Genomic DNA, 102,458 nt, shown 5'->3' with positions numbered 1-102,458 from the left:
CCCGCCGCTGAGCGGGGTCTCCGGCTTCGAAGGCAAGCTTCTCCGCGTTCAAGCGAGTCTGAATACTGCGTATTCAAAGCACCTCACTTTCACCCCCATGTGTTCGCTGCGCGAACCGAGTAGGACATTTCCAGGCGCTAAATAACGAAAGATGACCGAACGAACATGGGGAAATAAAAAGCCCGAACGCAGTGAGGTTCAGTTCCCATGTGGAGTAGGGTGAAGCCCTTGTGCTTATCAAACGAAGTTTGATGCAAGGGGTGAACGCGGAGAGCTTGCTCGAAGCTGGCCATTTCCAGGCTTTAAATTAAGTGAAGAAGCCACCTTATTAAGGTGGCTTTTTTGCGTTTGGGCGTTTGTAAAATACTGAACGCTAACTTATCTAGAATACAGCTACCCGTAAAGGTGGCTGCTTCACTTAAGGTAGGTAGTCGGCATAAATGCCATTCTTAGTGGTAAAGAGTCGACGTCGCCCCGCCGCTGAGCGGGACCTGAAACTGCATCCATGCGTTTCTGGCATTCGGCACATCCGTGTGCCTTGCCTCCTGCTTCGAAGGCAAGCTTCTCCGCGTTCAAGCGAGTCTGAATACTGCGTATTCAAAGCGCCTCACTTTCACCCCCATGTGTTCGCTGTGCGAACTACGAGAGTAGGTCATTTCCAGACTTTAAATTAAGTGAGAAAGTGTTTAACTTCTAATGCTATGGATGGGATAGAGGGCAGTTGCGTTTGGGCGTTTGTAAAATACTGAACGCTAACTTATCTAGAATAGGGCTATCAGTATATATGGTGCTTTTACGTGTGAGGCTAGTCTTGCGATATAAAAAAGCCAGAGAGGTTCTCTGGCTTTCTCGTTTCTATATCGTGTAAGAAGAGTTTACTTGTCTTCTTTTAACCACTGGGCTGCGCGTTTAGCGAAGTAGGTTAAGATACCATCTGCACCTGCGCGCTTAAAGCAAAGTAGTGATTCCATAACGATCGCTTTCTCTGCTAACCAACCATTTTGGATAGCAGCCATGTGCATGGCATATTCACCACTAACTTGGTAGGCAAAAGTAGGTACTGCAAGCTCTGTTTTTACACGGTGAACGATATCTAAGTATGGCATACCTGGCTTAACCATAACCATGTCTGCGCCTTCTTGAATATCCAGGGCAACCTCGTGTAAAGCTTCATCACTATTAGCTGGATCCATTTGGTAGCTGTGCTTATTGCCGCCCTTTAGGTTACCTGCTGAGCCTACTGCATCACGGAATGGTCCGTAGTAGTTTGAAGAGTATTTAGCTGAGTAAGCCATGATTTGGGTGTTTACATGACCTGCTTCTTCTAGTGCTTTGCGAATAGCGCCAATGCGGCCATCCATCATATCTGATGGTGCAACAATATCTGCACCGGCTTCTGCGTGAGATAGTGCTTGCTTCACTAGAATTTCAGTTGTGATGTCATTCATGATGTAGCCAGTTTCATCAATGATACCGTCTTGCCCATGAGTAGTGAACGGGTCAAGCGCGACGTCAGTCATAACGCCTAGCTGCGGAAATGCTTCTTTAAGGGCTCGAACTGCGCGTTGAGCTAGAGCGTCGGCATTATATGCTTCTTCAGCCATTAATGTCTTTTTCTCTGCTGGAGTAACAGGGAAAAGCGCAATTAATGGGATCCCTAGTTCTACTAGCTCTTCAGCTTCTTTTAAAAGTAGGTCGATTGACAGACGTTCAACTCCAGGCATAGAAGCGACTTGTTCTGTTCGATTATTACCTTCTAGAACAAACATTGGGTAAATTAAGTCGTTAACTGTTAACTGGTTTTCTGCCATTAGGCGACGGCTAAACTCATGTTTACGCATGCGGCGCATTCTGCGTTGTGGGTAGGCACTTGTAATAATATTCACATTTTGCTCCAGATAATGGGACATTAATTTTATTGAGGACGATATAGCCTTGAGCAATTTCGTCCTTCACTCTTAGCTTGATAGAGCGCTTGATCTGCCTGCTCTAATAGCAAGGTTGTATGTTCTTCAGAGTTAATAACTTCACTGTTCACGCCGATACTTACTGTTAGTGGAAAGCTTTGATCTCCCCAGCTAATTGGTGCAGCATTAATGGCTTTTCTAATGCTTTCGGCAACTTGTAAAGCACCTGTTTGATCAGTGTTGGGTAATATAATAGCAAACTCCTCACCGCCAAAACGTGACACTAGATCGGTTGGACGCTTTAAATTTTGCTTTAAAATATCAGCAACAACACGTAGTGCTTGATCACCAGCTAGATGGCCGTATGAATCATTTATTGTTTTGAAGTGATCTAAATCTAGCATCAAAACTGATAAAGGTGTTTGTTGTCTGCGGCTAATGCGGCCTTCCGCAAGTATTCTTTTATCGAATGAATTACGATTTTTGACCCCAGTTAGGCTGTCAACTTTCGCTTGCTCAGTCAGTTTTTGGTTGGCTTCATTCAGTTCCCTTAGTGCAATTTCCAATTCTAATGTACGTTCTTGTACTTTTTGACTGAGTTGCTCACTACTGCGCGCTTCAATACGCAGTGCTTTTTCTTTGTGTTCTTTTGCTTGTTTAGCTTGCTCTAATGCATCTTGCTGAATTTTCAACTTAGCTATGCGTTCATCGTTATAACGAATGGCCAATAAGGCTGCCATAAATATAACTTCAGTTGTTAAACCTATAATAAAAGGAGTGCTTGCGGTTAGATCTGAATTGAAAATGTTTAAGTAGAGCGCGCCAGATATTAAAGCGCCAAGCATCATACAAAACCAGCCTATAGCAAACAGTTTTGCGAGTTTATATCCTTTTATCGCTTGTGCTGTAGACATATACATTAGCATAACGCTTGCAAGCATTACTGCGTAAATGTTGAGTGTTAGTGCTGTGGTGTAGTCTAAAAACAAGCATACGATAAGTAGTAAAACAGAGGTTGCAGCACTTATCCGGCATAGACGGAGCATTGTCTGGTTATGATATTTAAAAAGCATTACTTTTTCAGAGAAAAGAAAGGCAAACATCATTGATAAACTAAGCAGTGCTGGCAATGCATAGTTTTGTATTTGTGGCCACTCTGGCCAGATAAACCTGAACGCAAGGCCATTTAGACTGGCAACAAAAAGCGTAATCGACAGTACGTAGCCCGCATAGTAGGTGTAACTGAATGAGCGAGATGTTAAAGCGATAAATAGACTGAATATGCCTATAGCGGTAAGCACCCCGAGTTGAAACCCATAAAGTGCTGTTTGCTGCTCTGCATTTTGATAGTAGGCTTCACTTGACCATAAATTTAAAGGTAGATTAGTTGCGCCTGTGCTATCTATTTTTAAGTAAAACTGATGCTTATCGAATTGCTGGCTAGCAAAAGAGTATAAGAAATTAGTACTTAAAATAGGTCTGTTTGCAAAAGGATAATGATCACCTAACTGTAACCGTTGTTCTTGCTGTCCATTTTTGAAGTGGTAAAGGCCAATAGAATCTATATGTGGATTCGTTAGCGATAAAATTAGCTGCTTTGCTTGGGAGGTTGTTTGAATGAAGTCAAATTTTAGCCAATAACTTGTATTGGCTATACCTTTGATTTGTGCTGTTCTGAATGGCTCCCATTTGATAGTCGGAGAGTTTCTAATCTCGGTAATGTTAACGTCCTGCGCCTGGTTCGCAATAACTAGCTCTGGTACTAACTTAATAGTCTCAGTTGTTTTATCACTAATAGAATGTAGTTCTTTTGCCGTTAAGATACTTGGAAATATAAGAACTATGGTAAGTAACAGGCGTTGAAAGCTGGTTGGCATTAATTTTTTAAACCAAAAAAAGTACGACTATTTAAATAAGTTTGTGCAGCAAAGTCTTCAAGGCTCTGCGCCTTGAGTGTTGCAATATATTGTGCGATATAGGGTAAGTACTTAGGTTCATTTTTACTCGACTTAGGCTTCGGTCGCATACTTCTCGGTAAAAGATAAGGGCTATCAGTTTCAATCAATATTCTATCGTTTGGTATATCAGCAACGATAGAAGCTAGTTCTTGCCCGCGGCGCTCATCGCACACCCAGCCAGTGACTCCAAGATACAGATCTTGTCCTATATAGGCGTCTAATGATTGTTTATTGCCAGTAAAGCAATGTAATAATGCTGCTGGTAGTTCGCTACGGAACTCTTTTAAGATCGCCAAGAAATCCTCATGTGCGTCACGTTCATGCATCAGTACCGGCATTTGTAATTCAACTGCGAGGGCTAACTGCTCTGCAAAGGCTTTGCGCTGCATCTCGCGAGGAGAGAAGTCTCTATTATAATCAAGGCCGCACTCACCTATTGCCAATACACATGATGCTTGGCTTAGCTCTTTCAAGGTATCGAGGCTATCAGGCTGCCATTGACTTGCATGGTGAGGATGAACACCTGCAGTGCTATAAAGCTGATTAGGAAACTGTTTACAGAGTTCTATCGCTTGCTTGCTTTCATCAATATGGCTGCCAATAACAACCATAGAGGTGACAGAATGTATCGCAGCATCATCAACTACACGTTGAATATCTTTTTCTAAAGAGCTGCCAACCAAGTTGACAGCTATATCCATGTATTGCGGCATTATTTTAAGCGCTTCACTCGAATTGTTGTATTGCGACCATCGGTGCCTAGCATAAATGAGCCTAACGCTGCTTTTTCGATATATACGGTTTGGCCATCTTTAAGCTTTAGTCTTGTTGTATCTGTTTGCTTCCAGACCTGGCCATTCGTAAAAGATATTTTAAGAACGCCTCTAGGATCTTTCGCTATTGATTTTATTTGCAGTTGTATCTTTTCAATCGTATCTTCAGTTTTATAAATCTGGCCAAAATCTTCACTTGGATTGCTTGCTATAGCTGTAGTTGTAGCAGCGGCCGTTGGCGCTGCAGCAGCTATGGTTTCTGTTGTGCTGCTTATTTTGGTTTTCGAACTTAAAGAAGATGAGATTTTGTCGTAACAAATTAGGCGTTCTAGCTTATCTTGAACCGCAGCGCACTGGGTAAGTTGAGTTTCTAACGATGCATTGGCTGTAGACGAAATTAATAATGATGTGAGGCTTAGTAGCATTAAACGAGGCTTGTTCATCTGTAACTTCCTTTTATTTTTATTAAGCAGGCTTGTAGGGGATTTTACATTTTATTGGCTTAATTAACACCGTAAAGTCAGTTTACAAATTAGCCTTAAAAACAAAAAAGGTATTATCTGAGCTTAATAAGCACGGGATAATACCTTTTGAAAAGATGACTAAAAAGCTAATTACGATTCAGATTCTTTCTGTTCATCGTGGTTTTCGTCCTCATCATCCTCATTGCCTTTACTATAAAAACGTGCGGCGATTAACCCACCTTCAAACAGAATTAGCATTGGCACAGCTAACATTGTTTGCGAGATGATATCTGGTGGCGTAAGCAGCATACCAATGACGAATGCGCCAACCACGATATATGGACGTTTTTCTTTAAGATCTTCAGGCGTTGTTACGCCAGCCCAGCAAAGCAGTACGACCGCAACAGGGATCTCAAAGGCTAAACCAAAAGCAAAAAACAGTTTTAGAATAAAGCTTAGGTAACTACTGATATCGGTAGCGACTTCTACACCAACCGGTGCAACGCTAGTAAAGAACCCGAATACAACAGGGAATACGATATAGTAGGCAAAAGCGATACCTAAATAGAACAATAATGTACTGCTTGCAAGCAGTGGCATAACCAAACGTTTTTCATGCTTATAAAGGCCTGGTGCAACGAATGACCACACTTGATAAAGGACATAGGGAATCGCTACAAAAAACGATAGCACCAATGTCAATTTAAAAGGGGCAAAAAATGGCGCTGCAACGTCAGTTGCAATCATACTGCTTGATTCAGGCAGTGCCTGCATCAAAGGAGTGGCCATATAATGGTAGATATCGTTGGCCCAGTACACCAAACAAATAAACACAAAAAGCACACTACCAATTGCTCGCAGTAGCTTAGTTCGCAACTCAAGCAAGTGACTGATTAATGGCTGCTGTTGTGACATGGACTACCCGTTAGGTTTGTCTGAATTAGCACTTGTTGTCGAGCTTGTCTCTGCAGTCGAGGTTTCTTTGGCTGGAGTAGTATCTTTCGCCGCAGGAACGTCTTCTACTTGATAAGGACGATTAACAGATTGAGCCGCTTCTTTTAATTGATCGATTGAATCCTGTAACTCTGGAGACAGGTTTTTTAACCCCTGACTCTCTGCATTTTTCAAATCAGAGTGAAGTTGCTCAATTTTAAGCTCTTGCTCTAATTCGTCTTTTACTGAGTTAGCCATTTTTTTCATGGCGCGGATCCAGCTAGAAATTGAGCGCACAGCGGTTGGGAGTCTTTCAGGGCCAAGTACTACTAGGCCCAAGATCCCAATCAGCAGCAACTCCATAAAGCCGATACCGTCGAACATAGTCGATTACGCCTGTTCTTTGCCTTTAGACTCAGCTTTTTTCTCAGCTGTCTCTGCAACTTTCGCAGTTTCTGTCACTTTTGCAGCGTCAGCAGCTGGTTTGTCAGTTGCGTTATCTTCTAAAGCCTTCTTCTCATCTTCAGAAGACATGGCGTTCTTGAAGCCCTTAACTGCACCACCTAAATCGCCGCCTAGTGAACGTAACTTCTTAGTTCCAAACAATAACACGACAATTAAAGCAATAATAAGAAGTTGCCAAATACTAATGCCACCCATGGATGAATCCTCTTAATTTAGATACTGGTTCTATTATGAACCTTTGGTTATTTAGGTCTAGCTAAATTTTGCGATTCTTTGGTCTAGATCGCCATCCGAGCACCCACAGAGTGAGGCCTATGCCAATACTGCCATAAGAGGCCCATAGTGTAGCGTCTTGGTTTAACAAAATAGTGCCGCAGATCACTAAAACAGCCGATGTAATCAAAAGATAGTTACTTTTATGAGCTTTTTGTTGATGTTTGAGATACCGATCTAACAAATTGTTTTGATTTTTAGATAGGTTGCGGCCCATTTTAAGGTTGTCATAAATTAGTTCTGGTAACTCAGGCAGATGTTCCGCCCAGTAAGGTAACTGTTTTTTAACTTTTTCAGCCATCGCTTTTGGGCCAACTTGCTCAGCCATCCACTGCTCTAAAAAGGGTTTAGCGGTTTGCCACAAGTCTAGTTGCGGATATAGCTGACGACCTAAACCTTCAATATAAAGTAAGGTTTTTTCCAGTAAGACTAATTGTGGCTGTACTACCATGTCGAATTTACGTGCGGTTCTGAATAGCTCAAGAAGCACATGGCCAAAAGATATTTCATCAAGTGGCTTGTTGAACATTGGCTCGCACACCACCTTTACTGCTTGTTCAAATGCTGCAACGTCGGTGTCGGCTGACACCCAACCTGATTCGATATACAGCTGCGCGATACGGCGGTAGTCGCGATTAAAGAAAGCTAAGAAGTTCTCTGCTAGATAACGTTTATCTTCATCGCTTAATGTGCCCATGATGCCGCAGTCTAAGCCAATATAAAAAGGATCGTTGGGATGCTCACGACTTACAAAAATATTGCCGGGATGCATATCAGCATGGAAGAAGTTATCACGGAATACTTGAGTGAAAAACAGCTCAACACCACGTTCAGCCAGCAATTTTAAATTGGTTCCTTGAGCTTCAAGTGCTGCCTTATCGGACACGGGTACACCGTCAACACGCTCCATGACAATTAAGCGTGTAAAGCATAGCTCCTCGTACATCTTCGGTATATAGAGGGCATTAGAGTCGATAAAGTTGTTACGTAGCTTAATGGCGTTTAATGCTTCAAGTTTGAGGTTGAGTTCGCCTTCAATGGTCGTACGATAATCTTCAACCACTTCAGCTGGACGTAGGCGATTGTTAGCGCCAAGCAGGCTTTCTAAAAACTCGGCTGATTGGGTCATTAATAACAGATCAGCGTGTACTTTTTGCTCAACATCTGGACGTAGTACTTTTAAGACTACTTTTTCGCCGTTTGATTTTAATGTCGCGGTATGTACTTGAGAAATTGATGCAGACGCTAGAGGGGTGTCATCAAAGTCATCGAAAAAGGTTTCAATAGGCGCACCAAGCTCTGCTTCAATTGAGGCGCGAGCAATCGCAGAGTCAAATGGTGGTACTCTGTCTTGCAGCATAGCAAGTTCTTCGGCCCACTCATCTGATAACAAGTCACGACGAGTGGATAGCATTTGGCCAAACTTGATATAAACTGGCCCTAGCTCTTGCATTGCTAGCTTTAAGCGCTCACCGCCAACCTTGTCTTTGTGTTGGTTGCGTAGCCAGAAAAAACAACCCCTTAACAGTTTAAAGTACCAAGGCGTTAACTTAGAGGGGATTAATTCATCTAATCCATATTGCAAAGCAGTACGAATGACGTGATAAGCGCGCTTGATGCTTTTTACTGTCATGGTTTCATCTTTATCCTATTAAAAAGCTGCTCAATTCGAGCGGCAACAGAGTCAACATCTTTACTTAGGTCGTCGATATTATCGCTTAAATGTATATATTCCAGCTTATGGGGAGCGAGTCGATACTCTTCTGTTGTCAGTTGCCCTAGGTGCGAGCGAGTCTTGCGTAGCACATCGGTTAAGTCTGTTTTAGCTCGCTTTAAACCTTGGCTAATAAAGTGTGTCGGTACATCACCGATATAGCGAGATAAGGGTTCAGCGAGGTCGATGTCTATTTGTTGCATGTAGTGACTAAAGGTCTGCAGCAAATTTAAATCGCCTTCAAGGCTAAGTTTATCTTGTTTAATCAACTCGGTTAGGTTGGCACCTTCAGTCAGTTGATACAGTGTGGTTACATCGGCATTAACTTTGGTTGTTACTTCACCTTCATAATGCGAGAAAACCTGGATCTCTTTGGCAAATAGAAAATATATTGGCCAGCTGAGTTGAGAAAGTTGGATACAGAGAACTTTGCCATGCAGACCACGCTGTTGAGCGTAGTCTTCAGGAGATTGTGAGATCAGCTTATTGAAACTGATCTCTATCGCGGCGCAGGCAATTAATGGCAGGTCACGAGACATAGCGAGTCCAATCAGAATTTATAACCTTTATGCAAAGCTACGATACCATCAGTCATGTTGGTGTAATTGACTTGCTCGAAGCCTGCTGCTTCCATCATTTGCTTAAGTGTCTCTTGATCAGGGTGCATACGAATAGATTCTGCTAGGTACTCGTAACTTTCCGCATCTTGAGTGATCAAAGAACCCATTTTTGGCAATACTTTAAAGCTGTACAAGTCATAAACCTTGCGCATGATTTCATGCTGAGGTCTTGAAAACTCTAGTACCAGTAGCTTGCCACCTGGCTTTAACACACGCAGCATAGATGCAATCGCAGCATCTTTATCGGTCACATTTCGTAAACCAAATGCAATGGTAATAATGTCGAAATGGTTATCAGGAAAAGGCAGTGCTTCAGCGTTAGCTTGCACGTAGTTAACATTACCCACAATGCCTTTGTCTCTTAGCTTTTCACGGCCAACTTTGAGCATTGAATCGTTAATATCTGCTAGTGTTACTTGGCCTGTTTCACCGACGATGCGAGAGAACTTAGCTGTTAAGTCGCCAGTACCGCCAGCAAGATCGAGTACTTTCATGCCTGGGCGTGCACCTGCGCTCTCGATGGTGAAGCGCTTCCACATGCGGTGGATACCAAAAGACATTACGTCATTCATAATGTCGTATTTTGCTGCGACAGAATGGAATACGCCAGCAACCATGTCTGCTTTCTTCTCTGCTTCAATGGTTTTATAACCGAAGTGAGTGCTCTTTGGAGTGTCGTCTGACATCTATCTGTTCCTATAACGTTAGCGATTAAATTGTTGCGATTGTATGTCATCACAGCGAATTGCTGAATCTTTCATCTACTACTCTGTGACGAAGGTTGACTATCCGTTTGAGGATAATAAAAAATGCGCTGTTGCGCAGAGCATCGCAAAATTGACAGCGCATTACACCACACTATTTGGCAATGTTGAATAATTATTACTGTCTATAACGCATTTATACGTGCGTTGATATACGAGTAGATCAACTCACTTAAACTTTGGCCCGTTTCTCGGTGCCCTGCAGCTTCCCCAGCTACGTGACAACTCGGTGCTGCTTCAGCTAAATGTAAGTATACACTTGGGCAATGTTTGCCTATGTAATTGACATATTTTAGCGCATCTAACAATGGGATCCCTGCGGCGGTTGAAGCGCTACTTGGCATATTGGTTATAGCATCGACATCAAGCTCTATGGCAACGGGAGATTGAGTGTTATTCAACTGCTTTGCGATTTGTTTTAATGCCGTTTCTAGGCTGAGCTCTTGGCGAATCCAAATTTGCTGAAGAGAATGCCACTGAGCGCCAAATGTTTCTAACTGCGCTAATGTTGCTTCACTATTTTTAAGTTCATGCAAGCCTAGTACATGGTAGTAACCTAATGCACCTGAAGCTGCTGCGTAGCTAAAACCATTGCCACTGTGACGACCCTCTTTAGGTCTAAAGTCTGAGTGAGGATCTAAGTTTACCGCTGCAATTGGACGTTTAAAGCTGGCTTTAGCAGCCATGAGCAAGCCATAAGCATTATTGTGACCACCACCGATAACGATCGGCTCTAACCCTGAATCGAAGATTGATGTTAGTACAGTTATGACACGTTCATCTAATTTAGCGACTTGATCACGCAGCTGTTCTGTAGTGCTTTGCGTATCAAGTTGCAGATCTTGAGTGCTGATTTGCCCGAGTATTAAGCACTCTTTACCATTGAAAAAACGATTAGACTGTAAGTTTAGAAATTGTGCCATAGCACTTTCAAAGGCATTGGTGGCACCACCACGGCCAAGGTTGGCTCGTGGGCCAATATCTTCGCCAATGCCTAAAATAACAAAACGAGCACCGTTAGCTTTAGCCTGAGCTAAGTTATCGGCAAGATTGCAACTTGTTATTGGCAACTGAGCTTGTTGGCCAACCTTAATTTCACCCTCACGAGTTGTGATAAGGTCTTGTCGCTTGTCTTCGGTAAACAATGATAGGTGCAGCATAATATTGTTCTTATTGTTAGCTTTGATGTGACCTAGTTTAAGCTGATAATTTTTGCCTGCAAGTGATAGTGATTTTTGTGGGATTGTTCAGGTGTAAAAAAGCCAGTCACGAAGACTGGCTTTAAATGAGTATAGCGCAGGTGGAAATCACTGCGATTTAGTCGATATCTAATGGCTCTGGCGAGAGGATAATGCCGGTATTGTCAGCGTAAACATGATCACCAGGTAAGAAAGTTACACCACCGAAGTTAACCGGGATCTCTAGCTCACCAATGGCATTGCTGTCAGCACCAACTGGAATTGACGCTAAAGCTTGAATACCAATATCTAAGTCTTCTAATGCATCAACATCACGCACAGTTCCATAAACGATGATACCTTCCCAGTTATTTTCAACCGCTTTAGCAGCAATATTTGCATCTAGTAATGCACGACGAAGTGAACCACCGCCATCAATTAGGAGTACTTTACCTTCACCATCTTCCTGAACAGCATCTATGATTAGACCGTTATCTTCAAAACACTTAATGGTGCTAATAGAACCACCAAAAGAGTTACACCCGCCATAATTACTGAACATGGGTTCGACAACATCAACAACATCGATATAAGTGTCACAAAGTTCTGAGGTGTTGTATTCCATAAGAACACTCCTGATAGATAAGACGCCCAGCTGCCCGAGCAAACAAGTAATTGCACTCAGTATATAAGGGATTCTTAAAAAGAAAAGCGTTATCAATCACGCAATTGCTTAATATCAACCCACTCAACATGGTTGTAGTAATTTTTCATCGGTTAGGTTAAATAAAGTACAAAAACATGATTGATGTCATTATTTGACGGTTTTTTATTACAGTTTGTATGGGTTTTTGTTAGCATGGTGTCAGTTAAAATCGCTATAAACTTTAAATTTTATCCGCTTTAGGGGCACGGACCCCCCAATTAGCTTAAGGAAGGCATAGGGCCAGCAAAAGGTGCCTTATGGAAGCAGTGAACACGATTGAAATCATTGGATATGCCGCATCAGTTATGGTGGCTATATCACTTATGATGAAAGACATTATCTGGCTTAGATGCCTGAACTTTACCGGTTGTAGTTTATTCGTTATTTATGGCGCTTCGATAGAGGCTTGGCCGGTGGCCGGAATGAATGCTTTTGTTGCCTGTATTAACGTATATCACTTAGTTAAGTTATATCGAAATCGTAATAGCGCTCAGCTCGCATCGTAAGCCACTTATGCACCAGCTTAAAGCTGGTGCGCTTCGTTTTCCCCTCCTGCAAGTTTTACAAGCTGGCATTCGCTGGTCTTGTTGTCATAAAAATTTAGATCTGTTGTCACCTTGACGTCATGGACTTTTCATAGCTTGCCTAGCTAAGAAGCGCAGGGGGCTAAAATGACTTCAATAAAGCAACTCGATAGCAAGCTCTATCGATATATAGTGCAACTAGGCCAGCAACATCGACTACAGCCAATGGCGCTTAAGGTGTCTGCCTCTGGAAATGGTCCAGCTTACTTATATCTAGCTGTCGCATGTTTAGTATTTGATCGCCATCATGAGTCATTGTTATATGCCATGTTGGTTGCTTATCTTGTTGAGCTACCTTTGTATTTCGTACTAAAAAACATGATCCGCCGCCCGAGGCCATGCCATGCATTAGCTGATGACTCGGCAATGATTGAACCTGCTGATAAATTTAGTTTACCTTCGGGTCATACCGCTGCCGCATTTGTCATGGCCGCAAGCATCTACTTTGTTTATCCCCAACTTTTTTATATTGCTGCGACTTGGGCTGTGGCCATTGGTTTATCGCGTGTGGTGCTTGGTGTGCACTATCCACTCGATATTGTTGCTGGGGCCACTCTTGGCATCGTGTCGGTCTTAATCGCTCAGCAAATGATTTAGGAGAGTAACTTGCGAATTCTATATGGTGTGCAGGGCACAGGTAATGGTCATTTAAGTCGAGCAAGAGTTATGGCTCAAGCGCTGCATAAACAAGGCGTTGATGTGGATTTCTTTTTTTCGGGTCGCAGTGCTGAGCAGTTTTTTGACATGCAGTGTTTTGGGCAATATCAGGTGCAGTCAGGGCTAACCTTTGCCACAGAACGCGGTAGAGTCAGCATAGCAAAAACAGCTAAACAAAATGCATGGCTAGGCTTTTTAAAAGATGTCAAAGGTTTAGATTTAACCGACTATGATTTAGTCCTGAATGACTTTGAACCTGTGTCTGCGTGGGCGGCAAAAAATCAAGGCGTGCCTTCTATCGGTATCAGTCATCAAGCTGCACTTAACTTTCCCGTACCTAAAGTTGGCGATAACTGGTTTAACGAGATGATGCTCAATTATTTTGCCCCAGTCGATATTGCTTTGGGCTGTCATTGGCATCATTTTGGTTTTCCTATTTTGCCACCTTTTGTCGAGGTTGATGTTGTTGAACAGCAACTTGCTCACCAAATTTTGGTGTATTTACCTTTTGAGGCTGCAGATGAAATAGTGAGTTTTCTCGCGCCCTTTAATGACTACACTTTTTTGATTTATCACGCAAATACACCCTCTAAGGTAACACCAGAGCACATTAAGTGGCACGGTTTTGACCGCGTGGGTTTTAAATCGGCAATGGCCAGTTGTGGTGGTGTGATAGGTAATGCAGGCTTTGAGTTGGCGAGTGAGGCATTAACTTTAGGTAAAAAACTGCTGATAAAGCCTTTGCTTGGCCAATTTGAGCAGTTATCGAATGTTGCTGCATTAGAGTTGCTCGGTGCCGCGGAATGCATGAAAACCCATTTAGATCCGCAAGTACTTAGACGCTGGCTAAAGGCACCAATGCCTGAAGCTATTCATTATCCGGAAGTGGGTGATGCTTTAGTTACGTGGCTATTAAAAGGTGATTGGAGCCAACCGGAAAAGTTGTGCCAATCGCTGTGGCAAGAGGTTGAACTTCCGCTGAGTTGGCAGAAAAAAAGCCCGTAATTTTACTCACACAGATTGGTATTAGTTCGAGTGTAGCGAGGTATAATTAGGCCTATCGATGAGCCACGAGTTTATTTAATACACTATGCAACTTAAACCGTTAGCTAAAGGGCGTTTTCAGTCTTTATGGCAGCAAGAGCATGACGCTATTGAGCAGATAATGCATCAATGCATTACCGAAACTAAAACCGTTGCCGCAAATTATAAGTTAATGCAGCAAGGGCAGCCTGTTACCTCACTTGTTTTTGTTGCGAGTGGCAAAATCTCAATGGGGTATGCAGCCAGAAATGGTCGTTGCTTTCAGCTTGGCACCATGGCTTGTGACTCTCAGCTTTTTGGTGAGATGGAGTTTTTTAGCGGCTATCACTGTCAGCTTGATATCATTGCGGAAGAAGCGTTAGAAATTGCGATTATTAATGGTGAGAAACTGCAGCAAGCTTTGCTAAAAGAGCCTAAATTCGCGCTGTTTTTTGCCAGCGCAATTGCTATTGATTATCAAGACACAATAGATATGTTGACTCGTCGCATGCTGTATCCCATTGCCTACAATATTGCTTATGATTTGTATCAGCAGCACTTGAATGAGCAACCTGTTGCTGGATTTAATAAGTGTTACTTAGAAGCCGAACGCTTCGCAACTACTGATAGAGTATATCGCCGCGCAGTCAAAAAACTCGAGGAGCTGCAGTTAATTAAGCGTGATAAAGAAGGGCTTATTATTCAAGACTTAGCCGGACTTAAAGCCTTTATTGAATAGCTCCAGTTGCATAACAAAACTGGAGCTATATTTCAGCTAGCTTGGCAAATTAACGAGTTTAGTTACTCGTGCTTTACTGGCAGGCAGTTTCTAAAGCTAACTCAATCATGTTATTGAAGGTTAGTTGGCGTGCTTCTGCTGTGGTTTCTTCACCAGTCAAACAGTGATCAGATACAGTTAAAATCGCTAATGACTCAAAACCTTTGTGATGCGCAAGTCCGTATAAACCGGCCACTTCCATATCAACCCCTAGCACGCCAAAACGCTCAAGTGCAGGGATCATATCTTCATCAGGATCGTAGTACATGTCACCACTGAACACGTTACCTACTTTTACGTTGATCTGTTTTTGCTGAGCAATCATGTAGGCTTTGTGCAGCAACTCAAAAGTTGCTGATGTTGCCATTTGATAGCCACTGCTGCGCTTAGCATTGGTTGGTGAATCAGTACCTGCTGCCTGGGCTAAAATCACATCATTAATTTTTACATGTTGCTGAGTGGCGCCAAGGCTACCGACACGAATAATACGCTTCACGCCAAAATCAGCGACTAACTCGTGAGCATAAAGCACCATAGATGGAATGCCCATACCGTGGCCCATAACCGAAATGCGTTGGCCCTTGTAAAAGCCCGTAAAGCCAAGCATGTTGCGAATATTAGTCACTTCCACCGCATCTTCTAGGAAGTTTTCTGCGATGTATTTAGCGCGTAGTGGGTCACCAGGCATGATGATGGTTTCTGCGAAATCACCAAGTTTACCGTTGATATGTGCTGTCATGAGTTATCCTCTTTTTTCAATGCAGGTGATATTAAATGGCATCAGCAAAGGCTTAGAGGACTTAAGTCCGCATTGGCAAATTTTGCCAGTTTTTAGCTCAGGGGATAACGAATACTCGTACTAAAAATGCGTATTCAATTTTTGGGGAGAACAACAAAAAGGATCACCTAATTAGGTTTAAGTGACCCTAGACAAGCTTATATAAGCTTACTTGTGATACTTAACAGCCATATCGATCAATGGCTCACGGCTAGCTTTAGCTGCACGCAAACGAGCAAGATACTTTTCCCATAAGTCGAGTTGGTGTGTTGCAAGGTCGTGTAATACTTTCCACGAGAACAGCCCTGTATTATGGCCATCATCAAAAGTGATTTTTACCGCGTAATTTCCAACAGGTTCGATCGCAGTGATATTGACGTTTTTCTTATGGGTAACAAGCACCGGATTACCGTGACCATGCACTTCTGCTGAAGGCGAGTAAACGCGCAGCATCTCACAGCTTAGCTGGTGGGTTTCACCGTTATCGAAACTCATTTCAAGTTGGCGAGATTTACGTTTTAGCTTAAGGGCTACCACATTAGGTGTGCTGTTATCTTGAGTCATCTTTGTAACCGACATGATTTTACGAGTATTTAGAAACAGAATAGCGGTTAAGGAGCATATTGTCCTTAACCGCTATCACTAATTTAGCCATTATTTGGTTAAGCTGAGCTTAAAGAATAAAGCGGCTTAGATCTTCGTCTTGAACTAGGTTATCTAGGTGTGCTTTAACATATTCGGCATCGATAACTGAAACAGAACCAGACTTGTCAGAGGCTTCATAAGAAAGCTCTTCCATTAAACGCTCCATCACAGTATGTAAGCGACGTGCACCAATGTTTTCAGTGCGTTCGTTTACTTGCCAAGCAGCTTCAGCAATAGCGTCGATCCCGTCTTCAGTAAATTCTACTGTTACGCCTTCAGTCGCCATAAGCGCAATATATTGCTCAGTTAATGACGCATGTGGCTCAGTCAAAATACGTTTAAAGTCACCAGCTGATAGGGCATCTAGCTCTACACGGATCGGTAAACGACCTTGCAGCTCAGGGATCAAATCCGACGGCTTAGACATCTGGAATGCACCCGAGGCAATAAACAAAATATGGTCGGTTTTAACCATGCCGTGTTTAGTGTTAACCGTACAACCTTCAACTAAAGGCAGAAGATCGCGTTGCACACCTTCACGAGAAACATCTGGGCCTGATGACTCACCGCGCTTACAGATCTTATCAATCTCATCAAGGAACACGATACCGTGTTGCTCAACTAGCTCAATTGCTTGCTCTTTTAAATCTTCTTGGTTTACTAACTTAGCCGCTTCTTCTTCAATCAATAGCTTGAATGCTTCTTTGATTGGCATTTTACGGCGCTTACTGGCACCTGGCCCCATGTTTTGGAACAGGCTCTGTAATTGGTTAGTCATCTCTTCCATGCCCGGAGGAGACATGATCTCGATCCCTGCTTGTGGGGCAGCTATATCGATTTCGATCTCTTTATCATCTAGCTGACCTTCGCGTAATTTTTTACGGAAGATCTGGCGTGTTGCGCTGTCGTCAGACTTTTCGCTGTCCCAATCTTCTTTCGGCTTAGGCAGAAGTGCATCTAAAATACGCTCTTCAGCCGCTTCTTCTGCGCGGAACTTGCACTTTGTTATTTGCTCTTCACGAGTCAGCTTGATAGCTGAATCGGTAAGATCGCGAATGATCTGTTCAACTTCTTTACCTACATAGCCCACTTCAGTGAACTTAGTCGCTTCCACTTTAATAAATGGCGCTTTTGCAAGGCGAGCTAAACGACGAGCAATCTCAGTTTTACCTACACCAGTAGGACCAATCATAAGAATGTTTTTTGGTGTTACTTCTTGACGTAGATCTGCAGCTAGCTGCATACGGCGCCAGCGGTTACGCAGTGCAATAGCAACAGAACGTTTAGCTTTTTGTTGGCCGATAATGTGGCTGTCTAGTTCGTGAACAATTTCACGTGGTGTCATTTCAGACATATTCTTTCCTCATGCTTTACAGCATTGTTACTCAGCACTTTGGCTTAGTATTTTAATTCTTCAATAGTCTTAAATTGGTTGGTAAATACACAGATGTTACCAGCAATTGTTAGCGATTTTTCAGCAATCTCAAGTGCACTTAAGTCTGTATTTTCAAGTAGTGCAGTTGCAGCTGATTGGGCAAAGTTGCCGCCAGAACCAATCGCAATAAGATCATTTTCAGGCTGAACCACATCACCGTTACCGGTAATGATTAATGAAGATTCAGCATCGGCCACAGCAAGCAAAGCTTCAAGTTTGCGCAGTACTTTATCCGAGCGCCAGTCTTTAGCCATTTCAACAGCTGCACGCATTAGGTGACCTTGGTGCATTTCAAGTTTAGCTTCGAAACGCTCGAATAGGGTGAATGCATCGGCTGTACCGCCAGCAAAGCCAGCCAGTACCTTGTTGTGGTACAAACGACGAACTTTTCTAGCATTGCCTTTCATAACGGTGTTACCGAGAGAAACTTGGCCATCACCGGCGATAACTACTTGGTTATTTCGGCGTACTGATACGATAGTGGTCACAATAAATCCTCTTCTCTAGCCAGCGACATTATGCCTGCTGGTTGACGATAATAGAGATATGGGGATGCTGATTTGAATATCAAGGGGAGCCCAGACTTAGGGCATAAAAAAACGCTGCACAGGGCAGCGTTTTTATTTGGATAAGTGACTTATCCTTCCCAGAACCAGATTTGGCAACCATTGGTTCCGTTATTTTGTAGCACATGACGTTGTCTTTCAGCATCGCGCTTTTTGTCATAAGGACCTAGCACGACTTTGTACCAAACGCCGCTACTGCCTGTAGCCTTACGTACTTGTGCCTCTAAACCTTGGAAAGCAATAATCGCTTTCAGTTCATTAGCCTGCGACTCTTTTCTAAATGAGCCACATTGCATTTGGTAAGGACGTTTAGGTTTGTTTGATACTTCTGGAAGATCAACTTCAACCTTTTTATTTTCTAACTCTTCAAGATAGGTCCATTCTTCTTTTGGTACCGGAGGAAGCGCATCTGGATCTTTCTTAACAGGTTTTTTCTTTGGTTGCTCAACAACGACTGGAGCAGCCGTTTCTGGCTCATCTGAACTGCTTAAAATCCACAGTAAATAACCAAAGCTAGCAATACCTGCAAGCGTGATCAGCCCTAGCAAAATTGGAAAGCGCTTAGGGGCGCTTCCGTTTGAGCTCTTTTTGCGAGCGCTGTTCTTACCTTTTCGAGCAGGCTTACGATTTGCATAATCACGATTTGTCATGAGCTAAAGCTTACATCCGTTCTAAAGTTTCTAGACCAAGAAGATTTAAGCCTTGTTTTATTGTCTTAGCGGTAAGCTGTGATAACAATAAACGGCTCTTTTTAAGCTCTTCTGACTCAGCTGCTAGCACAGGACATGCTTCGTAGAAGCTTGAGAATGCACCTGCAAGTTCGAATAGGTAACCACATAGAGCATGCGGCTGACCTTTATCAATCATACGCGCCATGACTTCGCCAAACTGAGCAAGCTTAGTACCTAGATCCTTCTCTTTCTCATGCTCTAAGATGATTTTCGCGTCGCTTAAATCAACGTCTTGAGCACGCTTGAAGATCCCCGCTACACGAGTGTAAGCGTATAGTAGGTACGGCGCTGTGTTACCTTCAAAGCTAAGCATTTGCTCAAAGCTGAAGATGTAATCACTTGCGCGGTTCTTAGAAAGGTCGGCATATTTAACTGACGCAATACCCACAACACGGGCAATCTCAGCAAGTTCAGCTTCATCCATTTCTGGATTTTTGCTACGAACAAGTTCTAGTGCACGAGTATCTGCTTCTTTTAGCAGATCAATAAGCTTAACTACACCACCAGAGCGGGTTTTGAATGGACGACCATCTTCGCCGTTCATGGTACCAAAGCCCATGTGCTCGAAACTCATTTCTTCGCGAACAAACTTCGCAGTTTTAGCGAGTTTGAATACTTGCTGGAAGTGCAGTGCTTGACGTAAATCAACGAAGTACAGCGCGCGATCGGCCTTTAGGACGTTCGAGCGGTAACGCATTGCAGCTAAATCGCTGGTGGCATATAGGTAACCGCCATCGGCTTTTTGGATAATAACCGGTAGAGGCTCGCCTTCTTTGTTTTTGAATTCGTCTTGGAAAACAACTTTCGCCCCATTGCTTTCTGACAATAGGCCTTGTGCATCAAGATCGGCAACCACTTGAGGTAGATCGCTGTTATAAGCGCTTTCACCGCGAACATCTGCGCGAGTTAAACTTACACCTAAGCGCTCATACAGTTCATGGCAGTGGCTTAGCGAAATATCATTAAATTCGCGCCATAGTTTGTTGCAGTACTCATCGCCTGATTGCAGTTCAACAACCAGCTTACGGGCACGAGTGGCAAATTCTTCAGATTCGTCAAAACGGACTTTTGCAGCGCGGTAGAATGTCTCTAGATCAGCCAGTTCCATTTTTGCTTGCTCGCCATTGGCAGCTTGAAGCTCTTCCATGTACGCAAGCAGCATACCAAACTGAGTACCCCAGTCGCCTACGTGGTTTTGACGAATAACCTTGTGGCCCATAAATTCAAGGGCGCGTACCACACTGTCACCAATAATGGTTGAACGTAGGTGGCCTACGTGCATCTCTTTCGCTAGGTTAGGTGATGAGTAGTCAACCACTACAGTTTGTGGTGCTGGTAGCTCGATGCCCAAAGTATCGCTGTTTAATGCAGCCATCAATTGGTTAGCAAGGGCATTATCATCAATAAAAAAGTTGATAAAACCTGGACCTGCGATCTCTACTTTTTCAACATGGGCTGAAGTTGGTAGGTTATCAATTAGCAGTTGTGCAATTTCACGAGGATTTTTACCAGCAGCTTTAGTTAGCATCATTGCCAAGTTAGTTGCAAAATCACCGTGGCTTTTATCTTTCGTTCGGTCAACTTGAATACGAGCTTCAAAGTCTGCAGGAACAATCCCTTGTTGTTTAAGGGCATTTAAAGATTCAGCGAGTAAAGATTGAGTATGTGATTTCATTGGCGTTTAATCGACACTTACATAAAGAAAAATAATAAGGAGTAACCGACTATTTTAGCCGCTAGTGGCGGTGAATTACTATCCTCTAGCGAACTTTTTCTGCATTGAAGCGAATAAAGTCGATTTAGAGCAGATCTTGTGGATCTCTATCGATACTCCAACGACATTTTTTAGCCAGTGGTAGTTGCTCTATTTGTGGCAATGCGCGCTCAAATTCTGCCTGAAGTCGATTACGGTTTTTGGTTTGAAATAGCAGCTGACGCCGATACTTTCCAGCCTTTCTATCTAGCGGTGCAGGCATAGGCCCGATCACTTCGCACTCATCATCTTGCGGTAGTAATGCACCTATTTGACTCAATAAGTTGTCAGCATCGATTGCTTGATGGGCCTCCGCGCGAATGAGCACCATGTGCCACGCAGGTGGTAAAAGAGCTTGAGTGCGCTCAAATAACTGATTGCGAGCGAACTCACCATAGCCTTTATGCATCAGTTCGCGCAGCATGGCATTGTCACTTTGGTGGGTTTGCAGTAATACCGTACCGGGTTTTGTTGCGCGACCGGCTCGACCTGAAACCTGTGTATAGAGCTGGCCAAAGCGTTCAGGCGCTCTAAAGTCGGCACTAAACAGAGCGCCATCTACATCGAGCAGTCCTACTAAAGTGACATCTGGAAAATGATGGCCTTTGGCTAACATCTGCGTGCCGACCAGAATTTTATATTCACCTTTATGAATTGCATTAAGGTGGCTTTCTAGTGAGCCTTTATTACGAGTGGTGTCACGGTCGATACGCACCACAGGGTGGTTTGGAAACTCTTTTTCTAAAAATGAGGCCAGTTGCTCTGTGCCCACGCCTTGGCCTGCAAGCATGGTACTGCCACAGCTGTGACACTGCCTTGGGATTGCATATTGATTACTGCAGTGGTGGCAGCGAATTTCACCCAGTGCTTGGTGCACTGTAAAAAAGGCATCGCAGCGATCACACTCATGCAGGTGGCCACACTCATGGCAAATTAGCGCTGGGGCAAAACCACGGCGGTTTAAAAATAAGATCACCTGATTACCAGCATCGAGGTGAATACGCATCTCATTTAATAACGCGTGGGATACTCCTGAGCGCAGTGGCTGATTGCGAATATCGATAATACCTTGGCGGACCTTTTCAGCGGCACCAGCACGTTTACCTAAATGCAGATGTTGGTAGCGTCCATTTAAGGCATTTTGTAATGTTTCTAGTGACGGTGTCGCAGTGCCTAATAGCACCGGAATTTGTTCCAAATGGCCGCGCATCACGGCTAAATCACGGGCGTGATAACCTACGCCCTCTTGCTGTTTAAAGCTGGCGTCGTGTTCTTCATCTAAAATGATCACGCCAGGATAAAGCATTGGCGTGAACAGTGCAGACCGCGTGCCGATAATAATTGCCGCTTCGCCTGATTTGGCTTGGCGCCACGCATCCAATCTTTGATTGTCGGTAAGGCCTGAATGGATCACTGCGACTTTAACGTTGAATCTGCGTCTAAAGCGGTTAATCGTTTGCGGTGTTAGGCCGATTTCCGGCACCAGAATCAAGGCTTGTTTACCTTTTCTGAGTATGGTTTCAAGCATCGCCAGATAGACTTCTGTCTTACCTGAGCCGGTGATCCCTTCTAGTAAGGTGCAATGGTAACCAGACTGCTGCGTTAATGTTGCCACAGCAATAGCTTGCTCGGGGTTTAGCCTATGTGGCTCCTCAGTCATTTCAAGCGCATTGCGCCAGCTTAAATCACTCTCAAGTATGCGTGTTTTTTTCTCAATCCAGCCTTTGTCATCTAGGGCTTTAACCGCAGCTTTGCTTAAGTCTAAACTGGTGATTTCGCTAAGCTCTAAATCGCGCTCACGTAGACTATGTAATAGCTTTCTTTGTGCAGGTGCGCGATTTAATTGATTGATATCGGCTTCTTTGCCTGCCTGAGTTAGGGTCCAGAAACTGATATTAGACGCTTTGACTTCAGCGCCTTTGCGCAGCGCAACAGGAATGGCTTGTGACAGCATCTGTCCTAAGCTACAAAAATAATACCTAGCCGCCCAAGCGGTGAGTTTATAAAGCGTTTCAGGCAATAGTGGTTCAGTGTCTAAAATGGCCACTATAGGTTTGATCTGTTTAGGTGTTAGCGAACAGGTATCTGTTACCGCTGTAATTAAACCTATTAACTGTTGGCGACCAAAGGGCACCTGAACACGCATACCTTTTTGCGGTGTAATGCTGATATGTTCAGGGACTTGGTAGCTAAAGTTTTGTCGCATGGGTACAGGAAGGGCGACTTCAACAAACAAAGACATAGGTTTACTATTTTGCAAGGAAATTAACTTAAGTGTACCGAGGCAATGAAACTAGAGCCAGTGACATTTGCTTTTATTCGCTTTAGCCCTGTTTTAATTTGGCCTGTAATATTTCTGTTAGTTGCTAAAAACCAGCCTACATAATATAAAAGTTACATGTGAATAATAGATGTGACATCTAGAGTAAAATAACATACACGGTAGCTTGGCTATAATATCAGTTGCATGTGAGTTGCTAATTATTGCAGAGGTTTAGATTGTCGCTGGTGTGATTGGCGGGCCATTGCAGATGTCTTTACAGGCTCACTAACTTCTAAAGTTTGCTCAAAACAGGATAGAGTTGATGAAGAGAATTATATTAGCTTTAGTGGTTTTTTTTATCTGCACTAGCGCACATGCGCAGGTGTCACACATTAGTATTAATAAAAGACTGTTTGAGCTTGGTCAGCATCCAAGCTTAAAGCTAAATATCGTGTCTTCGCATAACAGCTTTAATAAGGTGCAGTTTTCTATTCGTCAGGCTGACGGTGAAGAGCGTTTAGTGTCTGAGCCTATCACTGGATTTATGCTTAGAGTTTCGGGGATTAATCAAGTAACGGATAAAAAGGCGGTATTAGTCGTCAAAGAGTACCGAGTCAATCGCTGGTATCAAGTGAAAGTGATTAGCCTGTTTGATGAGGATATGCCTGAATCTGCTATGGACAGGCATTATACTGCAGATCGTTTAATTCCCACTAAGCAAGGTACCCAGGTTTCAGATGCCGTTCTTGCAGATAATGAGCTTGCGGTAGCGCTCGGTTGGCGTGAAGAGAGTTCAGCGGCTAAACAAGTCAACACAACGGCAGCGATAGCCGAAACTTGTTTGCTTGCTTTTAATGGTAAAGAGAGTCTGTGGCGGGTTGCTAATCGTGAGGCCAGTGCTTGGGGGATCAGCCCTTATGGTGCCATGTTAGCAATTTTTGAAACCAACCCTCAGGCGTTTAATCAGCAGAGTATTCACGGCCTTAAAGCTGATGCAAGGTTAGTTTGTCCAAGTGCCGATACACTTGCTAAATATAGCAATCCAACCACCTCTGAACAGCAATTTAGTGCCATGGAGTAGCGACTGTTGACTAAGCTTGTTATTGATTTCGTTAGAGGTTAAAGATTATTGATTAATCGTCCACTTTGTTGCTTGAAACTGCTATAGAGTTGCTGTACTATTCCGCGCCTAAATAATTTTATTTTAACCGCATGTGGTGTCCGACTTCGGGTTGGAAGAGCGACATGGCCTTTTACTGAGGTAATTCCAATGAAACCAGGCATTCACCCTGAATATGCAGAAATCACTGCAACTTGTACTTGTGGTAACGTTATCAAGATTAACTCTACTGTAGGTAAAGATTTACACCTAGACGTATGTGGTGCATGTCACCCGTTCTACACTGGTACCCAAAAAGTTATGGATACTGGCGGACGTATCGACAAGTTCAACAAGCGCTTTGGTGCACTTGGCAAGAAGTAATTATTACTTTTGCAATGAATTTAAAAAAGGCGCCTTTTGGCGCCTTTTTGCTATCTGCTATTTACAAAATCTTGCCGTAGCATGATGATGTTTTGAGCGCCGGAGGGGATATGAAGCAGATTATGTTAGCTTGTTTGCTAATGATAGCAGCGCAAACTTCAGCTGCAGAAGTGAGTAAATGCATACCAACGCAGTTTGATGAAACTGTCACCTTAGCGTATATCAACGATGGTGATACCATCACTTTGACTGATGGGCGAACAGTTAGACTGATTGGCATCGATTCTCCTGAAATAGATTTTCAATTTACCAACCTTTCGCAGCCATATGCAAATGAGGCAAAGCAGTTTTTAAGTTCGGTTATTCAACCAGGGCAAACACTGCAATTAGCCTTTGATAAAAAGCGCTTAGATCCATTTGGGCGTACATTAGCCTATGTTTACACCACCGAACTGCAGCATTTACAAGAGCTAATGTTGGCTAATGGTTTTGCTAAGGCCAGAGTGTATCAAAACGATTATTTTTGGCAGTGTTTAGCGAGTGTCGAACAGCTTGCACGTGATAATCGACTGGGCTTATGGGGCCACAAAAGTTATCAACCTTTAGTTGCTGATTCCCTCAAGCGTGAAGATACCCATTTATGGCAAGAGATCCGAGGAGTTGTAACTGGGTATGAAAGAAAATCTCAGGTTTTAGAGCTCAATATTGGCGAAAACTTAGTCATGATGATATCTCAGCAAGATATTGGTAAGTTTAGTAACATTTTAACGCTAGAACTACTGCAAAAAACCGTTTTGGTACGTGGTAAATTGTATTTTTCTTACGGTAAATATCGCCTAAATACGCAGCATTTGTCCCAGATAACCATCGAAAATACACCTTAGAAATAATATATAGCGATAAAGTTAAAAAATGAGAAGATCTTGTTTGAAATGACTTGAGATTCAAGTATCTTAGCGGCTATCAACTAACTGTTTTTTGCTCAATTGAGAATACCTCAGAAAGGATCGGTATTGAGTGATGAAATGAGCTTTTAGTTGTCGACCTTATACGCTTTGGATATTAATTAGTTGCACTCAGGATCAGAAAAATGGCAGATTTTCGTCAACAAGCCCTCGATTATCACGAATTCCCAGTTCCAGGCAAAACAGCAGTTTGCCTAACTAAACCCGCACAAACTAGCATGGATCTAGCGTTGGCATACAGCCCAGGTGTGGCAGAGCCCGTCCGTGAAATCGCAGCGAATCCTGATAATGCTTACCGTTTTACAGGTAAAGGCAATACAGTTGCAGTTATTTCTAATGGTACAGCAATTCTAGGTTTAGGTAATTTAGGCCCGTTGGCATCAAAGCCTGTAATGGAAGGTAAAGCATTACTTTTCAAACACTTTGCAAACATTGATGCAACTGATATTGAAGTTAAGCATAGAACTTCTGAAGAGTTTATTAATACCGTTGAAGCTATTGCTGATACTTTTGGTGGCATTAACTTAGAAGACATCAAAGCACCTGAATGTTTTGAAATCGAAAAGGCGTTGATTGAGCGCTGTAATGTACCAGTTTTCCATGATGACCAACATGGTACGGCAATCGTGACTGCTGCGGGCATGCTTAACGCACTGGAAATCCAAGGTAAATCAATCGATAAAGCTGTATTTGTTTGTATGGGCGCCGGCGCTGCAGCTATCGCTTGTATGACGATGATTGTTAACTGTGGTGCACAACGTGAAAACGTTTATATGTTAGACAGAAAGGGTGTTATCCATACTCGTCGTGACGATATAAACGAGTATAAAGCTTTGTTTGCTAACAACACTGATAAGCGTACTTTACAAGATGTAATCAAAGGCGCTGATGTATTTTTAGGTCTTTCTGGTCCTGATGTATTGTCTGCAGAAGATGTGGCGTTGATGGCTGAAAAGCCGGTTATTTTCGCTTGTTCAAATCCAGACCCAGAAATTAAGCCTGAACTTGCTCACGATGTGCGTCAGGATCTTATCATGGGTACAGGTCGTAGCGATTACCCGAACCAAGTAAACAACGTACTTTGCTTCCCATTCATCTTCCGTGGTGCGTTAGATGTGCGTGCAACTCAGATCAATGACGAAATGAAGATCGCTGCAGTTCATGCTATTGCTGCATTAGCTAAAGAAACAGTACCTGAATCAGTTCTAGCTGCTTATCCAAATGTTGATTCATTAGAGTTTGGTGCTAACTATGTATTGCCTAAGCCAATGGATAGTCGTTTATTACCTCGAGTAGCAAAGGCTGTGGCACTAGCTGCGATAGAGTCTGGCGTAGCAACTATTAATGAGCTACCTGAAGGCTACATGGAATCATAAGATTTTATGGGTTATTAAAAGGGCCATATGGCCCTTTTTTTGTTGCTGAGCGTTTTATGATTACGTATAACAGTGTTTATTGAACATGGTTACCTACGTAATTTCAGTGCTAGATTTTAATACCAATTAGTATAAGAAACTGCGGGAAGCGGACGAATGAAACTGACTCGAATTCTAACCAAAAAACTGACCAGCTTTTGGCTAATGTCGCTAGTAGGTGTCGCATTTATCTGCTTTTTAACCGCTATGGTCAGTTTTATTCAGCTCACTTACGCTTTTCAACAGCAAAAAGTGACTGAGCTTGAAGAACTTATCGAACAACAGTCATCTCGGCCTGAACGTTGGGGCTTTCAAGAGTGGCTTCCACCACTATTAAATTCCTATCAAGCCCATGCTTTTAGTTTGCATGAAGGCGACAAGCTTATTTTTGAGTATCAACCGGAAGTTGCACATAAAGGTGGAGTGAGTTATCAAAGTCAGTTAGCTGATAATAGTCTAACGATGCAACTTACCATGCCACAACCATTCGCCAAGACAGACATAGGCTGGTACGGTATTTTGCTGATCATTATTGGTTGTATCGCGGTGTTTTTATTTGTGCGGTTTGGCTTTCGTTGGTTCTCTACTGAACTCAATGGCATCGAGCATTTGGCTCAACGATCCAGCTTAATTTTATCAGGTCAGCACGATAAAGCTTTGGCTGAAAAAGGTCAGGGTAAACCACGTTTAATCAATCGAGCACTGACTCATTTGCTACTCGAACTGGATGATGCACATAAAGAGCGGGCGCGCTTTGATCAATTTATTCGCTCGAATACTTTCCTTGATTCTGAGACAGGTATTGGTAACAGTCTATTTTTAAAGAATCGCTTAGATGCGCTTAGTGGGACGTCAGGGATGATGACACCCGGAGTGTTGTATCTATTTGAAATGGAAGATTTAGATCTACTAGGTAAAGAGTTGGCTGAGGATGAGGTTGATGAATTACTGTTGCAATTTATCGGCGTGGTCAACCAAGTGTTAGCTGATAAGGCTAACAGTATCTTTTCTCGCCGCTCATATAACCAGTTCGCTGTCGTTGTACCGCAAATATCGCAAGTCGAGGCAGATCAATTAGCAGCCAAGCTGTTGCGATTAAGTCTAAATCAGCTTAATTCTTTTGTGAGTTTACCCGATGATTTTATTCATTTAGGTGGCGCTTACTTTAAGGTTGGTGACGATAAAGATGCACTGGTTGAAGAAGCCGAACTTGCGTTGCGTTCAGCGCAATTCCAAGGTGGTAGTAGCTGGTTTATGTACGACAAAGGTGCTGTTGATGGCGAACTGTCTAAAGGTTCAGTGAGATGGCGCAGCTTTATTGAGAATGTACTGGTGAGTAAGCGGGTGTTTTTATTCTCGCAACCAGTCGTTGACAGTGATTCTAACGCGCATCATCAAGAGGTGACTTGTCGTTTACGTGATACTCAAGGCAACCTTGTGCGGGCAACGCTGTTTTTGCCTATGGCAATTAAGTGTGGTTTAACTCCGCAAATAGAGCGCCAAGTTATCGAAATGGTGTTGTTTGATGTGTTACCTAAGCATAAAGATACCTCGTTGAAATTTAGTATAAACTTAAGCTTAGATACCTTATCGAGCCGCGCTTTTGTGCGTTGGCTTAAAACAACACTACTTGAGTATCGTCATTTAGCACCAAGGCTCATATTTGAGGTGAATGAAGATATTTTAGTTAATCATCAGCAGGCGTTAAAAGAGCCGCTTGATATGCTTAATAAGATGGGGGCGAGTATCTGTGTTGACCGTGTAGGTCAGCAAGTGGTGAGTACTGAGTATATCCACCATTATCCGATTTCATTGATTAAGCTGCATAGATCTATTGTTAATCAAATTCATCTGCGTGCGGAAAATCAACTGTTTGTTAGAAGCCTGATTGCGGGGTTATTTAGAACAGAAGTGCAAGTGTGCGCCGAAGGCGTTGAGGTTTTCCAAGAATGGCAAACATTACAAATTCTCGGGGTGAGTGCTGGTCAAGGAAGCTTTTTTAGTGAACCGATTGAGGAAGTTTAATTTGTTTCTAATTTCACGGGCTTGTTAATAAAGATTTGTAAATTGGGGTTTAATCTATAATTTTTAAGAATAACCCGCTACAATCAGGGGATAATAACTGTCTTGCGCTAGTTAAATAAAAACTGACAATATTTTATTCACTAATTTCGGCGTTTGTGTAGTGTAAATTTCGCAATTAGCATGAATTTGGTAACAATTTTAAGGCATGGATTAATGGAAGAAAGCCTATTGGGTAAAATCCAATTTTGGCGTAAGTCTGCACCAAAACTAAACCTTGGTGTCTACATTTGCGCAGAAAAAATAACGGTCTTTCAAGGTGCTACTGATCAAGTAGACGCTAAAACTATGACATTCGCTTTCGATCATCATGATTGGAAAGGCGCCTTTTCTCAAGTTGTAAAAGAGTTTGGTCCTGCCAAAATACAAATTGTACTGGCAGCAGACTTTTATCAACTTCTGTTAGTCGACAAGCCCAATGTGCAGCAAGAAGAGCTTAATGCAGCCTTGCTGTGGTCGGTTAAAGATATTGTCACTCACCCTGTTACAGACATCCATTTAGATTATTTTGAATCTTCAAAGCAATCTAGCAATAAAGTGAATGTTGTCGTGACTGAAAAGTCGTTAATGTCGTCACTTTTAATCGCTGCAAAGAATGCGGGGTTAATGACGGTTGGCGTTTCCATTGAAGAGATGGCAACAAGCAATCTGTTTAACGATAACCAAGCTCGGTTAATACTCAGTCATCGTGAAGGCCAAGAGTTGTTACTGACAGTTGTCAGAGCGGGTGAAGTATTTATGCAGCGTCGAGTGCGCGGCTTCCTGCAAATAGACAAGGTTTCTGCTGAAGATCTATCTTACGGTGTTGCGGACAATTTAAGTTTAGAGTTGCAACGTTCGATGGATTATTTCGAAAGCCAATTACGCGAAGCGCCGGTTTCGTCAATTGAATTAGTGATGGACGGTGAACGGGTAGCACTGGCGAATTTAATCGCGGCTAACTTTGATCAAAGCGTTACAGCATATGATGCTATGTCGGTTGAAGCTGTTTTTTCTCAACTAGCGTTAGCTGAGATAGCACGGGGCCAGCAGCAATGAAATTAAGAGTTAACTTATATTCAGAGAGTCTATTTCCGCCGGAGCTACGTTTATCATTTGCTAGGCTCACTAAAGCACTTGTTGTGCTGATTGGTTTATTGCTGATAATGACAGCTGTGTTTTGGGGACTCAACTCTAGCTTAGAGGCCGATAAAAAGCAGCTGATGCTGGTTAAGCAGGAGCTAGACGCTGAAAAACAAGATTTAGAAGCTGCACTTGCTAAACGTGGGCCAAATGCAGCGCTGGTGGCGGAAGTGGAGCTTAAAGCTCAACAGTTGGAGTTGAAGCAGAAATTGTTTGGCAAACTTAATCAACAAGAAATGCTTACCAGCTTTGGCTACTCACCGTTAATGACAGATCTCGCCAGTGTTGCAGACACCAAACTTTGGCTAAATCGAATTCAAGTAAACGAAAACCGTTATATTTTTGAAGGGTTTACTTCTTCGCCTGAGGGGGTGCCATTGTGGGTAGATAAACTCAAAAACACCACCACGTTAAAAGGTCACGCATTTGCATCAATGACCATGAGCTTAGGCGAGAATCAACCTTTGGCGTTTAAGTTAACTAGTGATGCTGTCACGTCTGACAAGGAGCTAGTCAAATGAAGCAAAAGTGGCAGCTAATAGCGGAAAAGTTTGACGAGCTAAGTCAGCGTGAGCGTGTGTTGGTCGCTGTGGCTGCATTAGTCGTCGCGGGGCTGATTGTATACTTACCGCTTGAGTCGGCTATCGACAAGCACAGTAAGCTTACACAACAAAACCAGAGCATTGAGAGTGAGAATCGTATCTCGACTCAACAAATTGCTTTGTATGAGCAGAGCTTACAGCAAGATCCGGACACTGAATATCGCCAACGTCTCCATAATATCAATCAACAGAATAAGAAAATTGATGAGCAACTGTCTGTGCAGATGGTTGATATGGTGCCGGCTGACCATATGCCGACTTTACTAGCAGGCTTATTGTCTAAGGTTAACGGTATAACCCTTCAATCTTTCACTTCCATTGCACCAAAGCCATTACTCGAAGTGGGTGAAGAAAAGAAAATTAATTTATATAGCCACGGTATTCGTCTTGAGCTAGTTGGTGACTATTTTTCTGTTTTGAGATTTATTGAAGCTGTTGAGGCTATGCCGAATAAATTGTATTGGCGCAGTATGGATTATCGCGTTGATGCATACCCTAAAGCGACTATTTCGTTAGAGCTTTATACCTTGAGTATTAATAAGGACTTTATCAGTGTTGCCAAAAAAGATTAGTGCGCTATTGATTGCATTCCTATGCAGTACCATAGGTTTTAACTCCAATGCTACAGCTTTACGAGATCCAACATTACCGGGTAACTTTTCTGGTAAAACCGATGTTGAAACTGACTCGTCAAATAATACGCTAGTGCTAAACAGCGTTGTTAAGAATAATTCGTCAGCTTATGCGGTGATTAATAATCAAATTTTCACATTAGGCGAACGGGTCAAGGGTGTCAAAATTGTGAAAATTGCTGATGACTCAGTATCGTTAGCAGACGGCCGTAAACTCACCATGTTTCAAGCTATTACAGATTTTAAGGGACAATAATTAAATGCGCTCAATTACCTATATCACCCCTTTACTGTCATTAATGTTAGTGGCTTGCCAAACGGTAGACCGACCTAATCCTGTAGAGTCTAAGCAGGCGTTGGCTGAATCTCTCGCTGCGCAAGAAGTTGCACCTGCAACTCCGCCACCTGCAATGATGCCTGAAGATGTCCAACGAGAGTTATCGTCAGATAATCTACTTGCGGGTTATACGCCAGCCAAACCGATTGAGAGACGCTTTGATGTATCAGCCAATGATGTTGATGCCAAAGTCTTCTTCCCAAGCCTTGCTCAGGGCACACCGCTTAGTGTTGCTGTTCATCCTGATGTCACGGGTAAAATCTCGTTATCACTGAAAGGCGTGACACTAAAAGAAGCGTTGCAAGTCGTTGAAGATATATACGGTTATGAAGTGAGCCAAGAAGGGCGCATTTTACGTATCTTCCCTGCTGGTATGCGTACAGAAACCTTCTCGTTGAATTATCTGTACATGGAGCGTCAAGGTCTATCGTTAACCTCAGTTAATTCAGGTCGAATTTCTGATGACAATAACTCGAATTCAAATTCGAATAGCAGTAATAGCAATAACAACTTTTCTAACAGCTCATCAAATAGTGACTCAAGCTCGAGTAATGGTAATAGTAATGAGCAAACCAACGGCACCTTTATTCGCTCGAAGACTAAAACAGATTTTTGGGGTGAGTTACAAGAAACATTAGTGTCAATTATTGGCAGTACCGGTGGTGGCCGCCAAGTGGTTGTAACGCCGCAGGCAGGGCTTGTTACTATTCGAGCTTACCCAAATGAGATTCGCCAAGTGCGCAACTTCATTAAAACTGCAGAGAATCACTTGCAGCGCCAAGTGATCTTAGAGGCTAAGGTTTTAGAGGTAACGTTATCGGATGGATACCAACAAGGGATCCATTGGGACAGTGTTTTAGGGCATGTTGGTAGTACCGATATCGAATTTGGCACAAGTCCTACAACAGGTTTAAGTGATCAAATTACCAGTGTGTTAGGTGGAGTAACCTCAATTAAGTTATCTGGTTCAGACTTTAGCACCATGATCAATTTACTTGATACTCAAGGTGATGTTGATGTGTTATCCAGCCCGCGTGTTACAGCTTCTAATAACCAAAAAGCAGTGATCAAAGTGGGTACCGATGAGTACTTTGTTACCGATGTATCGTCGACAACGGTCGCAGGTAATACACCAGTTACTACTCCTGAGGTTGAGTTAACGCCTTTCTTCTCAGGTATTGCGTTAGACGTCACGCCGCAAATTGATGAACAAGGCAATGTGCTTTTGCACATTCACCCATCTGTGATTGATATTAAAGAGCAAACCAAAACCATTAAGATCTCTGAAAACACCTTAGAGTTGCCGTTGGCGCAGAGTGAGATCCGCGAGTCAGATACAGTGATTAAAGCTGCCAGCGGTGACGTTGTGGTAATTGGTGGTCTGATGAAGAGCGAAAATATAGAGCTTGTTTCTAAAGTACCACTGCTTGGCGATATTCCTTACGTAGGCGAAGCATTCACTAATCGTGCTAATTCAACAGTTAAAACAGAATTGGTTATTTTACTTAAGCCTGTTGTTGTCGGTGCAAATACTTGGCAAAGCGAATTAAAGCGTTCGCAGCAATTACTTGATCGTTGGTACCCTGAGGAGCAATAAGCTTGTATCTGCAGCATTTTGGGTTAACTGAAACCCCGTTTTCATTAACACCGAACACGGGATTTTTCTTTGGCCTTGCTCCGCATGTGGAAGCCTTACAAGTTTTACAAACCGCATTGCAGACCGGCGAAGGCTTTATCAAGGTGACTGGTGAGGTAGGTACAGGTAAAACGTTGATTTGTCGTAAATTGATGAATGAGTTACCTGAACGCTTCCATTGTGCTTATTTGCCTAACCCTTACCTCACGCCAGAAGAGCTGCGTTGGGCGGTTGCGCTAGAACTCGGACTCAAGCATTCAAATAAGATAGATCAGCAGCAGCTAACCAGCTTGATCCAACAGCAGTTGTTAGCGCTTAGTGCTCATGGTCACTCGATTATTTTAGTGTTGGATGAGGCACAAGCCTTACCAGATGAAAGTTTAGAGGCACTGCGGTTGTTTACCAATTTAGAGACCGAAAGCCGTAAATTACTGCAAGTAGTATTGTTTGCTCAGCCTGAACTTGATGAACGCTTAGCGCAGAATAAATTTAGACAACTTAGGCAAAGGATCACTTTTAGCTATTGCTTACGAGCGCTCAGCCATGATGAGTCAGCCGCTTACATTCAGCATCGCTTAAGTGTTGCCGGCAGTGCCAATGGTCGGTTGTTTAGTGAAGCCAATGCCAAGCGTATTGCTAAAGCTGCTCGAGGGATCCCCAGATTGATAAATGTGTTATCCCATAAAGCGTTATTGGTGAGTTTTGGTGAGGGCGCGCAAAAAGTTGAAAAGCACCATATCGGCGCTGCGATAGATGATACGAGTGATGCGTATAAGCAGCAATATAAGCCCTTTTGGTTAGTAATAATGGTTTTGGTTGCAGCAATGTCGGTTAGTGCATTTTATTGGTACAAGGGGAGTCTTACATGAGCGTAATAAATAAAATGCTCAAAGATTTAGATAAACGCCAACAGCCCCATGGCATTGAAACGATGGCGCAATCTCAGATTGTAGCACCTGCAAATGTTGCGTCTAAAAAGCCAATTCTATTCGCCAGCGGCTTGTCGTTGCTAGCGGGTGGTTTAGTGGTATTCGTCGCGCTTAATTATACCGAGTTCAGTAACGGGGAAGATTCGACAAATGTTATTGTCGCGCAGCAACCCCAACAGGCTGTTGTACCTGTTGCTGAAGAGCTGCAGGCTGAGCAACAATTGCAGCCAAAGCTTCAACGACAGGAGCAGGTAATAGCTGAAGACTCGCAGCAACCCGATTTACCTCAACCTTCGATTGTAAGCCGTGCTCAGCAGTCAACGCCAAGCAATGGCAACGAGGTTACACAGCAAGCAGCAAATGTATCAGCTGTTATTGAGCCAGAAGCAAAGCCGTCTAATGATCTCGCCTCGCAGGTGAGCACAAGCTCGCTTGCTGCTAAAACCGATGTTGCAGTTAAGCCAGTCGCTACCACAGCGGTTGCACCTGAAAAGCAAACGACATTGAATAGAGAAGTGGCAGCAGTAGAGCCACAAATGACAATCTCGCGTAAAGTTGACCGCAGCTCTGAGCTACATAAAAGTAGCAATATGGCGGTTAAAGAGGTCAAGCTTACAGCAGATCAGCTAGCGCAAAAACAGATGTTATTGGCAAGTGATGCTCAACAGCAGGGGCTACATAGTGACGCATTAACCTATTATTTGGCCGCGTTAGAATACAAGCCGTCAGAACATCAGGCGAGAAGGCAAGCTGCGGCGTTATATTATGGGCAAAATAAATTACCTCAAGCAGCGCAATTACTAGAACAAGGCCGACTGCTATTTCCGCAGCAGTACGAGTTTTCATTATTGTTAGCGCGAGTATTACAAGCTAGCGGCCAGACTCAGCAAGCTTTACTCAGTTTAAATACCATCCCAGATTCGAGTGATTTTGCAGTTGAAAAGTGGCATCAACAAAGTGATTTAGCGCAGAAGCAACAAGATTATCCTGTGGCTGAAAAAAGCTATCGACAACTTGCACAGCATGAACCGACTCAAGGACGCTGGTGGATGGGGCTAGGTTATGCCCTAGATGCACAACAGAAATATAGCGATGCAAAACAGGCTTATCAGCAAGCCTTACTTCAAGATAATTTATCAGCACAGGCAAAAGTCTATATCGATAACCGTTTGCTGCAGTTAGGAGCGTACTAGTGAAACCCAAGTTAAAAATGCGATTAGGTGATCTGCTGGTACAAGAGCTGATCATTACTGAAGAGCAATTGCAGCAGGCATTGACTGAGCAACGTAGCACTGGCAAAAAGCTAGGGCGAACGTTAATCGATTTATCTTGTATTACTGAGCAGCAATTACTGCAGTTTTTATCACAACAGCTAAATATCCCTTTTATTGATATTAGTAAGCGGGCAATTGACGCTAAAGTTGTCAGTTTACTGCCAGAGGTGCAAGCGCGGCGCTACCGTGCATTAGTTGTGGAAGATAATGGCGATAGTGTGCTCGTCGCTATGAGTGATCCTGCCGATCTACAGGCGATGGATAACCTTGAAATGCAGCTATTGCCTAAGGCTATCTCTATCGCGGTAGTAACTGAAGAACAGCTACTTGATGCTTTTGATAACCTTTACCGTCGTACCGATGAAATTGCACAGATTGCCGGTAAGCTGGAAGAAGAGTATGCCGCTGATGAGATTTTTGATCTTGGTAGCTTAACAGGTGCCGATAGCGACAATGAAACCACAGTGGTTAAGTTGTTGCAGTCAATTTTTGAAGATGCAGTGCAGATGCGGGCATCGGATATTCATATTGAGCCTGGTGAAAAATCGCTGCGTATTCGTCAGCGTATCGATGGTCAGTTACATGAAAATATTTTGCCAGAAGTCAGTATTGCTGCAGCTTTGGTATTACGTTTAAAGCTGATGGCTGGCTTAGATATTTCAGAAAAACGGTTACCACAAGATGGTCGGTTTCATATGGAGATCAAAGGCCATAAGATCGATGTGCGTATGTCAACGATGCCGATCTATCATGGCGAATCTGTCGTAATGCGTTTACTCGATCAGTCTGCTGGTTTGTTAACGTTGAATGAGACCGGGATGCCTGCTGATATGTTGGCGCGGGTTCGTCGCCAGATCAAACGTCCACATGGCATGTTGTTGGTCACAGGGCCAACGGGTAGCGGTAAAACTACAACTCTTTATGGGATCTTAAGTGAACTCAATACCGCAGATCGCAAGATCATTACCGTGGAAGATCCGGTTGAGTACCAATTACCTCGGATTAACCAAGTACAAGTTAACCATAAGATCGGCTTAGATTTTTCTCACGTTCTGCGTACGACTTTACGTCAAGATCCCGACATCATCATGGTCGGTGAGATGCGTGACCAAGAGACAGTTGAGATTGGTTTGCGTGGTGCGCTTACTGGTCACTTTGTATTATCAACCTTGCATACTAATGATGCAGTAACCAGTGCTCTGCGTTTGCTCGATATGGGCGCAGCAAGCTATTTGGTAGCCAGTGCATTACGAGTGATTATTGCTCAGCGCCTTGTGCGCCGAGTATGCCAGAACTGTGCGGTTGATTATCACCTGAGCGCTCAAGATAAAGCTTGGTTATCTAACGTCAGTCATTTTGATTATTCAAACGCTAAATTCCGTGTTGGTAGTGGTTGTCAAAGCTGCAATGGTAGCGGTTATCGTGGCCGGATTGGTGTATTTGAGATCCTTGAGTTAGATGAAGCTATGATCGAAGCGATGCGTACCGGTAATCCACAGGACTTTACCCGAGCAGCTTATCAAAGTCCTAACTTTACCCCATTAGCAGAGTCGGCATTAAAGTACTTAGCCCAAGGCATGACCACCATTGAGGAAGTGGCTAAGTTAGTTGAAGATGTTAGTGATATTGCGCTAGAGCAGGGTGAGGCTTAATTATGCCATCGTATCAGTACCGCGGACGTAGCGCCCAAGGCGAGCAGATAAAAGGCATACTTGATGCCAGCTCTGAGAGCGCGGCTGCCGATCAATTAATGTCTCGAGGAGTGATACCACTAGAGCTAACCTTAGCCAAAGAGGTTAAAGAATTTAGCCTTTCAGGCTTATTCAAAGGAAAAGTAGCGCTAGATGAGCTGCAGATTTTTACTCGGCAGATGTATTCATTAACCCGCTCAGGGATCCCGATTTTAAGGGCGATTGCTGGTCTTTCTGAAACGACCCATTCGCAGCGTATGAAAGAAGCGCTCGATGATATTTCAGAGCAGTTAACCTCTGGTCGCCCTCTCTCTTCAGCAATGAATCAACACCCCGATGTGTTTGATGCCCTGTTTGTTTCTATGGTTCATGTGGGTGAGAACACAGGTAAGCTTGAAGATGCATTTATACAGCTCTCAGGCTATATCGAACGTGAACAAGAGACTCGCCGACGCATCAAGTCTGCAATGCGTTATCCAATTTTTGTATTAATTGCAATTGCGATTGCCATGGTGATCTTAAATATCATGGTGATCCCCAAGTTCGCTGAGATGTTTTCACGTTTTGGTGCCGAACTACCATGGGCTACTAAGCTACTGATTAACACTTCAAACCTTTTTGTTAATTACTGGCCGGTAATGTTAGTTGTGCTAGGGGCGAGCTTTATTGGTATACGTTATTGGCATAGCACAGAAAAAGGTGAAAAACAGTGGGATAGGTGGAAGCTGAATATCCCAGCCGTGGGAAGTATTATTGAGCGCTCGACCTTATCGCGTTACTGCCGCAGTTTTTCCATGATGCTGAGTGCCGGTGTACCCATGACTCAAGCACTGAGTTTGGTAGCCGATGCGGTTGATAATGCTTATATGCATGATCGTATTGTTGGCATGCGTCGTGGTATTGAATCTGGTGAGTCGATGCTGCGAGTATCTAATAACAGTCAGTTATTTACACCGCTGGTGCTGCAAATGGTCGCGGTTGGCGAAGAAACAGGCCAGATAGATCAACTGCTTAATGATGCGGCGGATTTTTATGAAGGTGAAGTTGATTACGATCTGAAAAACTTAACCGCTAAACTCGAACCGATACTCATTGGTTTTGTTGCTTGTATTGTATTGATCTTAGCGCTCGGTATTTATCTGCCGATGTGGGATATGCTCAATGTGGTTAAAGGCGGTAGCTAATGTTTTGCTGTGAGCCAAAGCGATGTTGAGCCAGCAAAAGTCAGACCGTGAGTTATTGAGTCTATCAGGCAAAGTATTTTCAATAATTATACTATTGTTAGTACTGTCTTATTTAGCTTTTAGTCATTTTGATGGCATCAAGTTGTTGGGTAACTCTAATATCCAAAATGTGCACAACAAAATGTTGAACGTATTGGCGGGAGTGAAGTCACAATGGTTAATACGTGGCCAACCAACACAGTTAAAACTTGATTGGCGAACTGATCTCAACCAAGACACGATACAGGTCAGTTATGTATTAATGTCCAAGGGAGGCTGGCCTGTTCCCAATGAGACAAATGTTGCTGGTTGTCGGCAGTTAATAGGCAGTTTGTTGGGAGATAGTTATACGCAACACTTTGTAACAGAGCTCGATATAAATGCTGAAACATGCCGATATATTGGCGTGGACGGCGGAAGTATTAGCTATCAACTCAATTCTGGGCGGGTCATTTTTTTGACACCTAAGTGATGAATAGTGAAATTATCTGTTTTCTAATTTTAACAAACTGCTAGAATAGCCGTATACAAGACTGGGGGTAAAATGAAACAACAGTATCAGAAAGGTTTTTCTCTTATTGAATTGGTCATAGTTATAGTCATTCTTGGCTTACTGGCTGCGACCGCAATTCCACGTTTTTTAAATGTGACAGAAGATGCTGAAGACGCAAGTGTGGACGGTGTAGCTGGTGGTTTAGCCACTGCAGTCAGCTTTGTGCGCTCTCAGTGGGAAGTTGACGGCCGTAATAACGATAACGTAGTACTTGATGGTGCTCGTGTATATCTTGATACGCGTTTTGGCTTTCCTACAGGAACAAGTAGCCGACAAGCGACTGATATGACAGTCGCTAGCTGCAGTGAAGTATTTAATACAGTGCTACAAAATGCACCACGTAATGTACTGGAAGGCGTTGATGCTCGCGGATCTCGTTACGCGGTTAGCGTTAATAACGGCGCAGGTGGCACGGTTATCGATCTTGACGGTAATGATGTCGCTGGCGTTGAGCTATGTGTGTATCACTTAGTGGAATCTTTGACACTAAACGACTCAGGTATTCCGACACCAACTCCAACAACATCTATTGGTAAAGGTGTCACTTATAATCCAGGTAACGGTCAGGTGCAGAGTTTTATTAACTAAGCTCGCTTGATTTAATTTTAAACGTTATTTTCTAGATAACAGCTAAGTAACTGTATGTTTTAGATATAGTGCTTGCAAAAGAGAAAAGCTCGAGGTTTATATGCAAAAGCAAAATGGTTTTACCCTAATCGAATTAGTGGTTGTAATTATTATTCTAGGTATTTTGGCGGTAACAGCGGCGCCTAAGTTTATTAATTTACAAAGTGATGCTCGTGCATCAGCACTGCAAGGCGTTAAAGGTGCTATTCAAGGCGCTAACGGTTTAGTTTTTGCTAAAGCTGCTGTTGGTGGCGATGAGAAAAAAGCAAAAGCACAGTGGACTGGTGATGCGACAAACCCTGCTGATGAAGATGGCGGTGTGAACATTGGAACAGCTTTGAGTGCAAAGACTAATTATGGCTACCTTCAAGCAACGTTGGCTGAGTTTAACAATGCAATTGATGCTGATTTTGGTCTAGCAACGGATGATCCGCTTCCAGAATGGACCGTGGTAGAAAATGGTGGCACGCCAGCTACTATCACTATCAAGCAAGCTGGTTCACCTGCCAACAACTGTGAGCTTGTATATACTGAGGCTGAGAGCACCTCTGTTGTACCAACTTATGTAATTACTGACTCTGGCTGTTAATTTTAAGTAGTTAGTTGAGAGAACATCAAATGCAAAAACAAAATGGTTTTACGCTAATTGAATTAGTGGTTGTGATTATCATTCTAGGTATATTGGCTGTCACTGCTGCGCCTAAGTTTATTAATCTACAAGGTGATGCACGAGCTTCGACCCTTCAAGGTTTAAAAGGCTCAATGCAAGGTGCTAACTCGTTAGTTTTCTCAAAAGCTGCAATTGCAAGCAAAGAGAAAGATGGCAATACAACCGTTCAAATTGGTGCTGATGCTGCGGATACTGTAAAGATTGCTTATGGGTATTTACAAAATGATTCAGCTTCTATTTTGGAAGCATTGGATATAAGCACTGCTGATTGGACTATTGTTCCTCCTACTGGTGGCGATCTAACTAAGCCAACTGTTATTTATCAGGTTGGTTCACCATATGATGCTTCAGGAAATTCACCTGTTGACTGTCATTTTGAATATACGCCGGCTCAAAGTGCTAGTGTTGCACCAAAATACGAAGTAAAAGATACAGGCTGTTGATATTAACAGTCTGAAAAAGGCCTGCCTCGCAGGCCTTTTTTGTATCTAGTGTATTAATAGCGGCTTTATTTGCCATACTTATTAAATTGTTAGACACTAACTCTATGAGTTAACACTCAATCTTTTTAGTTTGATTAGCTTAAATAGATATCTATACATCGCAGCACTGTTCAGGACTGATAATGCGCACAACACCGCGACAAACAGGTTTTACCTTAGTTGAACTTGTTACTACCATTATCCTTATTGCCATCCTTGCAGTGGTGGTGATCCCGCGCCTATTAACCACCTCTAGTTATAGTGCTTTTACCCTGCGTGATGAATTTATTAGTGAACTGCGTAAAGTGCAGATCATGGCGATGAATAATCAAGATAGGTGTTATCGCTTATCGGTAACAGATACTAGTTATCAGCTTATGCGCTTTAATGGTGTATGCTCAGGCAGTCCAGCACGAACTGATGCTCCACAACACTTTCAAGGGGGAGCAAACCTTGCGCTGTTTAATGGTGGTGCGAGCAGCTTTAATATTGAGTTTAATCGTCAAGGAGTGCCTTTAGTCAATGGCGCTCGCTGTAATGGTAACTGTATAAATGTGCTTGCCGATGAAACGCTAATTCTAGCGATAGAATCTGAGGGATACATCCATGAAGGTTAGCTTAGATTCTATCAGTAAAATCAAGCTACAACAGGCTTTTACATTGGTTGAGTTGGTTGTTGGCATCGTGGTGATCAGTATAGCTTTTGTGTTGCTCAGCACCATGCTGTACCCACAGGCTGAACGCTCAGCAGATACCTTGCACAGAGTGCGCTCGGCAGAGCTTGCTCATTCTATTTTGAACGAGATCTGGGGCAAACGTTATGATCAAAACACCAACGCTAACGGGGGCGTACCTGCATGTGGTGCAACCGCTAAGCCAGCACTGGGTTTGCCAGCGGGTCTTGCTTGTACGGCTGCAGCTGACTTAGGCCCTGATGCTGGTGAAACACGCAATGATTTTAATGATGTTGATGACTACGCGGGGCTTAACATTAACAGTTTAATGTTAAATAGCACTGAAACTTATGCTGACCGTTATAAAAATTATGCATTAGCCGTTTCGGTGCAATACGATAACTTACCAAGTTTAAACACCAAATTAGTGACTATAGATGTGACCACGCCTAGTGGCGAAGTGATGACGTTTAACGCGATCAGGAGTAACTATTAATGGCAGCATTGATATCGTTAACTTCTCAAGCTCGCAGACGATCTGCTAAATTGCTTCATCGCCATTATCAGCGAAAGAACACAGGTTTTACTTTGGTTGAAATGGTTACCGTAGTGATCATTTTAGGTGTGCTAGTGCTTGGCGTGAGTAGTTTTTTGATTTTTGGTACGCGGATATTTGTCGATGCTACTTCGGTTGATAAGGTCATGGGCCAAAGTCGGTTTGCCATTCAACGCATGACCCGAGATTTGCGCAATGCCGTACCTAATAGTATTCGAGTTGCTAATGGGATCCGATCTAACGGTAGCGCATGGCAATGTATTGAGATGATGCCTATTGTCGCCAGCGCTAGTTATATCGATATCCCATTGGCGCCAGCGGCAAAAGCTGATACAGCGACTGTGATGCCTTCAACGGGAACGGCGCCGTTAGCGGCGGGGCAATCTTTACTGGTTTACCCGCTATTGCCAAGTGATGTATATGTGGCAACAAACAATACTGAAGGTAAGTTATTTGCTATTGATGGGATAGGGACGAATACCACCAACGATTTGACGGTTGATTTTGCTCGGCCGATCAGGTTTGAGACGGCGTCACCACGGCAACGCTATTTCGCCGTACAAGAGGCGGTGAGTTATTGTTTTGAGGCAATCACCGCTGAGGCGAGTTTGCTCAATCGCTATAGCGGCTATAGTTTTAACAATCCAAGCAATCAGCCCTCTCCGGATAATATGGGCAATGGTGTGTTAATGGCTGAGGATATCGTTAATACCATAGGCTTAAACAGCCCGATAACTTACACGCCCGGCACATTACAAAATAATGCCATGGTACATTTGAATCCGCTATTTGACGTTCAAGGCCAGAGTTTTCAATATCATCATCAAGTGCAGGTGATAAATGTCCCATAAACCGCAATTACACAACCAAAGCGTTAGCTTGCCCGCTAAAGCCGCCATTAACTTGAGTCAGCTATCACGCATCTCTAAGCAAAATGGTAGCGCACTTGTGATTGGTGTTTTTATCATCACTGTGATGTTCTTGCTTGCTGCAGCGTTAATTAATGTACTGAATGACGCGGATCAACAGATCAGTGTTGAAGTATGGGGGACTCGTGCCCTCGCTGCCGCCAATAGCGGCGCAGATAGAAGCTTAGCCGCTTTATTTCCTGTTAATGGTACTAGCGGCAACTGTGCTGCTCAGACAACGTGGAATATAGGTAGCGAAACAGGACTTGTGGGCTTTCATGGTTGTCAGGTGGTCATGACTTGTTCGGCAACGACCACAAACTATCCACTCAATAACATGACTCAATATCTAATCACCAGCACTGCAACCTGCAGTACTGGTGAATGTGATTCAGGTGTAGGCAGTGAATCTAGCTGTGTTCGAGTAAGCCGACAGGTGGAGGTAGAAGCTCGTGATTAAATACCGTGGAGTAAAAATAGCGCTTAGTGTGTTATTTATTAATCTATTAGTTCAGCCAGTGCTCGCGTCTAATTGGAGTAACGTTTTCCAGGAAGGGATAAATGTTCATAATAAAAATGGCAAGATAGAATTTGACCACGGTGCCCACCTTGAAAATGCCCCTGTGGATGGAAAGTTGCCTGCTAAATCTGTGGAAGATGAGCAAGGGAGATCATGTTGGCCACAATCTCCTTATCCCAGAATTGAATGCGTTGCTTCTGGTCGTGCAGCTGATACACCAGCTGACAGAATAGGATTTGAGCAATGTAAATCACATAGTAATAATGATATTAGTACTGATTATAACAATAGAGAAATAGACCTTGTTAGTGACGAGTATGGGCACATTCACTTAAATGGGGGCAGCTCCCGTAAAATTCGTTTCGTTACTAATAATGGTGTTTATAAAATAAAGCACTTGAAGGCAACAAGCGGTAATTTAGAGTTTGCTCCAGGACAATATTGGATAGAAGAGCTTGAGATAAATAACGGTGTTAATGTTATTTATCCACCTTTAGGGGCGGGTACTGTAAGCCTATTTGTAAAGAAAGCATACGAACACAAAAATAGAAGCTTATCGCAATCCGCGGAGCAGTTGTTAATGTACCACTATGGTGACTTTACTCTAAATGGTGCAACGTATTTAAGAGGTTTTGTTTTTTCAGAAAAGGATATTGAACTAGACGGTTCTTCTTCAGTTGAAGGAGCCGTATCTGCTAAGAACAAAGTTGAGTTAGATGGTAATAGTCGCGTTATATTTAAAAATACCGCAGGTAATTTAAATGTAACTCCTAACTGTGAATTAGGACCTGAGCCTAATCCTGCTGTCCCAGCACAGTGTCCAGCTGGGCAAGATAATGTCCAAGGATTAACCTACAGAACTTACGACACCAGGGACTGGTATAGCGATAATTATAGCCCTGCAAACGACAGCGAATTTATGACGCTTGTTGATGATTTCAAAAAGACCATCTATCAGATTGGAGAGTCAATTGAAGATAATTTAAACCAGAAGGGCAATGGCATTAATCCTCACTCGAACCTAGCTAGGGATCAAGATTTATACTTAGGTATTTTTGAAGGATATATAGAAGCTCCTGTAACAGGTGAGTATACCTTTGCTATTGACGGCGATGATGCAATTGAGTTGTTGATTGATGGTGAAGTTATCACTGGTTTTTATGGGACTCACGCAACTTGTAATTGCACCCGTTATCAAGGGACTGTATCGCTCGAAGAAGGTGCTCACCGAATAGAGCTTAGATTTCATGAAGCATTTGGTTATGAAGCTTTTAAGTTGTACTGGAAAACACCTAATACAAATAGTTTTTCCATAGTTCCTCCCCAACAGTTACTCACTTGTCCTTCACCACAATTTGAATTTGGTCGGGCGGAACTCAGTAATGATGGAATCGCAAATATCAGCTTTAATAATAGCTATGCCGAGCCTCCTGTTATTGTTGTTATGCCAACGATTGATGGTAGTAGTCCAAATAATGACAAACCATCAACTCTTCGAGTTGATAATTTAACTAAGAGCACAGCCAAAATTAAGCAGGTAAATGCGAATGGTAACTCGGTATTGAACAAAAAGATGACCCGTGTTGATTATTTTGTCATGGAACCAGGTTATCGTTTTTTGAAAAAGGGATCTGCATTGCAGGCGGGAGCAGTCTCTACCGCTTGGTATCAAGGTAAACGTTTACCTAGTGCGGGGCGTGGCTATGAAACTGTAGACTTTGAACATGAGTTTGGCAGTAAGCCTGCAATGATAGGTCAATCACTAACCAATAAAAATCGTCGTTTTTTTACAACTGTGATTAACAATGTTGATTCAGATGGTGATGATTTTGATATTGCAATCGAAGGTTCGGAGATTAGTGGCACGATTCTTCATGAAGAGAGCTTAGCCTATGTTGCAGGTATAGGTAGAGGTACTTTAAATAATGGTGGTGATAGTGTTCTTTATGAATTTTCTACAGCACTAAATCATGGTGCAGGTAATAGCACTCGCACTCTAAATCAGCAGTGTTCATTTTCCAATAACTATGCTCAAACATATGACTCACAACCAATTACTATTGCGACCAAAAACCAACGTAAAGGCGGTGATGGTGGTTGGGTACGTAGGTGCCTAAAAGACAGCTTCAATAACACGGTCAGTTTTGTTGTAGATGAAGACACTGCACTCGATAACGAGCGAACTCATTTAGCTGAAAGTATCGGTTATTTTGCTTTTGAATATGCATCAGAGCCACCTCCGGTTAATCACTATCGCATCAGTTTTGACTCGGGAGCACTAAGCTGCGCTGCAAAACCGGTGACAGTGCAAGCCTGCGCAAATGATAACTGTAGCGCTTTATTGCCAGATCCGGCATTTATCACCCTAACTAAAAACGGCAGCAATTATACCAGTGCGACTTTTAACGGTAGCACCAGTCTTGATGTATGGCATCCGCAAGGAGGTTTAGTCACATTGGGCTTGGGTAATACTACGCCTAGTGGTGAATACCGCTGTTATATTGATGGTAGTTTAGTGGCCAATAGTCAATGTCAGCTCAATTTTGAAGATAGTGGCATCTACTTTGACATTGATGATTCAACCTCCTGTAAAAACTCGACTAACTTTGAGCTGTTTGCTGTGAAAAAGGATCAAAATAGTCAACAGTGTGTGCCGTTATTTGCTAATCAAACTAAACCACTTGCTATGGCATTTAACTACATAACGCCTAATGCCAGTGGCATAACCAATGCTGAAAAGCTAACGGTTAATAGCCTGAATGCACCACAGGCAAGTGTAGAGATCAGTGGTGGAGCAACTGAGCAGTTGCAAGTTCGTTTTGATGCGAATGGTAAAGCTTTGCTGAATGTAAATTACCCAGAGGCTGGTCGAGTAGAGCTGGAAGCCACGCTTACCGAAGAGATCAGCTCTCCGGATGGCTCAACTAGTGAAACTTTAGTTCTTAGTCATAGTGAACAATTTGTGGCTAAGCCTGACGGTTTTCACTTCTTCAATCCATCGACTGCTAATGGCTGTAGCGGCGCGAGTTGTGCTAAGTTTGCCAAGGCGGGAGACGATTTTGCTATGAGTGTAAAAGCGGTTTGTGGTGTTGACGATGCAACGCCATTTAAAGATCGCCTAGCGCTTGGTAATTTCAGATTTTCTGACTTGAACATTAAAGCTGTGCTGCAGGCTCCGCTAATCAGTAACGGTGATCCTGAAGACGGTGGCTTAGGTGGCATTGGGCAAAGCAAGCTTAGTTTCACTAAAGCTAACAGCGCTCCATTTAACATGGGTGATCAGACTTATTCAGAGGTTGGTGCAATTAGTTTTGCTCTTGATGGTGACGTTAATTATCTAGGCACAACGATTGCGGAAGCGAATGCGAGCAGTGATATCTTTGGTCGTTTTACACCATACTTTTTGAGTATAGAAGCTAATACACCTAAGCTACAGGCACAGTGCAATAGCCTTACTTATATGGATCAACCTTTTGGCTTCCAGTCAGGAATGGAGCCGACAATAGCGGTAAAAGGTATGAGTAAAAGTGGTGCCGAAACTAATAATTATCAAATAGGTGATTGGTGGCGTTATCACGGTAATCAGTGGACGGATCGCAGTTATAGCGACACCTCAGGTGCAACCTCGGTGGATGGTGCTGCGCTAGCGGTACAAGATGTGTCTCCGCTTTCAGAGCAAGTCGATTATTATCCTACAGATCAAGCTAACACCATTCAGCGGGCGTATTTGAGTGGTACACAACTTAGTTACCCGCGTACAGAGTCCTTAGCAGTGCCATTTAATGCAAGTTTTGATTTAGTGCTCAACAAAGCAGATGTCACGGATAGTGATGGTATTTGCCATCAAGATGCCGCAGCGCTTACTGCGGGTTGCAAAGGATTCACCTTTAAAGATGTTGCTAAAGACGATGCTTTTGCTATGCGTTATGGCCGCATGCTACTACAGAACGCCTATGGCCCGTCATCAGAAGAGTTACGTCTCGAAGTGAACACTCAGTACGTCGATGATAACGCAACTTGGGCATTAAACACTGCAGATAGCTGTTCGGTGTTTGATACCACAAGTGCGGCAGAGTCGGCTGATATTGGATTGAACCTCAAACCCGATGCGGGACTAGAAGCTGTAGAGGGTTATACCCAAATGGGCGGCACAGGCAAATCAGGTACTATCGGTTTGGGTAATAGCTTTATCTATTTCCCTGCACCTAATGCCGATGGCGAAGTGGGCTTACAGCAACATGTGGATAAATGGCTGCAGTGGTACTGGGCTTATGATTCTGCTGCGGGCTTACAAGATCCTCGAGCAACAGCTTACTTCGGAACTTATCGTGGTCATGATCGAATAATTTACTGGCGAGAAGTTAACTAAATGTCAGTATTTTGGGGCGAGACAAGTAATTGACTCGCTCTTTAGCTGTTAGAACGAAAAAAACAGCGTTTCATTAGCAATTGTTAACCTCTCTGGTCTTGTGGATTTTAAGAAGCATGATAAAGTTACCTGATTTCTTTTTTCTACGATTCCACATAGACAGGCTGGTTACATGTTCAAGAAGCTACGCGGCATTTTTTCTAATGATCTTTCGATCGATTTGGGTACAGCAAATACGCTAATTTACGTCCGTGAAGAAGGCATTGTACTAAACGAACCATCAGTGGTTGCTATTCGTGGAGAGCGAAGCGGTTCAGGGCAAAAGTCAGTAGCGGCAGTTGGTACTGAAGCTAAACAAATGCTTGGCCGTACACCGGGTAACATTCAAGCAATTCGTCCAATGAAAGATGGCGTTATCGCCGACTTTTATGTCACCGAAAAAATGCTACAGCATTTTATCAAGCAAGTTCATAACAATAGTGTATTCCGTCCAAGCCCACGAGTGTTGGTGTGTGTGCCTGTTGGAGCAACTCAAGTTGAGCGCCGTGCAATTCGCGAATCAGCGATGGGCGCTGGTGCGCGTGAAGTCTATTTGATTGAAGAGCCAATGGCGGCTGCGATTGGTGCTGGCCTACCAGTATCTGAAGCGACCGGTTCTATGGTTGTTGATATCGGTGGTGGTACGACAGAAGTTGCCATTATTTCATTAAATGGTGTGGTTTACTCTTCGTCAGTACGCATCGGTGGTGACAAGTTTGACGATGCTATTATCAACTATGTACGCCGCAACTACGGCAGCTTAATTGGTGAAGCAACCGCAGAGCGCATTAAGCACACTATCGGTACTGCTTACCCAGGTGATGAAGTATTAGAGATTGAAGTACGCGGTCGTAACCTTGCTGAAGGTGTGCCACGTAGCTTTACCCTAAACAGCAATGAGATTTTAGAAGCACTGCAAGAGCCACTTTCAGGTATTGTCAGTGCGGTTATGGTTGCGTTAGAGCAATCACCACCTGAATTAGCATCAGATATTTCTGAGCGCGGTATGGTTCTTACTGGTGGTGGTGCACTTATTCGCGATCTAGATAGACTGTTAATGCAAGAAACGGGTATTCCGGTGATGATCGCTGATGATCCATTAACTTGTGTTGCTCGTGGTGGTGGTAGAGCTTTAGAGATGATTGATATGCATGGCGGCGACCTGTTCTCTGAAGAAAACTAATCACGGTTAAAAAGGGCGGTTTCAACCGCCCTAGTTTGTTATGAAGCCTATTTTTGCTCGCGGAATATCCAACCAATTTAGACTCACACTGGCTATTATTATGTCAGTGATTTTGCTTGTCGCTAATGACAGGCTAGAGCCTGTACGTAACTCTCTTTCGTCGCTATTAAGCCCGTTGCAATACGTGGCCAATATCCCCGGCGCGCTGTTGGATCTTTCTGCTGAAAGTTTAGCTACACGCAATATGCTGGCTAAGCAAAATAAAGAACTACTTCGTCATCAACTGCTAATGAGCGAACGCTTACAGCGTTTCGAGCATCTGCGCCAAGAAAACGATCGCTTGCGCGGTTTGCTCGGTTCGCCGGTGCACATGGATGCCAAAAAAGTTGTTGCTGAAGTGATGGAAGTGGCAAGTGATCCGTTCCGTCAATATGTGGTGCTTAACCACGGTTCACGCAATGGGGTGTTTGTTGGTCAGCCGGTTGTCGATGCCCAAGGTGTTGTTGGCCAAGTCGTGCAGGTCAGTGAGCTTACCAGCCGAGTGTTATTGATTTCTGATGCAACTCATGGCATTCCGGTGCGAATTACCCGTAACGATGTGCGCTTACTTGCAGTTGGTACTGGGGTACTTGATGAGCTTGAGTTAAGACATGTTGCTAAAAGCACTGATGTCAGAGTAGGTGACTTATTGGTGTCATCAGGTTTGGGCAAACGTTTCCCAGAAGGTTACCCTGTTGCTCGGGTTATGAGTGTTGAAAAAGAAGATGGCAAAAGCTATGCAACGGTTATTGCTCAGCCATTAGCGGCATTAGATAGAATTCGTTATTTATTATTACTATGGCCTGACATCGAGTCCGATGACGCTGAACTCACACCGCCAGCAGGTGTCGAAGAGGCGATAAAAGCGAGTCAGGAGAACGCGCAATGAGTATACATGTGGCAAATGGCCGCTGGGTAGTGTGGCTTAGCCTATTAGTGGCGATGTTATTTCAAATTATGCCACTGCCGGATCTTGTTGAAGCTTGGCGCCCTGACTGGTTGTTGCTGGTCATCACCTATTGGGCGATGGCGCTGCCGCATAGGTACAACATATTGACGGCTTGGCTACTTGGGGTGATGCTCGATATTTTACTCGGAGCAACCTTAGGTATTCGTGCGTTTGCAATGTCGGTTGTGGTGTATGTTGTCGTGCTGCATTTTCAACGTTTACGTAATTTCCCAATGTGGCAGCAAGCGCTTGTGGTCGCTATGCAGGTCGCTTTGTATAACTTAGTGGTATTTTGGGTGCAGTTTGTCGCTGACAGCGCCGTATTCGATATCAGTTTGTTTTACCCAGCGGTATCTAGTTTGATTATGTGGCCATGGATCTTCTGGATTTTGCGCCGCGTAAGACGTTTATATAAGGTTCGATAACCTATCCAGTTGTTGCTGTTTTTGGCTTGCTATCAACTAGTACTGAGCTTAATACAAGTGGAATAAAAGAAGGTAATTGATTATGAAATTAGTCCTTGCTTCAGGCTCTCCTCGTCGTAAAGAGCTGTTAAGCCAGCTAGGCTTTTTAAAAACAGATAAAGATACGCCTTTTGAGTTTGATATTTTAGCGGCAGATATTGATGAATCTCATCAACAAGGCGAATCAGCAGAGGAATTTGTACAGCGTTTAGCGCAGGAAAAAGCGCTAGCGGGCTTAGCCCTGTATGGCAATGATAAACAGGCTATTGTACTCGGATCAGACACGATAGTTGTACAAGGCGAAACGATTTTAGGTAAGCCGACAGATGCAGCAAATGCCGCAGAAATATTGGCGAGCTTGTCTGGTAAGCGTCATCAGGTGATGACCGCGGTTGCGCTTACCGATGGCACTAAAACCATTAGTCGCTTGGTCATAACCCAAGTGCAGTTTTGTGAGCTAACTGAGGCGGATATTTTAGCTTATATCGCCACAGGTGAGCCTATGGATAAAGCCGGAGCATACGGTATTCAAGGCTTGGGTGGAAACTTTGTAGAAGCTATCGACGGTAGTTATTCGGCGGTAGTAGGGTTACCTTTGGTAGAAACCCGTGCGTTATTGTGTGAGATGCAAGTTTTATAGCCATAAAAAGTAGTCAAACAAGGCGATAATCGCCACGCTATAAAGACAATTATTGCAAAACAATAGTAAAGGTTAAGATCTCGCTGTATTAGCCTTTTATTTTAGTCTTACCACAATTTACGCCAAATCCTTTTTAAATTAGCTATTTCCCTAAGTGGGGTGGGTTGTGAGTAGAAGTCGATTCGCGCAAAGCAGAGTGCAGAAAAAAATAGGCTCTGAACTCTTAATCAATGTAACACCTACAGAAGCTCGTGTAGCACTTGTTGAGCACGGTGTATTACAAGAAGTTCATATTGAGCGCCGCATGAAACGCGGGTTAGTAGGTAATATTTATAAAGGCAAAGTGAGTCGTGTACTACCAGGTATGCAGGCTGCTTTTGTTGATATCGGGCTTGATAAAGCTGCGTTTTTGCATGCATCAGATATTGTGCCACACACTGAATGTGTCGCCGATGTGGAAAAAGGCAATTTTGTTGTGCGTGATATTGCTCAGTTGGTTAGGCAGGGGCAGGATATTATGGTGCAAGTGGTTAAAGATCCACTTGGCACTAAAGGCGCACGCTTAACTACAGATATTACCTTACCTTCACGCTATCTTGTGTTTATGCCGGGTTCGAGTCACGTTGGTGTTTCGCAGCGTATTGAATCTGAAGCGGTGCGCGCCCGCCTGAAGAAAATTACCCAACCCTTTGTCGATGATGATGGCGGTTTTATTATTCGTACCGCAGCAGAAAGCGCAGGTGAAGATGAACTGGTGCAAGATGCAGGCTTTTTAAGACGGGTTTGGGCTAAGGTGAGTGAGCGCCGTAAACGTCGTGGCGTGCAATTATTGTATCAAGATCTGGCTCTGCCAGTGCGTATTGTGCGTGATTTTGTTGGCACTGAGTTGGATCAGATCCAAGTGGATTCGGCGCAAACCTATGAAGAGTTGCAGCAGTTTGCCCAAGAGTTTATGCCAGAGATCGCCGATAAACTTGATCACTATAATGGTCCGATCCCGATTTTTGATCTGTATGACGTTGAAAATGAAGTTCAGCGAGCATTGGGGCGTAAAGTTGAGCTGAAGTCAGGCGGCTATTTGATCATAGATCAAACCGAAGCGATGACGACAGTCGATATCAATACCGGCGCTTTTGTTGGCCATCGTAATCTCGAAGAAACCATTTTCAATACAAATTTGGAAGCGACTCATGCGATCGCTCGCCAGTTACGTCTGCGTAATTTAGGCGGCATTATCATTATCGACTTTATTGATATGCTCAATACTGATCATAAAAAGCGAGTGCTTGCCAGTTTAGAAAGTGCCTTGGCTAACGATCGCGTTAAAACGAATATCAGTGGTTTCTCCGGTCTTGGCTTGGTTGAGATGACGCGTAAGCGTACTCGCGAAAGCTTAGAGCATGTGCTTTGTGGCGAATGTCCAGCTTGCCAAGGTACCGGTAATTTGAAAACGGTAGAAACGGTATCCTACGAGATCTTTAGAGAGATCATTCGCTTAAACCGTGGTTACGATGCCGATGAGTTTTTAGTTTATTGTGCTCCTGCAGTGTTTAATAGCCTTAAAGGCGACGAGAGTCATCTACTCGGTGAGCTTGAAGTGTATATCGGTAAGCGCGTGCGCTTACAAAGCGAACCTATGTATGCACAAAACAAATTTGATGTGGTGATAATGTAGTGCCACCTGAAGCATGTGCGCCTAAAAAGCGCTCCTTTAATTTCCCTCGATTTTGCTGGCAATTTCTAGCGATCATTTTAGTGCTGTTTGCATTAATGGTGAGCTTATTTCGAGGGTTATTACCGCAACTTGATCAGGTTCGTGTAGAGCTGATCAATTATGTGGGTTCTGAATACCAAGTTGAGGTCGAGGTAGGTAAACTTGCGGCCGAATGGCAAGCTTACGGCCCCGCTTTGACGGTTAAAAATTTTGTTTTACCGGCGCAACAAAACTTACCTGTGACGCTGATTTTCAATCAAGTAAACGTTAAGTTCGATTTCTGGCAAAGCATCATTACAGCGAGCCCGCAAATTGAAGATGTGATCTTTGATGGCGTCAACGTTGCGTTAGATCTGGATCATTTAAAGTCACTGCAGCCTCGTGAATCTTCTACAGCCATGCAAACCGATTGGCTATATAAACTGTTATTAGAGCAGCTAGATCGTTTCTCCATTACCGATGCACGCTTTCAATTACTGAGTAAACAACATGATTATCGCCCTATCTTTATCAAAGATATGAAGTGGCGTAACGCTAATGGTCGTCATCGAGGCGAAGGCAAGTTATTTTTAGATGAAGATGCCTCTGAGGTTGAACAACTGGCATTAAATGTTGATTTAACAGGCAGTGGCTATCGTCCTGAGTCTTTGGTTGGCCAATTCTATTTAGCTGCCAGCTCTCTCGATATTGGCGAGTGGGCCTCACGTCAGCCTAACCCTTATGATGCGACCAAGCGCCTGCCTTTAGAAGGGGTGGTAAACCTACAAGCTTGGGCCGAATTCGCTAATCGAGATATTAGCTCCGTTGCCGTCGCATTACAGCCAAGCTGGCTTGAATGGCATTTAAATGATAAGCCTCAACGCTTAACGGTAGAATCCGGCGGCCTACTTTGGCGCCCCGATGCTCAAGGCTGGAGATTAAATAGTCATGATCTGCATTTTTCTACTAATGACCAAGCATGGCCTGAGCTACAACTGCAAGCAACTAAAGGTGAAGCAGGAATTGACGCGAGTTTAAATCAATTAGATCTGGCAATGCTGTTGCCATTATTACCGCTAATCCCAGGAGTAGAGCCTCAAGGCCTGAAAACTTGGCAGGCATTAAAGCCAATGGGCAAAATTAAGCAGGTTCAGGCTCACTGGGATAAGTTGCTTTCGCAGCCCAAAGTGAATTTAGCTCTTGAGCAAGTCACTTGGCAGGCTAACGATGCAATTTTAGGTAGCGCTCCGGTTGATGCTGAACTGAGCCTTGTTGATGAAACATTGCAGTTTGCTTTGCCAAAGCAGAGTTATACTCTTGATTTTAACGGTGGCTTCGAAGCGCCAATTCAGCTCGAAGGGGATAGCTTTAGCGGTGAGTTCAATCTGGCTGAACTAGCACTATCTTTGCCTCAAATTCACTTTAGCAATCAAGATTTAGATATCAATGCCGCAGTGCGCCTAGAGTTTGCTGAAGCAGCACATATGGCACTACTCGCTAATGTAAAAATTCATGATGTTGCTAATGTGCACCAGTATTTTCCACTTAACGGTATGAGTAGCTCGCTGGTGAGCTATTTAACTCAAGCATTAAAAGCCGGTAAAACTGAAGATGCGGTGGTGCTGTGGCATGGTGCATTTAGTGACTACCCTTATGCTAATCAAGACGGACTCTTTCAAGCAGGATTTACCCTGAGCGACGCAACTTATGAGTTTGAGCCAAGCTGGCCGGAAGTTGACCAATTAAACCTGTCGGCACTGTTTGAAAACAAGGCGATGAAGTTGTGGATTAACCAAGGACAACTGTTGGATGTTAACGCCAGCGGCGCCTACATTGGCATTCCTGACCTTGGAGAAAAAAGCTTACTTGAAGTCAAACTTGATCTTGCGACTACAGCTGAGGCTGCTAATGAAGTGATCCAAAAGTCACCGTTAAAGGGCTCAGTTGGTGCAACGCTAGATGTGGTACAAATCTCTGGTGATATTAGCGGCCAAATAGATTTGAGCATTCCCTTATATGATGGTGAAAGCGAGGTTATTAAAGGTACGGTCAACTTTGATGATACCCCTGTATATATCACCGAGCCGGGAATTGCTTTAACGAGCGTCACGGGCCAGCTGCAGTTTGTTAATGATGTGGTCAGCGGTAAAGGGTTTACAGCTAAGATGTATCAGCAACCGCTGCAGTTTAGCTTTAACACCGAAAGCATGAATAAAAACTATGGGGTCAATGTCGAACTAGACGGCCAGTGGCAATTGGCTAATTTGCCTGCTGAGCTAAATAACCCCCTAAGCCCGTACTATTCAGGGCAAGCAGACTGGAGCGGTGATTTAAGACTGATTTTTGACCCTATTGGTTACCGAGTTCAAGCGCGTGTCGAAAGTGACTTGCTTGGTACGGCTCTGGATCTCCCCGCACCATTTGCCAAAGAAGCTGCAGAGGCTAAGCATTTAGTTGCTGAGTTAATTGGCGACAATAAAACCGCCTCTCTCGGCATTAAACTCGATAAACAGCTAGAATTTTGGGGCGGCTTTGATGCTGGATCAGGTAATCGTTTAGCCCATTACGATATTTTGCTTGGTCGACTTTTTAAGCCGGGCGATATGCTTCGTAAAAACAAAGGTCATCTGCAAATAGATATTGACCAAACCGAGTTCTCTCCTTGGCTACCGATTATTCAAGGGTTTGTAAGTCAAACAGCTGATGCTGAAATGACGCCAGATGGATCCGTGACAGAGCAATCATCCGGCTTTTTCCCAGCATTGGTATCTATTGATGCCGATTTTAACCACCTTAACTTAATGGGGCAGCCGTTAGCTGATGTTCATTTTGTGGCTGAACCGACTGAACATGCTTGGCGTTTTGATATCACTTCGCAAGAGTTTGATGGTCGTATCGACTTCTATCCTGACTGGGTGAAGCAAGGTTTAAAGATCGTGGCTTCAAAATTCCATATGTCACCGGAGCCGCGTACTGAAGAAACAGCCCACTATAAATCAGAAACTATTATGGCAAACTTGCCGCCATTAGCCGTCGATGTTGACGATTTTGCGTTGTACGGTAAACCGTTAGGGCACTTGGTTTTACAAGGTACGCCCAACGGTGAGCTTTACCAGATCCAAACGGTATCGATCACTACGCCAAATGTTGAGCTAAAAGGTAAGGGTGACTGGAACATGACTGCAGGGAAAAATATTACCTCATTCCAGTTGAGCCTAGACGCTGAAAAGTTTGATTATCTGTCTGAAAAATTAGGTATAGACCCAGGCCTTAAAGATGCACCTACTGCGGTAACCGCAGATATTTCATGGACTGGCGCACCTTATGCGTTTTCGCTTGAAACCCTCAATGGCGAGGTGGTTTTTGATTTGGGTAAAGGCCATCTTTCTGAAGTGAGTGACAAAGGAGCGCGTATTTTCTCTTTGTTTAGCTTAGATTCATTGCTGCGTAAGTTGTCGCTAGATTTTTCGGATGTTTTTGGTAAAGGGCTTTATTTTGATTCATTTGGCGGCACACTAAATATTGATAATGGCGTTGTCAAAACCACTGACACAGAGATGAATGCGGTTGCAGGTAACATGCGAGTACGCGGCTTTACCGACTTAACCACAGAAAGTTTGAATTACGACATTCGCTTTGTGCCTCAATTAGCTTCAAGTGTACCAACAGTGGTGCTGTTGAGCACAGGTGGTTGGACGTTTGGCTTAGGTGCATTTGCGTTAACTAAGGTGTTAGAGCCTGTGATTGAAGTGATCTCGGAGATCCGTTTTAGATTAACCGGTACTATGTCTGAGCCTAAACTTGAAGAGCTTGAACGCAAAAGTAAAGAGATTGAGATCCCTGAATCTGCATTGCCGAAACAGGATGGTCAGCTAAATGTACCATCTCCACAAAGTGCGACTGATGCCCAACAGTCAAAGTCTCAGTCTGCGGTAAAGGCCATTAATGAAGCGAGCAGTGCTAGTAAAGTTGAGAGCAAAGCAACCCAAGCGACAGCAAAGCCAGTAGCGTCTGCAATTAGCGAACCGCGCACTAGCGCGAGCCCTCAAGCGGTTGAACTCAGTGCGGCAAAGCCTGTTAAGACAGTGTTTGATGAAGTGACTCTTGAGCCCGCGACCTCTGCTGCGCAAGCTAGTGAGCTTGAAACTAAAAACGCGCCTGCACAAGTGATTGAGCTAGCGCCAAAGCGGCCAATAAAAGATGTTCCAGCCCAAGAAAGCCAGCAACTGACGCAACCGCGAGCGAACCAAGGAGCTAGCGAACAGCCCAAACAAGGAGAGTTAGATGCAAGTCAGCCTATTGCAATGTCAAAGCAGTCGCAGCGTAGCCGACAACATAGCGTTTATCGAGTCGCAGCTTAAGCAGTTAATTCACACCGATGGTGCACAAATGGTTGTGCTGCCCGAATGTTGCCTGCTGTTTGGGGGGCAAGAAAGTCAGCAGCTACAATATGCCACTCGCGCTGAAGACAGCAAGTTAAAACAAGCTCTTGCTGAGCTAGCAGCACAATATCAAGTGGTATTAGTTGCCGGCAGTATTCCAATTTTAGCTGCCGATGGCCGAGTTTATAATCGCTGCTACGTGTTTGACCATGATGGAAGTGAACTTGGACAATATGACAAGCTGCACCTGTTTGATGTTGAGGTGAGTGACGGCACTAAGCAATATCGCGAAAGTGACGCATTTTGCCCAGGAGATCGTATCGTTGTAGTAGATACACCTTTAGGGAAACTCGGCTTAGCAATTTGTTATGATATTCGTTTTAGCGATCTGTTTCGGGCATTGCGTGAGGCGGGGGCTGAGATGATTGCCGTGCCAGCCGCATTCACTAAGGTAACCGGCGAAGCGCACTGGCAAGTGCTATTACAAGCACGTGCAATTGAGACTCAGTGCTTTGTTTTTGGTGCTGCACAGTGGGGATCGCATAATGGCGGTAGCCGTGAGACTTGGGGGCAAAGTATGATAGTCAGCCCTTGGGGCGAGATCATCGCGCAAAAACCGCAAGGTACAGGCTGGCTGCAAGCTGACATTGATCTGCAAAGCGTACACAGTATTCGAGCTAAGATGCCGGTCATGGGTCACAACAGATTTATAGCGCCGCAACTAAAGGTGTGATTCAACAAGTTACAGCGGTAGCACAAATTTAAGCGAGCCGAACAAGATATAAATAGATCGGCTCTGCCAATATATTGATTGAATTAATAAAAGAGAGAATAGATGTCACTTTTAACTCAAGTTGGACAAAGCTTATTACAAGATGGGCTAGCAATAGATGATTTACAAAGCTATTTAAAGCGTATCCATGAGCATCAAATTGACTTCTCTGATCTGTATTTTCAAGGCAGTCGTCATGAGTCTTGGGTACTCGAAGACGGTATCGTTAAAGACGGTAGCTTCCATATTGAGCGTGGAGTAGGTGTACGTGCAATTACTGGCGAGAAAACCGGTTTTGCCTACGCTGATGAAATTACCCCAAGTGCGCTAGAGGCGGCAGCTACTGCAGCGCGCGGTATTGCAACCGCAGGTGGTAATGCGCAAGTGAATGCTTGGGCTAAACAGGATCACAAAGCACTTTATATCAGTAGCGATCCAATCGCCGCTATGGAAGAAGTAAAAAAAATCGAGCTACTTAAGCAAGCTGATGCTTATATTCGTAGTCTAGACAGTCGCATTATTCAGGTGGTTGTGAGCTTATCTGGGGTACATGAAGAGATTTTAGTGGCTGCAAGTGACGGCACATTAGCGGCCGACATTCGTCCGTTAGTACGCTTTAATTGCAGTGTTATTTTAGAAGAAGATGGCAAGCGTGAGCGTGGCGCATCAGGTGGCGGTGGTCGTCACGATTACAGCGTATTAATTGAAGATGCAGATGATGGCTTACCATATTGTTTCGCCTTTGCACGTGAGGCCGTGCGTCAAGCTCAAGTGAACTTGCACGCTATTGACGCTCCTGCGGGGGAAATGCCTGTCGTGCTTGGTGCTGGCTGGCCAGGTGTATTGCTGCATGAAGCTGTTGGTCATGGTCTTGAAGGTGACTTTAACCGTAAAGGCAGCAGCGCCTTTAGCGGTAAAGTTGGTCAGAAGGTGGCGTCTGAATTAGTGACTGTTGTTGATGACGGTACCATTGCTAATCGTCGTGGCTCATTAACCATTGACGATGAAGGCGTTGCAACCCAAAAGACGGTACTGATCGAAAACGGTATTTTGAAGGGTTACATGCAAGATAAGCTAAATGCTCGTTTGATGGGCCAGCAATCTACAGGTAATGGACGCCGTGAATCTTATGCGCATTTACCAATGCCACGTATGACCAATACCTATATGCAAGCAGGTGAGTCAGATCCAGCTGAGATCATTAAGTCAGTGAAGAAGGGGATCTATGCGCCTAACTTTGGTGGTGGTCAGGTAGACATTACTTCGGGTAAGTTTGTGTTTTCGGCTTCTGAAGCTTATTTAATTGAAGACGGTGAAGTTACTCAAGCGATTAAAGGTGCAACCTTAATTGGTAATGGTCCAGAATCAATGAGCCAGATCTCTATGGTAGGTAATGATCTTGCCTTAGATAAAGGCGTTGGTGTGTGCGGTAAAGATGGCCAAAGCGTTCCAGTTGGTGTTGGTCAGCCTACATTGAAGTTAGACAAATTAACTGTCGGCGGTACGGCTTAACAACGGCGGATTGAGCTTTATACCTGCTGTTACTGTTAATCCGTATCGGCTAAAGGTTGGCTATTAATAAGCAAAAAAATCCAATATCGTCTAGGATTTAGCGATAGGAGTTTCGCCTAAGTCCTAGCTTGCAATATATAGCAATGATAGTATTTACCAATGGAAATAGAGTAAAAGCTCTAGAGGTGTTAATGAAACGTTTGCTGTGTGCATTTATAGTCACTTTGCCGCTTGTTGTTCAAGCTAAGCCAATGACCTTTGATCAGGCTTGGCAGCAGCTGACCAAAGTTAGCGATAAACTGCAGGCTGGGGCGCAAGAGGTTAATCGCGCTGAGGCAGAACGTGAAGCAGGTGAAGATATGAACCTGCCATCGATCAACCTAACTGGTAGTTATACCCGCTTAGAAAAACCGATTGAGTTAGATCTGCGTGATCTTAATCCGCTTGCCTCGCTTGATCCGGCAACGCTGCCGCCAGCATTGGGCGGTGCATTAGCCGGGATCCCCGGAAGTTTATTTGTTACCCCGTTTACCGAACAAGATATCTTTCGCTCTAGTTTGCAAGCGATGTGGCCTATTTACACCGGCGGAAAAATTACTGCAGCTCAAGGGATCCATGAAGCTCACGTAGCTGAAAAGGAGCAAGAGCTTAAGTTAACCCATCGTGAGCTTTTCTTACAGCTGGTGGATCGTTACTACGCGGTGGCTGTGACTCACTCTCTTGCGCAAACCCAATCAGAACTCGTCGATTCACTTACCTTACATGCTTCACACGCAGAGAAACTAGAACAGCAAGGGCAAATCGCTAAAGTAGAGCGTCTCAATGCACAGGTTGCGCTTGAAAATGCCAAGGTGAGCTACGGCAGCGCTAAGCGCCAGTCTGAAATGGCAATGATTGCATTGTCGCGCATGTTACATGAGCGCCAAGTTAACACCACTTCACCGCTGTTTATGTTGCACAGCGCACCATCATTACCACAGCTAGCGCAATTAACCATGGCGCAGCATCCAGCATTAAAGTTAATAGAGGCTAAAGAGGCACAAGCCAAAGGTTTGGTGGACGTTGAGAAAGGTAGCTATCTGCCAACAGTATTCCTTTATGGTAATTACACCTTGTATGAAGATGACAGTTTGTTCTCTCAAATAGAGCCTGACTGGATGCTTGGGGTTGGTTTTACCATGCCGTTACTGAGTAGGGATGGCCGTAGTGGTAAGGTTGAAGCTGCACAAAGCGCTTTGCTTCAAGCGCGATATACCAAGGCGCAAACTCAACAAGATCTCAATTTACTATTGGATCAAAGTTACCGCCAAATGCTGCAAGCACAGGAAGAGGTGTTATCGCTTAACACGTCTATGAGCTTAGCTGAAGAGAATAAACGTTTACGAGACATTGCGTTTAAGCAGGGGCTGTCGACTTCAATCGAAAAGGTAGACGCAGAACTTAAGCTTAATGCGGTTGCAACTCAGCAATTGGGCGCACAATACCGTTATGTACAAGCATACGCAAGACTCATGGCTATCAGTGGCCAGTTAGATGAATTTATAGGTAGAAGTATTCAGCAGGGAGATCTCAATGCGCACTAACCGTATTTTAGCCATATTAGCGCTAAGCCTATTAATTGCTGCATTAGCCTATGGGTTAATCCTTGCTTACAGCCCTAAGCCGCAGTTATTGCAAGGACAGATTGAAGCGCGTGAATATAACGTGTCATCTAAAGTACCTGGTAGGGTTGAGGAAGTACTCGTTAGACGTGGAGACAAGGTTACTGAAGGCGATCTACTTTACGCCATTTACAGTCCAGAGTTAAAAGCGAAGTTGATGCAAGCTGAGGGCGGCCGAGATGCTGCATTAGCTATGCAACAAGAGGCCGATAATGGTGCGCGTAAGCAACAGGTTGCAGCATCAAAAGAGCAATGGCTAAAAGCACAAGCTGCAGCTAAGTTGGCCCGTACTACTTTTGATCGAGTGGAAGTACTATTTAACGAAGGTGTACTGGCTAGACAAAAGCGTGATGAAGCCTTTACTCAATGGCAAGCGGCAAAATACACCGAGCAAGCTGCACTAGCCATGTATCAGATGACAGATGAAGGTGCGCGAGTTGAAACTAAAGCGGCGGCGGCAGGTAATGCCCGTATGGCTGAAGGTGCTGTTAATGAAGTTACGGCAATTTTATCTGATAGCCAAATGCGCTCGCCTAAAACCGGTGAGATAAGCGAAGTACTGCTGCAAGCTGGTGAGCTCGCACCAAGCGGCTTTCCTGTAGTAAGCCTAATTGATATGAGTGATGCTTGGGCGGTATTTCAAGTTCGTGAAGATCAACTTAAACAGTTCAAACAAGGTGATGTATTAAAGCTCACTATTCCGGCGCTAGAAAAGCAAGTTGAGTTTACTGTAAGTCACATTGCTGTGATGGGAGACTTTGCTACTTGGCGAGCAACTGAAAGTGGCCATGATTTCGATATGCGCACATTCCAAGTGGAACTGCGTCCTAATCAGCCTATTGCCGATCTCCGTGTTGGTATGTCGGTGTTATTCACCCTGTAAGGTAAGCGAGGAAGGCTGTGATAAAGGCGCTCAAGCGAGAGTTTACCGCTCTGCAAGACGATCCTTGGCAGTTGGCATTGGTTAGCTATATTCCGCTAATCAGCATCATTGCCTTATGGTTACTTTTTAGCGCGGGGTTACCGAGGCAATTACCCGTAGCTGTAGTCGATTTAGATAACAGTCAGACTAGTCGAGCATTGGCGCGGCAGCTACAAGCTAACCCTGTGACTAAGCCGATTAGTTATACCGGACTACCAAGTGCTGAAGCGGCGATGAAGCAAGGTGAAGTGTATGCTTTGCTCGTGTTGCCCTATGGCCTTAAGCGCGACTTACTAACCTCAAAAACACCGATAATTGATATTCGTTATAACAGTCAATTTCTTCTAGTAGGTAAGCTGCTATCGAGCCAGCTACAAGCCAGCATGGCTGATGGTTTAAAACCTTTAGGTGAACTAAAACTGCTTGCCGCTGGCGTGCCTATGGAGCGTGTTGCAGTCAATTTAAGTCCAGTTAGTAGCCAAACAACCGCCTTGTTTAACCGCAACAATAATTACGTTGGCTTTTTAGTGCCGCCAGTATTAATTGCCTTACTGCAGTTGGTGGCCATGATGGTATTTGCCAATAGCCTTAACCGCGAGTTGCGCTGGAATACCACCAAGCAATGGTATCAGCTCGGTGTTTATAAAGTTATAGCTGCCAAGGTTGTGTTCTATACACCATTGGTTTTGTTACATGGCGGCTTTATTTTAGCGCTTATCTACCTGTATTTAGGTTTACCTATCGCCGGCAGTATTGCGGTGCTGTTGATTGCGCAAACGCTAATGCTGTTAGCTGTTTGGCTGGTGGTTTTGACGATTTTCTTTGTCTTAAAAGACAGCGCTCGGGTTATCAGTTTTTGCACTGCCATGTTTGCGCCTGCTTTTGCTTTTATGGGCGTGACTTTTCCTACCCATGAAATGCCACAATTAGCCCAATGGTGGCGAGTTATTATGCCTACCAGCCACTATATTGAAACCCATATAGCTGTTGTTAGTTACGGCCAGAGCTTGATTGCGAGTTTGCCGCAAATGCTAAGTTATTGGGGCTTTTTGTTATTGCTTATTCCTATCGGCATTTTTGCTAAAAAGGGATTTGCAGAGTCTGAATTAGCTGCTACATCAGAAGCGGCAAATTCAATGGCACTGAAGGAGCAATAATATGAGTCTTTTACAGTTAATTTGGGCAGAGCTTAAAGCGATTCTTGCTGACAAAACGATTGTGATTACGGTGTTTGGCGGAGTGCTGTTTTACTCGATTCTGTATCCATTGCCGTATTTGCACCAAGTGCCAACAGAACAACAATTGGTGGTGATTGATCATGATAGATCTTCGCTGAGTCGTCAGTTGATACGTCATGCTGATGCTAGCCCTAAAATTTCTGTGATTGCCGAGTTGGGTTCAATTGATGAAGCCAAACGCTGGATTGAAACTGGCCGTGCTCATGGTTTATTAGTGATCCCCGCCAATTTTAGGCGTGACCTACTTTTAGGTAAGGGCGTGACCTTAAGTTATGGCGGCGATGCCAGTTACTTCTTGATCTATTCCGCTGTGGCGGAAGGTCTTATTTCGGCAGGTCTTGATGCTGGGCAAAATATACAGCGTTTAGGCATGTTAGCCCAAGGCGATAACGCTAAGGCAGTAGAGCAGAGCCTTAATGTGGTTAAGCTTAATAGCATTCCGGCATTTAACCCGAGCTTAGGTTATACACCGTATATTGTGCCGGGATTATTCTTGCTTATTTTGCATCAAACCTTGCTGATAGGCACCGGCATTCTGGGAGCTAGTCAGTGGCGAGCACAAGGCTATTGGCAACAAGTGAGTCCGCTTAAGTTAGTTTGTGGCCGTATAGCGGCATTTATGCTGGTGTATAGTCTGCTTAGCAGCTACTACGTTGGCTACTGTTACTATTGGTATGACGTTAGCTTACAAGCAAGTATCGGCCGAGTGGCTTTGTTGATGTTGCCATTTCTATTAGCTACGAGTGCAGCAGGGATCGCCTTTAGTAGCTTGTTTACTCGCCGAGACTTACCTACCCAAGTGTTATTGCTGATCTCTATGCCGATTTTGTTTGTATCAGGTTTTGTATGGCCTACAGCATTAATTCCTGAGCCTGTGGTGGCTATTTCGCAAATCGTGCCAGCGGTGCCGGGTATTATGGCGATGCTTGAATTAAATCAAATGGGCGCATCATGGCAGAGTATTATGCCGCAGTGGCTGCAGTTATGGGCCATGGTAGCGGTGTTCTTCGCTTTGGCTTATTGGGGCGTATCTAAGCGTTTAAAGCCTGTAAGTTGATTGCCATAATCTCTTTTTGCTAACGTAATATGACAAAGCCCGCGTTCATTAGTTGAACGCGGGCTTTTAACTGTCAGCGGTTATACTAATTGGTATTAGTTATGGTTGTGGTGCTGATAGCTCAACGCTAAATGAAATACCTGACTTGATTGCCTTAGGTGTTTCAGACTCAATAGATACTAAGCTGAGCTTTGTTGGCTCATCAGTGCTGGTAGGATCAATATCATTGGTCAACACAAAGCTAGTGCTGCTGCCACCATGGCTATTACGGTTGCGTACTTCATAAGGATCTGCATCTAACTCACCTTTGCTAGCCGTCGTTGTGATATTGGTTCCTGCCGGTAGGATCTGGTTAGCGCTATCGAAGAAACGTACATTAAATACTGAGAAACCACCTGCAGGGATTGCTGTGGTAATAATCTCTTCCGTTTGGCCATCGCTATAAATAAGGTTGCCATCTTGATGGATTTCAAAATGCGCATCAGAGCCTGACATCGTCATGATCAGGGCTTTACGGATATAAGTCTTATTAGCTTGGCCTTCACCACATAAGCTACCTGTGCACTGTGGGCCATTAAATTTGCCATCAGCACCTTGATAGTTAGCACTTGAGCCAGTATTAAAGTACGGCTCGCCTGCAGAGTGAGAAAATGATTCATCATCATCACGGAAGGCGTCACCTAAATCACTGAAGCCGCCAGCATGGTAGGTTTCGATATCCATACCGTTGCCTGAGCAGGCAACCGTGTCTCCGTTTGCATTTAAACAAGCTTCTGCAACAGCGCCACCATCTGCATCATCAAAGATATTATTACCGTTGGTATCAAAGAAGGTTTCATGGCCTAACGCATAAGCAAGTACTGTGATACGGTGATCTGGCACACGTGGATCTGCCGCAGTCCAATTAACACTACAAGTACCGTTTACCGTGGCACAACTTGGCTGAATTTGGCCACCTTCAGAGGTGAAGTTGATGGTAGTGTCATCAGGAGCAGGGTTACCAAAGCTATCTGATGCGAAAGCCGTAATGGTAACGACTTCACCGTTATGGTTAGCCGCTTCTGGATTAAATAAGCTGCTTGATAAGCTAAAGCCTAGCTGCTGTGGCAAACCAGTATTAATGGTGAGTTGTTCAGATTGGGTTGTGACAGACTCGCCATCAGATGTAGCTGTTGCTAGCACGCGTACTGGTGTTGGCATAGTGCCTGATAGCACTGTTGCGCTTACTAGGCCGGCAGAGTTACTGGTGTTGCTAGTCGTAATATTGCCATTAGCAAAAGCGATGCCGCCCACAGTGGTGTCGAGTGAGAACTCAACATCTTGTTGTGCAATTGGTTGGCCATTGGCATCGGCCACTTTAAAGGTGATCAATGATGACTCACTTGAACCTGTACCGCCTGCGCCTTGAATTCGAATAGAAGTAGGCTCTGCAGAAACAAAGCTTAAATTCGCCAGTGTTTGGCTCGCTAGTGAGAAGTCTAAGGTTGCCGAAACCGTTTGATTGCCAGCAATCACCGAAGCTGTGATCTGATCATCTCGTTCACTGTTACCACTACAACTTGTGTTTTGGAAAGTTGAGCTAGCTGTACCAGAAAGGGTCGTTACTGGTGAATCGATACTGGCATTATTACTTACTACGCAGCTCGAGCTGAATGTTACGCTGGTAGGCGTTTGCAGACGAGTGTAGCTACCATCTTCATTTTTAGTTGCCACATCTGCGGTGACACCAAATGTACCGCCGGCACTGACTGTTTTATCGTCAGGTAAGGTGGTTGCAAGTTGATTTTCTGTAAAGCTTTTGCCGTCAGCAGAGAAGTGGCCGATAACAATCACCCCATCGTCGCTAACGGCATCTTTAGCAAGCACTTCATATAAGCCTGAGCTTTGGTAGGTGACACCGTCATTCTCAAGGGTGACAGTGAAGTTTGCTGCGCCAAGTTCGCTATCTGTTGGGGTATAGCTAACCTGAGCAATGCCGTTATCTTTGGTCAGTGCTGAACTTGGATTTAAGCTAGCATTACCTGCAGTAAAGCTGGCCATTTTACCTGCAATGCCTTGTCCCTGCTCGTCTAAGAACTGTGCTTGTAGCTGCACTGTTTCTTCAGCTTTAAACTGGGTGACCACTTGGGTGCCATTAATGATTGCGCTATTTAGCGTAAATTTAGGTTCTGATGGATTAGTACTTGAAGTGAACTCAAAATTACGTGTAGCACTGGCATTATTTTCGCCTTCGCTAAAATTAGCGGTTAACGTGCCTGCGCCTTCAGCCCCTGTACTGTTACTGACAAGGATCTCTGCTTGACCACTATTGTTGGTCAGTTTAGTGGCTACTGAAAGCTCGCCAAAGCTGCTTGAAAAGCTAATAAGTTTGCCACTACGGTTGCTGTTGTCTTGTTTTAGGTGGGCGACAGCACAAAATGCACCATTGGCATCAAAACTTAATGAATCGGTTGCTTCTGCACAAGCGCCATTAACAACGGTTTTGTAACTGAGTGAAAGACTATAAGTACCACCGTTGTCGGTATCGCCACTGTCATCAGACGAGCCGTTACAGCCGCTTAATAGTGATAGGCAAAGAAAAGATAAAGGCAGAGTGGCCAGTGTTTGGGGCAGGCGCATGTGCATATTCCTTGTGCTGCAAATTTGTACTGGGTTCTAGGCGGGCTTTTTGTTTGAATTAAAACAAATAAAAAGCTCCCTAAGTCAGTTAAAGACTTAGGGAGCTATTGTGTAGTTATATAGCGATGATGTCTATATTTGTTACGATTAATCTTTGATCTCGTTACGTAAATATTTACTTAATTCTTTCGCTGTTTTTGACGCATCAATATCTGCGTTTTTTGAAAGCTCTTTCTTTGTTTGACGAACTAGCTGACGTAGCTTTTGGCGGTCAAACTCTGGGTGCTGTTCAATCAAGCTTTGAATTGCAGTATCACCCTCAGCAATCAGCTGGTCACGAGTTTTATCCGCAACATTGGTTTTAGCGCTTTCATTACTGTTTTGGTTCAACACATTTTTTAGTGCAAGTTCAAGCTCTTCTAGCTCGACATAACGCATGAGTTTGCCAATGTATTGAATATGACGACGATAAGCTTCGGTATTAATTTTGATGGTTTTAGCTTTCAAAATATTATCATACAGAGTTTCGTCTAAATTTAGCTTTTGCACTTGGCTTTTACTGAGTGCAACCAGCTTTTTGCCATACTCTTGATAAATGGCAATTTCGCGTTTTACGTCCGCTCTACTTTCGTAGTTATCATCTTGGTCGTACGGCTGGTGGAAGTGCTCTGAGTCACCGACAATCTTCATATCTAAAAATCTCTTACAAATTCTGTGCTAATAATAACATCTAAACTTGCTTATTTCCTTGTCTATTTTTGCCTGTAACAGCCTTTAACACGGCTTTTAGCGGCTAGTTAGCTGATTTTTTTTTGTTCAAGCTGGTGATTGAGCTAGTTGTAGTGGGATTATTTAATGAGATTGGCATTTGGGTTTGTTATGCTAGCGCCATTGCCGATAAATAAAGAGTAAAACTGTGTCTTCACCTAGCATTGATATTGAATTAGATTCCTTGAAAGACGCCGTTTCAATGGCGCTGGAATATGCAAAAACCTTAGGCACTTCAGGAGCTGAAGTTGCCATTAGTAAGCAGCAAGGCTTGTCAGTTTCAACCCGTATGAGAGAAGTTGAGACTGTAGAATTTAATAAAGATGGTGCTCTGGGGATCACTGTTTTTAGAGATGGCTGTAAAGGTAGCTCATCCACATCAGATCTAAGTAAAGCTGCGATTGAGCAAGCAGTAAAAGCGGCTGATGATATTGCTCGCTTTACTTCGGCAGATCCGTTCAACGGCTTGGCTGAAAAGTCGTTAATGGCGACTGAGTTTCCGGATCTTGATTTATACCACCCTGAAGATATTTCACCGGAAGAGTTAACTCGGCTTGCTGTATTAGCTGAAGAAGCAGCCTTAGATACCGATAAACGAGTACAGACTTCAGACGGCGCAAGCGCTAACGCACACTCGAGCGTGAAGGTTTATGGTAATAGTCACGGTTTCTTAAATGGTTTTTGCAGCTCGCGTTATAGTCTAAGTTGCGTAGCCATTGGTGAACACGAAGGTGGCATGCAGCGTGATTATGATTACACGGTTGCGCGCAAGTTCAGTGACATGACAGCCCCTGAGATTATTGGTCGTAAGGCTGCTGAGAAAACTGCGGGTCGTTTAGGCGGTCGCAAGATTGCTACCACGCAATTACCAGTGCTGTTTTCGCCTGAAATCGCGACCGGATTAATGGGTCATTTAGTTGGTGCGATTAGCGGAGGGAGCTTATACCGCAAATCGAGCTTTTTATTGGATGCGATTGATACGCAAGTCTTCCCAGACTGGTTTAGCATCCATGAAGATCCTTTGTTAGTCGGCGCTCTGGCAAGTTCTGCATACGACAGTGAAGGTGTGGCAACACAGGCTCGCGATATTATCGACAACGGTCGTTTAGCGACTTATCTGTTAACTAGCTACTCGGCACGTAAGCTAGGCTTAAGCAATACTGGCCATGCTGGCGGGATTTATAACTGGACACTGTCAACGACAGGGCAAACCTTTGATCAACTGGTTAAAGAGATGGGCACTGGTTTAATTGTGACAGAGGTGATGGGGCAAGGTGTAAACACAGTAACAGGTGATTACTCTCGCGGTGCAGCTGGTTTCTATGTTGAAAATGGCGTTATCTTGTATCCAGTTGAAGAGATCACCATCGCTGGTAACCTGAAAGATATGTATAAAAATATTGTTGCAGTCGCTAAAGATCGCGACTTACGTTCATCGATCCGCACAGGCGGTATTTTGATGGATAAGATGAAGATTGCTGGTAATTAAGCTAAGTATCGTGCAGGTTTAAACAGCAAACAACAGTAAAAAAGGCTTCCTAGGGGAAGCCTTTTTTATGGCCGTAATTCGCACGCTTGTCATAAAAGGTAAGTAACACGGATAAAAATATCATCAACAAACTTGCTTATATGAAAATCCATATATATTATTTGGCGTATATTTGTTTTTGCAATGAATTTGTCGAGAGCTGACTATGACACCGTTAAGTTTTTTTAAAGCCTTAGCTGATGACACCAGAATGCGTAGTTTACTGCTTATCCAAGCACAGTCAGAGCTATGTGTCTGTGAATTAATGGCAGCGCTTGATGAGATCCAACCAAAGGTTTCTCGTCACTTGGCGCAACTTCGTAAGCTTGGCTTATTGGTAGATAGACGCCAAGGACAATGGGTTTTTTATAGTATTAATCCTGAGTTACCAGGTTGGGCAAGTGAGATCTTACAAACTCTAGCGAACAATGAAGCTGAACTGATCGGTGGCAATTTAATAAACCTTGAGCAGATGGGCGATCGCCCTGAAAGAGTTAAACACTGCTGCTAACCGTTAAAACTAACCCTAATTGGGTTAGCAAAATTTTGTAGTAATAGGCCAAATATTATGGGTATTTTTGAACGTTATTTAAGTGTGTGGGTCGGTCTGGCTATTTTAGCCGGAGTATTTTTGGGGAATATAGCTCCAGATACATTCGCAGTGGTTGCTGGGCTTGAATATGCTCATGTGAACTTTGTAATTGCTGTACTTATTTGGGTCATGATTTATCCGATGATGGTGCAAATCGACTTTTCAGCTGTGAAAGATGTGGGTAAAAGCCCAAAAGGTTTAGTACTGACTTTAGTTATCAACTGGTTAATCAAGCCGTTTACTATGGCTGCATTGGGTTGGCTGTTCTTTAAAGTATTCTTTGTCGACTTTGTTGATCCACAAACAGCAAGTGAATATATAGCGGGCATGATTTTACTTGGCGTTGCGCCTTGTACTGCCATGGTTTTTGTATGGAGCCAATTAACTAAAGGCGACCCGAACTACACTTTAGTTCAAGTGTCGGTAAACGATCTGATCATGGTAGTAGCCTTTGCACCAATTACAGCACTATTGCTCGGTGTAAGTGATATTCAAGTTCCTTGGGCGACGCTGCTTTCGTCAGTAGGCTTGTATGTTGTCTTACCATTACTTGCCGGGATCGTAACTCGCTATCTGCTGCAGAAAAAAGGTGACGACACGCAGTTAAATGCGTTTGTGGCTAAACTTAAGCCTTGGTCTATGCTCGGTTTACTGTCTACTGTGGTGCTACTATTTGGTTTTCAAGCAGAAACCATTATCGCCGAGCCGCAAAATATTGCTTTGATTGCGATTCCGCTATTGATTCAAACTTACGGTATCTTCTTCATTGCATTTTATGCGGCGAAAAAGATGAAGCTGAGCCATAAAGTTGCGGCGCCAGCATGCATGATTGCAACATCGAACTTCTTTGAGCTTGCGGTTGCAGTAGCGATTTCATTATTTGGTTTACACTCAGGTGCAGCGCTCGCAACTGTTGTTGGCGTGTTAGTTGAAGTACCTGTGATGCTGTCTTTAGTGGCAATTGCTAACCGCAGTCGCCATATGTTTGCCGAAGAAGCAAACAGCTAAGCAGTTGCTTTAGGGCGAGTGCAGCAAGTCATGGGGGCAATTCTTGCGGTATCAATCCTGTAATAAGAAGCTAGCTTTAGTGACACAAACTAGATTTAAGCAATAACAGTTAAAACTCAAAACAGATTAAGAGACGACTATGACAATCAAAATTGGTATCAATGGCTTCGGTAGAATGGGCCGTCTGGCGTTACGCTCTGCATGGAGCAATAGTGATGTAGAGTTTGTACAGATAAACGATCCTGCAGGCGGTGCTGCTACCTTAGCCCATTTGTTGACCTTTGACTCGGTACATGGTCGCTGGTCTGAAGAGGCTACTGCTGATGGCAACGATATTGTTATTGGTGATAAGCGTATTATAACTACCCGCAATAAAGTGATTGCAGACACTGATTGGTCTGCCTGTGACGTGGTCATTGAAGCTTCAGGGGTGATGAAAACCAAAGCCTTACTACAAGCCTATTTGGATCAAGGGGTTAAACGTGTGGTAGTAACTGCACCAGTAAAAGAAGAAGGCGTATTGAATATTGTAATGGGAGTTAACCATGACCTTTACGATAAAGATATTCACCCAATCGTTACTGCAGCTTCTTGTACCACAAACTGTTTAGCGCCAGTGGTTAAAGTGATCCATGAAAAGATTGGTATCAAGCATGGTTCGATGACCACGATTCACGATATTACCAATACTCAAACGATCTTAGATGCGCCCCATAAAGATCTGCGTCGTGCGCGAGCTTGCGGTTTAAGCTTAATTCCGACAACCACAGGTAGTGCGACAGCAATCACCCATATCTTCCCTGAGTTAAAGGGTAAGTTAAATGGTCACGCTGTGCGTATTCCACTGGCAAACGCTTCTATCACTGATTGTGTATTTGAAGTTGAGCGCGAAACAACTGAAGCTGAGGTTAATCAGTTGCTGCAGCAAGCGGCAGAAGGTGAGTTAAACGGTATTCTAGGCTACGAAGAGCGCCCGCTAGTGTCGGTCGATTATAAAACCGATCCACGCTCAAGCATTATTGATGCGCCATCGACTATGGTTGTTAATGGTACTCAAGTTAAGCTGTATGTTTGGTACGACAATGAATGGGGCTATGCTAATCGTACTGCAGAGCTTGCGATCATGGTTGGTAAAATGGATCAGGCATAAAGATAAGAGCTTAGGAAGAGCAGGACGCTTTGCTTATAGAATCTAGAATCTAGGACCTAGGACCTAGGTAAAGCCAGATTGAAGTCGTGTCGCTTTTTGGCTGTTTCTTTTTTCTCGCATCCTCATTCCTTTATTAGGTGGTTTGATCGTGCTAACAAAACTTGCTTCTTTGCCGGACAGTATTAAGCAGTATTTAATCGTGACCGGTAACTATTGGGCGTTCACACTGACTGATGGCGCATTGCGCATGTTGGTAGTGCTGCATTTTTATGATTTAGGTTACACGCCGCTAGCTATCGCTATGCTGTTCCTGTTTTATGAGATTTTTGGTGTTGTGACCAACTTGGTTGGCGGCTGGTTAGGTGCAAGACTTGGGCTAAATCGAACCATGAACATTGGTCTTGGGTTGCAGATTGTGGCGTTATCTATGTTGCTACTGCCCACTGCAATGCTGACAGTGCCTTGGGTGATGGCGGCACAGGCAATGTCGGGGATCGCTAAAGATCTCAATAAGATGAGTGCCAAAAGCGCCATTAAAACTTTAGTGCCTAAAGGCGCGGAAGATACCTTGTATCGTTGGGTGGCTAGGCTTACTGGCTCAAAAAATGCACTTAAAGGAGCTGGCTTTTTCTTAGGTGGAGTATTGTTGTCGGCCGTAGGCTTTAAAGGTGCGATAGCTATTATGGCACTCGCGCTCTTGCTAGTGTGGATCTATAGCATAGTCAGTCTCAAAGCGGATTTAGGTAAGGCCAAAACCAAACCTAAATTTACCCAGATATTTTCTAAAAGTGACAGTGTGAATATTCTGTCTGCGGCTCGTTTATTTTTATTTTCCGCCCGCGATGTATGGTTTGTTGTTGCACTGCCAGTATTTTTAGCCAGTCAACTTGGCTGGCAGCATAGCAGTGTTGGGACTTTTCTTGCGGCTTGGGTGATAGCTTATGGCATAGTGCAATCTTTCGCGCCAGCGTTAACTGCTAGAAAGCGTACTCCTGACGGTAATACTGCGACGCTATGGGCTGGTGTACTAACCGTGGTTACCAGTGTTCTCGCGTTAGTCATGTTTACTGGTTGGCTTGCACCACAAGTGGCGTTGATTGTTGGCTTGATGGTTTTTGGTGCCGTGTTTGCGATTAACTCGTCATTGCATAGCTATTTAATTGTTAGTTATGCCGGTGAAGATGGTGTGTCACTGGATATTGGCTTTTACTACATGGCTAATGCAATGGGGCGTCTGCTTGGTACTGTGCTATCGGGCTGGGTTTACCAAGAAGCGGGCTTATCGGCTTGTTTGTTGATATCAGCCATTATGCTGCTGCTAACCTTTATTATTTCATTTAAACTGCCTCGCACTGCAGCGGCTTAGCTGGCTGCATCGACCTCATAGTGGTCACTGCTGTTTGTCATTTTTTGTTTGTCATAATGCCACCAAGTGTTATGACAACTTTTCATCTTACTGAGTTAGTTTATTTTCTAGCCTTTCCAAACGTTAACAATTCGTTGTACTCTGTTTGCTAAGTTGAGTGTTTTTTATATCGATTGGTATAAGCACCATCTTTGCTAGGACCTTTTGATCTTGGAGTGCAAATGAAAGATCAAAAAGCCCTAAATACACGATTATAAATATAAATAATAACGATAATTTCTCTGTATCGACGAGGTTTGAATGGAAGCTATTACGAATTTTGTAAGCATGATCAATGGGGTGGTCTGGGGGACACCAATGTTGGTGATGATTTTGGGAGTAGGCTTATTCCTTACTGTCGGATTACGCCTAATGCCTATAGTCAAACTCGGTACTGGCTTTAAGCTGTTATGGTCAGGTCGAATTCCAGATAAAGATAAAAACATGAAGGGCGAGATTAGCCCTTTTAATGCGTTAATGACATCGCTATCAGCCACTATTGGTACGGGTAATATTGCTGGTGTGGCTACCGCGATTTTTATTGGTGGACCCGGTGCGCTATTTTGGATGTGGTGTACCGCATTAGTCGGTATGGCGACTAAGTTTGCAGAAGCGGTACTTGCGGTTAAATATCGTGAAGTCGATGACAATGGCAACCATGTTGGTGGGCCAATGTATTACATCAAAAATGGCTTGGGTTCTAAGTGGGCATGGCTAGGTACAGCATTTGCGTTATTTGGTTCATTAGCAGGTTTTGGTATTGGTAATACAGTGCAGGCTAACTCGGTTGCCGATGCCTTAGGCAGTAACTTTGGCGTACCAAACTGGGTAACTGGTGTGATACTCATGGTGCTTGTAGGTGCAGTGCTAATGGGCGGTATTAAACGTATTGCCGATGTAGCGGGTAAGCTTGTGCCTATGATGACAGTTTTCTACTTAGCTGCGGGTGTGGCGGTATTGATAGTCTATGCATCTGAGATCCCGGCGGCAATAGAGCTTATTGTTCACAGTGCATTTAATCCTGTTGCAGCACAAGGTGGTTTTGCCGGTGCGGCGGTTTGGGCGGCTATCCGTTTTGGTGTGGCACGAGGTGTGTTTTCCAATGAAGCGGGCTTAGGTAGTGCCCCAATTGCTCATGCTGCTGCGCAAACGAATAACCCCGTCGCTCAAGGTTTAGTTGCTATGCTAGGCACATTTATCGATACCTTGATTGTGTGTAGCATTACAGGTTTGGCTATTATCGTATCTGGCGCTTGGACTTCAGGTGAGAATGGTGCAGCATTAACCTCGTTTGCTTTCTCTCATGCTTTCCCGTTAGGTAATTATGTCGTTGCAATTGCGCTGACCATTTTTGCATTTACCACGATTTTAGGTTGGAGCTTTTACTGTGAGAAATGTGTGCAGTTTTTGTTTGGGGTAAAGGTGATCAAGCCATTTAGAGTCATCTGGACTCTAGTGGTACCGCTAGGAGCCGTGAGCTCATTAGAGTTTATCTGGTTATTGGCTGATACGTTAAATGCCATGATGGCCATCCCTAACTTGATAGCATTGGCATTGCTTAGTCCTGTGGTATTTGCGCTAACGCGTGAGTATTTCTTAAACAAGCGTGCAACGGACGCGGCTGAAAATAAAGGTTAAGCTTAAAACGAAAAAAGCTCCTGCATTTATGTCAGGAGCTTTTTAATTTATAGAGCTAACAGAGTGAGCTCATTTCGCTTTACACTTGCTTTGTTAGGCTAGGCCCAAAACTCATCGTCACTTAAATCGCGTTTCAATTGCGCTTGTTCAAGATAATCTTCAAGGCGTTTTTTAACGGCCTTTTTACGAGCTAGCTCTTCAGCTGTTTGTTGATCTTTAGGCGAAGTGTACGCTTCTAATTCTGCGTCGTTGGGCACCAACTCAAAAGTCTGAGCCATCACGAATTCCTCTTAGCTAGGTATCCATGTTCCGAGTCGCTTACGTTGCGTTTTAAAGGAATACTCTGATACCGTCGGTTAATAACTAAACAATGTTTGCGCCCCTTGGCTTACTTATTTAAACCTATTAGCGTGCGCTTAATTTGGAATTTAGCAGGAAGTGATTTAAAAATATGCGATCAATGTAACAAAATTACATATATCGCGCGTTTTTTATTATTTTGGATGTTTCTTAGTAGTTTAATGAAATTTAATAACGCAAATTACTTTTAAGTGAGGCGGCCATTTATGCTGGAAGTTAGCATAAATAGCCTGATTTACAGCATGTTATAGAGAAAAACTGTAGTTGTAGCCGAGGATAAACTTGGCATCATCATTTTTCAGATCTGTATCACTGACAGTAAAAGATACAGTACCAAGCTCGGTATCTTTGCTTAACGCTAGCGAGTAATCAGAATAGCTATCTGTATCGTACCAAGCTGTGATCACATCTCCTGTTGAATAGCCATAATGTGCGTCGATTGAAAGCGTATCTGACAGTGGATAACTTAAGTTGGCTTGAGCATAACCCATATCGCTATTATCCAGCGGTTCACTGGCGACATCATCACCTGCATGTACAACGTGAGAGTAGCTAACACTTAACCACTTCCAGCTAAGGGCTGCGGTAACTTCTGAAAAATCTACGCTGGCGTCAGCATCTGGGTAGGCGTAGTAGAGATAATTGATGTCATAACCAAAATCGTCAGTGAAATTGCCGCCAAAGCCAGCATAGAAGTCAACTTCATAGCTAGTATCATCACCAAAATCGACATTCGATGCCCAAGTGCCAGCATAAAAGCCTGACTCATGGCTATAGTCAATACCGCCTTGTATCGCTACTGCATCATCGGTTTGACTTACACCACGCCACAAGTAGTTTGATGTCGCACCAATGTTAGCCTCAACGGCAGCTTGTGCAGATACCGCCACGAGTGAGCTTAATAACAGAGCACTGGTTTTGATTAGTCGCTTGTTCATAGTATTCCCCTTAGATGAAACATTATTGTTTTTGATGGTCAGGGGTTATTTAGCAAGCTCTAAGCCAGAATAAACATCTAATTAAAACAGCTGTTTATTGATTGGATATGCAAGTGGTTGTGCAAAAATGATACAAGTTAGGGCACGGAGCACCGAGATGGGGCAGTTTGTTGAGATATAAAAAAACCTCCCAAGGGAGGTTTAGTTATTAACTGCGGAAACAGTGATTTAGTTAACGCTATCTTTAAGCGTCTTGCCAGCTTTGAACTTAGGTACAGTAGCCGCAGGGATCTGGATTTCTTTACCAGTCTGTGGGTTACGACCTGTACGAGCTGCGCGTTGAGTTGTTTCAAAAGAACCAAAACCAACGATAGAGATCTTGTCTCCATTCTTCATTGCTTCTGCAACAGTTTCTTCAAAAGATTTTAATGCACGCGCGGCTTCAGCTTTAGTTAGTTCTGCAGATTCAGCCATTTTTGCAACAAGTTCAGTCTTATTCATTTGAATAGTCTCTTCTTTCCGTAGATTAAATTGTTAGTAGCAAGACCTAACATGCCACAAGCTTTTGCATTTGAAAAGTGCTTTAGCCTTATCCTGCGGGCATTAAAGTCAAAAATAGGGGCGAATTCTCAATTTTTACTCTTCTAATAGCTGATATAAGATCTGTTTCACAACATTTGGCTCAAATGGCTTATCGCACAAGGCGTTAACACCGGCTTGTGAGACATTGTTCAAATGGGTTTCATTAGCTTCTGATGACACCATCAAAATAGGCACATGTGATTGTTGGCTATTGTTGCGAATGAACTGAGTTAAGGCGAGACCATCTACGCTAGGCATATTGTAATCAGTAATGACCAGATCAAACATTTGCTGCTGCATAAGCTCAATAGCTTGTTGACCATCTTCCGCTTCGGTTATTAAGCGTAGACCTAAATTGGTTATCGTACGCTTAATAATATTGCGAGCCATTTTACTGTCATCGACCACTAACACCCGCAGATCTTGCACATCAAAATGAGTGAGATCTAACTCATCATGACTCAATAGATCGATCGTTGCATTAATCGCTTTACCAAGATGTTCTGCACTAAAAGGCTTTGGCAAAATTGCCACCACACCAGATTGTCTATATTGCTCTAGTTGCTCACGGCGACACTCACTAGACACCAACATAAACTGAATGTCGCTAAAATGAGCTGATGACTTTATCTGTTGTAATAATTCTAATGCGGTACCATCGGCGTAATGCATGGCACTGGCAACTAGATCTGGCTGATGGCGGTTAATGATCTGCATAGCTTCAGCAAGGTTAGTTGCAGTTTGAATAAGCTTTATGCCTTCTTGCTCTAAACGCTGACAAATGATTTTTCTTTGTGTATCAGAAGGCTCTACCAGTAGGATAGAGAGTTCACTGGGCTGTAAATGGCTCATAAGTGTCATTACCGTTTTTAATTATTTTAGTATGGCGTCACATTACGTAATAGAGTTCAATCTGATTATGCTATAGCGATATAGTGACTTTAATTTAGCTTAGTTATTGCTAGTGTTATTTGATGCAAGATAGAGGCGGGTCTTTTGACTAAAGGCTACCCAATACTGAAAGCCCATCACTAGGATAGTCAGTGCAACAAGAGCACTAATTGGAATGTTCTGACCTTGATAGACAACTTTTACATCTTCGGGAGTGATTTGGTAAGCAATTACTGCCGCAGTAGCTAAAGCAAGCAGGGCTACAGTTTGAATTGCAAGGTAAATTTTAAATACGACTCCAGCCCAAAATTGGCGCGTGTATAACCCGTACAGCACTGGTAATACACCTAAAGTGAGTAGATCAAATGCTTGTGTGGTAAAAGTGCGCCATAGTGCAGCAACGGCGAGTAAGGCATAAATAAACATCAAAAAGGCTAACAGGGGATGCGGTTTGGTCATTATCTGCTTCAAGCCATCATATTGAATAAATGTACAGTGAAGTGTAAAAAAATCTTATAACTACGTCTATACCTGTATGATTTACTATATAACGACACCGATGTTGTTGTACCAATCACTCTGGTTAATGCGCTAGAATAGCGGCAATTGAACCGCATGATTAGAGAATCCGATGACTGAATCTGAGTTTTGGGCACTAGTAACCCGAACATCACCACAACAAGATCAAACTGAATTAGCCGATGCATTGAAGCAGAAGCTGAGTTTACTAAGTAATGATGAGTTGCGTGATTTTGACAAGATCTTTGGTCAACAGATGCGTCGCAGTTACTCATGGTCAGTGTGGGGTGCGGCTTATGTCATTACAGGATGCGACTCAGAGTATGCATTTGCTGAATTTCGTTGTTTCTTAATTTCTCTTGGGCAAGAGTGGTATGACAAAGTTGTCGAGTCTGCTGACGAGTTAGGCAAACTTGAGCTGTGGCCCGAAAAAGATGGCTATGCATACCCATTTGTGGATGAGTATGATCTTATCGCCGGTCAATTGTATGAAGAGCGTAACGACGACGAACTGCCTTATGTACCGTCTGGTCAGGCAACACCAGCTGGTAAGAAGTTCTCACATAAGAAAAAGCAACTTAAGGCTAATTATCCCCTGTTAAGCGCAGCGTTTCCTTTTTAACATTGGTTGTTTTTCATGAGACTAGCGCAACAAAAAACGAGGCAGTAGCCTCGTTTTTTGTTACTTATCTGGTGCTAGTCGCTATTCGAAACAGACACCTGTGGTGTCATCAAAATCCATTCCGTGAGCTGTGCAGGCTAGCTGCATGAATTCTTGCTCAGAATCTTCAACTTGAGCGTCAAACTCAGATTGTAGCGTCGACTCTAAGGCATGATCATTCTCAGCAAGTTGCTCTTCAATGATCTGATGGTGCTTAGCAATCGCCGCCTTTTCTTTAGGGCTAAACTCATTAGCATTCGCTTGGCCTACAAAAGCGAATACGCTCAAAATGATGGCCAACAGTGCCATACGGCCAGAAAAAGGAACTTTAGTCGTAAAGTTATTCATATTGGACTCCACAAAGTTGAGTAAATTTATTCATTGATAAACGCATCAAACTGGTTAGTTTCTACGATGCTTATTAACTTGGGAGACATAATAGCGGATACAACTTGTATCAAAGCTGAACAAAAAGTGTGCAGTAATTAATGCGAGATAACGAAATGACAACTCATGAACAGGTTAGCTTCATATGCTGGCATTGGCCGCTGGTTTATTATGTGTAGACTGGTTACTGACAGTTATTTGTTTTCCATCGTCTCGCAATGGAACCCCTGACGCATTGAGTCGAAACGGCAATTTAGGCCACACTCCCACGCCGCATCTTCGAGTTTTGCTGACTGTTGCTCAGCATAAGCTTTACAGTTAGGGTAACTGTCAAAGCCATCTTTTTTATCGTACCTTCCCGAGTTGTAGCCATTTTTATAAATAAACGCTGACCATGACTCTGGCTTGGCTGACTTTTCAGTCTGATTAATATAATAAATTGCCCCGCCAAGGCCGCTAAATAGCAGAACAACAAATATAATCGGCACTAATTTTTGCATACAAATAATCTCTAGGTATCACTTTTAAGATTGAGCTTAAAAGACAGATAAAGCAAACACAATATAGTCAATGCAATATAGAAGAAAGCTGGTGTTATAGGTTACTGATGCAATTTGATGCAACTAACTTACATATAATATGGTCTACTAATATTGCTGTTAAATGTACGACTCATAAATCAAGATCCAAACCTAGATTAAGCATTGATACAGGTTTAATCTTATACAGTTAACAGGGTAAAGCTTGAGTTATCTATTAGCGGGGGAGGCAAATATGAAAGCAAAATACATGCTAGTGGCGAGTTTATTGGTATCTAGCTCTGTGTGGGCGGCAGACGACACGGCTGAAAATCCAGTAACAGAGCAGGGTGTGGTTAAAGTTGAATGGCAAGATCCGAGCAACTTTAGAGATATTCGCTCTAGTAGTGAAATTCAATCTCGGTTTGAAAAGCGCACCTTTGAGCAGTTAACTAAAAACCTTGATAAAGAAGCCAGCAAAATTCTCAAGCCAGAGCAAAAGTTGGAAATGGTGGTCACTGACTTAGATTTAGCCGGTGATGTCAGACCAACATTTGGGGCAACTGTAAATGATTTACGAGTTGTCAAAGATATCTACCCGCCAAGAATCACTTTCAGCTACAAAATTCTTGAAGGTGATAAGGTCATAATGGCTGGTAATGAAAAGCTAACCGATATGGGCTTTATGTATTCAATTAATAAAATGAACGACAAACCTTATCGCTACGAAAATGCACTGCTGACTGGCTGGCTAAAAGACACAATTAAGCCAAAGCTTTAAACATCGAACGTTATCAATATTTAAAGTGCCAGCGTCATGTCTAATTTAAATAGGCTAAGTGAGTTAACTGCTTGCTTAGCCTGTTTTTTTGCTTGAGCACTGTAGGTTGATAGCTGATGTTCATTACAGTTTAAGGTCACCTCTGGGGGTAAAATCCCCGCTGTGAGCGAAATCAGTTCGTGGTAGCATTTTTTACCTTGACGGTCTTCGGCTAACATACGTTTAGCGTGCCAATGCTTTTTGGAATAGAACAGCGATTTGCTTACTTCAAAATCACCAATGACCTGCTGTGCTTGCGCTGCGATATCATCACAAGTACTAATCATGACAAAGTCGTCCCCGCCCACATGCCCAATAAAGTTATTACTATCTTGCTGTTGTAGTAATAGTCGGGAAACTTCGCGGATCACTTCGTCACCACGGCAGAAGCCATAAATGTCGTTATAAGGCTTAAAGTTTGATAAGTCGAAATAGGCCAAATAAAAGGCTTTTTTCTGTAAACGTAAGCGTTGTAACTCTTCTTGGATCGGAATGTTTCCAGGCAGCCCGGTAAGTGGGTTAGCATGGCGAGCAACAGCGATTTTTTGTTCGGTTATTTTTGCGAGCAAGTCTTTGGTGTGACCTATACCAAGCAGTTTACCTTGCTTCAATATGATAAATTGTTGCACAACTAAATCGGTTGAGTCATTGGTTAAGCGTTGACTCACCTGTGAAATAGGCATATCTGCCTCTATACGAATAAGTTCAGCGGTTAATACCTCTTCAACTGTCTTATGCTCGTTTAAGGCGCGGCCGTAAGGCGTGCTAAACAGCTCGATGACCTGAGTTCTTAAAACCATACCAATCACTTCATCTGCGCGCATGACGACTATCGCCTGTAAGCCAAGGTGTTGGTTAAACAACTCGCCAATGGTCTTGAGTTTACTGTTGAACTGGCAGGTCGTAGCTCGGCTAGATAAACTTTCAGCAGATTCAGCAAAGCGCACTTTAGTTGTAACCGGCTCCATCATTGGCCTAAAGGGAATGGTGCGATTAGGCTCAACTTCGGGGCGACCTAGTAAGAAACCCTGACAATAGATGATGCCGAGTTGCTTTAATATGACCAATTCCTCCTGAGTTTCTATGCCTTCAGCAATGACCTTGCAGCTTAAATTTTGGCAGAGCGCGATAATAGAGCGCACAAACTCCTGCTTTACTGAAGAGGTGTCTATCGACTCAATAAAGTGGCGGTCGATTTTAACGTAATCAGGCGCCAGTTCTGACCATAGACGTAAACCTGAATAGCCTGCGCCGAGATCATCAATTGCTGTTAAAAAACCTTGGCTTCGATAGTGGTTTAAACAGGATTTAAGCAGATCGATATCATCGGCAGGGTATTGCTCTGATAACTCGATAACCACTTGTGAAGGTTGTAGGCCTAGCTCTTGTACTAAGCCAAGAGTTAACCCCTTTTCATGGTTAGGATCGAGTAGCGCTTTAGGAGAAATATTGAGAAATAACTTACCTTGAAGCTGACTATGCTTAAATTGTTGAATGGATATTCGCCGGCATACCCCCTCAAGTTCAGACAAACGTCCTTCATAGGCTGCAGTTCTAAATAGTGGTACAGGTGAATACAGTGGGCTGTGTTCTGGGCCGCGACTTAAGGCTTCAAAACCATGAATTTTATGGGTAGAAATATTGCAAATGGGTTGGAAGACCGCTTTAATTTTTTCTTTGTCGATAATTTTATCGAGTTCAAGCTTTAGGTCGATAGCGGACATTATTTCCTACCAAATATTAATGAGGTAGAAAATTCTATGACACAGGTATGACAGTTCAATGACAATAAGCTGGCTGTTATTGATATAAATCTTCAGCTTAAATGGCGTACCATCACAGATGTTTTAGTGATAAAAATAATAGCCGATAGAGGTTACGGCTTGATGACGGTTTAAACCACTAGTTAAAACCGTCAAGCAAGACTGAATATATAAAGTCTTGCTTAGCCTCACATACCGTTACTTTGCGTTTGATTTGAACGCTTGCATTGTTTGTAACAATAGCGCTAGTTTCGGTACGTAACTTTCTAGCGCAGTTGCTAGTGATTCAGGATTTTGAATCATGGCTTCCATATCGCTAGCTAACTCTTGTACATAAGGCGAGAAGCGAGTGCTTTTAGTGGTAAAGCCTTCTGATGCGCTAAAAATAGCATCAAACTTTACGTGGCCTGCTTTTTGTAGCTCGTCGAGTCGAGCATCGGCATCAATAGCTTGGCGATAGGCGGTTTGCAAACTGGCTTTTAGTTGCTCAATAACCTGTGTGTGTGGCATAACAGCCTCTAAAATAGAAATTTGGCTGAATTATAAGGGGCAAGGATGATAGCAACAAGTAGACTTGGACGTTTAATCGTATTCATTGGGGTAAGCTTTGGAATTATATCAGCGGCTTTTGCTGCTGAACCTGTTGATAAACCACCCTTTTATCAAATATCTCATCAGGGAAAAACAGCGTATCTATTAGGTTCCATTCATGTGGGCAAAGCAAGCTTTTATCCGCTAGCAGAGCAAATTGAGCAAGCCTTTGAGCAATCGGCAGCTATCGTTGTTGAAGCTGATGTGAGGTACGCTGATGTGCCAGCCTTGCTGGCTAAGTACGGTACTAAAAAGCTGGTAATGGATAATGACACTGCCACAGTGCTCAAGGCATATTGCCAAAATCAGCAGCAGCTGTGCGCTGCGCTTGAGCATTACTCACCTTGGCTGCAATCGATGCAACTGAGTATTGGGCGTTATGCGGCTTTAGGCTATAGCGGTGATTACGGGGTCGATGCAGTGCTTGTTAATCAAGCAGGAGCAAAGCCGGTATATGAGCTTGAGAGTACAGAGTTTCAATTTCAGCTGTTGTCATCTTTCGATGCTGAGACGCAATGGAGCATGGTCAGAGAAGCTATCGAAGCCCCTGATAGCGATATGTTAGAGCTAATTACAGCTTGGCGCAGTGGTGATGAGACGCAGTTAGCTGACTTAATGGAAGGTGAAATGTTGCGTGAAGGGGAAACCGAAATGGTAGAGAAGATGCTTTGGGGGCGTAATAACACTATGGCACAGCGCATTGTCGAGTTAATGCAGTCGCCTGATACCAAACAGCCTTTATTTGTCGTTGTTGGCGCCGGGCACTTAGTTGGCAAAAAGTCGGTTCAGTCCTATTTGCAGCCTTTAGGGGCTAGCAGTAAAAATTGCTGGCAACAGCAATGCCGCTAATCAGCAATTGACCGGAATTGGGCTAGGATTATCAGGTTAGTGGCTTTTGGTGTATAATGCGCCGCTCGATTTTGGTTTCCCGTGTCATATTGAAGGGTTTTATTGGTTTGAATAAAGAATACAGTATCGATCTAAAGGCGTTACCGTCACTATTTACGCTTTATCGCAAAATATTTTTTGGTCGCAAGCCAGGCTGGGACGAACAGCCGCTGCCAGTAATTAATATCTCTACCCCAAATGTGACCTTGTCTGCTGACAAAGTGGCACAATATGCCAAAGTGTGTGGTTTCGAGTTTGATGGTCAAACACTACCACCGACCTATCTTTATGTGATGGCATTTAGACTACATGCGGTTATTTTTACCCATGAAGGCATTACATTCCCGTTATTAGGTATGATCCACCTAAAGAACAGCATCACGGTACACCGTCCAGCAAAAGTGGATGAAAAATTTGTTATTCAATGTGCGCTGACGACCAGCCGTATGACGGATTCAGGGCTAGAGTTCGAGCTCGTTTCTAAGGTATATGTAGCAGACGAATTAGTGTGGGAATCGCTGTCAACCTATTTATATCGTATTGAAGGCAAAGCTAAGCGAGTGCGCCCACCTAAGGCCAGCGAAATGGCTTGGCAAGAGCCAGTTAGTTGGACACTTGCTGAAGATCTTGGTCGCCGTTACGCAAAAGCCTCTGGCGACTACAACCTTATTCATTTGCACCCAGTTATGTCTAAACGTTTTGGTTTTGATCGGGTTTTGGCACATGGTATGTGGTCAAAAGGTCGTTGTGTGGCGCAACTTATGCCTACAATTGCTGACAAGCCTTGTAAAATTGATGTGGCCTTTAAGCTACCGTTATTTATGCCAAACAGTGTGAGCTTCGCTGCAGAGCAGCTTGAAGATAAAGCGGTGTTTGAGCTAAGAGATCAAAAAGGTCGCCGACCACATTTAAGCGGCGAAATTACCTTTCTATAAGCTCTACTCACATAGGGCATAGCGCCAATTAAATTGGCGTAAAAAAGGCGCTATTAGCGCCTTTTTTGATGTTCATTTTAGGGGACACCATGGCCTGTTGATGCTTGCCAAATGCTAAACCATTGCTGACGATTGAGCTTGAGTTTACTGGCATTGACAGCTGAAGTGATGCGTTCAATATTGCCACTGCCAATAATAGGGTGAGGCTTACTTGGTAGAGCCATTACCCATGCATAAATCACCTGACTAATATCATCTGTGCCTAGCTCATCAGCGATACGGGTTAATGTACTGCGTAGCCTTACTGATTGCTCATCTTGTGCTGAAAAGATATTACCGCCGCCCAAGCAAGACCATGCCATCGGGATTAACTTATGTTGCTGACAATGATCAAGCGTACCATCGTGCAGTGTGCTCATATTGCTTGGTGAGATCTCCACTTGATTGCAGATCAGTTTTTGATCGCAGCGAGACTGGAGTAGATCAAACTGCTGTGGACTAAAGTTTGAGGTACCAAAGTGGCGAACTTTGCCGTCGCGCTGCAACTTTGTAAATGCACTAGCAACAGCGTTGGCATCCATTAATGGATCTGGGCGATGGATCAACAGCAGATCTAAGTAGTCAGTTTTTAAACGGGTTAATGAGTTTTCGACACTGCTAAGGATGTGCTCGCTGGTGGTGTCGTAATGATTAAGATAAACATCGGGGTTATGCTTATTCAGCAAGCGAATACCGCATTTACTAATAAGCTGCATGCGCTCTCTTAGCTCTGGAGCCTGTGCTAATGCTTCTCCAAATAATTGTTCACACTGGTAACCACCATAAATATCGGCATGATCCATACTGTAAACGCCAAGATCTAAATACCCTTGAATCAATGCTAAACGTTGCTGAGTATTCATGCCCCAGTCGGCGGTTCGCCAAAATCCGGCGATAAATTGTGATAGCTGCAATGCAGGCTCTTGCATACTGTTTCCCTACTTAACGATGCGACTTTGTTGACGTAGATTGCAAAACGCTAAAATAGCGTTCGCTGACTATTTAACCTGTGACAGAGATCATCTATATTCCCCGTCGAAAGCCTACCCTACACAAAAATATATCGTGGAACCATTCGAATGCTGTCAGATATTGAAATTTCGCGTCAACATACTTGCCAACCCATTAGCCAAATAGCCAGTGAACTTGGGATCAATCCTGATGAGCTGTCATTGCATGGTGCTAACAAGGCAAAAGTTTCTTTAGCGGTTACCAATCGACTTGCCAATAATAAAAATGCCAAGCTAGTCATTGTTACTGCTGTAACGCCTACGCCTTTTGGCGAGGGGAAAACGGTCACTACCATTGGTCTGACTCAAGCACTTAATCATAATGGTCACAAAACCTGTGCTTGCATTCGTCAGCCTAGTATGGGGCCCGTCTTTGGTACTAAAGGTGGTGCAGCGGGCGGTGGTTACGCACAAGTTGTGCCGATGGAAGAGTTGAACTTACATTTAACTGGCGATATTCATGCTGTGAGTAGCGCGCATAATTTAGCGGCAGCTGCGCTTGATGCGCGCTTATTTCACGAAACACGACTTGGAGCGGCGGCATTTACTGAGCAATCTGGTCTAGCAGCCCTCAATATTGATGCTGATAATATCTTGTGGCGCCGAGTTGTGGATCATAATGAGCGCAGTTTAAGGCAGATCAAGGTTGGTTACGGTTCGTTTAATGGTCCGATACATGGATCTGGTTTTGATATTACGGCAGCATCAGAGTTAATGGCGATCTTGGCCTTAAGTCGAGATCTGCAAGATCTGCGCTCGCGCATTGGTCGCTTGGTTTTAGCGCTCAATCACCAAGGTGAGCCTATTACCGCAGAAGATCTCGGTGTTGCTGGGGCGATGACTGTGATTATGGCTGATGCCATAGAGCCAACCTTAATGCAGACGCTATCTGGCGATCCTTGTCTTATTCATGCTGGCCCATTTGCCAATATCGCCCATGGCAATTCATCAATTATTGCCGACTCTATCGCGGCTAAACTTGCAGACTTTGTGGTAACTGAAGCGGGCTTTGGCTCTGACATGGGTTTTGAAAAGTTCAGTAATATCAAAGTGCGCGAGTCAGGCTATACCCCAAGTGCTGCGGTTGTGGTTGTGACTCTTAAAGCATTAAAAGCCAACAGTGGTATTGAGTCTGAACAAGATATTAATCAGCCTGATAGCGAGAGACTGACGGCGGGTTTTGCCAATTTAGAATGGCATATTAACAATGTAAGCCAATATGGTGTGCCTGTCGTCGTGGCAATTAATCGCTTCCCAACTGATACCGATGCTGAACTTGAGTGGTTGATTGAGCGCATTGGCCAAACAAAAGCGTTTGGCTGTGAGATCAGCGAAGCCTTTGCTAAAGGCGCGGAAGGCGCAGCTAAATTGGCTGACATGGTTTATCGTGCGACTGAAGTTGGATCAGAGTTGAAGTTACTTTATCAAACTGCAGACAGCTTAGAATCTAAATTGATGACGCTAGCGGAAGTAGGCTATGGTGCAGCAAGCGTGAGCTTATCAGACAAAGCTAAATCACAGCTAGCATGGCTGAATGAGCATAACTATGGCAATTTGCCAATTTGTGTGGCGAAAACACCGATGTCGATCAGTCATGATCCTGATATTAAAGGCATTCCAACTGGCTTTGATTTACCGATCACAGAGCTTAGATTAAATGCTGGTGCTGGCTTTGTTACAGCACTTGTGGGGCAGGTAATGACTATGCCTGGCTTAGGTTTAACCCCGGGCTACCTCAACATAGATATTAATGATAATGGTGAGATTGTAGGTTTAGCCTAGTCGTTAATTGGTATTATTTATAGATACAAAAAAGCCCCTGCAACATCTGTTGCAGGGGCTTTTTATTTAGCTGAACACTCGATTACTTCTCAAGTGCAGTTTGATAAATATGTACATCGCGTTGCGGGAACGGAATGCTAATACCTTCAGCGTCAAAGCGCATTTTAACGGTACGCGTAATATCCCAATATACATCCCAGTAATCTTCAGGCTTAGCCCAAGGGCGTACAATAAAGTCCACTGATGACTCACCAAGCGTGTGTAGCTTGATAGTCGGCTCAGGATCTTTAAGTACTAGTGGGTGCGCCATAACGATATCACGTAGTACTTGCTCTGCGTGCTCAATGTTATCGGCATAACCAATACCAAAAGTCATATCAACACGGCGTTGATGTTCAACGGTGATGTTATTGATCGTATCGCCCCAAATCTTGTTGTTTGGCACAATCAGTCTTTGGTTATCTAAGGTCTTAATTGTGGTTGAAACTAAGCTCATGTGGCTAACACGACCTGTTACACCACCTGCGTTGATCAAGTCACCAACATCGAATGGACGGTAAACTAAGATCATCATGCCTGAAGCGAAGTTAGATAAGGTGTCTTGTAAAGCAAAACCAATGATCACACCGGCAATACCGAAACCAGCTAGTAGCGGTGCAAGCTCGAAACCAAGCTGAGACAGGGCAATCAATAAACCTAACGCAAATACCACTTTACCTGATAGTGAGATAAAGAAGTCTTGTAATAGCATGCTGAACTTCAGCTTAGAGTTGCTAACAGCGGTTTGAACTACACGCTTTGCCACTTTGCCGATTAGGCTAAATAGGAACAAGATCAAGCAGAAAACAATCAGCTTGAACATGATGCCTGCACCGTTTTCCATCGCTTGTGTTTTAGCTATGGTTAACCACTCAGTTAGTAGGCTGCTAGCAACGTCAAAGTTCAGTACGTCTTGCGTGATATCACCTGATACGCTAAACAATGTTTGCTTATAAAGCGCAGTGTTTTGCCCAAGTGAGTCTAAGATGGCAATAGTCGTTGATAAGCTGCTTGAGCTTTGATCTAGGCGCTCTTTGAGTTCAACAACTAACGCTTTTTGCTCGGCGCTTACATCTGCACCGGCAATTTGTACGTCAGCAACAGCTTGGCTTAAACGCTCTTGGTTGTAATAAACAAAGCTGTTTAAGTCATCAGCACGTGAAGTTAACGCAGAGATAAACTCTGTGGTTTTCGCTTCAACATCGATACCAGCCGCTTTACCCCAAACTAATAGCTCTTGCTCAGAGGTAAATAGTTTGTCTTGTTCACGTTGGATCTGCATCAGGCCCAGCATGATCTTACGATCGCCGTCTGCACCAACCTCACTCATTAGCGTGGTTTTTTGCTTAGCAAAGTAAGCTTCAACGCTATCAGTAAAGGCAAGTTGTTTAGCAATATATGGCTTTAAAAAAGCAAGATCAGGGTTTGTACCGTCCATCTGCTCTTTTAACGTTTCTTGCAATAAGGCTGCATTACGGCCGATACGATACTCAAGAAAGTTCTTAATTTCGCCTTTAGTGTGCGGTAATGCTTTTACATCGCTATCAATTAAGCTTTGTATTTTATTGAGATTATTAGTTAACTCAGTATTTTCTGCTGCTGATGCAAACGAGCATAAGCACAAAATAATGAGTAAAAATTTGGGCAGCAATTTATGCATTTAGGTGTTTCCGTTAATTCCCAGGACCTTGTAATAATATTACGCCTTTGGAAAACTGTCGATTTGTTATTGTGATAGTGGTAAGTAAAATAGCGAATATACCGATAAATTTGCTAAACTCTTACGCCCCTAATTGGGTAGAATCTAATCGGAATAACCTTAAAGAGAGATACCGCGAGTGATATGTAGTCATTGTTCTAAGGAGATTGCGATCGATAAAATTGCAAACATCAGAGGCAAAGGATTGAGAAGTGAAATCCAATGTCCTTCTTGCCAAGCTTGGTTGGGTAAGAATGTGATTTTATCTTGGGTCAAAATTATCGGTTTTTACGGCGGAGTTAGCTTATTTGCATTGAGCTACTTTGACGTTGAAGCTCGTTCGATTGCAATGCCTGTCGCTATAGGTTGTATTCTGGCGATGTTCATTAGCCACTTGATGGATAGCCTAAAGGTTATTGAAGCGCCGATAGAGGAAGAGGTGGATAACAGCGAGCACCTGCAAAAGTATCGCTAATTTGTTGAGATCTTATTGCAGTCACTATTGAGCTCGTTGAGTTAATAATTGACTGCAATAGTTTTACCGATTAGTAGTGTTATTACTAATCGGTATTTTAAATATTAGTCGATGACTTGAACTTGAGCTTCTAATGCCGATTCGACGTAATAAATCCCGCCAAGAATTAAGACAAAAAACAGCGTGGTCATGATGATAAGCTTTAGGTTTGAGCGAATAAATTCAAGCATGATAATTGCGCCTTTCAATAGATAAACTCTTGTCTAATATCACGATAGATATCATTTGATGTTAGCAATATTAGTTGTTAGAGCTTAAGACAGTATTAATTAGCCATCAAGTTTAGGTGATGTTGTTCACAATAATTTGGGGCCTTTTAAAGCTGATTTTTGTGAGCGTAGAGCCGATGCGGAGCTCGTGGATTAGTAATGTCTTAATTTGCTGGTGAAAACTAATCCTCTACTTATACTAAGGGATCACCAATAAAAAACTTAGTTAACTGTGGTGTTACTGGATGAATACTTTGCAACACTTGAGGTAGATTAAGGCTTGACTTACATAATCAGCCACATAAACTTGTCACGTTTTAATACACAAGGTTAACACTGTGATTCTAATGAGTAACGTAAAACAGAAACTGGTAATGGGGCTGCTTGCCGTATTCCTGTGCCTGTCATTTGCGGCGTCCGCTCATAGTCTGAGTCATTTGGACGATGGCGCTACAAACCATTGTACTCTGTGTTATCACCAACACCAGGTCAACAACCTGCTGCCAAGTTGTGAACTTAAAATAGCGATTGAGCGTCAGGGAGTTGAGAGCCAAGAGTACATTCTTCCAGTATTTTACTCACGTCATGTGAGTTTCTTCCAAAGCCGCGCCCCTCCAGTAGCAGCGTAATTCTTCATTTTATAAAACAACTAACTAATAAGAATTTTTGAGTATTCCCACGGGGAAGGCTTAGCTGTATTTCGGAGTAAATATGACTGTTTCAACTATGCGCCTAACAGGTGTAGCAGCGGCGTGCGCGCTAATTTCTACTCAAGCTTTGGCAAATGATCCAACCTTAACTAATCCGGCTATTAGCGCTGTACTTGATGGCTATTATCAAAGTGCTGATCGACCTATGACAGAACGTGTTGAAGGCTTTGGTTTAGGCCATACAGAGCTTGCGTTAAGTGCCAATATCGACGATATGTTTTACGGTAAACTGACTGCAATCGTTGAAATTCACGATGGCGAAACTGAACTTGGTTTAGAAGAGGCCTTCATCCAAACATTGGCAATGCCTGGCGGTTTCTCTATTCGTGCAGGTCGTTTCTTATCTGATATTGGTTACCTTAATAACCAACATGTGCACACAGACTCATTTTCTGATCGCCCTGCGGCTTACCGCGCTTTCTTAGGTAGTCACTACTTTGATGACGGTGTGCGTTTAAGCTATGTTGCGCCAACAGATCTCTATTGGACAATGGGCGTTGAAGCATTTAAGGGTGACAGCATGCGCGCCGAAGATGAGCACGGCGAGCGTGATTTTGAGAACTTAGGTGTATACACAGCCTTCACTAAGTTTGGTGGCGATATTGGTGACAATAGCTCATGGCAGGCTGGTTTAAGTTACTTACGTAATGAAAACGGCCGTATGACAGCTGCTGAAGAGCACGATCATGCAGAGCCTGAAGAACATACCGATCATGGCCATGACCATAGCCATAGCGCACAATACACTGGTGAAAACACTTATGTGGCTGATTTTGTATATAAGTGGGCACCAAGCGGCAACTATAAGTATCAACACCTTACAGTAAGTGGTGAATACTTTAGAGTGACCGACTTTAAACCATTTGAAGAGCACCATGAAGATGAAGAGCATGAAGAACATGGTCACGGTGAAGGCGGTAAAGATTATCAGGAAGGTTGGTACCTAAGCAGTGTTTATCAATTCTCACCGCACTGGTCAGCAGGTCTGCGTTACGGCGAAGTTGATACACAGATGATGCATGGTGATCACTTTGACCCGCAAAAGCTGAAAGAAACTGAAGTGAGCCTAGCTTGGCACCACAGTCACTTCTCTACAGTACGTCTACAATACACTAATCAAAAAGGCACAAACTTTGATGGTATTGAAGACGATAACGTAATTACTTTGCAATATGTAATGACTCTGGGGGCTCATGGTGCGCACCAATTCTAAATTGTCTTTATCAAAAGGTCTAAAAGCACTAACACTAGCACTGACATTAGGTGTTGCTAACAACGCTGTGGCAGGGCTTAACATTTTTGCTTGTGAGCCTGAATATGCTGCATTAGCGAAAGAACTCGCCCCCGATGCTAAGATCTACTCTGCTACAACCGCGTTGCAAGATCCGCATCAAGTACAAGCGCGCCCAAGCTTGATTGCTAAAATGCGTCAAGCGGATCTGGCGATTTGTGCTGGTGCAGATCTCGAGGTAGGTTGGTTACCTATGCTGCAGATGAAATCGGCTAATGCCAAAGTACGTTCGACTGACCAAGGTTTGTTTTTTGCTGCAGAGCAGATTGAAACCTTAGATCAATTAGCATCAGTCGATCGCTCTATGGGCGATGTGCACGCTAAAGGTAATCCACATTTACACTTTGATCCTGTACGTATGCTGGATGTCGCTAAGGCATTAACGGCTAAGATGATCGTGCTAGATCCTGATGCCAAGTCTGAGTATGAGGCTGCGCTTGCAAGCTTTAGCAAACGCTGGCAAGCCGCGATCCCTAATTGGCAAGCCAAAGCTAAGCCACTGCAAGGCAGTAAGGTGATTGCTTACCACTCTAGTTTCAGATACCTGTTTAACTGGTTGGGAATAGAGCAAGTTGCCGATTTGGAACCTAAGCCTGGGATCCCGCCAAGCAGTTCACATTTAGCAAGCTTGCTGAACCGTGCTAAGCAAGGTGATGTGTTAGCTATTGTTATTGCATCTTATCAAAGTGAGCGTGGTGCTGATTGGTTAGCGGAGCGCTCAAAGCTGCCAGTATTGGTGTTACCTATGTCGGTAGGTGGTAATGACCAAAGTGTTGATCTGTTCAGCTTATATGACAGTGCAATCGATTTACTGTTAAGTGCTAAGCAGTAACTGAGCCTAAAGTGCGTTCAGGTTAATCTTAGCTTGAACGCGCGTATACTAGGATGGAGTGGTGAATATCGCTCCATGCTAGCTTTCCTTATATAAGAAGAGTTTAGTTATGTTTGATCTCGATCTTCTCTCTATTTTATTACCCGCCTTTGTCGCTGGTATTTTAGTTCTATCGACCCATGTGGTATTGGGTCAGCAAGTGCTTAAGCGCGGCATTATTTTTATCGACTTAGCCATTGCACAAGTGGCGGCACTCGGTGCGATCGTAGGCCACATGAATCACGATATTGAAGCGCTGCCTTTCTCACATGTGTGGATGCCAGCGATTTTTGCTATCGGTGGGGCGGGTTTTATTGCTTGGTTATCTAAGCGAATGGCCGATGAGCTAGAAGCGATAATTGGCTGTTTCTACGTGCTAGCAGCAGTCGCTGCCATGTTGTTATTGTCAAACGATCCTCATGGCGCAGAGATGCTTAAAGAATTAATGTCGGGGCAGATTTTATGGGTTAGCTGGAGTCAATTAGTGTTACCAGCTTGTCTTTATATCTCTATTTTAGCGGCGTTAATTTACAAGCCTCAGCTGTTAGCTGGGCGTGCGTTTTACTTGATATTTGCCATAGTGATCACCCTATCTGTTGAATTGGTTGGGGTTTACTTAGTCTTTAGTAGTCTTATTTTACCTGCGCTAGCGGTAAACCATTACTATGGTCGCTTTAAGCTTTTGTTAGCTTATGCAGTGGGCTTAGTGGGTTATATTGCAGGTTTAGTTCTATCAGCTAGCTTAGATTTACCAAGTGGGGCAGCAATAGTATCAACCTTAGCGCTGAGTGCTATTATCTTCAGATTACTGCTTAATTTTAAGCGCAAATCAAACATGGACCAGAGCGCTGTAAATGCGCAAGAGCCAACGCAGGTCTGACCTTACACTTAGCTAAACTGGGCTAAAATTCGCGGAAAATTCATCGCGATTAAAGTTCAGTTAAGTCATTTGCACTAAAGTTGCGTTGTTTTACACGTGGTTAGCCTTATATTCAGACTACACGTGTAAACTATTGTTCATCGACATAAGTCGTATTTATATTGAGTCGCACTTAGTTGGTGGCTATACTGGCGCCAATTAAATCGCGGGAGATTATAGTGCTGTTAATCCTTAGATGTTTGATCTTGTCAGTCATGCTGATTTTAGCGTTTTTTATCGGTGGCTTAGCGTGTATTTTACGTCCTCGTCATCGAGATAACGTACATATGTTCGCCAAAGTTTTTTCGTGGGCGGCGCCAGTTTTAGGCATTAAAGTGATTGTGCGTAACGCAGAAAAGCAAAGCGATAAGCCTTGTATTTTCCTAGCAAATCACCAAAACAACTATGATATGTTCACCCACACAGCTATCGTGCCTAAGGGAACTGTCAGCTTAGGTAAAAAAAGCTTAGCGTGGATGCCACTATTTGGTCAGATTTACTGGTTGTCAGGTAATATTTTGATCGACCGTAAAAACCGCAGTAAAGCGTTTGATACGATGGCGGCGACAGCTCGCAAGATTAAAGAAAAGTGCTTATCAGTGTGGATCTTCCCTGAAGGTACTCGCTCACGTGGTAAGGGTCTACTGCCATTTAAAGCTGGGGCATTCTATACTGCGATAGCCGCTGGCGTGCCTATGGTTCCTGTATTAGCATCTAACCAAGGTCATATTAAATTAAACCGTTGGAACAACGGTGTGGTTATTATTGAGATGATGGACCCAATTGACACCGCAGGGATTGATAAAACTCAAGTGAAAGAGCTTTCTAAGCGTATTCATACCATGATGGCGGAAAAATTGTCGCAGTTGAATCAAGAAGCTTCTGCATTAATGGCCAAAGCGGTATAATCGGTCGCGAAATTTTTGAGGAGTTACCGATGTCTATTGAACGTCAGTTAAAGCAACAGAAACAAGAGAACCGTGAAATCGTTGAAGCTATCCTTGCCGATGGTTCAATGCCAGATGTTGAATACACAATTGAGCATCACTTTTCATCGACCAATTTCGATCGTTTAGAAAAAGCGGCTGTTGATGCGTTTAAACTTGGTTATGAAGTCAATGATGCAGAAGAGATGGAGCTAGAAGATGGCTCGATGATCTACTGCTTTGATGCTGTGGCTACTCATTTGCTAGAGACAGAGTTATTAGACGAAGCATGCGAAAAGATGCTGACTTTAGCTGCTAAGCAAAAAATCGATTATGACGGTTGGGGCACTTATTTTATCGACGAAAATGGCGAAGAAGTCAGAGACGAAGATGAATATGACGACGAAGACCTGCACTAGTCTTCAAGTATCAGCATACACACAAAAATGCCCATCGAATGATGGGCATTTTTGTTTGTAGTTCATTGCTGGGTGATACTGCAGTTACGGCCAGCTTCTTTGGCTTGATAGAGTGCTTGGTCTGCTTGAGCCAACCAAATATCACAATCTGTCATGTCAGGCTTGATATCGCAAATACCTAAACTGATGGTGACTTTAATTAGCTGTTCTTCATACATAATTTCAGATTGTTCGATCTTCTTACGTAAGCGTTCGGCAAAAAATAGCGCATTTTCAGCCGGCGTATTTGCTAAAATAACACCGAACTCTTCACCTCCGTAACGTCCGGCACAATCGGTTTCTCGCAGTGACTTTTTAATAATATGCGATACGTTCTGAATAACTCTATCACCCGCTTGATGGCCATAGGTGTCATTTATCGCTTTGAAGTGGTCAATATCGAGCATCACTAAGCTGGTTGTGCTGCCATAACGTGCGTATCGATCAAACTCTTTTTGTAAACAGATCTCCCAATAACGACGATTATATAGCTGAGTCAGTCCATCTATTTGGCTTAAATACTCTAAACGTTCATTGGCTGACTTTAGTTGTAACTTATTGATAGCCACATCGGTAACGTCATAGACAATCATACTGATATGGGTGATCTCACCTGTTAACGAAGACAGCGGCAACAGTGTGACATTCTGGTACATAAAGTCGGCTCTACCTGTAATAGGCCGATAGTTTTTAAACTCAAAAATAAAAGGTCGTTGTTCCCAGCTAATGAAAGCGCGGTTTTGTAATAGGTAAACCGACTCCATTTTTTGTTTTAGCCATTTTGCTGGCAAATAATCAAACTGTTGAAATAGATTCTGACCTTTGATTGAGTTTGGACTTACACCACTGTGATTTTCCATAAAACCATTCCACAGTTGGATGTTATAGTCGCGATCGAGTACTACTAAACCAACCTCTATGGTTTGTACCATATCGATTAACCAATGAAGCTCGTTCAAGGTATTAGTGTCTATCGCTTGTTGATCTGTTGCCATGCTAATGTCCATTTTAATCTAGCAAGTAGCCGAGTTTGTAATTAAGGGTTGGCAGAGAGTCTTCTGTGAACAACAGTAAAAGATCACACTGAATATCATGGTCTTCAATACTGTAATTGATCTCCATTGCCAAAGTGCGGCTCCATTTATCTGAGTTTTCGCTGATCAGTTGGTTTACGCTGCAGTGGCGGCCAAGTATCACTGGGTGGCTTTGACTGAACTTCATATGTAGCTGTTCAGAGATCCCATTCAGAAATGCCCCAATCAGTACATTGGCGGTATCAATCATTACCTCAATTTCTGTTTCTTCATCTTCGGGGTTTTCAAGCCGCATCAGCTTAGCCATATCTTGGAATGAAGAATCGTGAAATAGCAACAGTGCTTCACCTGCGACACCGGCACCGATAAAGCCTTGGCATAGCGCTGATACTGTATCGTACTCTTCAGTGGCTTTTAGGGTCATTGTCAGCTCACTGACCTCAAGTACATTGACGTTAGGGATAGGTAGCTTTACAAAGACATTGAGCAGTTTTGCCAAAAGATCAGCCGCACGGCCCATAGCAACGTTGGCGACTTCTTGACAGGCATCACGCAGATCGACCTGTACCATAGGCGGCTGACTATCTAGCCCGCCTAGTGCCAGTTCTAAAATGCCGTACTCTTGTAGAATATGGCTAATGGCATCGGCACTGACTGGTTTTTGGATAAAGTCGAGTGCGCCCAAGCTTTTTACACGCTCATGAGCCTTAATTTGAATATCACCAGAGACCACAATCACCATGGCGGGAAGATCTTCTCTTTGAATGGCTTCTAGTACTTGATAGCCATCCATAACGGGCATGTTTAAATCGAGAAAAACAACTTCACCTTTGCCTTCTCGAATTGCTTCAATACCTTCCAAGCCATTGGTGGCATAGGTTATTTCCACATCCCATTCTTTTGGAAGTGTGCGCGCCATCTGTTTTCTAGCCAGTGCAGAATCGTCACAAATTAATATAGGGAGCGCCATTGTTATTATTATTTCCTGTTACCTATCTACAACTTAATACTTCTATATTGGCGCTAACAGTCGCCGAACCTTTAACTAGATGTCACTTTTGAGCCAATAGAATCCCTAAGGTATTGTTTTGTTTCAATACCTTAAAAATCCTTGGCACTTGCCTTCGAGATGAAATCGCTTTGGGTAGCTTCCATTACATCACTCTTTTGAGAAGAGGATGCGCTACGGCCTGATTATTAAATACCAATCTATCAATAGAAAGGCTTATTTTGTGACAATAAAATGACGGTCGTCATTATTTCCACACATGGTATAGGTATTAACCAAATATTCCAAATGTGTTAACTTAACTTACTGGACTGACCACTCAGCAGGGAAACTGACAACCGTGACTTATCAACTACTTAATATTAGTAAGCGTAATGGTATTGCTTACGTGGGATTAAATCGTCCTGAAAAATATAACGCATTGAATTTCAAACTTTTTAAAGAGATGGATTCATGCATCAAACGCTTAGCAAAAGACAAAACGCTAACCGCAGTTATTCTGTATGGTGAAGGTGGTAATTTTAGCTCAGGTCTAGATGTAAAAAGTGTGATGAGCTCGCCAATCGATGCAGTTAAACTTCTATTTAAGTGGTTGCCAGGTAATGCAAATTTAGCACAAAGAGTGTCTATTGGTTGGCGGCGCTTACCCGTTCCGGTTATAGCGGTAATGGAAGGGATCTGTTATGGCGGAGGTATGCAAATTGTGCTTGGTGCTGATATTCGTATCGTTGCTCCAGAGTGCAAGATGTCAATAATGGAAGCCAAGTGGGGCTTGGTTCCTGATATGGCTGGCTTTGTTGGACTTCGAGAGATATTGCCAAAAGATCAAGCGCTTATGTTAACGATGTCGGCTGATATCATTAGTGCACAGCAGGCGCTGGAACTCAACTTAATTACCTCGATAGAAGATGAGCCGATGGCAGCTGCAACAGCATTAGCGACTAAGTTAACCCAAACCTCACCGGATGCGAATGCGGCAATAAAGGCCAGTATAAACCGCAGTTGGTCTGCTTCAATTAGGCAGTTACTGAGTCGTGAATCATGGTATCAAGTGCGTTTGCTGTTAGGTAAAAATAGAGTGATAGCAGCCAAGCGTCAGGGTAAAGATCCGCAAAAAACCTATGAAAATCGTCAATCTGGCTGGTAACGTTACGCAAAAGTTAAAATTGTGATCCCGTTCACAAAAAAATACGATTTAGGTGTGCAGTTCATATGCATCTTTTAAACTCCCGCTCCATTGGTTAGCAGGGCCATAACCCTGCTAATACTCATTTACTTTTACTCAATCAATAGGGAATTAAATAGTCATGCGTGAACTCTTTGAACGTTTTCTTTGGAGCAGTCGCCTGTCGGTAATGTTTGGCGTGCTCTCATGCATAGTCGCGGCATTTGTCGTGTTTGCTATGGGTTTAAGAGACGTAGTACATATGATTGAGTTGATCATGGGCTATATCTTTAGCGGCAGCCATGCAGTGCGCAACGATCTCGTGATGGTGGTGGTTGAGATCTTAGATACCTTCTTACTTGGTGCGGTATTACTGATTTTTGCTTTTGGTTTATATGAGTTATTTATTAATAACTTAAAAGGCGCGAGTAAAAGTGAAGCGGGCGGAAAGATCCTGATCATTAGTAGCATAGACTCGTTGAAGAGTAAGCTAGGTAAAGTGATCTTAATGATGCTTATTATTAAGGTGTTCTCTTTCTTTAGCGAAATGAAACCAGCATCTATGTTAGATCTGCTTTATATGGGGATCACCGTCGTTTTAATTGCCGGAGCGATGAAACTAAGCAAAGACTAACAGCCCAATTTGAATACCAGCTCATAGAGCAGTAGCTAAAGCCTATCCATTTGGATAGGCTTTATACTAATTGCTATTAATCCGCCTGACAAAGCCTTCAATTAGCTTCAAGCTATTTTCCCAAGTCACTTTTAATGATAAATCCAGCGCCAATACTTGTTGGCTATATCGCTTTGGCGCATTGGCTGGCGCTAGAGTGAGTCGTTGGGCTTGGGTGGCAATCGATGCAGCACTGCCGTCTTGTGATTGCAGATCCAATACCGGGGTTGTCAGCGTTGCAAGTTTAGCCGCGAGCTGATTATTGATGCTTTCAATGTCACTATATGGATTAACTACCACTAAGATTTCTGGCGCCGGTATGCCTTGTTTAGCCAGCAACTCAACGGCCAGATTGGCACTTTGGCCAAAAGCAATCAGCATGCGTTTACCACTAAACGCTTTGCCGAGACTATCTAGCTGCATCATGGAGTCTTGTAAAAACTTCTGTTGCTGCTGATGATTATCAGCTAACTGCTGTGGACTAAAGTCTGCGGTTTCTTGATCGGCAGCTTGTGAACTCGTTTGTTTGCCTGCTTGATTGATATCATCGGCTTTGGTGACAAAGTAGGGCGGACTATTGAGACTCGGCGGCGTTAAGGCCAGCGTTGCCCAACCTGAGTGGTTTAGTTGTTGCCTTAGATAATTGCTTACGCCGGCTTCGTCGGCTCGCGCCGAAAAGTCAGCAACAATAATGGCTAAGCCGAGGTGTTTTTTACCTAACCATGGCCTAAGTAAAGCGGGAACCGGCTTACCTTCGACCTGTAATGTCTTAACTTCAGTTGCGGGTAAATAATGGTAATCGGCAACAGTTAACTCGTTGCTATCCTGTGCGATAGCTTTAGCTAAACATAAGGTAGATAACGCTATATAAATTAACGCACATTGCGCACAGTAATATCTTGCCATATTCATCTTGGTAAACAACTTTATAACCCACAACATAGATGATAATCAGCGCAACAGTATATACGTTTAACAAGCATAAAAAAGCCCTGATTATTCAGGGCTTTCTCTACGAGTATTCACTTAGTTAAGCGTGACTAACTAATACTAGTCTAATTGCATCTAGTTGCAGCTTACTGCTGTCTAGGTAGCGATTCAGTTCATTCATCTGCTCGCTTAAATGGCTAAGCTCTTCATCACGAATGTTTGGGTTAACCGCTTTAAGTGCTTTTAGGCGCTCAAGTTCACCAGATAGCTGGCTAGTCATTTTTTCACGAGCACACTCTGTTAGGGTGTTTAGCTCCGCATTAGCAAAGGCTTCAGCTTTAGCAAATAGCGGGTGTAAAATTGCTTGTGATGCGTTAACTAACTTGCTGGCAATATGGCGGTTTACTGCACTTAACTGCTTGTTGAAGCTTTCATAAGTCACATTGTCTGACAGGTTATTACCGTTCTTATCTAACAACACTCGAATAGGTGTTGGTGGTAGATAACGGTAAAGTTGGCTCGACTTAGGCGCAGAAGCATCAGCCAAATAAATCAGCTCTAAGAACACAGTACCAGCTGGTAATGCTTTGTTCTTTAATACTGCAACGCTAGTAGTACCTGTTTCAGATGAGGTGATTAAGTCTAGCCCCGTTTGTACTAATGGATGCTCTTGAGTGATCAGCGCAATATCGTCACGGGATAATGCCATTTCACGATCGAAAGTAACCGTAATACCGTCTTCTGGTAAGCCAGGGTAGGTAGGGAACATCATGTGTTCACTTGGGCGCAATACAATGGCATTTTCACCACTGTCTTCTTGTTCAACACCTATAATGTCCCACAGACGAATAACCGAGCCAATTAGCTGAGTATCTTCATCTTTTTCCGCTAGGCTTTGGACTAGCTTATTGGCACGCTCACCACCATGAGAGTTGATCTCTAGTAGCTTATCTCGGCCTTGCTCCATCGCAATTTTAAGCTCTTGATAACGTGTTTTGGTGTTTTCAAGTAAAGTCGCTAGTGTTTCTTGGTCATTGTTTAATAAAGTCTCTAGCAGTTCTGCTGAAAACTCATTAAATAGAATGTGACCACTTGGGCAAGTGCATTCAAAGGCATTCAAGCCTTGGTGATACCACTCAGTTAATCTTTCTTGCGCAGTGTTGGCTAAGTAAGGCAAGTGGATCTCAACATCGTTCTTTTGGCCGATACGGTCTAGACGTCCAATACGTTGCTCTAGCAGATCTGGGTTTAATGGCAGATCAAACAGCACTAGATTACTTGCAAACTGGAAGTTACGACCTTCAGAGCCAATTTCACTACAGATCAGCGCCTGTGCACCGCCAGTTTCTTGGGCAAAGTAAGCCCCGGCTTTATCGCGTTCAATAATCGACATACCTTCATGGAAGACTGTCGCTTGAATGCCTTCACGGGTACGTAAGGCTTCTTCAAGGCTAAGTGCGGTTTCAGCTTGGCTAGCAATAATCAGTACTTTCTTACTGCGATTGTTCTTTAAGAAGTCAATTAGCCAGTCAACACGTGGATCGAACTTCCACCATGCTGCACTGCCGCTATCAAAGTCTTGGTAGATTTTTTCAGGGCTTAATGCTTGGCGCACCTTGGCATTAGTGTCTAAATGCTTGTTCATCATCGCGCTAACGCGTGTCGCCGTGATGTATTGCTCAGGCATCTTTTGTGGATGGCAGTGCAAAATGCGCTGTGGGAAGCCTTTTACAGATGCGCGGCTGTTACGGTAAAGCACGCGGCCAGTACCGTGACGATCGAGTAAATCTTGTAGTAAGCCATCGCGAGCTTGCGTACGGCTATCAACGTCTGCTGAGTCATCTTGGATCAAGGCGATGTTAGCGCTGATATCTTTTTCAGATAGCAGTTCAGTTAAGCTAGTAATAGCTTCAGCAGAGAGTTGCTCGTCTGAAGCCAGTGCATCAGCCGCAGTCGCCACGTCTTTATAACTTTCTTCTTCTTTTAAGAAAGCTTCATAGTCGTAGAAACGATCCGGATCTAGCAAACGTAGACGCGCAAAGTGGCTTTGGTGACCTAATTGATCAGGCGTTGCCGTAAGTAATAGCACGCCAGGGATCTCTTCACTCAAAGCTTCAACAATTTGGTAAGCACGGCTTGGTGCGTCTTCAGACCACTCTAAGTGATGCGCTTCATCAACGACCATCAGATCCCAATCGGCATCTAAGGCTTGCTCTAAGCGGCGTTTCTTACGTAATAGGTCAAGCGAACAGATCACTAGCTGTTCGGTATAGAATGGGTTGTCATGATCAGCATAGGCTTCAACACAACGGTCTTCATCAAATACAGA

96 protein-coding genes (1 of these 96 cut by a window edge) are annotated in these 102,458 nt (G+C 43.5%); 59 read left to right on the top strand and 37 right to left on the bottom strand.

Annotated elements, in window-relative coordinates; genetic code table 11:
• Positions 1–875 precede the first annotated feature (875 nt).
• From hemB to rraA, 12 genes are all read right to left on the bottom strand, one after another.
• Positions 876–1,886 (bottom strand): porphobilinogen synthase, encoded by a 1,011-nt coding sequence (gene hemB / locus L884_RS0105990; RefSeq protein WP_028766639.1) that lies wholly within the window; start codon positions 1,884–1,886, stop codon positions 876–878.
• A gap of 29 nt (positions 1,887–1,915) precedes the next feature.
• Positions 1,916–3,784, bottom strand: a complete 1,869-nt coding sequence (locus tag L884_RS0105985; protein WP_028766638.1) for a sensor domain-containing diguanylate cyclase — start codon at positions 3,782–3,784, stop codon at positions 1,916–1,918.
• Positions 3,784–4,578 (bottom strand): TatD family hydrolase, encoded by a 795-nt coding sequence (locus tag L884_RS0105980; RefSeq protein ID WP_028766637.1) that lies wholly within the window; start codon positions 4,576–4,578, stop codon positions 3,784–3,786. Before L884_RS0105980 ends, L884_RS0105985 begins: the two co-directional genes overlap by 1 nt.
• Entirely contained in the window at positions 4,578–5,081 is a 504-nt protein-coding gene (locus L884_RS0105975) for a hypothetical protein (RefSeq protein ID WP_028766636.1), read from the bottom strand. The genes L884_RS0105980 and L884_RS0105975 overlap by 1 nt, the downstream gene beginning before the upstream one ends.
• Positions 5,082–5,252: 171 nt before the next feature.
• On the bottom strand, positions 5,253–6,017 hold the full coding sequence (gene tatC / locus L884_RS0105970) for a twin-arginine translocase subunit TatC (RefSeq protein ID WP_028766635.1): 765 nt from the start codon (positions 6,015–6,017) through the stop codon (positions 5,253–5,255).
• 3 nt (positions 6,018–6,020) lie between these two features.
• Positions 6,021–6,419, bottom strand: coding sequence for a Sec-independent protein translocase protein TatB (tatB, locus tag L884_RS0105965; protein WP_028766634.1), 399 nt, complete (start codon positions 6,417–6,419; stop codon positions 6,021–6,023).
• Between the two features lie 6 nt (positions 6,420–6,425).
• Positions 6,426–6,695 (bottom strand): Sec-independent protein translocase subunit TatA, encoded by a 270-nt coding sequence (gene tatA / locus L884_RS0105960; protein WP_028766633.1) that lies wholly within the window; start codon positions 6,693–6,695, stop codon positions 6,426–6,428.
• 61 nt (positions 6,696–6,756) lie between these two features.
• Positions 6,757–8,406, bottom strand: coding sequence for a ubiquinone biosynthesis regulatory protein kinase UbiB (gene ubiB / locus L884_RS0105955; protein WP_028766632.1), 1,650 nt, complete (start codon positions 8,404–8,406; stop codon positions 6,757–6,759).
• Positions 8,403–9,026 (bottom strand): ubiquinone biosynthesis accessory factor UbiJ, encoded by a 624-nt coding sequence (locus tag L884_RS0105950; protein ID WP_028766631.1) that lies wholly within the window; start codon positions 9,024–9,026, stop codon positions 8,403–8,405. Before L884_RS0105950 ends, ubiB begins: the two co-directional genes overlap by 4 nt.
• 11 nt (positions 9,027–9,037) lie before the next feature.
• On the bottom strand, positions 9,038–9,793 hold the full coding sequence (gene ubiE / locus L884_RS0105945; protein ID WP_028766630.1) for a bifunctional demethylmenaquinone methyltransferase/2-methoxy-6-polyprenyl-1,4-benzoquinol methylase UbiE: 756 nt from the start codon (positions 9,791–9,793) through the stop codon (positions 9,038–9,040).
• Positions 9,794–9,996: 203 nt separating this feature from the next.
• On the bottom strand, positions 9,997–11,031 hold the full coding sequence (locus L884_RS0105940; RefSeq protein WP_028766629.1) for a formimidoylglutamase: 1,035 nt from the start codon (positions 11,029–11,031) through the stop codon (positions 9,997–9,999).
• A gap of 157 nt (positions 11,032–11,188) precedes the next feature.
• Entirely contained in the window at positions 11,189–11,674 is a 486-nt protein-coding gene (gene rraA, locus L884_RS0105935) for a ribonuclease E activity regulator RraA (RefSeq protein WP_028766628.1), read from the bottom strand.
• A gap of 338 nt (positions 11,675–12,012) precedes the next feature.
• Here rraA and L884_RS0105930 point away from each other — a divergent pair, with 338 nt between their 5' ends.
• The 4 genes from L884_RS0105930 (at position 12,013) to L884_RS0105915 (ending at position 14,758) form a co-directional block, all read left to right on the top strand.
• Positions 12,013–12,261 carry a YgjV family protein gene (locus L884_RS0105930; RefSeq protein ID WP_028766627.1) on the top strand — a complete coding sequence of 83 codons (249 nt, stop codon included), beginning with the start codon at positions 12,013–12,015 and terminating at the stop codon, positions 12,259–12,261.
• 165 nt (positions 12,262–12,426) lie between these two features.
• Complete coding sequence (locus tag L884_RS0105925; protein WP_028766626.1) at positions 12,427–12,936, top strand: phosphatase PAP2 family protein; 510 nt, start codon at positions 12,427–12,429, stop codon at positions 12,934–12,936.
• A 9-nt stretch (positions 12,937–12,945) separates the two neighbouring features.
• Entirely contained in the window at positions 12,946–14,001 is a 1,056-nt protein-coding gene (locus tag L884_RS0105920) for an MJ1255/VC2487 family glycosyltransferase (protein WP_028766625.1), read from the top strand.
• A gap of 85 nt (positions 14,002–14,086) precedes the next feature.
• Positions 14,087–14,758 carry a Crp/Fnr family transcriptional regulator gene (locus tag L884_RS0105915; RefSeq protein ID WP_028766624.1) on the top strand — a complete coding sequence of 224 codons (672 nt, stop codon included), beginning with the start codon at positions 14,087–14,089 and terminating at the stop codon, positions 14,756–14,758.
• Between the two features lie 73 nt (positions 14,759–14,831).
• On the opposite strand, the gene deoD is transcribed toward L884_RS0105915, so the two are convergent.
• The 7 genes from deoD to priA form a co-directional block, all read right to left on the bottom strand.
• Positions 14,832–15,536 (bottom strand): purine-nucleoside phosphorylase, encoded by a 705-nt coding sequence (gene deoD / locus L884_RS0105910; RefSeq protein WP_028766623.1) that lies wholly within the window; start codon positions 15,534–15,536, stop codon positions 14,832–14,834.
• Between the two features lie 207 nt (positions 15,537–15,743).
• Positions 15,744–16,139 carry a gamma-butyrobetaine hydroxylase family protein gene (locus L884_RS0105905; RefSeq protein ID WP_028766622.1) on the bottom strand — a complete coding sequence of 132 codons (396 nt, stop codon included), beginning with the start codon at positions 16,137–16,139 and terminating at the stop codon, positions 15,744–15,746.
• Positions 16,140–16,248: 109 nt separating this feature from the next.
• Positions 16,249–17,574, bottom strand: a complete 1,326-nt coding sequence (gene hslU / locus L884_RS0105900) for an ATP-dependent protease ATPase subunit HslU (RefSeq protein ID WP_028766621.1) — start codon at positions 17,572–17,574, stop codon at positions 16,249–16,251.
• 44 nt (positions 17,575–17,618) lie between these two features.
• Positions 17,619–18,143, bottom strand: coding sequence for an ATP-dependent protease subunit HslV (gene hslV, locus L884_RS0105895; RefSeq protein ID WP_028766620.1), 525 nt, complete (start codon positions 18,141–18,143; stop codon positions 17,619–17,621).
• Between the two features lie 149 nt (positions 18,144–18,292).
• Entirely contained in the window at positions 18,293–18,871 is a 579-nt protein-coding gene (locus tag L884_RS0105890) for an SPOR domain-containing protein (protein ID WP_028766619.1), read from the bottom strand.
• Between the two features lie 10 nt (positions 18,872–18,881).
• Entirely contained in the window at positions 18,882–20,627 is a 1,746-nt protein-coding gene (argS, locus tag L884_RS0105885) for an arginine--tRNA ligase (protein WP_028766618.1), read from the bottom strand.
• 124 nt (positions 20,628–20,751) lie between these two features.
• Complete coding sequence (priA, locus tag L884_RS0105880; protein WP_028766617.1) at positions 20,752–22,947, bottom strand: primosomal protein N'; 2,196 nt, start codon at positions 22,945–22,947, stop codon at positions 20,752–20,754.
• A gap of 343 nt (positions 22,948–23,290) precedes the next feature.
• Here priA and L884_RS0105870 point away from each other — a divergent pair, with 343 nt between their 5' ends.
• The 35 genes from L884_RS0105870 to L884_RS0105700 all read left to right on the top strand — a co-directional run bounded on the left by L884_RS0105870 (position 23,291) and on the right by L884_RS0105700 (position 64,269).
• Positions 23,291–24,049 carry a FimV/HubP family polar landmark protein gene (locus L884_RS0105870; RefSeq protein WP_028766616.1) on the top strand — a complete coding sequence of 253 codons (759 nt, stop codon included), beginning with the start codon at positions 23,291–23,293 and terminating at the stop codon, positions 24,047–24,049.
• 189 nt (positions 24,050–24,238) lie between these two features.
• Entirely contained in the window at positions 24,239–24,451 is a 213-nt protein-coding gene (gene rpmE / locus L884_RS0105865; RefSeq protein ID WP_028766615.1) for a 50S ribosomal protein L31, read from the top strand.
• A gap of 110 nt (positions 24,452–24,561) precedes the next feature.
• Positions 24,562–25,335: a thermonuclease family protein gene (locus tag L884_RS0105860; RefSeq protein ID WP_028766614.1), complete on the top strand. Its 774-nt coding sequence runs from the start codon at positions 24,562–24,564 to the stop codon at positions 25,333–25,335.
• 206 nt (positions 25,336–25,541) lie between these two features.
• Positions 25,542–26,792 (top strand): malic enzyme-like NAD(P)-binding protein, encoded by a 1,251-nt coding sequence (locus tag L884_RS0105855; RefSeq protein ID WP_028766613.1) that lies wholly within the window; start codon positions 25,542–25,544, stop codon positions 26,790–26,792.
• A gap of 156 nt (positions 26,793–26,948) precedes the next feature.
• Positions 26,949–28,856, top strand: a complete 1,908-nt coding sequence (gene csrD / locus L884_RS0105850; protein ID WP_028766612.1) for an RNase E specificity factor CsrD — start codon at positions 26,949–26,951, stop codon at positions 28,854–28,856.
• A gap of 213 nt (positions 28,857–29,069) precedes the next feature.
• Positions 29,070–29,951 carry a hypothetical protein gene (locus L884_RS0105845; protein WP_028766611.1) on the top strand — a complete coding sequence of 294 codons (882 nt, stop codon included), beginning with the start codon at positions 29,070–29,072 and terminating at the stop codon, positions 29,949–29,951.
• Complete coding sequence (locus tag L884_RS0105840; protein WP_028766610.1) at positions 29,948–30,556, top strand: PilN domain-containing protein; 609 nt, start codon at positions 29,948–29,950, stop codon at positions 30,554–30,556. The genes L884_RS0105845 and L884_RS0105840 overlap by 4 nt, the downstream gene beginning before the upstream one ends.
• Positions 30,553–31,209 carry a type IV pilus inner membrane component PilO gene (locus L884_RS0105835; RefSeq protein WP_028766609.1) on the top strand — a complete coding sequence of 219 codons (657 nt, stop codon included), beginning with the start codon at positions 30,553–30,555 and terminating at the stop codon, positions 31,207–31,209. Before L884_RS0105840 ends, L884_RS0105835 begins: the two co-directional genes overlap by 4 nt.
• Positions 31,190–31,525 (top strand): hypothetical protein, encoded by a 336-nt coding sequence (locus L884_RS0105830; RefSeq protein ID WP_028766608.1) that lies wholly within the window; start codon positions 31,190–31,192, stop codon positions 31,523–31,525. The genes L884_RS0105835 and L884_RS0105830 overlap by 20 nt, the downstream gene beginning before the upstream one ends.
• Before the next feature lie 4 nt (positions 31,526–31,529).
• On the top strand, positions 31,530–33,203 hold the full coding sequence (gene mshL, locus L884_RS0105825) for a pilus (MSHA type) biogenesis protein MshL (protein ID WP_028766607.1): 1,674 nt from the start codon (positions 31,530–31,532) through the stop codon (positions 33,201–33,203).
• A 2-nt stretch (positions 33,204–33,205) separates the two neighbouring features.
• Positions 33,206–34,111, top strand: coding sequence for an ExeA family protein (locus tag L884_RS0105820; protein ID WP_028766606.1), 906 nt, complete (start codon positions 33,206–33,208; stop codon positions 34,109–34,111).
• Positions 34,108–35,364: a tetratricopeptide repeat protein gene (locus L884_RS0105815; protein WP_028766605.1), complete on the top strand. Its 1,257-nt coding sequence runs from the start codon at positions 34,108–34,110 to the stop codon at positions 35,362–35,364. The genes L884_RS0105820 and L884_RS0105815 overlap by 4 nt, the downstream gene beginning before the upstream one ends.
• Positions 35,364–37,097 carry a GspE/PulE family protein gene (locus tag L884_RS0105810; RefSeq protein ID WP_028766604.1) on the top strand — a complete coding sequence of 578 codons (1,734 nt, stop codon included), beginning with the start codon at positions 35,364–35,366 and terminating at the stop codon, positions 37,095–37,097. Before L884_RS0105815 ends, L884_RS0105810 begins: the two co-directional genes overlap by 1 nt.
• A gap of 2 nt (positions 37,098–37,099) precedes the next feature.
• Complete coding sequence (locus L884_RS0105805; protein ID WP_028766603.1) at positions 37,100–38,320, top strand: type II secretion system F family protein; 1,221 nt, start codon at positions 37,100–37,102, stop codon at positions 38,318–38,320.
• Positions 38,321–38,342: 22 nt separating this feature from the next.
• Positions 38,343–38,831, top strand: a complete 489-nt coding sequence (locus tag L884_RS0105800; RefSeq protein ID WP_028766602.1) for a hypothetical protein — start codon at positions 38,343–38,345, stop codon at positions 38,829–38,831.
• A gap of 72 nt (positions 38,832–38,903) precedes the next feature.
• Entirely contained in the window at positions 38,904–39,500 is a 597-nt protein-coding gene (locus L884_RS0105795; RefSeq protein WP_028766601.1) for a type II secretion system protein, read from the top strand.
• A 100-nt stretch (positions 39,501–39,600) separates the two neighbouring features.
• Positions 39,601–40,128, top strand: coding sequence for a type II secretion system protein (locus tag L884_RS0105790; RefSeq protein ID WP_028766600.1), 528 nt, complete (start codon positions 39,601–39,603; stop codon positions 40,126–40,128).
• Positions 40,129–40,157: 29 nt separating this feature from the next.
• The gene (locus tag L884_RS0105785) at positions 40,158–40,652 is read left to right on the top strand and encodes a type II secretion system protein (RefSeq protein ID WP_028766599.1); all 495 of its coding nucleotides are present in this window, start codon (positions 40,158–40,160) and stop codon (positions 40,650–40,652) included.
• A 182-nt stretch (positions 40,653–40,834) separates the two neighbouring features.
• The gene (locus tag L884_RS0105780; protein ID WP_028766598.1) at positions 40,835–41,308 is read left to right on the top strand and encodes a pilus assembly FimT family protein; all 474 of its coding nucleotides are present in this window, start codon (positions 40,835–40,837) and stop codon (positions 41,306–41,308) included.
• Positions 41,298–41,861 (top strand): type II secretion system protein, encoded by a 564-nt coding sequence (locus L884_RS0105775; RefSeq protein WP_028766597.1) that lies wholly within the window; start codon positions 41,298–41,300, stop codon positions 41,859–41,861. The genes L884_RS0105780 and L884_RS0105775 overlap by 11 nt, the downstream gene beginning before the upstream one ends.
• Positions 41,861–42,772: a PilW family protein gene (locus L884_RS0105770; protein WP_084221403.1), complete on the top strand. Its 912-nt coding sequence runs from the start codon at positions 41,861–41,863 to the stop codon at positions 42,770–42,772. Before L884_RS0105775 ends, L884_RS0105770 begins: the two co-directional genes overlap by 1 nt.
• Complete coding sequence (locus L884_RS0105765; protein WP_051435553.1) at positions 42,762–43,289, top strand: hypothetical protein; 528 nt, start codon at positions 42,762–42,764, stop codon at positions 43,287–43,289. The genes L884_RS0105770 and L884_RS0105765 overlap by 11 nt, the downstream gene beginning before the upstream one ends.
• Positions 43,282–47,718 (top strand): DUF6701 domain-containing protein, encoded by a 4,437-nt coding sequence (locus L884_RS0105760; RefSeq protein ID WP_245603076.1) that lies wholly within the window; start codon positions 43,282–43,284, stop codon positions 47,716–47,718. Before L884_RS0105765 ends, L884_RS0105760 begins: the two co-directional genes overlap by 8 nt.
• A gap of 172 nt (positions 47,719–47,890) precedes the next feature.
• Entirely contained in the window at positions 47,891–48,940 is a 1,050-nt protein-coding gene (locus tag L884_RS0105755; protein WP_012278897.1) for a rod shape-determining protein, read from the top strand.
• Positions 48,941–48,980: 40 nt separating this feature from the next.
• Complete coding sequence (gene mreC / locus L884_RS0105750; RefSeq protein WP_028766593.1) at positions 48,981–49,868, top strand: rod shape-determining protein MreC; 888 nt, start codon at positions 48,981–48,983, stop codon at positions 49,866–49,868.
• Positions 49,865–50,353 (top strand): rod shape-determining protein MreD, encoded by a 489-nt coding sequence (gene mreD, locus L884_RS0105745; RefSeq protein ID WP_028766592.1) that lies wholly within the window; start codon positions 49,865–49,867, stop codon positions 50,351–50,353. Before mreC ends, mreD begins: the two co-directional genes overlap by 4 nt.
• A gap of 82 nt (positions 50,354–50,435) precedes the next feature.
• Positions 50,436–51,032 (top strand): Maf family protein, encoded by a 597-nt coding sequence (locus L884_RS0105740; protein ID WP_028766591.1) that lies wholly within the window; start codon positions 50,436–50,438, stop codon positions 51,030–51,032.
• 208 nt (positions 51,033–51,240) lie between these two features.
• Complete coding sequence (rng, locus tag L884_RS0105735; protein ID WP_371411753.1) at positions 51,241–52,707, top strand: ribonuclease G; 1,467 nt, start codon at positions 51,241–51,243, stop codon at positions 52,705–52,707.
• The gene (locus L884_RS0105730; RefSeq protein WP_028766589.1) at positions 52,707–57,086 is read left to right on the top strand and encodes a YhdP family protein; all 4,380 of its coding nucleotides are present in this window, start codon (positions 52,707–52,709) and stop codon (positions 57,084–57,086) included. The genes rng and L884_RS0105730 overlap by 1 nt, the downstream gene beginning before the upstream one ends.
• Positions 57,010–57,840, top strand: coding sequence for a carbon-nitrogen hydrolase family protein (locus tag L884_RS0105725; RefSeq protein ID WP_028766588.1), 831 nt, complete (start codon positions 57,010–57,012; stop codon positions 57,838–57,840). The genes L884_RS0105730 and L884_RS0105725 overlap by 77 nt, the downstream gene beginning before the upstream one ends.
• 102 nt (positions 57,841–57,942) lie before the next feature.
• Positions 57,943–59,391, top strand: coding sequence for a metalloprotease TldD (gene tldD, locus L884_RS0105720; RefSeq protein WP_028766587.1), 1,449 nt, complete (start codon positions 57,943–57,945; stop codon positions 59,389–59,391).
• A gap of 191 nt (positions 59,392–59,582) precedes the next feature.
• A complete protein-coding gene (locus tag L884_RS0105715; RefSeq protein ID WP_245603075.1) occupies positions 59,583–60,974 on the top strand; it encodes a TolC family protein in 1,392 nt (463 codons plus the stop codon).
• Positions 60,964–61,935 (top strand): HlyD family secretion protein, encoded by a 972-nt coding sequence (locus L884_RS0105710; protein ID WP_028766585.1) that lies wholly within the window; start codon positions 60,964–60,966, stop codon positions 61,933–61,935. The genes L884_RS0105715 and L884_RS0105710 overlap by 11 nt, the downstream gene beginning before the upstream one ends.
• A gap of 17 nt (positions 61,936–61,952) precedes the next feature.
• On the top strand, positions 61,953–63,131 hold the full coding sequence (locus L884_RS21810; protein ID WP_051435552.1) for an ABC transporter permease: 1,179 nt from the start codon (positions 61,953–61,955) through the stop codon (positions 63,129–63,131).
• A 1-nt stretch (position 63,132) separates the two neighbouring features.
• Positions 63,133–64,269, top strand: coding sequence for an ABC transporter permease (locus L884_RS0105700; protein ID WP_028766584.1), 1,137 nt, complete (start codon positions 63,133–63,135; stop codon positions 64,267–64,269).
• Between the two features lie 99 nt (positions 64,270–64,368).
• Here the strand turns inward: L884_RS0105700 and L884_RS0105695 are convergent, their stop codons facing one another.
• A complete protein-coding gene (locus L884_RS0105695; RefSeq protein WP_028766583.1) occupies positions 64,369–66,888 on the bottom strand; it encodes an Ig-like domain-containing protein in 2,520 nt (839 codons plus the stop codon).
• Positions 66,889–67,035: 147 nt separating this feature from the next.
• On the bottom strand, positions 67,036–67,578 hold the full coding sequence (gene yjgA, locus L884_RS0105690) for a ribosome biogenesis factor YjgA (RefSeq protein ID WP_028766582.1): 543 nt from the start codon (positions 67,576–67,578) through the stop codon (positions 67,036–67,038).
• Positions 67,579–67,804: 226 nt separating this feature from the next.
• Between yjgA and pmbA the strand changes: the two genes are divergently transcribed.
• The 6 genes from pmbA (at position 67,805) to L884_RS0105655 (ending at position 74,977) form a co-directional block, all read left to right on the top strand.
• The gene (gene pmbA, locus L884_RS0105680; RefSeq protein WP_028766581.1) at positions 67,805–69,145 is read left to right on the top strand and encodes a metalloprotease PmbA; all 1,341 of its coding nucleotides are present in this window, start codon (positions 67,805–67,807) and stop codon (positions 69,143–69,145) included.
• 205 nt (positions 69,146–69,350) lie between these two features.
• Complete coding sequence (locus tag L884_RS0105675; protein WP_028766580.1) at positions 69,351–69,695, top strand: metalloregulator ArsR/SmtB family transcription factor; 345 nt, start codon at positions 69,351–69,353, stop codon at positions 69,693–69,695.
• 57 nt (positions 69,696–69,752) lie between these two features.
• Positions 69,753–70,784: an ACR3 family arsenite efflux transporter gene (arsB, locus tag L884_RS0105670; protein ID WP_028766579.1), complete on the top strand. Its 1,032-nt coding sequence runs from the start codon at positions 69,753–69,755 to the stop codon at positions 70,782–70,784.
• Positions 70,785–70,923: 139 nt separating this feature from the next.
• The gene (locus tag L884_RS0105665) at positions 70,924–71,934 is read left to right on the top strand and encodes an ArsJ-associated glyceraldehyde-3-phosphate dehydrogenase (RefSeq protein ID WP_028766578.1); all 1,011 of its coding nucleotides are present in this window, start codon (positions 70,924–70,926) and stop codon (positions 71,932–71,934) included.
• A 148-nt stretch (positions 71,935–72,082) separates the two neighbouring features.
• The gene (gene arsJ / locus L884_RS0105660; RefSeq protein ID WP_028766577.1) at positions 72,083–73,300 is read left to right on the top strand and encodes an organoarsenical effux MFS transporter ArsJ; all 1,218 of its coding nucleotides are present in this window, start codon (positions 72,083–72,085) and stop codon (positions 73,298–73,300) included.
• A 300-nt stretch (positions 73,301–73,600) separates the two neighbouring features.
• A complete protein-coding gene (locus tag L884_RS0105655; RefSeq protein ID WP_028766576.1) occupies positions 73,601–74,977 on the top strand; it encodes an alanine/glycine:cation symporter family protein in 1,377 nt (458 codons plus the stop codon).
• A 98-nt stretch (positions 74,978–75,075) separates the two neighbouring features.
• Here L884_RS0105655 and L884_RS0105650 read toward each other — a convergent pair whose 3' ends face one another.
• The 5 genes from L884_RS0105650 to L884_RS0105630 form a co-directional block, all read right to left on the bottom strand.
• Entirely contained in the window at positions 75,076–75,255 is a 180-nt protein-coding gene (locus L884_RS0105650; protein ID WP_028766575.1) for a PA3496 family putative envelope integrity protein, read from the bottom strand.
• 327 nt (positions 75,256–75,582) lie between these two features.
• Positions 75,583–76,275 (bottom strand): TorF family putative porin, encoded by a 693-nt coding sequence (locus L884_RS0105645; RefSeq protein WP_028766574.1) that lies wholly within the window; start codon positions 76,273–76,275, stop codon positions 75,583–75,585.
• 228 nt (positions 76,276–76,503) lie between these two features.
• Positions 76,504–76,776: an HU family DNA-binding protein gene (locus L884_RS0105640; protein WP_012156924.1), complete on the bottom strand. Its 273-nt coding sequence runs from the start codon at positions 76,774–76,776 to the stop codon at positions 76,504–76,506.
• 135 nt (positions 76,777–76,911) lie between these two features.
• Positions 76,912–77,709: a response regulator gene (locus L884_RS0105635; RefSeq protein WP_028766573.1), complete on the bottom strand. Its 798-nt coding sequence runs from the start codon at positions 77,707–77,709 to the stop codon at positions 76,912–76,914.
• Positions 77,710–77,808: 99 nt separating this feature from the next.
• Entirely contained in the window at positions 77,809–78,207 is a 399-nt protein-coding gene (locus L884_RS0105630; protein ID WP_037410454.1) for a hypothetical protein, read from the bottom strand.
• A gap of 172 nt (positions 78,208–78,379) precedes the next feature.
• On the opposite strand from L884_RS0105630, the gene L884_RS0105625 reads away from it, so the two are divergent.
• Entirely contained in the window at positions 78,380–78,889 is a 510-nt protein-coding gene (locus L884_RS0105625; protein ID WP_028766571.1) for a DUF4240 domain-containing protein, read from the top strand.
• Between the two features lie 81 nt (positions 78,890–78,970).
• Here the strand turns inward: L884_RS0105625 and L884_RS0105620 are convergent, their stop codons facing one another.
• The gene (locus L884_RS0105620) at positions 78,971–79,276 is read right to left on the bottom strand and encodes a hypothetical protein (RefSeq protein WP_037410451.1); all 306 of its coding nucleotides are present in this window, start codon (positions 79,274–79,276) and stop codon (positions 78,971–78,973) included.
• Positions 79,277–79,509: 233 nt separating this feature from the next.
• The gene (locus tag L884_RS0105615) at positions 79,510–79,815 is read right to left on the bottom strand and encodes a hypothetical protein (RefSeq protein ID WP_028766569.1); all 306 of its coding nucleotides are present in this window, start codon (positions 79,813–79,815) and stop codon (positions 79,510–79,512) included.
• A gap of 274 nt (positions 79,816–80,089) precedes the next feature.
• On the opposite strand from L884_RS0105615, the gene L884_RS0105610 reads away from it, so the two are divergent.
• Positions 80,090–80,614 carry a DUF3016 domain-containing protein gene (locus tag L884_RS0105610; RefSeq protein WP_028766568.1) on the top strand — a complete coding sequence of 175 codons (525 nt, stop codon included), beginning with the start codon at positions 80,090–80,092 and terminating at the stop codon, positions 80,612–80,614.
• Between the two features lie 20 nt (positions 80,615–80,634).
• Here L884_RS0105610 and L884_RS0105605 read toward each other — a convergent pair whose 3' ends face one another.
• Both L884_RS0105605 and L884_RS0105600 read right to left on the bottom strand, forming a co-directional pair.
• Entirely contained in the window at positions 80,635–82,377 is a 1,743-nt protein-coding gene (locus L884_RS0105605; protein ID WP_028766567.1) for a GGDEF domain-containing protein, read from the bottom strand.
• A 237-nt stretch (positions 82,378–82,614) separates the two neighbouring features.
• The gene (locus L884_RS0105600; protein ID WP_028766566.1) at positions 82,615–82,926 is read right to left on the bottom strand and encodes a hypothetical protein; all 312 of its coding nucleotides are present in this window, start codon (positions 82,924–82,926) and stop codon (positions 82,615–82,617) included.
• Positions 82,927–82,971: 45 nt separating this feature from the next.
• On the opposite strand from L884_RS0105600, the gene L884_RS0105595 reads away from it, so the two are divergent.
• The gene (locus tag L884_RS0105595) at positions 82,972–83,856 is read left to right on the top strand and encodes a TraB/GumN family protein (protein WP_028766565.1); all 885 of its coding nucleotides are present in this window, start codon (positions 82,972–82,974) and stop codon (positions 83,854–83,856) included.
• Between the two features lie 107 nt (positions 83,857–83,963).
• On the top strand, positions 83,964–84,830 hold the full coding sequence (locus L884_RS0105590; protein ID WP_028766564.1) for a MaoC family dehydratase: 867 nt from the start codon (positions 83,964–83,966) through the stop codon (positions 84,828–84,830).
• Positions 84,831–84,907: 77 nt separating this feature from the next.
• On the opposite strand, the gene L884_RS0105585 is transcribed toward L884_RS0105590, so the two are convergent.
• Positions 84,908–85,798 (bottom strand): aldo/keto reductase, encoded by an 891-nt coding sequence (locus L884_RS0105585; protein WP_028766563.1) that lies wholly within the window; start codon positions 85,796–85,798, stop codon positions 84,908–84,910.
• A 150-nt stretch (positions 85,799–85,948) separates the two neighbouring features.
• Between L884_RS0105585 and L884_RS0105580 the strand changes: the two genes are divergently transcribed.
• Entirely contained in the window at positions 85,949–87,661 is a 1,713-nt protein-coding gene (locus L884_RS0105580; RefSeq protein ID WP_028766562.1) for a formate--tetrahydrofolate ligase, read from the top strand.
• An 82-nt stretch (positions 87,662–87,743) separates the two neighbouring features.
• Here L884_RS0105580 and L884_RS0105575 read toward each other — a convergent pair whose 3' ends face one another.
• Positions 87,744–89,360, bottom strand: a complete 1,617-nt coding sequence (locus L884_RS0105575; RefSeq protein ID WP_028766561.1) for a mechanosensitive ion channel family protein — start codon at positions 89,358–89,360, stop codon at positions 87,744–87,746.
• 244 nt (positions 89,361–89,604) lie between these two features.
• On the opposite strand from L884_RS0105575, the gene L884_RS0105570 reads away from it, so the two are divergent.
• Positions 89,605–89,874 carry a hypothetical protein gene (locus tag L884_RS0105570; RefSeq protein WP_237162548.1) on the top strand — a complete coding sequence of 90 codons (270 nt, stop codon included), beginning with the start codon at positions 89,605–89,607 and terminating at the stop codon, positions 89,872–89,874.
• A 104-nt stretch (positions 89,875–89,978) separates the two neighbouring features.
• Here the strand turns inward: L884_RS0105570 and L884_RS23390 are convergent, their stop codons facing one another.
• Positions 89,979–90,104: a hypothetical protein gene (locus L884_RS23390; RefSeq protein ID WP_281171833.1), complete on the bottom strand. Its 126-nt coding sequence runs from the start codon at positions 90,102–90,104 to the stop codon at positions 89,979–89,981.
• Between the two features lie 386 nt (positions 90,105–90,490).
• On the opposite strand from L884_RS23390, the gene L884_RS23445 reads away from it, so the two are divergent.
• The 6 genes from L884_RS23445 (at position 90,491) to rraB (ending at position 95,279) form a co-directional block, all read left to right on the top strand.
• Positions 90,491–90,772: an ABC-type zinc uptake system zinc chaperone gene (locus L884_RS23445; protein ID WP_084221404.1), complete on the top strand. Its 282-nt coding sequence runs from the start codon at positions 90,491–90,493 to the stop codon at positions 90,770–90,772.
• Positions 90,773–90,854: 82 nt separating this feature from the next.
• Complete coding sequence (locus L884_RS0105560) at positions 90,855–92,066, top strand: membrane protein (RefSeq protein ID WP_028766559.1); 1,212 nt, start codon at positions 90,855–90,857, stop codon at positions 92,064–92,066.
• Complete coding sequence (locus tag L884_RS0105555) at positions 92,050–92,976, top strand: metal ABC transporter solute-binding protein, Zn/Mn family (protein WP_028766558.1); 927 nt, start codon at positions 92,050–92,052, stop codon at positions 92,974–92,976. The genes L884_RS0105560 and L884_RS0105555 overlap by 17 nt, the downstream gene beginning before the upstream one ends.
• Positions 92,977–93,085: 109 nt before the next feature.
• Positions 93,086–93,895: a metal ABC transporter permease gene (locus L884_RS0105550; protein WP_028766557.1), complete on the top strand. Its 810-nt coding sequence runs from the start codon at positions 93,086–93,088 to the stop codon at positions 93,893–93,895.
• A gap of 218 nt (positions 93,896–94,113) precedes the next feature.
• Positions 94,114–94,842, top strand: a complete 729-nt coding sequence (locus L884_RS0105545) for a 1-acylglycerol-3-phosphate O-acyltransferase (RefSeq protein WP_028766556.1) — start codon at positions 94,114–94,116, stop codon at positions 94,840–94,842.
• Positions 94,843–94,871: 29 nt separating this feature from the next.
• Positions 94,872–95,279 (top strand): ribonuclease E inhibitor RraB, encoded by a 408-nt coding sequence (rraB, locus tag L884_RS0105540; RefSeq protein WP_028766555.1) that lies wholly within the window; start codon positions 94,872–94,874, stop codon positions 95,277–95,279.
• Between the two features lie 62 nt (positions 95,280–95,341).
• On the opposite strand, the gene L884_RS0105535 is transcribed toward rraB, so the two are convergent.
• On the bottom strand, positions 95,342–96,313 hold the full coding sequence (locus L884_RS0105535; RefSeq protein ID WP_028766554.1) for a GGDEF domain-containing protein: 972 nt from the start codon (positions 96,311–96,313) through the stop codon (positions 95,342–95,344).
• A gap of 13 nt (positions 96,314–96,326) precedes the next feature.
• Positions 96,327–97,322 (bottom strand): response regulator, encoded by a 996-nt coding sequence (locus L884_RS0105530; protein ID WP_028766553.1) that lies wholly within the window; start codon positions 97,320–97,322, stop codon positions 96,327–96,329.
• A 379-nt stretch (positions 97,323–97,701) separates the two neighbouring features.
• Here L884_RS0105530 and L884_RS0105525 point away from each other — a divergent pair, with 379 nt between their 5' ends.
• Positions 97,702–98,508 (top strand): crotonase/enoyl-CoA hydratase family protein, encoded by an 807-nt coding sequence (locus L884_RS0105525; RefSeq protein ID WP_028766552.1) that lies wholly within the window; start codon positions 97,702–97,704, stop codon positions 98,506–98,508.
• 160 nt (positions 98,509–98,668) lie between these two features.
• The gene (locus L884_RS0105520; protein ID WP_028766551.1) at positions 98,669–99,160 is read left to right on the top strand and encodes a YqhA family protein; all 492 of its coding nucleotides are present in this window, start codon (positions 98,669–98,671) and stop codon (positions 99,158–99,160) included.
• 66 nt (positions 99,161–99,226) lie between these two features.
• Here L884_RS0105520 and L884_RS0105515 read toward each other — a convergent pair whose 3' ends face one another.
• Entirely contained in the window at positions 99,227–100,111 is an 885-nt protein-coding gene (locus L884_RS0105515; RefSeq protein ID WP_037410448.1) for a DUF3530 family protein, read from the bottom strand.
• 118 nt (positions 100,112–100,229) lie between these two features.
• On the bottom strand, positions 100,230–102,458 hold the 3' portion of the coding sequence (rapA, locus tag L884_RS0105510; RefSeq protein WP_028766549.1) for an RNA polymerase-associated protein RapA. Its footprint extends 678 nt past the window's final position; 2,229 of the gene's 2,907 nt are visible here — the last part of the coding sequence; the start codon falls outside the window, past its right edge; it ends in the stop codon at positions 100,230–100,232.

Origin of the sequence: Shewanella fidelis ATCC BAA-318, assembly GCF_000518605.1 — a bacterium.
Classification (GTDB): domain Bacteria; phylum Pseudomonadota; class Gammaproteobacteria; order Enterobacterales; family Shewanellaceae; genus Shewanella; species Shewanella fidelis.
This window is presented reverse-complemented; position numbering and strand designations above follow the sequence as displayed.

Coding starts and splice junctions, on each gene's coding strand:
- L884_RS0105535 (WP_028766554.1), bottom strand. CDS start 96,313: ATGGCAACAGATCAACAAGCGATAGACACTAATACCTTGAACGAGCTT.
- L884_RS0105855 (WP_028766613.1), top strand. CDS start 25,542: ATGGCAGATTTTCGTCAACAAGCCCTCGATTATCACGAATTCCCAGTT.
- L884_RS0105615 (WP_028766569.1), bottom strand. CDS start 79,815: ATGCAAAAATTAGTGCCGATTATATTTGTTGTTCTGCTATTTAGCGGC.
- L884_RS0105845 (WP_028766611.1), top strand. CDS start 29,070: ATGGAAGAAAGCCTATTGGGTAAAATCCAATTTTGGCGTAAGTCTGCA.
- L884_RS0105665 (WP_028766578.1), top strand. CDS start 70,924: ATGACAATCAAAATTGGTATCAATGGCTTCGGTAGAATGGGCCGTCTG.
- rraB (WP_028766555.1), top strand. CDS start 94,872: ATGTCTATTGAACGTCAGTTAAAGCAACAGAAACAAGAGAACCGTGAA.
- priA (WP_028766617.1), bottom strand. CDS start 22,947: ATGTCTTTGTTTGTTGAAGTCGCCCTTCCTGTACCCATGCGACAAAAC.
- L884_RS0105620 (WP_037410451.1), bottom strand. CDS start 79,276: ATGAATAACTTTACGACTAAAGTTCCTTTTTCTGGCCGTATGGCACTG.
- L884_RS0105650 (WP_028766575.1), bottom strand. CDS start 75,255: ATGGCTCAGACTTTTGAGTTGGTGCCCAACGACGCAGAATTAGAAGCG.
- L884_RS23445 (WP_084221404.1), top strand. CDS start 90,491: ATGAGTAACGTAAAACAGAAACTGGTAATGGGGCTGCTTGCCGTATTC.
- argS (WP_028766618.1), bottom strand. CDS start 20,627: ATGAAATCACATACTCAATCTTTACTCGCTGAATCTTTAAATGCCCTT.
- L884_RS0105930 (WP_028766627.1), top strand. CDS start 12,013: ATGGAAGCAGTGAACACGATTGAAATCATTGGATATGCCGCATCAGTT.
- tatB (WP_028766634.1), bottom strand. CDS start 6,419: ATGTTCGACGGTATCGGCTTTATGGAGTTGCTGCTGATTGGGATCTTG.
- mshL (WP_028766607.1), top strand. CDS start 31,530: ATGCGCTCAATTACCTATATCACCCCTTTACTGTCATTAATGTTAGTG.
- ubiE (WP_028766630.1), bottom strand. CDS start 9,793: ATGTCAGACGACACTCCAAAGAGCACTCACTTCGGTTATAAAACCATT.
- L884_RS0105940 (WP_028766629.1), bottom strand. CDS start 11,031: ATGCTGCACCTATCATTGTTTACCGAAGACAAGCGACAAGACCTTATC.
- L884_RS0105625 (WP_028766571.1), top strand. CDS start 78,380: ATGACTGAATCTGAGTTTTGGGCACTAGTAACCCGAACATCACCACAA.
- L884_RS0105815 (WP_028766605.1), top strand. CDS start 34,108: ATGAGCGTAATAAATAAAATGCTCAAAGATTTAGATAAACGCCAACAG.
- csrD (WP_028766612.1), top strand. CDS start 26,949: ATGAAACTGACTCGAATTCTAACCAAAAAACTGACCAGCTTTTGGCTA.
- L884_RS0105605 (WP_028766567.1), bottom strand. CDS start 82,377: ATGTCCGCTATCGACCTAAAGCTTGAACTCGATAAAATTATCGACAAA.
- L884_RS0105550 (WP_028766557.1), top strand. CDS start 93,086: ATGTTTGATCTCGATCTTCTCTCTATTTTATTACCCGCCTTTGTCGCT.
- arsB (WP_028766579.1), top strand. CDS start 69,753: ATGGGTATTTTTGAACGTTATTTAAGTGTGTGGGTCGGTCTGGCTATT.
- L884_RS0105725 (WP_028766588.1), top strand. CDS start 57,010: ATGCAAGTCAGCCTATTGCAATGTCAAAGCAGTCGCAGCGTAGCCGAC.
- L884_RS0105655 (WP_028766576.1), top strand. CDS start 73,601: ATGGAAGCTATTACGAATTTTGTAAGCATGATCAATGGGGTGGTCTGG.
- L884_RS0105710 (WP_028766585.1), top strand. CDS start 60,964: ATGCGCACTAACCGTATTTTAGCCATATTAGCGCTAAGCCTATTAATT.
- L884_RS0105775 (WP_028766597.1), top strand. CDS start 41,298: ATGAAGGTTAGCTTAGATTCTATCAGTAAAATCAAGCTACAACAGGCT.
- tldD (WP_028766587.1), top strand. CDS start 57,943: ATGTCACTTTTAACTCAAGTTGGACAAAGCTTATTACAAGATGGGCTA.
- L884_RS0105530 (WP_028766553.1), bottom strand. CDS start 97,322: ATGGCGCTCCCTATATTAATTTGTGACGATTCTGCACTGGCTAGAAAA.
- L884_RS0105580 (WP_028766562.1), top strand. CDS start 85,949: ATGCTGTCAGATATTGAAATTTCGCGTCAACATACTTGCCAACCCATT.
- L884_RS0105985 (WP_028766638.1), bottom strand. CDS start 3,784: ATGCCAACCAGCTTTCAACGCCTGTTACTTACCATAGTTCTTATATTT.
- L884_RS23390 (WP_281171833.1), bottom strand. CDS start 90,104: ATGCTTGAATTTATTCGCTCAAACCTAAAGCTTATCATCATGACCACG.
- L884_RS0105595 (WP_028766565.1), top strand. CDS start 82,972: ATGATAGCAACAAGTAGACTTGGACGTTTAATCGTATTCATTGGGGTA.
- L884_RS0105770 (WP_084221403.1), top strand. CDS start 41,861: ATGGCAGCATTGATATCGTTAACTTCTCAAGCTCGCAGACGATCTGCT.
- L884_RS0105755 (WP_012278897.1), top strand. CDS start 47,891: ATGTTCAAGAAGCTACGCGGCATTTTTTCTAATGATCTTTCGATCGAT.
- L884_RS0105915 (WP_028766624.1), top strand. CDS start 14,087: ATGCAACTTAAACCGTTAGCTAAAGGGCGTTTTCAGTCTTTATGGCAG.
- L884_RS0105610 (WP_028766568.1), top strand. CDS start 80,090: ATGAAAGCAAAATACATGCTAGTGGCGAGTTTATTGGTATCTAGCTCT.
- L884_RS0105575 (WP_028766561.1), bottom strand. CDS start 89,360: ATGCATAAATTGCTGCCCAAATTTTTACTCATTATTTTGTGCTTATGC.
- L884_RS0105790 (WP_028766600.1), top strand. CDS start 39,601: ATGCAAAAGCAAAATGGTTTTACCCTAATCGAATTAGTGGTTGTAATT.
- L884_RS0105800 (WP_028766602.1), top strand. CDS start 38,343: ATGTTGAGCCAGCAAAAGTCAGACCGTGAGTTATTGAGTCTATCAGGC.
- L884_RS0105925 (WP_028766626.1), top strand. CDS start 12,427: ATGACTTCAATAAAGCAACTCGATAGCAAGCTCTATCGATATATAGTG.
- L884_RS0105840 (WP_028766610.1), top strand. CDS start 29,948: ATGAAATTAAGAGTTAACTTATATTCAGAGAGTCTATTTCCGCCGGAG.
- L884_RS0105905 (WP_028766622.1), bottom strand. CDS start 16,139: ATGACTCAAGATAACAGCACACCTAATGTGGTAGCCCTTAAGCTAAAA.
- L884_RS0105675 (WP_028766580.1), top strand. CDS start 69,351: ATGACACCGTTAAGTTTTTTTAAAGCCTTAGCTGATGACACCAGAATG.
- L884_RS0105765 (WP_051435553.1), top strand. CDS start 42,762: ATGTCCCATAAACCGCAATTACACAACCAAAGCGTTAGCTTGCCCGCT.
- L884_RS0105560 (WP_028766559.1), top strand. CDS start 90,855: ATGACTGTTTCAACTATGCGCCTAACAGGTGTAGCAGCGGCGTGCGCG.
- deoD (WP_028766623.1), bottom strand. CDS start 15,536: ATGACAGCACATATCAACGGTAAACTTGGTGATTTCGCAGAAACCATC.
- L884_RS0105780 (WP_028766598.1), top strand. CDS start 40,835: ATGCGCACAACACCGCGACAAACAGGTTTTACCTTAGTTGAACTTGTT.
- L884_RS0105785 (WP_028766599.1), top strand. CDS start 40,158: ATGCAAAAACAAAATGGTTTTACGCTAATTGAATTAGTGGTTGTGATT.
- L884_RS0105890 (WP_028766619.1), bottom strand. CDS start 18,871: ATGACAAATCGTGATTATGCAAATCGTAAGCCTGCTCGAAAAGGTAAG.
- L884_RS0105645 (WP_028766574.1), bottom strand. CDS start 76,275: ATGAACAAGCGACTAATCAAAACCAGTGCTCTGTTATTAAGCTCACTC.
- L884_RS0105520 (WP_028766551.1), top strand. CDS start 98,669: ATGCGTGAACTCTTTGAACGTTTTCTTTGGAGCAGTCGCCTGTCGGTA.
- L884_RS0105715 (WP_245603075.1), top strand. CDS start 59,583: ATGAAACGTTTGCTGTGTGCATTTATAGTCACTTTGCCGCTTGTTGTT.
- L884_RS0105980 (WP_028766637.1), bottom strand. CDS start 4,578: ATGCCGCAATACATGGATATAGCTGTCAACTTGGTTGGCAGCTCTTTA.
- L884_RS0105700 (WP_028766584.1), top strand. CDS start 63,133: ATGAGTCTTTTACAGTTAATTTGGGCAGAGCTTAAAGCGATTCTTGCT.
- mreC (WP_028766593.1), top strand. CDS start 48,981: ATGAAGCCTATTTTTGCTCGCGGAATATCCAACCAATTTAGACTCACA.
- L884_RS0105600 (WP_028766566.1), bottom strand. CDS start 82,926: ATGCCACACACACAGGTTATTGAGCAACTAAAAGCCAGTTTGCAAACC.
- yjgA (WP_028766582.1), bottom strand. CDS start 67,578: ATGAAGATTGTCGGTGACTCAGAGCACTTCCACCAGCCGTACGACCAA.
- L884_RS0105975 (WP_028766636.1), bottom strand. CDS start 5,081: ATGAACAAGCCTCGTTTAATGCTACTAAGCCTCACATCATTATTAATT.
- L884_RS0105695 (WP_028766583.1), bottom strand. CDS start 66,888: ATGCGCCTGCCCCAAACACTGGCCACTCTGCCTTTATCTTTTCTTTGC.
- ubiB (WP_028766632.1), bottom strand. CDS start 8,406: ATGACAGTAAAAAGCATCAAGCGCGCTTATCACGTCATTCGTACTGCT.
- L884_RS0105950 (WP_028766631.1), bottom strand. CDS start 9,026: ATGTCTCGTGACCTGCCATTAATTGCCTGCGCCGCGATAGAGATCAGT.
- L884_RS0105860 (WP_028766614.1), top strand. CDS start 24,562: ATGAAGCAGATTATGTTAGCTTGTTTGCTAATGATAGCAGCGCAAACT.
- tatC (WP_028766635.1), bottom strand. CDS start 6,017: ATGTCACAACAGCAGCCATTAATCAGTCACTTGCTTGAGTTGCGAACT.
- rpmE (WP_028766615.1), top strand. CDS start 24,239: ATGAAACCAGGCATTCACCCTGAATATGCAGAAATCACTGCAACTTGT.
- L884_RS0105635 (WP_028766573.1), bottom strand. CDS start 77,709: ATGAGCCATTTACAGCCCAGTGAACTCTCTATCCTACTGGTAGAGCCT.
- hslU (WP_028766621.1), bottom strand. CDS start 17,574: ATGTCTGAAATGACACCACGTGAAATTGTTCACGAACTAGACAGCCAC.
- L884_RS0105630 (WP_037410454.1), bottom strand. CDS start 78,207: ATGACCAAACCGCATCCCCTGTTAGCCTTTTTGATGTTTATTTATGCC.
- L884_RS0105835 (WP_028766609.1), top strand. CDS start 30,553: ATGAAGCAAAAGTGGCAGCTAATAGCGGAAAAGTTTGACGAGCTAAGT.
- L884_RS0105805 (WP_028766603.1), top strand. CDS start 37,100: ATGCCATCGTATCAGTACCGCGGACGTAGCGCCCAAGGCGAGCAGATA.
- L884_RS0105640 (WP_012156924.1), bottom strand. CDS start 76,776: ATGAATAAGACTGAACTTGTTGCAAAAATGGCTGAATCTGCAGAACTA.
- L884_RS0105870 (WP_028766616.1), top strand. CDS start 23,291: ATGAAGAGAATTATATTAGCTTTAGTGGTTTTTTTTATCTGCACTAGC.
- tatA (WP_028766633.1), bottom strand. CDS start 6,695: ATGGGTGGCATTAGTATTTGGCAACTTCTTATTATTGCTTTAATTGTC.
- L884_RS0105585 (WP_028766563.1), bottom strand. CDS start 85,798: ATGCAAGAGCCTGCATTGCAGCTATCACAATTTATCGCCGGATTTTGG.
- rraA (WP_028766628.1), bottom strand. CDS start 11,674: ATGGAATACAACACCTCAGAACTTTGTGACACTTATATCGATGTTGTT.
- L884_RS0105795 (WP_028766601.1), top strand. CDS start 38,904: ATGAAACAACAGTATCAGAAAGGTTTTTCTCTTATTGAATTGGTCATA.
- L884_RS0105515 (WP_037410448.1), bottom strand. CDS start 100,111: ATGAATATGGCAAGATATTACTGTGCGCAATGTGCGTTAATTTATATA.
- L884_RS0105740 (WP_028766591.1), top strand. CDS start 50,436: ATGAAATTAGTCCTTGCTTCAGGCTCTCCTCGTCGTAAAGAGCTGTTA.
- mreD (WP_028766592.1), top strand. CDS start 49,865: ATGAGTATACATGTGGCAAATGGCCGCTGGGTAGTGTGGCTTAGCCTA.